This is a genomic window from Shewanella sp. SR43-4, from assembly GCF_014163845.1.
Lineage (GTDB): Bacteria > Pseudomonadota > Gammaproteobacteria > Enterobacterales > Shewanellaceae > Shewanella > Shewanella vesiculosa.
The window spans coordinates 205,317-320,659 of the sequence record NZ_JACJEB010000002.1 but is presented as its reverse complement, the minus strand read 5'-3'; the positions used below and the strand labels follow the sequence as shown (position 1 = coordinate 320,659).

95 protein-coding genes, 6 tRNA genes and 1 other RNA gene (2 of these 102 cut by a window edge) are annotated in these 115,343 nt (G+C 41.2%); 68 read left to right on the top strand and 34 right to left on the bottom strand.

What is annotated here, in order from left to right; all coding sequences use genetic code 11:
- Both ptsP and ptsG read left to right on the top strand, forming a co-directional pair.
- Positions 1 to 2,560, top strand: partial view of a phosphoenolpyruvate--protein phosphotransferase gene (gene ptsP / locus H5123_RS03650; protein WP_220487537.1) — the 3' portion only. Its footprint begins 23 nt before the window's first position; only the last 2,560 of its 2,583 coding nucleotides appear in the window; its start codon lies off the left edge, out of view; its stop codon occupies positions 2,558 to 2,560.
- A 47-nt stretch (positions 2,561 to 2,607) separates the two neighbouring features.
- Entirely contained in the window at positions 2,608 to 4,359 is a 1,752-nt protein-coding gene (gene ptsG, locus H5123_RS03645) for a PTS glucose transporter subunit IIBC (protein WP_124016352.1), read from the top strand.
- Between the two features lie 168 nt (positions 4,360 to 4,527).
- On the opposite strand, the gene H5123_RS03640 is transcribed toward ptsG, so the two are convergent.
- Entirely contained in the window at positions 4,528 to 5,430 is a 903-nt protein-coding gene (locus tag H5123_RS03640) for a LysR family transcriptional regulator (RefSeq protein WP_182697055.1), read from the bottom strand.
- A gap of 106 nt (positions 5,431 to 5,536) precedes the next feature.
- Between H5123_RS03640 and H5123_RS03635 the strand changes: the two genes are divergently transcribed.
- From H5123_RS03635 to H5123_RS03590, 10 genes are all read left to right on the top strand, one after another.
- A complete protein-coding gene (locus H5123_RS03635) occupies positions 5,537 to 6,007 on the top strand; it encodes a CidA/LrgA family protein (RefSeq protein ID WP_182697054.1) in 471 nt (156 codons plus the stop codon).
- 1 nt (position 6,008) lies between these two features.
- Positions 6,009 to 6,695: an LrgB family protein gene (locus H5123_RS03630; protein WP_124016355.1), complete on the top strand. Its 687-nt coding sequence runs from the start codon at positions 6,009 to 6,011 to the stop codon at positions 6,693 to 6,695.
- Positions 6,696 to 7,395: 700 nt separating this feature from the next.
- Positions 7,396 to 7,815, top strand: a complete 420-nt coding sequence (locus H5123_RS03625; protein WP_182697053.1) for a secondary thiamine-phosphate synthase enzyme YjbQ — start codon at positions 7,396 to 7,398, stop codon at positions 7,813 to 7,815.
- Between the two features lie 250 nt (positions 7,816 to 8,065).
- Positions 8,066 to 8,710, top strand: a complete 645-nt coding sequence (uvrY, locus tag H5123_RS03620) for a UvrY/SirA/GacA family response regulator transcription factor (RefSeq protein WP_011638098.1) — start codon at positions 8,066 to 8,068, stop codon at positions 8,708 to 8,710.
- 44 nt (positions 8,711 to 8,754) lie between these two features.
- Entirely contained in the window at positions 8,755 to 10,587 is a 1,833-nt protein-coding gene (gene uvrC / locus H5123_RS03615) for an excinuclease ABC subunit UvrC (protein WP_124016365.1), read from the top strand.
- A 44-nt stretch (positions 10,588 to 10,631) separates the two neighbouring features.
- Positions 10,632 to 11,180 (top strand): CDP-diacylglycerol--glycerol-3-phosphate 3-phosphatidyltransferase, encoded by a 549-nt coding sequence (pgsA, locus tag H5123_RS03610; protein ID WP_124016366.1) that lies wholly within the window; start codon positions 10,632 to 10,634, stop codon positions 11,178 to 11,180.
- Between the two features lie 237 nt (positions 11,181 to 11,417).
- Positions 11,418 to 11,493 (top strand) — tRNA-Gly (locus tag H5123_RS03605).
- A 41-nt stretch (positions 11,494 to 11,534) separates the two neighbouring features.
- Positions 11,535 to 11,608 (top strand) — tRNA-Cys (locus H5123_RS03600).
- A 49-nt stretch (positions 11,609 to 11,657) separates the two neighbouring features.
- A tRNA-Leu gene (locus H5123_RS03595) sits at positions 11,658 to 11,743 on the top strand.
- A gap of 1,992 nt (positions 11,744 to 13,735) precedes the next feature.
- Positions 13,736 to 14,104 carry a hypothetical protein gene (locus H5123_RS03590; protein ID WP_182697052.1) on the top strand — a complete coding sequence of 123 codons (369 nt, stop codon included), beginning with the start codon at positions 13,736 to 13,738 and terminating at the stop codon, positions 14,102 to 14,104.
- Positions 14,105 to 14,774: 670 nt separating this feature from the next.
- Here H5123_RS03590 and panP read toward each other — a convergent pair.
- The 8 genes from panP to H5123_RS03550 form a co-directional block, all read right to left on the bottom strand.
- Positions 14,775 to 16,415 carry a pyridoxal-dependent aspartate 1-decarboxylase PanP gene (gene panP / locus H5123_RS03585; RefSeq protein WP_182697051.1) on the bottom strand — a complete coding sequence of 547 codons (1,641 nt, stop codon included), beginning with the start codon at positions 16,413 to 16,415 and terminating at the stop codon, positions 14,775 to 14,777.
- 369 nt (positions 16,416 to 16,784) lie between these two features.
- Positions 16,785 to 17,954: a glycerate kinase gene (locus H5123_RS03580; protein WP_182697050.1), complete on the bottom strand. Its 1,170-nt coding sequence runs from the start codon at positions 17,952 to 17,954 to the stop codon at positions 16,785 to 16,787.
- Positions 17,955 to 17,974: 20 nt separating this feature from the next.
- Entirely contained in the window at positions 17,975 to 19,333 is a 1,359-nt protein-coding gene (locus H5123_RS03575) for a GntP family permease (RefSeq protein ID WP_182697049.1), read from the bottom strand.
- Between the two features lie 130 nt (positions 19,334 to 19,463).
- On the bottom strand, positions 19,464 to 20,621 hold the full coding sequence (locus H5123_RS03570; protein WP_182697048.1) for a sugar diacid recognition domain-containing protein: 1,158 nt from the start codon (positions 20,619 to 20,621) through the stop codon (positions 19,464 to 19,466).
- Between the two features lie 472 nt (positions 20,622 to 21,093).
- Complete coding sequence (locus tag H5123_RS03565; protein WP_182697047.1) at positions 21,094 to 23,181, bottom strand: MtrB/PioB family decaheme-associated outer membrane protein; 2,088 nt, start codon at positions 23,179 to 23,181, stop codon at positions 21,094 to 21,096.
- A gap of 12 nt (positions 23,182 to 23,193) precedes the next feature.
- Positions 23,194 to 24,183 carry a DmsE family decaheme c-type cytochrome gene (locus H5123_RS03560; RefSeq protein WP_124016377.1) on the bottom strand — a complete coding sequence of 330 codons (990 nt, stop codon included), beginning with the start codon at positions 24,181 to 24,183 and terminating at the stop codon, positions 23,194 to 23,196.
- A gap of 96 nt (positions 24,184 to 24,279) precedes the next feature.
- The gene (locus H5123_RS03555; protein WP_182697046.1) at positions 24,280 to 26,241 is read right to left on the bottom strand and encodes an OmcA/MtrC family decaheme c-type cytochrome; all 1,962 of its coding nucleotides are present in this window, start codon (positions 26,239 to 26,241) and stop codon (positions 24,280 to 24,282) included.
- Positions 26,242 to 26,530: 289 nt separating this feature from the next.
- The gene (locus tag H5123_RS03550) at positions 26,531 to 28,705 is read right to left on the bottom strand and encodes an OmcA/MtrC family decaheme c-type cytochrome (RefSeq protein ID WP_182697045.1); all 2,175 of its coding nucleotides are present in this window, start codon (positions 28,703 to 28,705) and stop codon (positions 26,531 to 26,533) included.
- Positions 28,706 to 29,299: 594 nt separating this feature from the next.
- Between H5123_RS03550 and ffs the strand changes: the two genes are divergently transcribed.
- From ffs to H5123_RS03520, 8 genes are all read left to right on the top strand, one after another.
- Positions 29,300 to 29,396, top strand: an RNA gene (ffs, locus tag H5123_RS03545) — signal recognition particle sRNA small type.
- A 244-nt stretch (positions 29,397 to 29,640) separates the two neighbouring features.
- The gene (locus tag H5123_RS20765; RefSeq protein ID WP_310736132.1) at positions 29,641 to 29,847 is read left to right on the top strand and encodes a TnsA endonuclease N-terminal domain-containing protein; all 207 of its coding nucleotides are present in this window, start codon (positions 29,641 to 29,643) and stop codon (positions 29,845 to 29,847) included.
- A gap of 279 nt (positions 29,848 to 30,126) precedes the next feature.
- Positions 30,127 to 30,276, top strand: coding sequence for a hypothetical protein (locus H5123_RS03535; protein ID WP_182697085.1), 150 nt, complete (start codon positions 30,127 to 30,129; stop codon positions 30,274 to 30,276).
- 384 nt (positions 30,277 to 30,660) lie between these two features.
- On the top strand, positions 30,661 to 33,495 hold the full coding sequence (locus tag H5123_RS03530) for a TonB-dependent receptor domain-containing protein (protein WP_182697044.1): 2,835 nt from the start codon (positions 30,661 to 30,663) through the stop codon (positions 33,493 to 33,495).
- 282 nt (positions 33,496 to 33,777) lie between these two features.
- A complete protein-coding gene (locus H5123_RS20515; RefSeq protein WP_220487536.1) occupies positions 33,778 to 34,227 on the top strand; it encodes a hypothetical protein in 450 nt (149 codons plus the stop codon).
- A gap of 16 nt (positions 34,228 to 34,243) precedes the next feature.
- Complete coding sequence (locus H5123_RS20830; RefSeq protein WP_220487535.1) at positions 34,244 to 34,390, top strand: dihydrodipicolinate synthase family protein; 147 nt, start codon at positions 34,244 to 34,246, stop codon at positions 34,388 to 34,390.
- 60 nt (positions 34,391 to 34,450) lie between these two features.
- Positions 34,451 to 34,600: a hypothetical protein gene (locus H5123_RS20505; RefSeq protein ID WP_182722116.1), complete on the top strand. Its 150-nt coding sequence runs from the start codon at positions 34,451 to 34,453 to the stop codon at positions 34,598 to 34,600.
- Between the two features lie 14 nt (positions 34,601 to 34,614).
- Entirely contained in the window at positions 34,615 to 36,153 is a 1,539-nt protein-coding gene (locus H5123_RS03520; RefSeq protein WP_182697043.1) for a sialate O-acetylesterase, read from the top strand.
- Positions 36,154 to 36,785: 632 nt separating this feature from the next.
- Here H5123_RS03520 and H5123_RS03515 read toward each other — a convergent pair.
- The 6 genes from H5123_RS03515 to dinG form a co-directional block, all read right to left on the bottom strand.
- The gene (locus H5123_RS03515) at positions 36,786 to 37,082 is read right to left on the bottom strand and encodes a late competence development ComFB family protein (RefSeq protein ID WP_124016380.1); all 297 of its coding nucleotides are present in this window, start codon (positions 37,080 to 37,082) and stop codon (positions 36,786 to 36,788) included.
- A 71-nt stretch (positions 37,083 to 37,153) separates the two neighbouring features.
- Positions 37,154 to 38,065 (bottom strand): histone deacetylase, encoded by a 912-nt coding sequence (locus H5123_RS03510; protein WP_124016381.1) that lies wholly within the window; start codon positions 38,063 to 38,065, stop codon positions 37,154 to 37,156.
- Between the two features lie 2 nt (positions 38,066 to 38,067).
- Positions 38,068 to 38,769 carry a DUF2057 domain-containing protein gene (locus H5123_RS03505; RefSeq protein ID WP_182697042.1) on the bottom strand — a complete coding sequence of 234 codons (702 nt, stop codon included), beginning with the start codon at positions 38,767 to 38,769 and terminating at the stop codon, positions 38,068 to 38,070.
- A 9-nt stretch (positions 38,770 to 38,778) separates the two neighbouring features.
- Positions 38,779 to 39,441 (bottom strand): primosomal replication protein, encoded by a 663-nt coding sequence (locus tag H5123_RS03500; protein ID WP_124016383.1) that lies wholly within the window; start codon positions 39,439 to 39,441, stop codon positions 38,779 to 38,781.
- On the bottom strand, positions 39,438 to 40,211 hold the full coding sequence (locus tag H5123_RS03495; RefSeq protein WP_182697041.1) for a TSUP family transporter: 774 nt from the start codon (positions 40,209 to 40,211) through the stop codon (positions 39,438 to 39,440). The genes H5123_RS03500 and H5123_RS03495 overlap by 4 nt, the downstream gene beginning before the upstream one ends.
- A gap of 8 nt (positions 40,212 to 40,219) precedes the next feature.
- The gene (dinG, locus tag H5123_RS03490; protein ID WP_182697040.1) at positions 40,220 to 42,295 is read right to left on the bottom strand and encodes an ATP-dependent DNA helicase DinG; all 2,076 of its coding nucleotides are present in this window, start codon (positions 42,293 to 42,295) and stop codon (positions 40,220 to 40,222) included.
- A 93-nt stretch (positions 42,296 to 42,388) separates the two neighbouring features.
- Between dinG and H5123_RS03485 the strand changes: the two genes are divergently transcribed.
- The 15 genes from H5123_RS03485 (at position 42,389) to glnS (ending at position 62,241) form a co-directional block, all read left to right on the top strand.
- Positions 42,389 to 44,809: a DNA polymerase II gene (locus H5123_RS03485; protein ID WP_182697039.1), complete on the top strand. Its 2,421-nt coding sequence runs from the start codon at positions 42,389 to 42,391 to the stop codon at positions 44,807 to 44,809.
- A gap of 537 nt (positions 44,810 to 45,346) precedes the next feature.
- Positions 45,347 to 47,959, top strand: coding sequence for a TonB-dependent receptor domain-containing protein (locus H5123_RS03480; protein WP_182697038.1), 2,613 nt, complete (start codon positions 45,347 to 45,349; stop codon positions 47,957 to 47,959).
- A 252-nt stretch (positions 47,960 to 48,211) separates the two neighbouring features.
- Positions 48,212 to 49,174 carry a class I SAM-dependent methyltransferase gene (locus tag H5123_RS03475; protein WP_182697037.1) on the top strand — a complete coding sequence of 321 codons (963 nt, stop codon included), beginning with the start codon at positions 48,212 to 48,214 and terminating at the stop codon, positions 49,172 to 49,174.
- Between the two features lie 380 nt (positions 49,175 to 49,554).
- Positions 49,555 to 50,337, top strand: coding sequence for a DUF3450 domain-containing protein (locus tag H5123_RS03470; RefSeq protein ID WP_124016389.1), 783 nt, complete (start codon positions 49,555 to 49,557; stop codon positions 50,335 to 50,337).
- Complete coding sequence (locus H5123_RS03465) at positions 50,337 to 51,692, top strand: MotA/TolQ/ExbB proton channel family protein (protein WP_124016390.1); 1,356 nt, start codon at positions 50,337 to 50,339, stop codon at positions 51,690 to 51,692. Before H5123_RS03470 ends, H5123_RS03465 begins: the two co-directional genes overlap by 1 nt.
- Positions 51,692 to 52,219: a MotA/TolQ/ExbB proton channel family protein gene (locus H5123_RS03460; protein ID WP_124016391.1), complete on the top strand. Its 528-nt coding sequence runs from the start codon at positions 51,692 to 51,694 to the stop codon at positions 52,217 to 52,219. The genes H5123_RS03465 and H5123_RS03460 overlap by 1 nt, the downstream gene beginning before the upstream one ends.
- Before the next feature lie 13 nt (positions 52,220 to 52,232).
- Positions 52,233 to 52,637, top strand: a complete 405-nt coding sequence (locus H5123_RS03455; RefSeq protein ID WP_124016392.1) for a biopolymer transporter ExbD — start codon at positions 52,233 to 52,235, stop codon at positions 52,635 to 52,637.
- 1 nt (position 52,638) lies between these two features.
- Complete coding sequence (locus tag H5123_RS03450; RefSeq protein WP_124016530.1) at positions 52,639 to 53,256, top strand: energy transducer TonB; 618 nt, start codon at positions 52,639 to 52,641, stop codon at positions 53,254 to 53,256.
- Positions 53,257 to 53,259: 3 nt separating this feature from the next.
- Positions 53,260 to 54,507, top strand: a complete 1,248-nt coding sequence (locus H5123_RS03445) for a tetratricopeptide repeat protein (RefSeq protein ID WP_124016393.1) — start codon at positions 53,260 to 53,262, stop codon at positions 54,505 to 54,507.
- A 356-nt stretch (positions 54,508 to 54,863) separates the two neighbouring features.
- Positions 54,864 to 56,693, top strand: coding sequence for a DUF885 family protein (locus H5123_RS03440; RefSeq protein WP_182697036.1), 1,830 nt, complete (start codon positions 54,864 to 54,866; stop codon positions 56,691 to 56,693).
- 93 nt (positions 56,694 to 56,786) lie between these two features.
- Positions 56,787 to 57,065 (top strand): peptidylprolyl isomerase, encoded by a 279-nt coding sequence (locus H5123_RS03435; protein ID WP_124016395.1) that lies wholly within the window; start codon positions 56,787 to 56,789, stop codon positions 57,063 to 57,065.
- Between the two features lie 69 nt (positions 57,066 to 57,134).
- Positions 57,135 to 57,671, top strand: a complete 537-nt coding sequence (locus H5123_RS03430) for a GNAT family N-acetyltransferase (RefSeq protein ID WP_182697035.1) — start codon at positions 57,135 to 57,137, stop codon at positions 57,669 to 57,671.
- A gap of 196 nt (positions 57,672 to 57,867) precedes the next feature.
- The gene (locus H5123_RS03425) at positions 57,868 to 58,107 is read left to right on the top strand and encodes a FeoA family protein (RefSeq protein WP_011638067.1); all 240 of its coding nucleotides are present in this window, start codon (positions 57,868 to 57,870) and stop codon (positions 58,105 to 58,107) included.
- Complete coding sequence (feoB, locus tag H5123_RS03420) at positions 58,100 to 60,412, top strand: Fe(2+) transporter permease subunit FeoB (protein WP_182697034.1); 2,313 nt, start codon at positions 58,100 to 58,102, stop codon at positions 60,410 to 60,412. Before H5123_RS03425 ends, feoB begins: the two co-directional genes overlap by 8 nt.
- Positions 60,413 to 60,570: 158 nt before the next feature.
- Entirely contained in the window at positions 60,571 to 62,241 is a 1,671-nt protein-coding gene (gene glnS / locus H5123_RS03415; protein ID WP_182697033.1) for a glutamine--tRNA ligase, read from the top strand.
- A gap of 63 nt (positions 62,242 to 62,304) precedes the next feature.
- Here the strand turns inward: glnS and H5123_RS03410 are convergent, their stop codons facing one another.
- Complete coding sequence (locus H5123_RS03410) at positions 62,305 to 62,901, bottom strand: Yip1 family protein (protein WP_124016399.1); 597 nt, start codon at positions 62,899 to 62,901, stop codon at positions 62,305 to 62,307.
- Between the two features lie 355 nt (positions 62,902 to 63,256).
- Between H5123_RS03410 and miaE the strand changes: the two genes are divergently transcribed.
- Positions 63,257 to 64,024: a tRNA isopentenyl-2-thiomethyl-A-37 hydroxylase MiaE gene (gene miaE, locus H5123_RS03405; protein ID WP_182697032.1), complete on the top strand. Its 768-nt coding sequence runs from the start codon at positions 63,257 to 63,259 to the stop codon at positions 64,022 to 64,024.
- Positions 64,025 to 64,088: 64 nt separating this feature from the next.
- On the opposite strand, the gene H5123_RS03400 is transcribed toward miaE, so the two are convergent.
- Positions 64,089 to 64,814, bottom strand: a complete 726-nt coding sequence (locus H5123_RS03400; protein ID WP_182697031.1) for a UDP-2,3-diacylglucosamine diphosphatase — start codon at positions 64,812 to 64,814, stop codon at positions 64,089 to 64,091.
- A gap of 2 nt (positions 64,815 to 64,816) precedes the next feature.
- Positions 64,817 to 65,311: a peptidylprolyl isomerase gene (locus H5123_RS03395; protein ID WP_124016402.1), complete on the bottom strand. Its 495-nt coding sequence runs from the start codon at positions 65,309 to 65,311 to the stop codon at positions 64,817 to 64,819.
- A gap of 143 nt (positions 65,312 to 65,454) precedes the next feature.
- Between H5123_RS03395 and cysS the strand changes: the two genes are divergently transcribed.
- Positions 65,455 to 66,834, top strand: coding sequence for a cysteine--tRNA ligase (gene cysS, locus H5123_RS03390; protein WP_124016403.1), 1,380 nt, complete (start codon positions 65,455 to 65,457; stop codon positions 66,832 to 66,834).
- A gap of 71 nt (positions 66,835 to 66,905) precedes the next feature.
- Here cysS and folD read toward each other — a convergent pair whose 3' ends face one another.
- Entirely contained in the window at positions 66,906 to 67,760 is an 855-nt protein-coding gene (gene folD, locus H5123_RS03385) for a bifunctional methylenetetrahydrofolate dehydrogenase/methenyltetrahydrofolate cyclohydrolase FolD (protein ID WP_182697030.1), read from the bottom strand.
- A 290-nt stretch (positions 67,761 to 68,050) separates the two neighbouring features.
- Between folD and H5123_RS03380 the strand changes: the two genes are divergently transcribed.
- From H5123_RS03380 to H5123_RS03330, 11 genes are all read left to right on the top strand, one after another.
- Positions 68,051 to 68,127, top strand: a tRNA-Pro gene (locus tag H5123_RS03380).
- 87 nt (positions 68,128 to 68,214) lie between these two features.
- Positions 68,215 to 68,291: transfer RNA gene (locus H5123_RS03375), tRNA-Arg, on the top strand.
- Between the two features lie 8 nt (positions 68,292 to 68,299).
- Positions 68,300 to 68,375 (top strand) — tRNA-His (locus tag H5123_RS03370).
- 392 nt (positions 68,376 to 68,767) lie between these two features.
- A complete protein-coding gene (gene tig / locus H5123_RS03365; protein WP_124016531.1) occupies positions 68,768 to 70,072 on the top strand; it encodes a trigger factor in 1,305 nt (434 codons plus the stop codon).
- A gap of 91 nt (positions 70,073 to 70,163) precedes the next feature.
- Complete coding sequence (gene clpP / locus H5123_RS03360) at positions 70,164 to 70,775, top strand: ATP-dependent Clp endopeptidase proteolytic subunit ClpP (protein ID WP_124016405.1); 612 nt, start codon at positions 70,164 to 70,166, stop codon at positions 70,773 to 70,775.
- Positions 70,776 to 70,905: 130 nt separating this feature from the next.
- Positions 70,906 to 72,186: an ATP-dependent protease ATP-binding subunit ClpX gene (clpX, locus tag H5123_RS03355; protein WP_124016406.1), complete on the top strand. Its 1,281-nt coding sequence runs from the start codon at positions 70,906 to 70,908 to the stop codon at positions 72,184 to 72,186.
- A 131-nt stretch (positions 72,187 to 72,317) separates the two neighbouring features.
- Positions 72,318 to 74,669, top strand: coding sequence for an endopeptidase La (lon, locus tag H5123_RS03350; RefSeq protein WP_124016407.1), 2,352 nt, complete (start codon positions 72,318 to 72,320; stop codon positions 74,667 to 74,669).
- Positions 74,670 to 74,930: 261 nt separating this feature from the next.
- Positions 74,931 to 75,206: an HU family DNA-binding protein gene (locus H5123_RS03345; RefSeq protein ID WP_124016408.1), complete on the top strand. Its 276-nt coding sequence runs from the start codon at positions 74,931 to 74,933 to the stop codon at positions 75,204 to 75,206.
- Between the two features lie 216 nt (positions 75,207 to 75,422).
- Positions 75,423 to 77,300, top strand: a complete 1,878-nt coding sequence (locus tag H5123_RS03340; RefSeq protein WP_182697029.1) for a SurA N-terminal domain-containing protein — start codon at positions 75,423 to 75,425, stop codon at positions 77,298 to 77,300.
- A 77-nt stretch (positions 77,301 to 77,377) separates the two neighbouring features.
- The gene (locus H5123_RS03335) at positions 77,378 to 78,001 is read left to right on the top strand and encodes a pentapeptide repeat-containing protein (RefSeq protein WP_182697028.1); all 624 of its coding nucleotides are present in this window, start codon (positions 77,378 to 77,380) and stop codon (positions 77,999 to 78,001) included.
- Between the two features lie 125 nt (positions 78,002 to 78,126).
- Positions 78,127 to 79,056, top strand: a complete 930-nt coding sequence (locus tag H5123_RS03330; RefSeq protein WP_182697027.1) for a GyrI-like domain-containing protein — start codon at positions 78,127 to 78,129, stop codon at positions 79,054 to 79,056.
- A 157-nt stretch (positions 79,057 to 79,213) separates the two neighbouring features.
- Here the strand turns inward: H5123_RS03330 and fabV are convergent, their stop codons facing one another.
- The 7 genes from fabV to pspF form a co-directional block, all read right to left on the bottom strand.
- Positions 79,214 to 80,416 (bottom strand): enoyl-ACP reductase FabV, encoded by a 1,203-nt coding sequence (fabV, locus tag H5123_RS03325; RefSeq protein ID WP_182697026.1) that lies wholly within the window; start codon positions 80,414 to 80,416, stop codon positions 79,214 to 79,216.
- Positions 80,417 to 80,521: 105 nt separating this feature from the next.
- Positions 80,522 to 81,307, bottom strand: a complete 786-nt coding sequence (locus H5123_RS03320; RefSeq protein ID WP_124016413.1) for an ATP-binding cassette domain-containing protein — start codon at positions 81,305 to 81,307, stop codon at positions 80,522 to 80,524.
- A complete protein-coding gene (locus tag H5123_RS03315) occupies positions 81,288 to 82,295 on the bottom strand; it encodes an oligopeptide/dipeptide ABC transporter ATP-binding protein (RefSeq protein WP_124016414.1) in 1,008 nt (335 codons plus the stop codon). The genes H5123_RS03320 and H5123_RS03315 overlap by 20 nt, the downstream gene beginning before the upstream one ends.
- 3 nt (positions 82,296 to 82,298) lie before the next feature.
- A complete protein-coding gene (locus tag H5123_RS03310) occupies positions 82,299 to 83,189 on the bottom strand; it encodes an ABC transporter permease subunit (RefSeq protein WP_124016415.1) in 891 nt (296 codons plus the stop codon).
- Positions 83,176 to 84,207, bottom strand: coding sequence for an ABC transporter permease subunit (locus tag H5123_RS03305; protein WP_124016416.1), 1,032 nt, complete (start codon positions 84,205 to 84,207; stop codon positions 83,176 to 83,178). Before H5123_RS03305 ends, H5123_RS03310 begins: the two co-directional genes overlap by 14 nt.
- Positions 84,208 to 85,833 (bottom strand): ABC transporter substrate-binding protein, encoded by a 1,626-nt coding sequence (locus tag H5123_RS03300; protein ID WP_182697025.1) that lies wholly within the window; start codon positions 85,831 to 85,833, stop codon positions 84,208 to 84,210.
- An 83-nt stretch (positions 85,834 to 85,916) separates the two neighbouring features.
- The gene (pspF, locus tag H5123_RS03295) at positions 85,917 to 86,996 is read right to left on the bottom strand and encodes a phage shock protein operon transcriptional activator (RefSeq protein ID WP_124016418.1); all 1,080 of its coding nucleotides are present in this window, start codon (positions 86,994 to 86,996) and stop codon (positions 85,917 to 85,919) included.
- Positions 86,997 to 87,188: 192 nt separating this feature from the next.
- Here pspF and pspA point away from each other — a divergent pair, with 192 nt between their 5' ends.
- From pspA to H5123_RS03265, 6 genes are all read left to right on the top strand, one after another.
- The gene (pspA, locus tag H5123_RS03290) at positions 87,189 to 87,872 is read left to right on the top strand and encodes a phage shock protein PspA (protein WP_124016419.1); all 684 of its coding nucleotides are present in this window, start codon (positions 87,189 to 87,191) and stop codon (positions 87,870 to 87,872) included.
- Between the two features lie 19 nt (positions 87,873 to 87,891).
- Entirely contained in the window at positions 87,892 to 88,131 is a 240-nt protein-coding gene (pspB, locus tag H5123_RS03285; RefSeq protein ID WP_124016420.1) for an envelope stress response membrane protein PspB, read from the top strand.
- The gene (gene pspC / locus H5123_RS03280) at positions 88,118 to 88,513 is read left to right on the top strand and encodes an envelope stress response membrane protein PspC (protein ID WP_124016421.1); all 396 of its coding nucleotides are present in this window, start codon (positions 88,118 to 88,120) and stop codon (positions 88,511 to 88,513) included. The genes pspB and pspC overlap by 14 nt, the downstream gene beginning before the upstream one ends.
- A 54-nt stretch (positions 88,514 to 88,567) precedes the next feature.
- Positions 88,568 to 90,010 carry a YcjX family protein gene (locus H5123_RS03275; RefSeq protein WP_182697024.1) on the top strand — a complete coding sequence of 481 codons (1,443 nt, stop codon included), beginning with the start codon at positions 88,568 to 88,570 and terminating at the stop codon, positions 90,008 to 90,010.
- Between the two features lie 36 nt (positions 90,011 to 90,046).
- Positions 90,047 to 91,138 carry a TIGR01620 family protein gene (locus H5123_RS03270; RefSeq protein WP_182697023.1) on the top strand — a complete coding sequence of 364 codons (1,092 nt, stop codon included), beginning with the start codon at positions 90,047 to 90,049 and terminating at the stop codon, positions 91,136 to 91,138.
- Between the two features lie 146 nt (positions 91,139 to 91,284).
- Entirely contained in the window at positions 91,285 to 91,620 is a 336-nt protein-coding gene (locus H5123_RS03265; RefSeq protein ID WP_182697022.1) for a ComEA family DNA-binding protein, read from the top strand.
- 105 nt (positions 91,621 to 91,725) lie between these two features.
- Here the strand turns inward: H5123_RS03265 and H5123_RS03260 are convergent, their stop codons facing one another.
- Positions 91,726 to 92,463, bottom strand: coding sequence for a YciK family oxidoreductase (locus tag H5123_RS03260; protein WP_124016425.1), 738 nt, complete (start codon positions 92,461 to 92,463; stop codon positions 91,726 to 91,728).
- Positions 92,464 to 92,725: 262 nt separating this feature from the next.
- Between H5123_RS03260 and H5123_RS03255 the strand changes: the two genes are divergently transcribed.
- Positions 92,726 to 95,203, top strand: coding sequence for a VolA/Pla-1 family phospholipase (locus tag H5123_RS03255; RefSeq protein WP_182697021.1), 2,478 nt, complete (start codon positions 92,726 to 92,728; stop codon positions 95,201 to 95,203).
- A 122-nt stretch (positions 95,204 to 95,325) separates the two neighbouring features.
- Positions 95,326 to 96,336 carry a protease SohB gene (gene sohB, locus H5123_RS03250; protein WP_182697020.1) on the top strand — a complete coding sequence of 337 codons (1,011 nt, stop codon included), beginning with the start codon at positions 95,326 to 95,328 and terminating at the stop codon, positions 96,334 to 96,336.
- 91 nt (positions 96,337 to 96,427) lie between these two features.
- Here sohB and H5123_RS03245 read toward each other — a convergent pair whose 3' ends face one another.
- Positions 96,428 to 97,498 (bottom strand): DUF3083 family protein, encoded by a 1,071-nt coding sequence (locus tag H5123_RS03245; protein ID WP_182697019.1) that lies wholly within the window; start codon positions 97,496 to 97,498, stop codon positions 96,428 to 96,430.
- 173 nt (positions 97,499 to 97,671) lie between these two features.
- The gene (locus tag H5123_RS03240; protein ID WP_165870089.1) at positions 97,672 to 98,229 is read right to left on the bottom strand and encodes an arylesterase; all 558 of its coding nucleotides are present in this window, start codon (positions 98,227 to 98,229) and stop codon (positions 97,672 to 97,674) included.
- A gap of 61 nt (positions 98,230 to 98,290) precedes the next feature.
- Between H5123_RS03240 and H5123_RS03235 the strand changes: the two genes are divergently transcribed.
- Both H5123_RS03235 and H5123_RS03230 read left to right on the top strand, forming a co-directional pair.
- Positions 98,291 to 99,037 carry an ABC transporter ATP-binding protein gene (locus H5123_RS03235; RefSeq protein WP_124016430.1) on the top strand — a complete coding sequence of 249 codons (747 nt, stop codon included), beginning with the start codon at positions 98,291 to 98,293 and terminating at the stop codon, positions 99,035 to 99,037.
- A complete protein-coding gene (locus tag H5123_RS03230; protein ID WP_182697018.1) occupies positions 99,037 to 101,520 on the top strand; it encodes an ABC transporter permease in 2,484 nt (827 codons plus the stop codon). Before H5123_RS03235 ends, H5123_RS03230 begins: the two co-directional genes overlap by 1 nt.
- Before the next feature lie 82 nt (positions 101,521 to 101,602).
- Here the strand turns inward: H5123_RS03230 and H5123_RS03225 are convergent, their stop codons facing one another.
- On the bottom strand, positions 101,603 to 101,857 hold the full coding sequence (locus tag H5123_RS03225; protein WP_124016432.1) for a TIGR03643 family protein: 255 nt from the start codon (positions 101,855 to 101,857) through the stop codon (positions 101,603 to 101,605).
- A gap of 444 nt (positions 101,858 to 102,301) precedes the next feature.
- On the opposite strand from H5123_RS03225, the gene H5123_RS03220 reads away from it, so the two are divergent.
- The 3 genes from H5123_RS03220 to H5123_RS03210 all read left to right on the top strand — a co-directional run bounded on the left by H5123_RS03220 (position 102,302) and on the right by H5123_RS03210 (position 105,265).
- The gene (locus H5123_RS03220) at positions 102,302 to 103,165 is read left to right on the top strand and encodes a DUF4010 domain-containing protein (RefSeq protein ID WP_182697017.1); all 864 of its coding nucleotides are present in this window, start codon (positions 102,302 to 102,304) and stop codon (positions 103,163 to 103,165) included.
- 108 nt (positions 103,166 to 103,273) lie between these two features.
- Positions 103,274 to 103,963 (top strand): pseudouridine synthase, encoded by a 690-nt coding sequence (locus H5123_RS03215; RefSeq protein ID WP_182697016.1) that lies wholly within the window; start codon positions 103,274 to 103,276, stop codon positions 103,961 to 103,963.
- A 405-nt stretch (positions 103,964 to 104,368) separates the two neighbouring features.
- Positions 104,369 to 105,265 carry a LysR family transcriptional regulator gene (locus tag H5123_RS03210; protein ID WP_182697015.1) on the top strand — a complete coding sequence of 299 codons (897 nt, stop codon included), beginning with the start codon at positions 104,369 to 104,371 and terminating at the stop codon, positions 105,263 to 105,265.
- Between the two features lie 10 nt (positions 105,266 to 105,275).
- Here the strand turns inward: H5123_RS03210 and H5123_RS03205 are convergent, their stop codons facing one another.
- Complete coding sequence (locus H5123_RS03205; RefSeq protein WP_124016436.1) at positions 105,276 to 106,175, bottom strand: TIGR01777 family oxidoreductase; 900 nt, start codon at positions 106,173 to 106,175, stop codon at positions 105,276 to 105,278.
- A 79-nt stretch (positions 106,176 to 106,254) separates the two neighbouring features.
- Positions 106,255 to 106,623 (bottom strand): dihydroneopterin triphosphate 2'-epimerase, encoded by a 369-nt coding sequence (gene folX / locus H5123_RS03200; RefSeq protein ID WP_124016437.1) that lies wholly within the window; start codon positions 106,621 to 106,623, stop codon positions 106,255 to 106,257.
- A 158-nt stretch (positions 106,624 to 106,781) separates the two neighbouring features.
- Here folX and H5123_RS03195 point away from each other — a divergent pair, with 158 nt between their 5' ends.
- From H5123_RS03195 to H5123_RS03165, 7 genes are all read left to right on the top strand, one after another.
- Positions 106,782 to 107,966, top strand: a complete 1,185-nt coding sequence (locus tag H5123_RS03195; RefSeq protein WP_182697014.1) for an AI-2E family transporter — start codon at positions 106,782 to 106,784, stop codon at positions 107,964 to 107,966.
- A 40-nt stretch (positions 107,967 to 108,006) separates the two neighbouring features.
- Positions 108,007 to 108,915, top strand: coding sequence for a class I SAM-dependent methyltransferase (locus tag H5123_RS03190; RefSeq protein ID WP_182697013.1), 909 nt, complete (start codon positions 108,007 to 108,009; stop codon positions 108,913 to 108,915).
- A gap of 382 nt (positions 108,916 to 109,297) precedes the next feature.
- On the top strand, positions 109,298 to 109,456 hold the full coding sequence (locus H5123_RS03185; RefSeq protein ID WP_124016440.1) for a periplasmic nitrate reductase, NapE protein: 159 nt from the start codon (positions 109,298 to 109,300) through the stop codon (positions 109,454 to 109,456).
- 33 nt (positions 109,457 to 109,489) lie between these two features.
- Entirely contained in the window at positions 109,490 to 109,747 is a 258-nt protein-coding gene (locus H5123_RS03180; protein WP_182697012.1) for a chaperone NapD, read from the top strand.
- Between the two features lie 2 nt (positions 109,748 to 109,749).
- Positions 109,750 to 112,239 (top strand): nitrate reductase catalytic subunit NapA, encoded by a 2,490-nt coding sequence (napA, locus tag H5123_RS03175; protein WP_124016532.1) that lies wholly within the window; start codon positions 109,750 to 109,752, stop codon positions 112,237 to 112,239.
- An 11-nt stretch (positions 112,240 to 112,250) separates the two neighbouring features.
- On the top strand, positions 112,251 to 112,721 hold the full coding sequence (locus tag H5123_RS03170; protein ID WP_124016442.1) for a nitrate reductase cytochrome c-type subunit: 471 nt from the start codon (positions 112,251 to 112,253) through the stop codon (positions 112,719 to 112,721).
- Between the two features lie 8 nt (positions 112,722 to 112,729).
- Complete coding sequence (locus H5123_RS03165) at positions 112,730 to 113,329, top strand: cytochrome c3 family protein (protein WP_124016443.1); 600 nt, start codon at positions 112,730 to 112,732, stop codon at positions 113,327 to 113,329.
- Positions 113,330 to 113,409: 80 nt separating this feature from the next.
- On the opposite strand, the gene H5123_RS03160 is transcribed toward H5123_RS03165, so the two are convergent.
- Together H5123_RS03160 and H5123_RS03155 are read right to left on the bottom strand one after the other, a co-directional pair.
- Positions 113,410 to 114,420, bottom strand: coding sequence for a D-alanine--D-alanine ligase (locus H5123_RS03160; protein WP_182697011.1), 1,011 nt, complete (start codon positions 114,418 to 114,420; stop codon positions 113,410 to 113,412).
- 543 nt (positions 114,421 to 114,963) lie between these two features.
- Positions 114,964 to 115,343, bottom strand: partial view of a TonB-dependent siderophore receptor gene (locus tag H5123_RS03155; RefSeq protein ID WP_182697010.1) — the final stretch only. 1,726 nt of this gene lie beyond the right edge of the window; only the last 380 of its 2,106 coding nucleotides appear in the window; its start codon lies beyond the right edge, outside the window; its stop codon occupies positions 114,964 to 114,966.

Here is a 115,343-nt window from a genome sequence, read left to right as displayed (position 1 = left end):
TATTCAGTTGCTCGCCCCTTTCACAGGAGTTTGCTGTCCACTGAGTCAGGTTCCTGATGCCGCATTTTCACAAAAGATGGTCGGCGATGGTCTAGCGATAGACCCCATTGAAAACATACTTCACGCGCCATGTGATGCCACTATTAGTCAAATACACCCTTCAAAGCATGCCGTGACCTTATTAACTGCCACAGGCATTGAGATTCTGGTTCATATAGGTGTCGACACCGTTAAATTGAAAGGCGAAGGTTTTAAGGCTTTGGTTAAGGTGGGGGATGTTGTCAAAGCCAAAACGCCACTCATTGAGTTAGATTTAGATAAAGTAGGTTGTAGCGTCAAAAGTTTGCGTACAGTGGTACTGCTTACCGATATGACAAGAATTATTAACTTAACTCCGACCATGGAAAAATGTGTTAACGCCGGAGATTTGTTGTTTAGTGCTGAGTTAGCTGCGGCAGGTGAAGCGGTAACAAAGTCAGATGACATGATAAGCTCAGACCCTATCGTTGTCATTAATCCAACCGGTATCCACGCTCGCCCCGCTGCCGCCATCGTTACCGCGATTAAGTCATTTGAATGTGACGTGATGATTGAAAAAGCAGGCAAGCAAGTCAATGCCCGCAGTGTGGTTGGTCTGATGGGGTTAGACATCGCTTTTGGGGAGCAGATTGTTATTCTCGCTAAAGGCAAAGATCAACAAGCGGCAATCGCGGCATTAGCTGAGGCGATAAGCTCAGGTTTAGGTGAAGAGGGCGCAGATGCATCACAGGTGACTAACAAGGTTAAAAGTGATTTTGATCCTTTTTCCGAGCCGTCACTGCTACTGCAAACAAGCCAAGATCCACGTCAGTTAATTGGGGTAGAGGCATCACCAGGTCAAGTGAGAGGGCGTTTATATGTGATTAACGCTGAGGTGCCTAAATTTGACACTTTTGCTGATGACGCACAGGTTGAGCAAAACATTCTTGACGATGCGATGAAAATAGCCGATGCCACTTTAGCTGAGTTAGTTGAAGAATTACAGCGCAAAAATATGGGGCAAAAAGCCGATATTTTTGTCGCTCATCAAGAGCTAATGTCAGATCCAGATTTGTACGACGATTGTATTATTGAATTACAACAAGGCAAGTCAGCCCCGTATGCTTGGAGTAAGAGCATCTGCCGCCAAGCCGACAAACTTGCTGGGATGGATAATCCCTTGTTGGCTGGACGTGCAACGGATCTTATGGACGTCGGCAACCGTGTCTCACGGATTATGGCGGGATTATCTCAAGACACGATTCCTACTGATCTCCCTGAAAATACTATTCTAGTCGCTAAAGATTTAACCCCTTCTGATACCGCAAAACTCAATCCTGCATTTGTTAAAGGCATCTGCACCACATTAGGTGGGGCATCGAGCCACAGTGCTATTTTGGCAAGAGCAATGGGCATTGCTGCTATGGCTGGCGTTGAAGCTAAGATCATGTCCTTGCACGGTACCGAGGTATTACTCGACACCGCTAAAGGCTACCTATTATTGTCGCCAACCGAAGCTGAAATGACTGAATTGAACGTCATTAAAGATGCTGCGGAAGAACAAAAAGCCTTAGCTTTTGCGCAAAAAGATGAAACAGCCGTGACCTTGGATGGAGTACGGTTTGAAATCGCCGGTAATATTGCCAAAGTCAGCGATGCCCAGAAATTAGTCGACATGGGTGGTGAAGCCGTTGGCTTATTACGCTCAGAGTTTCTATATCAAGATCAATCTGTTGCTCCTTCAGAAGATGAACAGGAGCAAGTCTATCGTGCGGTACTGCAGACCTTAGGCCAGCGACCATTGGTGGTGCGCACGTTAGATGTCGGCGGTGATAAGCCCTTAGCGTATTTACCTTTGCCTAAAGAGGATAACCCATTCCTTGGAGAGCGAGGGATCCGGGTTGGTTTAGATAAACCGGCAGTATTACGCCAACAAGTACGAGCCTTATTGAAAGCGGCCGATGCAGGTAACTTACGCATTATGTTCCCTATGGTGGCGTCTTTGTTCGAGCTTAAGTTAGCCAAACAAGTGGTAAAAGAAGAAGCCGAAAAATTGGCGATTGATATCAGTGGTATTCAGATTGGTATCATGATTGAAGTGCCATCAGCTGCTGTAATGGCAGATGTATTAGCTGAGCATGTTGACTTTTTCTCTATCGGTACCAACGATTTAACTCAATATACTTTAGCGATTGATCGTGGTCACCCAAAGTTGGCTGCCATTGCTGATGGCTTACACCCAGCAGTATTACGCCTTATCGATATGACCGTTAAAGCCGCGCACGCCAAAGGTAAGTGGGCTGGTATTTGTGGTGGCTTGGCTGGCGAAAAAGATGCAGTGCCGATATTGGTTGGTTTAGGCATTGATGAATTGTCCGTGAGTGTGCCTTCGATCCCTGAAGTGAAACATCAAGTACGTCATCTAAATCAGCAAGCTTGTCAGCTTATCGCTGCTAAAGCGATGAGCTGCGCAGATGCCAAAGATGTTCGAGCATTAATGCGAGATCCTAATACGCTAATAGCTGTTAAAGGCGAGATCTAAAAAGCGTTGATCACTTGGTTATCTATTGAAATTTCTAAGGTTGTATTATGACATCTAAAACAATAAAAACAGCTAAGCCGAAGAAGGCCATGATGAGTGGCGCATTTTCGGTGTTACAAAAAGTGGGTAAATCGGTTATGTTGCCGGTTTCTGTATTACCTGTCGCGGGTATTCTGTTAGGTGTTGGGAGCGCAGGTTTTAGCGTATTACCCGATATCGTCAATGTGTTAATGGTCCAAGCGGGGGAAGCTATCTTTGGCAACATGGGATTACTTTTCGCCATAGGTATTGCGTTAGGTTTTGCTAAAAATGATGGTGTGGCTGCTATGGCGGCATTGGTTGGATACGCCATCATGGTTAGAACCATTGGTGTACTTGAACCAGGCACAGATGTCGGGGTGTTTGGCGGTATGATTGCAGGTGCAATTGCGGCTTCGACATTTAACCGCTTCTTTAAAATTCAATTGCCTTCTTATCTGGGCTTCTTCTCTGGTAAACGAAGTGTACCTATTATTACCGGTTTTGGAGCGATTTTTGCTGGCGTTATCTTATCGTTTATTTGGCCTCCGATAGGCAATGCTATTGCTGCATTTTCTCATTGGGCGGCATATCAAAATCCAACATTAGCCTTTGGTATTTACGGTGTGGTAGAACGCTCGTTAATTCCAGCTGGTTTGCACCATGTATGGAACGTGCCTTTCTTCTTCGAAGCGGGTAATTGTGTTGACAGTTTAGGGAAACCGGCAACAGGCGTACTGACATGTTATTTGCAAGCAGACGATGCTAGCCGAGCTGCGGGTAATGGTTTTGGTCAATTAGCCGGCGGTTACTTATTTAAAATGTTTGGTTTACCAGCTGCTGCAATGGCGATTTGGCATACTGCGCGCCCAGAAAATAGAGTGATGGTCGGCAGTATCATGATTTCGGCGGCGTTAACTGCATTCTTAACCGGGATCACTGAACCTATTGAGTTTGCTTTCTTATTTGCGGCACCGTTACTGTATGTTGTGCATGCATTAATGGCTGGTTTTGCTTATGTTTTAGTGAATATGTTGGGTGTGGTTCATGGAACCTCGTTTTCGCATGGCTTAATCGATTTCCTTGTTCTTTCTGGTCACTCGCAAAAAATCTGGTTATTGGTTGTTTTAGGCCTCATTTATGCTGTGCTGTATTACATGGTATTTAGATTCTTAATCTTAAAGTTCGATTTGAAAACGCCTGGACGCATGGATATTGAATTAGAGGTTGTATCAACACAAGGAACGGAAAGAGCGCGTAACTTTATTGAAGCCTTTGGTGGCCCTGAGAATTTAACCAATGTTGATTCTTGTATCACCCGTTTACGTATGGATGTGGTTGATACCAGTAAAGTGGATCAGGCGAGATTGAAGCAACTCGGCGCTAGTGGTGTGTTGATTTCAGGCAATGCCGTACAAGCTATTGTGGGAACTATCGCCGAAGTGTCACGCACTGAAATTGATGAAATGCTCGCTTCTGGTGGTTATGTTGTTGCTGGTCCTGTGGCAAGCACAGAAACGGATGCCGTTAACATTACGTCGAGTGATCGCCAGCAAGCGCTTGCCATTCAACCACTTTTAGGTGAAGTCAGTTCCTGTCGTGCTATTGCGGATAATCGTTTACGCCTTGAAGTGAAAGATGCAAGTCAATTAGATAAGACGGCTTTGCAAGCTCAGGGAATTGAAGCCATATTGGTATTAAATCCGAATTTGGTGCATTTAATTTTTAGTGCCAATACTGCGGGTATCGCCAATGTATTGAACGAGACTTTTGCCGATTAAACCTGAGGTTCAAGCCATTAATAATGGTGTTTTTTACCTGTAACGGTTAAATCAGTGTTTACGTCCTCAAGCGCCTATTGATAGCCAATAGGCGTTTTTTTTAGTGTGGTGCCTGCCGTTTTTCCTCACTTATCGCATCTCTTATCTCGAGTGTAGAACGTACTATATTTACGTTTCACTCTCTAATTGACTCAAGTGCTGCTTAATCAGCGCTATCATTGCTTGCGCGGCAAAAGACAAATGCTTTTGCTTACGCCAAAACAATGATAATTCCCAGCGTAAGTCTTCACTTGCTAAAGGAATATTGACAACCGCGCCAACTCGATATCGTTCGGCAATAATTTTTGGCAATATCATGACTCCTGTGCCAGCGGCTACCAGGGCAATACCAAAATCAGCATGACTGACTCGAGTGATATTTGTTGGCTTAAATCCCGCCTTTGCACATGCCTCAAGTACCAGCTCATATAGGGCATATTCGGGTTCAAACATCACTTGAGCCAATAGATTAAGCTCACTGAGTTGGAGTATTGATTTACTCGCGAGCACATGGGCCGAAGGCAATACGACCACCATTGAATCATTACGTACGCGAATACCATCAAATTCATCGTCAAAATCAATGATGCCTGTTGCAAGTTCAATTTCATCTTTATGTAAGGCCACTGTTTGTTCAATCCCGCCGCGCACCAGTAACTGCAATTCAACGTTAGGATGTAGCTGCCTAAATTTTGCTATTACTGGAGCAAATAATTCGGCGCTGCCTAAGGGAGCTAAGCCTAATTTAAGTAAACCGCCACTTAAATTTCGCAAATGATCCAGCTCGGTTATCATCAGTTGGCGACCGTCTAACAAAGTAGACGCATGGCGATAAACAACTTGCCCAGCTTCAGTTAAGCGGATCTGAGAGCCGCGTTTTCCGCGCTCTAGTAATACCATATCAAGTTCTTCTTCAAGCAAGCGTATTGCCTTTGAGAGAGCGGGTTGAGTAACAAATGCCGCATGACACGCTTTAGCGAAACCACCGGCGTTAACAACCTCAGTGAAATAGTGCAGTGCTTTAAGATCCATATGCATAACCAAAAGTGATTCAATCAATCATTAATATTCATTTTTTTTATGAATTAAGCAAGAGTAAACTGTTCATATCAACTAAAAACACCCAGTGTGAAATCAAATGTTATCTTCATTAAATACCCATAGCGCCTTTTTAAAGTGCCAAACAACCTTATTCATTCAAGTGAGTGGTCTGTGCCTATTTGCTTGGTTATGTCAGTGGGCTGCTCAATCTGTTGATTCAATTATTCCTGGTAGCGTTATAGGCTTAGGCATTCTATTCGTCTTATTGTCATGCCACTGGGTACCCGAAAAAATCGTTAACCAAGGTTCAGCATGGTTAATTGGTGATTTATTGCTATTTTTTATTCCGCCAGTTGTGGCGATTACCAAATATCAATTAATACTCGAAAGCTATGGTGCTGAGCTGATTGTATGCATGTTACTGGCCAGCACTAGCATGTTATTAGGCACGGCATTTATCGTTGATAAGTTATTTAAGTTTGAACGTAAACAAAGGTTAAACAGCATTACATCACAGCGCTTACACCTTAAAGAAACTCCGCTCAATTTTGAATACAATAGGCAGTAGCATGAATGGTTCATTATTAGGCTTTTTGTGTTTGTTACTCACATTGGCAGGCTATTACTTTAGTAAGCGACTTTATCTACGCCGGCAACGTGTTTGGTTTGCTCCGATCATAATGGCACCGACGATTATTTTGCTGACCGTGGTAATATTTCAAATCCCATTGGCTGACTACTTTCAATTTACCCATTGGCTACCTGCGTTATTGGCTCCTGCGACTATCGCGTTTGCGGTACCCATTTATCGGGAGCGCGCATTAATTAAGCGCTACCCATTAACCATCAGTATCGGGGTGATAGTGGGGTTATGTTTGGGCGTGGGATCGTCATGGTTGATTATTCAATTTACCCATATGCCGTCAGAGCTGTCTAAAAGCTTGATTGTTAGATCGGTTTCAACTCCGTTTGCGATTGAGGCTACGAGCGCATTTGGTGGTATACCGGAATTAACCGCAATGTTAGTTTTAGTGACAGGTATTATGGGCATGCTGATTTGCGATCCCCTTTTTAAAGCCGCGAACATAAAAAGCAGCTTAGCCAGAGGGATTTCTTTAGGTGCATCAGCACATGGCGCTGGAGCGGCTAAAGCGAATCAAATTGGCCGGGAAGAAGGCGTTATCGCCAGTTTAACCATGATTTTTACCGGTATTGCCATGGTCATTACCGCGCCCTTATTTGCATTGCTTTTTTAATCGCGAGTGTTTGGCTTTGTATATTGAAATCACAACAGCCCAAACCGTAGGCTTACAGGTCGTACTAGCTAGTGATTTTATGGAGTCTAAATGTAAATTGATGATTCCCCAGAGCATAGGGTTAGCCCGATAAAGCATAATACAAATGTCGAGTTGATTAGCTTATCGGGCTCCGAATTACTTGATGTCAATTGGAAGCGTGATGGTCATCATGGTTCACAAAAAAGTAATCTTGTATCTGTGTAGTTAATTAATATGACCTTAAGCCTCATTTAAATCATGGGGCTTTTTTGTTTGTTGCTAAGACATTCGGGTAACTGTGTGCTGGTCGTTAATCGCTTAATGGCCAGTGGTGCATATCGTGGCCATATGGCGATATCGCTGGCATGACAAACGATAATCAATATTCCAAAAACGCTGGGCTATCAATAAAGGTGTTGAGTGGGTTGCTCCATAGTCAGACAACTTTTTATTATTACTGCCAATCGTTATAGTGTGACGCAATAGTTGTATTTTAGTCGCAACTATTGATGGTACTATTTATTGTTAAGCTGCTCAGTAAAAACTAGATGGATTACTATGTTAAACGTTACCTCATTCTGATGTATCATTGACCGCAGTGCGGCAAAATATATTGTTAATAATTAGTCGTATACGCGTTTAGTGCTTACGAGTGTTGCCTGGATATAGGATTTATGTGATGTGGTTTCAACGAGAGATAGCACTTAAGCCTCACCGGCGTGGATTTCATTTAATCACCGATGAAGTGATTGCGAAGCTACCACAGCTAAGAGATATCAAGGTTGGCTTATTGCATGTGTTTATTCAGCATACTTCGGCATCACTGGCCATTAACGAAAATGCCGATCCGACAGTGCGTGGTGATATGGAGCGACATTTTAATGTGCTAGTACCAGAAGGTGCGCCATACTTTGAGCATACTTTTGAAGGTGAAGATGATATGCCTGCTCATATCAAGTCGACCTTGATTGGTTCTAGTCAGTCTATTCCAATTACCAACGGACGATTGAACCTAGGTCTCTGGCAAGGGTTATATTTATGCGAGCATCGTGATCATGCTGCGGCGCGCACGATAATTGCGACGCTTCAAGGTGAATGATTAAAAAGGTTAAATTGTAATACTTAGGTAACAAAGCTGTTTGTTTTATATGCATCTTTTGCGGTCAATGGTGACTTTGCTTGTGTAAGTAAATGTAAAGATGTTAAATTCATTCAGATAAGTGAGATGAAATGAATGTAACTTTTAGCTGCGAAATATTGAAATAACATTTCGCAGGCAAATGTTTTATATATAAAAAAACGGCCCTAAAATTCAAAAATGAATTACGCATAATAATAGGTGGGTTAACGTGATATCTGTATATTTGGTTGACGACCATGAACTCGTGAGAACGGGGATCCGTCGTATTTTGGAAGATGAACGCGGTATTAAAGTCATCGGTGAAGCGCCAGATGGAGAAACAGCAGTACAGTGGTCTCGACAGAATGAAGCTGATGTCATTTTAATGGACATGAATATGCCAGGTATGGGCGGCTTAGAAGCTACCCGTAAAATTTTACGTTATCAACCTGATGCAAAAATTATCGTGTTAACGGTGCAGACTGAAGACCCATTTCCGACCAAAGTGATGCAGGCGGGAGCTTCTGGTTATTTGACCAAAGGGTCAACATCACCTGAAGTGTTGCGTGCTATTACTCAAGTGGCCCGTGGTCAGCGGTATTTATCGCCTGAAATTGCTCAGCAAATGGCGTTGAGCCAATTTAATCACTCTGATGAGAACCCATTTAGCAGTTTGTCTGAACGTGAATTACAAATCATGATGATGATTACTAATGGCGAGAAGGTGAATGACATTTCTGAAAAATTAAATTTAAGCCCGAAAACCGTCAATAGCTATCGTTATCGGTTATTCGCTAAGCTTGGGATCGGCGGTGACGTTGAGTTAACCCGTTTAGCTATCCGTTACAAAATGCTTGATACAGGTTCATTTTAGTCAGGAATAGTGTATTCCTCGCAACGCATTAAGTAGCTTTAATCATGTCCAGTGGTTTTAACGCCAAATCTTTTTTAAAAAATGTTACCTCAGCACCTGGTGTTTATCGTATGTACGATAAGCGCCAGCAGGTTATTTATGTTGGTAAGGCCAAAGATCTCAAAAAACGCCTGACTTCTTATTTTCGAGCTAACATTGCCAATGTAAAAACCCAAGCATTGGTCTCGCATATCGATCATATTGATGTAACCGTTACGCACAGCGAAACCGATGCGTTATTGCTTGAAAACGATTACATCAAACAGTACATGCCTAAATACAATGTGTTGCTGCGTGATGATAAGTCTTATCCGTATATTTTATTGAGCGGCCATAAGCATCCTCGATTGGCATATCATCGCGGTCCAAAGCGTGAAAAAGGCCATTATTTTGGTCCTTATCCCAATGGCGGCGCAGTGCGTGAAAGTTTGCACTTAATGCAAAAACTGTTTCCTATCCGCCAGTGTGATGATTTGTACTATAAATCGCGTTCTCGTCCTTGCTTACAGTATCAACTGGATCGTTGCAGTGCGCCTTGTGTGGGGATTGTCAGTGATGAGGAATACAGTGAGCAGGTCAAATTAGCCAGTTTATTTTTACGCGGCAAAGACAAGCAAGTGATATCTCAGCTGGTGGCGAAAATGGAAACCGCTGCAATTGAGATGGAATACGAACGAGCGGCTCAGTATCGTGACCAAATTACCGCATTAAGGCGTGTAGCAGAGCAGCAAGAAGTGTCTAATCATAAAGGTGATATGGATGTCATTGGTGTCGATTACGCCTCTGGTATTGCCTGTTTTCATCTATTGTTCATTCGCGACGGTAAAATCTTTGGCAGTCGTAGTTATTATCCTTCTGTACCAGCAGAAACTGAAATCGAAGAAGTGCTGTCGTCATTTTTAGGTCAGTTTTATTTAAACGCGGATATCCAGCGCACTATTCCTAAAGAAGTCATTCTCAGCCATCACTTTGATGGCATAAAAGAGTTGGAAGCATCGATAGAGCATGCACTGGATAAAAAGTTTGAGTTAAAAACCCAAGTGCGCGGCGACAGAGCTAATTTCTTACGCTTAGCGATGACCAATGCGAGTAATGCTGTTGCCACCAGGTTGTCGCATAAAAACACGGTTGAGCAACGATTCCAATTGCTTGAAGAGGCACTTGAGCTTAATGAGCCGATTAAGCGAATGGAATGTTTTGATATTAGCCACACTATGGGCGAAAGCACTGTTGCCTCCTGTGTGGTGTTTAATCGTGAAGGGCCACATAAAGCCGATTATCGCCGCTACAACATTACCGGCATCACGGGGGGAGATGATTATGCCGCGATGGAACAAGCAATCAGTCGTCGCTTCGACAAAATTGATAATAATGGCAAAATACCTGACTTAGTCTTTATTGATGGTGGTATTGGTCAATTAAGAGTGGCGCAAACGATTGTCGATGAGAAGTGTGTCAATATCGACCATCCACCGTTACTCATTTGCGTGACCAAAGGTGAGGGCCGTAAAGCAGGGCTTGAAACCTTTATAGTTGGTGGCAGTGAGCAAAGTTTTGATATTGCGAGTGATTCACCAGCATTTCATTTAATGTTGCATATTCGTGATGAGTCCCATCGCTTTGCGATTACCGGACACCGTAATAAACGTCAGAAAACGCGTAACACCTCAACCTTAGAATCTATCGCCGGCGTCGGACCTAAAAGACGTAAAGCTTTGTTGCAACATTTAGGCGGAATACAAGAGGTGAAGGGCGCTAGCGTGGCAGAATTGACAAAAGTTCCCGGAATTAGCTTAGAAATGGCACAAACAATTCATGATGCATTGCGAGGGGGCTAAAATTAAGGCAAGATTGGCGCTGCTTCTGACAAATTGGTCTTTTTATGCCGTTTAATTTACCTATTGCACTGACATTATTCCGTATTGCTTTGTTACCTGTATTCATCGCGGTTTTCTATTTACCATATTCATGGGCACCATTTGTTTCGGCATTTATTTTTTGGCTGGCCGCTTTGACCGATTGGTTAGACGGCTATGCTGCTCGTAAACTCGGCCAATTAACCCGATTTGGGGCTTTTTTAGATCCTGTAGCTGACAAAGTGATGGTGTCGACAGCATTAGTGTTGTTGGTTCAGCAAAATGACAATGTGTATTTAACCTTAGCTGCATTATTTATGATTGGCCGCGAAATTGTTATTTCAGCCTTGCGTGAATGGATGGCTGAAATAGGTAAACGCGGTGTTGTTGCGGTGTCTTGGATCGGTAAATACAAAACAGCCACGCAAATGATCGCCATTATTGGATTAATTTGGAAGCCTACACCTTGGTTAACTGATGTGGCTTATGGGTTGTTTTATATTGCAGCAGCGCTGACGTTCTGGTCGATGATGAGTTACATTTCAGCAGCTTGGAAAGATTTAACGGCAGAATAGCGTAATAATAGTTCAATAAGATTATTTAGTGTGCAAACAGTCAAAAATGCATAAATCAATAATTGACACACGAGGTTAATTCGGTAGAATGCCACCCCGTAGACAAGTGATGAGTCAACAACAAGCCCTAGGGTACGATGTTAACCAACACGATTTATGAATAGTTAGCTCAGTCAGATAGGTTGAAAAACGATACCTTTCTTTTTGATGTAATGAAGCATAAAAATGATTGAATACGCGACATTAGCTCAGTTGGTAGAGCGATACCTTGCCAAGGTATAGGTCATCGGTTCGAACCCGATATGTCGCTCCAATTTCTTATCTTATCCGATGGATTTGAATTTGGTTAAAGATGGCGCGATGGCAGAATGGCTATGCTACGGATTGCAAATCCGTCTATCTCGGTTCGACTCCGGGTCGCGCCTCCACAAAATTGCGTTTAATGGTTACTCTTAGTAGCGGTTAAAACAACACTTTGCCCGAGTGGTGGAATCGGTAGACACAAGGGATTTAAAATCCCTCGCTGAATAAGCGTGCCGGTTCAAGTCCGGCCTCGGGTACCATCATTTACATACGTAAGTATGGTGTAAAAAAGCCTCAACAATAGTTGGGGCTTTTTTACGTCTGTAATTTGGCTTGTATATTCAAAGGTAAGAAGATATAAGCGGAGAAGATAAAATCCCTCGCGCTCTGGTTGAACATCAGGCGTGCCGGTTCAAGTCCGGCCTCGGGTACCATTATAATCTCTAGCAATAGAGAGTGGTGTAAAGAAGCCTCAACAATAGTTGGGGCTTTTTTATGTCTGCAATTTGGCTTATATATTCAAAGGTAAGAAGACATAAGCAGTGAAGATAAAATCCCTCGCGCTCTGGTTGAACATCAGGCGTACAGGCGCAAGTCCGGCCTCGGGTACCATTATAATCTCTAGCAATAGAGAGTGGTGTAAAGAAGCCTCAACATTAGTTGGGGCTTTTTTATATCTGCAATTTAGCTTATATATTCAAAGGTAAGAAGATATAAGCAGAGAAGATAAAATCCCTCGCGCTCTGGTTGAACATCAGGCGTTCAGGTGCAAGTCCGGCCTCGGGTACCATTATAATCTCTAGCAATAGAGAGTGGTGTGTCGAGAACCTAGATACTAGAGCGGACTTCGTCTTACTAGTTCGCTACGCGGCTATAAGCGCGGGTGATTCGGAAAGTAGGTAGGTTGTTTGGTTTCACAATTAGCACAGTGATATTTATGTATGATGTGACCATAGAATGTTAGTTACATGTCATTTTCTTCAACGACCTCAAGTTCAGAATTGAATCTCACTTTTTACAAGCAAGGTATGTAACACATTTGTGCCCGAAGTTTTTTGGCCTTCGAATGAAGGTTTGGCATTTTTATGTTTGGTTGAGTCGTGTTTAGCTGAGTGGGTATTGGTTAAATGAGTTCGAAGCTTGAAGCTTCAATGCAGTCAATCACCTGCAGTGGGCTTATGTGCAGATACTGCTTCGGGACGCTTAACGAAAACGTCCCTGTTTTCGATACCCTCAGTCGCATCTACACTGGTTCATGCTATCTCTTCGATTTAGCTTCATTTGGTACGAATGTTAAGTTAACAGCGAACTTGGTTTTGCCCCAAAGTTGGTTAGACTATGACCTGCGGCCACTAACGTCGTGGTGCTTCGCCCACACCAGACCAAGAGGAAATCAACGGCTATTCCCTCTTGGAACTCCCAGCCGCCCCGCAACATTTTCGCTATTTACAAAACAACAGCAGCGAAAAGGTCGCAATGGGGATTGATCCAGCTTTTGACCGCACTTGACTTCTGCCTCAGCCTTATTCGAAAATGCTAACGCTTCCGATGGTACATCCTGTACCGCGAAAGCTAGCGGGCCATCCATGGCCAGCTCACGCATTCTTTTATAAAGAGTCTTCAACGGCCTCAAGTTCAGAGTTGAATTTGTCCATTTTCAATTAAGTAGGCAAACTCATTTATGCCCCATAACGATTTAGCACTTCATTTTTTTACATTTCCCAAATTTAATTAATTTATGAGATTTTGTAATCAATGTTTATCCAATTAAGAACTCCTTTTCGCCCCTTTAAGTGTCTATTCACCACAACATGAAGAGGTTGATATGGACGCTTAGAACAAAGGCCATCCAAAGTGACAAAAAAGACTATTCAAAATAGAAGATATTTGGCGTATCCGCCCCTGTTTCAGCATGTTATAAGATATAGATTAGGGAGTGTAGATATCTTACGATTAGCAAGTTTATGGTGTGTATGACTGGCCACGAGATAATACTGCAGAATACATTACTGAGTATCAGGGCAAAGGTGTTTTTGTTGCTCAGGCTGTCACAGGATCAACAATGAATGAGTGGGTAATTATAAGAGGTGCATCCAATCAAACTATCAAAAAATTCAACGATTGGTTCAGATGAAGCGTGATATTGCCGATAGTTTCTATGGTAGGCATAACATTTTTTAAATCAGAGATTAACTCTACTGTGAAATGCTGATCTGTGGGTGTTATTGTCCAAATTACTGAGGAGTGATATTTTGAGTATTATTAGTTTGCTGAAGCTATATCTGAGTAATAGCTATCGAAATAAATTACATTCTTGGGGGCGTGGGGCGATGCTGTTTGTTGAGATGGATTTCATATTAACTTTGTCAGCAATACTATCCTCTATTGCAATATTAATTTCTATTCTTGTTTTAGGTAACGTGTTTTACGCAGGCATACTAATCCCATTTTTAGGGTGGGGTACGAATTTATTTTTAGCTAGGAAATTTTTAATATATAAGGATCTTGAAAAGGTCGATGTCTCTAAAAGGAAAATAGTGAATTTCTTACTATTCCTCATGGGTGGCGCGGGTATTATAATAAGCTGTCAAATTATTATCTATTTTTATCCCCAATATTAATTTAGTGTCGAATGATTTAATCTCCTCTCCATCAGCCCCACTTATCTTGTAGCTTTATCTTAACTAAAGCTGCTTCACCAGGCCAGAAGAGTTGCATAGTAGCGGCCAGTTTGTGCCAGCGCCACTATTGTTTGTTATGCTAAAGTTTATAGAATACTGATGCTTCATAAGTTTTGAATTATTTTTGGTTATCCGAAATGAAGATTATCCTACGAAAAAACTAAATTGATTTTGTCCAAAAATAAGTTAGCTTTGCTTAAAGATTTATAAATTCAACTCTGCACTTGAGGCCGTTGAAGAAAATAGCGTGAGCCTGACAGGACGTCAGGCTAGCTTTCGTTGGCCATGGATGGCCTATCGGAAGAGATAGCATTTTCGAATAAGGCCGAAGCAGTCTGCAAATGTAGGTCAAAGTTAAATCTGACCCCATGGCGACTTTTCGTTTTTCAGAAAATGTTGCGGGGCGGCTGGGAGTTCCAAGAGGGAACAGCCGTTGGTTTCCTTTTGGTCTGGTGTGGGCGAAGCGCCACGACGTTAGTGGCCGTAGGCCATGAGTACAAAAGTACAAAAGTACAAAGAAAACACCGGGATCCCGGCTTGAAAACACTGCCGGGATGACGAAAAGGTCGCTAACAAGCTATAAACATCGAAGTTATTATGAGTCTGTGCTCTACAACGCCAACAGCTGTGGTAAATATTCGCTGTCTAAGGCTGCAATTTCGACTTGTTCGGTGAGCACATCATGCAATATTTGATGACTGGTCAACGGATTAGCGAGTACCACACGAAATACTGTGGTTTGTTGGCGCAAGTATTTTGCCGGTTTAATCCGTGTTCGTGACACAAATGATTTGCCTTGTTCACGTTGATGTTTTTGAATGAATTGAGTTAATCCATCCAGTAGTTCGTTGATTGTTGCAACTAACTCAGTGTCTTGATTCGATATGGCTGTTGTTAGTATTGCTTGTACCGATGCGGGGACGTAGCGATAGGTTAGTAAACATAACTCAGGCGCAGTGACTAATTCAAAATCCTTATGTTGCTCAATAATCGTTGCAAAATAACGGGCTTTTTCTAGGCTGTTATTAATGAGTATTTCATAGCCATCGCGACCAATTATCTGCAGGCAAGCGTGCACTAACATCGCCATACCAGGGCGCGAACCTTCCAGCGTTTGACTGCCTAAATCTTTTGAACCCACGCGTAAAATATATTCAGCATGATGCACAATGGCTTTGGCCAGTTCTGGGTCTTTAAATAGCACCATACCGGCGCCCATTGGCACGTACATTTGCTTATGGGCGTCGATCGTGACTGAGTCAGCTAGCTCGATGCCTTTTAGTAAGTGGCGATATTTGTTGGATAATAAACTGGCGCCGCCCCAAGCTGCATCGACATGAAAGTGACAATTTAACTCGCAGGCTAAAGCGGCTAACTCAGTTAATGGATCGACATTACCGGTTTCGGTTGTGCCAGCCACGCCGACAATCGCCATCACTTTGATATTTTGTTGTGCTAGTTTAGCCGCGGTTGCACGCATGGCAGCAACATCGACTTTATGATTTTCATCCGTAGGGATACTAATGATGTTATCTCGGCCAATACCTAATAAATCGGCCGTTTTACCTAATGAGTAATGACCCCGATCAGACACTAATATGGCAAGGTCATCATAACCATAAAATCGTAATGCTTTGGTCATGCCTTCACGAGTAATACCTTTAAATTCGCCGCTAGGTTGCAATAATCGGTTTCGGGCTATCCACAGGGCGGTAATGTTGGCTACCGTGCCACCTGAACAAAATGCGCCTAGTGAATGATTTGCGCTGTGCATCCATTGGTCATAAAAGTCGTTTGATTGTTGATAAACCAAGTGGTGCATCATGCCTAATACTTGGCGCTCAAGAGGCGTAAAGGCTTTCGATGTTTCGATTTTAACCAAGTTTTGGTTCAGTCCCACCATCATCTTCGACAGCGGTAACACAAAATAAGGCAATGCTGATGTCATATGACCAATAAAACTCGGTGCAGCGGTATGAACTGAGTGCGCCACTAAATTTTGCATGATTTCGTCGGCATAATCAGAAACGAACTTAGGATCGGTGGGGATCTGATAAGCATTAAAATCGGTTTCAATTTCTGATAGCGGCTTTTCCAGTGCGGCGATGCTGTTACCTAAAAACCCCGCAAGGTCTTGTGACAACTTCTGTTCAATAATGCTCAATGTCGAGGTTGAATCTTCAGGTGCGGTAAAAATACGCAGTAAGCTGTCTTCTGAAGCGTATGCTTGACGGGTGATTTTCGAGGTCATTTTGCTTGCCGTAATGATGAAAACTCCATCCTGTTAGCATTGACTGATGCATTACGATTAACGCTGCACCTTCAGGACGAAATGAGGGTGCTAACTTTACTGTATGGCTGGTTAGGCTTCAAGTATTTATCGTGTTAATGCTGATGGTTAGGGTAGAAAAAATACTGATGACTGCTTATCTGTTGTGGTCAGAATACTCTTGGTGATAATGCAGATGACATTGTGGTTATTGGTCGGCGCATGTGTGACTCGAGATCAATATTAGGTTATTCATCTAAAACGGATATCAATAGGGGAGACCTATTGCGATAAATTTCATTAGCATTGTAAAGTCAGCATAAATATCAATTGATATTTATGCTGACAGGATTACTTTTTCACTAATGATAATGACAACATTGCCGCAATATTACGGGCGGTATTGGTGAGATTCACCTGTGCTTCAGACAACACTTGTTCTAATGGCTGTAGTGCCGGAATAATAGCGAAAATAGCGTGCATGCCTTCGGCTAAAATCGCATCTGCATTTGGGCCTAGGCATCCAGAAATGCCAATCACTGGGATATTGAGCTGTTTAGCGACATGTAATACGCCCATGGGGGTTTTACCAAACACAGTTTGACCATCAATACGACCTTCACCTGTGATGACTAAATCGGCATTGTGGCAATACTCTGCTAATTTTACACTGTTGGTGACAATATCGACCCCAGGTTTTAAGGAGGCATTTAATATTGTCATCACCCCAAACCCCATACCTCCAGCCGCGCCAGCCCCAGGGTGCAGTTGGCAGTGAGTATCAACAGATTGATAAAGTTGTTGATTAACCGTGTGAGCAAAATGGCCTAGAGCATGATCGAGCTGTTCAATCATCTCGGTTGTGGCCCCTTTTTGTGGACCAAAAATCGCACTGGCACCGCGAGGACCACACAATGGGTTATCGACATCGCAAGCGACCTCAATAACACACTCTTTTATGGCAGGATGGCACGACTGAACATCAATATGATGCAATGCGGCAAGGGCTGCGCCACCAAAAGGCAGTGGCTCATTAGCCATATTGCTCAGTGTTACCCCTAATGCTTGCATCATTCCTGCGCCTGCATCATTGGTGGCACTGCCGCCTAAACCTAAGATAATATGACGGATGCCGCGATTTAACGCATCGGCAATTAATTCACCTGTGCCAAAGCTGGTGGTCAATAACGGATTGCGTTGATTGACGGGCACCAGATGTAGCCCTGATGCCGCAGCCATTTCAATCACTGCAGTTTGCTTATCGTCTTCATCGAGTTGCCCCAACACACCGTAAAAAGCGTCAACAGGTAACCCCAGCGGGCCAGTAACAGTAAGATTAATGATTTGCCCTTGAGTAGCATCAACCATGGCTTGTACTGTACCTTCACCGCCGTCAGCCATCGGCACTTTGCAATATTGTGCATCAGGAAACACCTGTTTAAAGCCATCTTCAATGGCATTAGCCACTTCAAGGGCACTTAAGCTTTCTTTAAATGAATCTGGAGCAATAACGATTTTCATATAAGACTCTGAATAATAAATTACAGTAAAATTAAGCTCAGTAGATAAACGGTGATCATCGCCGTGATACCTTGAATTAATGTCGCCATGGTTTGCGCGCGGTAAGCTTGTTTGACGCTCATGCGGCTAAACTGAGTCACAACCCAGAAGAAACTGTCGTTGGCATGTGACACTGTCATTGCCCCTGCGCCAATGGCCATAACGGTAAGGACGCGGCCCATTTCTGAGGCTAAGCCTATATCGCCTAATAATGGAGCCACTAAGGCCGAGGTGGCGACTAAGGCAACGGTTGATGATCCTTGTGCCGATTTGAGCGCGGCCGCGACGATAAATGGCATAAAAATACCCACGCCCAATGCCGATAAACTGCTACCCAAAAATGCACCAATTTCAGTGGCTTTTAACACTGCACCGAAGGCTCCACCAGCACCGGTGATCAATAGAATTGGCGCCGAAACTACTAAGCCTTGGCTAATACGTTCACTAAACTCTTTAATTTTTTCAGTCCCTTTAAGTAAAAATAATGATAAAAATAAGCCAATCATTAAGGCGTTTACCGGTTGGCCTAAAAAGACTAATAAATCGAATAAACCTTGTTCACCAAGCGGTCTTGAAGGGAAATTGGCAATAGAACCTAAACAAATGAAGATAATAGGCACAAAAATTGGCGCAAAGGCTTTTAGCGGGCTAGGTAATTCGCCGTATGCCTTTTTCAGATCGTCAAAGTCTGGTAGTTGTGCATTAAGTTCTTCAGCCCCTTCGCCGTCAGGTTGTTCGTTGGCAAAACGGTTGGCCCATAACATACCTGCAAAAGCGGCTATCGCGGCAACAAACACACCGACGGCAATAACTAACCCTAGTTGTGATTCAAGGCCTAAGTTACCTGCAGCTGCAATAGGGCCTGGCGTTGGCGGTACAAAGGTATGAGTGGCATATAGTCCCGTTGCTAAGGCGACACTCATGGCAACCTGAGACACTTTCATGCGGTTAGCCATTGATTGCTTTAATGAGTTTAAAATCACAAACCCTGAATCACAAAACACAGGGATAGACACCAAATAGCCAATCATTGACATGGTTAAGGTTGGAAAGCGTTGACCAAACAATTTAATGACAACATCTGCCATGGTGATTGCTGCGCCGCTTTTTTCAAGGATAGTGCCAATAATTGTTCCTAATACAATGACTAGGCCTATATAACCTAAAATTCCACCAAAACCACCTGTGATGGTTTTAGCGATTTCGTTACTGGGTAAGCCATAAGCAAATGCGGTGAGAAACGACGCTAAGATAAGGGTTAAAAAAGGGTGAAGTTTGAATCTGGAGGTGGCGATGACGATGAAGGCGATCACGCCGAGTAAGATCAAGATTAGTCCCATAGAGTACTCGTTATTTATTGTTATTGGAGTGGTTTAGTTATTCATCATAGTAAACCTTTAGTGATAAATTACTTTGTTCATCCGCACTAATAACAATACTCAAATAGACTATTTTTGTACTAATGCACAACTAAGCGCTGGGCTGGTGGATGAGCTGACCTAAATACAAACTCAGTAATCCATTAAAGCTGTGCAAATCAATATTGGTGATGGTTTGAATTTTATCTAATCGATAACGTAATGTGTTTCTATGGATAAATAGACTGTTAGCACAGGTTTGTATATCACCCATATGTTCAAGATACGCGGCGAGTGTTTTTTGTAATTGTTGGTTTTTATCTACTTCAATCAGTTTCATATAGGGACTTGCCAGTGCGTTACCGCGCCAGTGATGACGTAAGCCGGATAACAGCACCTGTAAGCTGTAATCTTGGTATAAATATTTGCTTTTTTGCGGATGCAGTTTCTTGCCAATGTCCATGGTTTCTTTGGCCGTACGGTAAGAGTAACTGATGCCTAAATCACCACTGAAATAATGGCCTAAGGAAATGTGCAAGCTAAGCTGCATGTTCGCGGGCAAGCGTTTGAGTAATTTATTGATGCGTTGATTTTCAAGTTCAGGATCAAATTGTTTTCCGTCTAAAAAAGCGGGTTTTAAAATTACCAGCTGAGTGAGCGACGTCATGGCAATTAAGTTATCTCGTACCGGATTTTGTAATAAATACAGCACTTGTTTCAATGCCTGGTTGTCTTGCTGATATAAAGTGTTATGACTGTCGAGTTCAATAATCGCCGCCACTCTAGGTACGCTAAAATCGATACCTAATTGCAGCGCCCATTGTTTTAATGAGGGTAAGTCTTGCTCATTTGCATGAATCAACTGAGCAATAAACTCTTCTTTTTGACGGTTTTGCCATTGTAATTGTTCTTGTAGGTTAGCTTGTTCAACAATCATTTCGGCAGTCATTTTAAGCAGCTCACCATAGTGGCTCAATGTGTCTGGTTCACCCGTGATGCCAATCACACCAACTACTTGACCTTGATAATGTAATGGCAAATTAAGCCCGGGCTTCACTCCTTGTAAATTTGAAGCGATGGTTTGATTGATCTCAACATTGCGATTTTGGCTAATAGCCAATAATGCGCCCTCATGTATGGTGCCAATTCGCTCGACTTCGCCTGAACCGAGTATGACGGCTTGCGCATTCATGACATTGATATTATGGCCAATAATTTTCATGGTCCGGTTGACAATTTTAGCGGCAATTTGGGTATCAATCTGAAACATGAATTTCTCTGAGTCATCAATATCGGTATTGAATGATACCTGATGTTGCTTAACTAGTGGGAGTTGGTTGATGTGAATGTGGACTTGATGAGTAAAAAGTCCGTTACTGTTAATCCTAAACAATTCGCCTATAAAGCACCTGAACATAACCGATAAGATAATAAAGATTAGCAGTGCTAATTTTGACGGGGGAGGCGAGACATAAAACAATTAAAAATAAAATGGGGGGCAAAATCCTTTTGCCCAATTTTCAATCACAAGCAATTCACTTTGTTAATATAATGTTAAATGCGTGTGAGTTGCAAGTTTTTTATACAGTGAAGCTCTAAAATTAATCGATGAGCTTAAGCGTTAGACGAGAAAGCTATTTACGCGATAGCTAATGTCAAACCGACAGATAGCAAAACGCCAACCTAAAGAGGTTGGCGTTTTCTGTAATATGACTGACTTTGTCACATCATTATTATTTTACTTACAGTTTATAACTGACGTTGAGCATAATCATGTGTGCTGTGTAGTCATGCTGTAAATTGCCGAAACTCATCACATTCCAAATGGTATCGGGTTCGATATCATTGGCGTCGTCATTATCAAGATACTTTTCCATTTTGTAGTCTATTCGCAAGGCTACTTTTTCGGTTGCTTGATACTGTGCATAAACATTAATGTTATTTACTTTGGCAAAATAGTCGCCGTAATCACCACTAATACCTTGTCTGACTTGGGTCGTGCTGTCTGAGTCTGAGTAAGTATAATCTACGCCTAAGCGTAAACGACTGTCCATTAAGTTGTTATAACTTAGGCCAGCACCAACCACATCAACTGTATCTTCTATCTCGGCTTGCCAAGTTGCAATATTCAAATTAGCACTGCCAGATTGAGCGGATGTTATGATTTGATGGTTATAAAATGTGCTCGCATTGATATCGTCATTAATCATGTAGTTAATATTGATATCGTAGTTAGTGTCTTTGGACTCAGTCAAGCCTATCTGGGTGTTGGTATAGTCATCTAGAGCATAACGAACTCCAAAATCGACATTCAAATTATCCATAGGACTATGATTAACGCGGGCCTCAATTTGAGTGCGGTCGCGATCAGCTAAGTAATAGCGGCGCAATAATGGATTCTGCTCCGCTGATGATGACTCTGATGCTTTATATTCAGAACCATCTCTTTTGCTGAAACTGCCTTTAAGCCACATGTCCCACATGTCAAAATTATTAAGGCGTAAACGAGCCCAAACGTTATTGTCGTCAGTGGTTTCTCGACCTTGATTACTGCGCTCATCGCGCCTGAAATCATAACCAGCATCGAGTTTGATACCATGGCTGATACGGTAGTCAGTTGATAATTTAGCTCTATGAGTGGTGAGATCGTATGGGGTGTTATCCCTTACTTTTCCGGTAACATCGCTAATGCTAATTTGGGTCCATTGTTCAATTTGGGTATTATTTTCACGGTCGTTATAATCATAGCTACCAGTGAGGCGCCATGCACGACTGAGTTTAGTTACCGCTTTAAGTGTCATGCCAGTGATATCGACTTTGGCATCAATACTGTCTGCAGGTAATGAGTAGCTATACCCTAATTGGGTCAATTGCTGATCTTGCGTCATTTGGCCTAAGAGTAAACGACCACTTAGACTGGTAATGGAATCGTTATATTGACCTAACAACGAAATGGTATGAGCTTCGTTATCGGGATCTAATGCAATGTAACCTCTATTTTGTGCGCCAAAGGTTGGATTAAAAGCACTGTCAAAGCCGAGTTGCTGGTTATTATTACTAAACACTGAACCATTGTAGTTAATACTAGTAAACCAGTTGTCACCGCGGAGTTTAATCCCAGCGTTTAAAATGTCGGTAGTGTAATCAACAGGCTCTGGCAACATCATCGATTGAGTGAAGAAACTGCCTGAGGTGATCTTAGTGCCCGTTTTTTCTTCGCGCTGAAAATTAACATAAGTGGTGAACATTGATTCAGTTTGATATTCAAACCCAAGTCCAGCACGTTCACGTTTAAGCGACAATTCAAATGGGTTTAAACTGCTATACAGCATTGGCATGTCTGAACTTGCACCTGCGGTAATCCAGTTACTGGCTAAAGTTAGGTTGTCGCTACCGATATTTTGGTAAGGGCTTAATGCATTGTTACTTTGATAGGTCGCAATGGATCGATAGCCAAGGTTGATTCGATACAACCCTAGTTTACCAACATCAATTTCCATGCGGCCGTTGTCCATACCTAAGTTATTGGCTGCCACGTTTGCTTGATAGCCATCACTCCCGCGATAGCGAATATCAGCATCTACTTTGCCTGCAGTTTGATTGCTGCTATGAAATGCATTCGCGGATTGAACATCATCTTCACTGTTGTAACCAATACCCACACCAACAGTGCCAGTGGTACCGGTTGCGATAACACAGCCTTTACATTTCCAAGCATCATATTTGATGTTGTCAGTTTTAGCGTTTGCTAGGCCATACCCATCAGCCATAAGACTAAAGCTGGTGCTAGTGAGTAACGCTAAGGTAATGAGGTTTAATTTAGTATTCATAATATTATCTCCTTAGCGCTGCAGTAATTTACCAGAAGGATGGTTTGAACCATGTATCTGAGTATGACAATTTAAGCAGCTGCGACCACCCGTAAAGGTATTGCCATTGACAGTTGAACCCATATCCGTGTTACCTAGATAAGCGTTGCTGGTATGGTTGTCACTTGCATGACATTGCTGGCATAACTGTGGCGCGCGAGTTTTAAGCATAGCGTCGTTGACCGAACCGTGTGGGTTGTGGCAATTGACGCAATTTTCGGTAACGGGTGCATGTTCCCAAAGCTTTGGTCCCCGTTTTTCAGCATGACATGAGTAACAGGTTTCATTAACCGTTGGTTGAACCAGATCTGAGTCACTCAAACTGCCATGTGGATTATGGCAATCACTACAGGTCATTTGGTTCCATTTCATAGGATGACTTGAGCGCTTGTTCATATCGGCTTTTTGTTTGGTATGGCAGCTGGTACACACTTCCATTTCAGTTTGCTTTGACAATACTGGGTCGTGAGCGGCATGCACGCTATGACAAGATGCACAAGCTACATCAGCATTGGCATGATGGCTGCTGTCCCATGCCACCCGCTTATCATCTTGGTGACAGCTCATACATACACTATTTTGCTTATCTGCAGCGAGTGTAGAGGTAGGGCCAAAGGTGATCATGGGTTCTTTACCACCACGATTATGTGAACCTAGCGGGCCGTGACACGCTTCGCACTGCAACCCTGCCATTGGGCTTTTTGAAGAGTCGATAGCGCCATGAACGCCTTTAAATAAGTCCATCACTTTTTCAGACTTTTTATGGCACATCAGGCATGAGTCGGCGCCTTTAGGCGAGTATTTTCCTTCGGCGAATTTTTTATCTAACGTGGCTTCAACTTCTGCCGGCGTCATGCTTGCATCCCACTTTGCCGCCTGTACGTGAGTCGACACAAAAACAGTCGAAGCTGTTAGACACAGTAGAGCGAAAAATAAGGTATTGATTGAGTTTGTGGTCTTCATAAGTAGACTTCCTAATTTGTCCATTTTGATGATCAACATTTGATGAAGTAAGTCATAGCATGAGAGAGAAGCTGTGCTTCTCTCTCAATGAACAAATTAAAATTTCACTTGTGTGTGATTTTCAATGGTAGGTGCATGGCAGAATAAACAGGTTTCTAACTGCGCAGCATCATTGGCTTCTTGATAGCTACCATTCACAATTGCGCCCTGACTTTCAGCATGTTGTTTAATCGTGTCAAAACCATGACAAGAAGCACATGTCGCTGTGATAGGCGTGGTATAGAGGCCAGCAGAAGTGGCGAGTGCACCTTTAACTTTGAATGCATCAAGATTAAAGTCGTTATGACACTGGGTACAGTCTTTGATAATGCCTTGTTCACCATGAACACTGTGAAGTTTCATTTCAATCGCGCCTTGATTAGCGCCAGATTCATAAGTGCCATCGGGAGTATGACAAGCCACACAACCGTCTAGACCTACGGTAAGTTCGCCATTAAGCTCACGGCCTAATTGTTCTGACATGACAAAACCAGCATGGTGACCTTTGTGGAGCTCAAACGTGTCGCCATGACAATTATCACATGAATCAAAATTAACCGAGTCAGTGTGACGATAGCTAGGGGCATTACCAGAGAAAGTACCAACGGTGAGTTCAGCTTTCATGCTGGTGGTTGCTACGCCGTCTGCACAATCAATGGCTTGGATACCATCGTTACACATTTCAAGACCGATAAAGCTAAAGGCTGTATCTGTGTCGCCGGCACCAAACGGTAATGATGGAATGGTATATACCAAGTTACCTGATTCAATGACCACATCCGCTTGTAATAGACCCGCTTTGATAAAGTCTTTGCTGATCTTAGCTAAACCACTGCCTGGGCTAGGGTTATATCCCATAATCGGGAAGTTAGGACCAACGTTAGTTAGCGTTTCAACACGTTGAATTTTGCTGACTAAGCTTGCAGCATCAATGGCTACGCCTTTAGCATCTAAAATCGTTACCGATAGCGTTGCTGATTTGTCTTCAGGGCTAGATTTATTCGCAGTCAATGTGGCGGTCATGCCATATGAGTCGATAAATGCTTTTTTCTGAGTATATGAAGTGGTGTGTATTTCTTCTGTCCAGCTTGCATTATGGCATGCAATACAATTTGAATTGTCCACTTGTTGTGGATGGCCTTGACCTGTTTTAAAGTCAATATTGGTATGGCAGCTTGAGCAGGTTTCCATGGTTGGAATTCGAGACCAGTTGTTCGATTCGCTTAGTTGTTCTGAATCGACATGACAAGTGGTGCAATTGTCTTGGACTATCGCATATGCAGCTTCTGCACTCTTGTCTAAGTTGCGGCCATACATTTTGGCATTGTTATGAACATTATGGATCAAGTGGCTAAATTCAACTTGAACCTTGTCTTTTTCAATGGCCATTTCGTTGGTATGGCAAGATGTACAGGTTTCTAAGTCAGTGTAGCTGTGATAAATGCTTTCACCCTTTGCATGGCAGGTATTACAAGTGGCTCCGCTTACTATGTTTTTGGTGTATTTAGCTTGAAACCCTTCGCCGTCAAAATCTTCGGTGATTTCGGTACGCGGAACACTGGTAACCCCGTCTTGTAAAGTAGAAGCACTTGCTATGACGTTGTAACGTTGTGTCAGCTCTGGATTAAAACCTTCAACATTGACGGTAAAACTGTAATTTCCGTTACCATGGTCGGTAAAGGTTTTTTCGGATCCAATAAATTGCCATTGCGCTGAATTACCCGGTCCGCTAGCGCCAACTGGAATCAATTGAACCACTTTTTTCACTTCCAAGTCTTTAAGGCCTGCAATCGGAAGGTCTTTTTCATTGGTTGCAAAAACTTCAATAGTCGGTTTGTTGTCTTGATAAGTGACTTTGGTGATATCTAAGTTTAGTGTTTTGATCGCTTCAGCAGGCTCGCCGCCAGGGTTGCCAGGATTGCCAGGTTCACCATCATCGCCTCCGCCACACCCTACTAGTGTCATTGACGCTGACATAGCAAGTAACAATGCCATTTTTGTGTATTTTGTATTCATCATATTTTTCCCTGCAAAGGTCATCCATCTAACTTACTGGCAGTATCTTCTGCAATTATCTTTTTCAGTTAAGTTGATGTTGGAATTAATTTTCCCAACACTAAGATTACTTTACAAACGGCAACTCGTCTGTAAAGCGAACGTAATTGTGTGATGGCGATCTGCCTATTAATTAAGGGGTACATAAAATACAGGGTTTGTAGGGGAATGATTGTTCTCGCTAGAAAAAAGACCTTAGCAATATGCTAAGGTCTTTGATGGGTAAAACAATTTAAGTATTTATATATTAAGCTTAGAAACCATGGGTTTTAGTGACTCGTTCAACCGTATGACAGGTTGAACATATTTCAGATGCACGAGTATGAACATCGTCTTCACTCATACCATCAACAATACCGCCATTGGACTCAATATGAGACACAGTGGCATCGGTACGATACTTTTGATGACAGCTTAAACATGCTCCAGTATCTGATGACATCCACACATCTGCACCCGTTTCTATGTCGCCATAACGCCATACTCTGTCAGCGGCTCTACCAAGTTGTATCCCATCAGCCGTGTGGCAGGTTTTACAGTCGGTTTTTAACACAGTGCCAGATTCTACACCGGCATGCTTGAGGTAATGCCCTTCAGCACTGTGAGCTTTAAAGGCAAAGCTGGTTGATTTTTTGCCACCAGGATAAGTGTTGTCAGTCTTAAGAGTCTTATCTGCGGTATGACATGTTTGGCAATTTACACCATTATCATAGTGATACACTTCTTGGTTGTGACAACCTTGGCAGCTTTGGGTATTGATAATATTTCTACGTACGGCAGCGGTTTGGCTATCGTCTATTACACTTGCAGCCATAACAAAATGATAAGGCTCACTTTTGATTTCCACTGTTTGGATATCATCAGCACTGCAAGCAGTGAGTTTAACTTCCGGTCTACCGTAGCCACCATGATTAAAGCAGGCTGTGACTGCTGACCATAGTTCAAATGTTTTACCCACATAATCTGTTGGTAAGGTGACCTTATCCCAAACTAACGTCCAGCTATTATCTGTGTTGGCAGTACCTTCACTTAATTTAATACGACGATTGCTGTAACTGGCATCTTGATACGTAGGGTAGTTTTTGTCACTGTCCCATGCCATGACAATACGACTACCGTCATCAATATACTCAGCGGGTAATATCTGACCACTGGCATCAGTAAAGCTCACGTTAGTACTGAACTTGTTATCAGCTGTCACGGTAACATCGCTAAAGACTACCTTCATGGTTTGGGTTTCATTATAGGCTTTCATGACATCGCCATGAGCTTCTTTTGCACTGCGACCATAACCTTCTTCCACATGGCAAGAAGTACAATTTGTACCGACACCAACATGTTGTTGAGACGCCAACTCTGTATGGCATGCAATACAAGCGGTATCACTTTTATTGGCATTAAACAGCGCGGCATCTTTGGGAGCATTAGTCCCTTCAACATGACATGCACTACAATCTGCAGCAGGCTTTTGTGGGTACATAACCTTACCGTAATCGTGCAATCCGCCGCCATAACCAATGACTTTGTAAGGGGCAGCTACTTCGCCGTCTGCGGTACTGGTGACGCGATCTTGACCTTTATGAATCGCATGGATCATATAGGTAAAATCAACACTGTTGCCGGTTTCAGGATCGCCTGATGTTGCGGTATGACAAGAAGCACAGTTTTCAAGATCGATTCGACGACCACCGTGTAATGCTAAGCTTTCCGGTTGATGACAGGTATAACAAGCCGTTATCGATACTACATCCCGTGACGCAATACCTTCGGTTAAGCCGGTTGATGGTTGGAAATCATAATGGGCATTTGCAGTGATTAGTGGCTGCTTTAATTCTAAAGTAATACGCTGAGTGTCATCAGCTTGGTAAGTAATACTTATTGGGTCTGTTACTTGAGCAATATTAGTTTGAAAAGTGTATGTGTATGAACCATCGAGATTATCCACTAAGCAGTCAACACACTTTGATGCAGCTTCAACCTCAGCTTGATATTGTGCTGAAGGAGATATGTTGGTTTCACCATCAGCTATCCAGCTAGCATTAGGTTGTTTGGCCGAGTTGATATAAGACTGCCATTGATAACCACGGTCTACTTCAACTTTAGCCCCCTCAGTACCAACCATTTCGGTCACTGGGGTTAATTGGGCAATACCAAAACGGAGATCATGATCTTTTGTTAGTCCCAATACCGCAACGCCATTGGCATTTTTAAGGTTAAAGGCAACACTGACTTTCCCATCGACGATGCTTGCGTCAGTAAAAGTTGCTTTTAAGGTCGATGTTGCATCAATATTGACACCAATAATGCCGTCAGGTCCGTCCTCGCCATTAGTTCCATCGCTGCCTCCACACCCTGTAAGCGCAAAAGCAATAAGCCCTGCACTCAATACCGCCTTTGTAGCGGGACTAACTGTTATTGTCTTCATCATGTATTCCCTGCATTTTTTGTTATCTCGCATTCACTGTTGGTTAAACGTATGCGGATTTTATTCAATTCTTATGTTAGCTAACCTTGGCGACTTACTCATTGAATTAAGTCTAGAGTTGTGACTAAGATCTGACTATTCCTTTGTGGGTAACAATACTTGATGAAGATTGGCCTATGTTGATAGGAGATATCGCATTAGCTTAAGACGTGAGTACAGGTATTAATGGATCCATTAAGCTGTAATATGGTTCTTGTTTTATCTCGTCAATGAAGTTAAGGCCTATGCAATTACTCTTTGTCGATATCTTCTGCTTAAATGGACTGCCAGCTGCTGAAATATGCTGCGTAAATGAGTCTTGTTAGCTAATGAATGGGGGAGTTTGATATAGATGATCTAAAAATGGATAAATTTTTGTCGGTTAACCCTGCAGTTATTACATGTTGAATTTCGCGTTAAGGTTAAGTATTGCGCAGTTAGGTAAGTGATTGAGAACTTATTAAGATAAAGGCTTGATCAAGGCAATAGGTTAGGGGATAATCGCCCCGTTCTGACACATAAACGTTATATTTAATGTTTCAGAAGTCAATGGTGACCCTAGGGTCCCCCCGCAATGATAACTTGTGAACTCGGCCAGGCCTGGAAGGGAGCAACCGCAGCAAGTGACTCGTGTGCCGGGGTGTGGCTCTAGGGGAACCTCCAATATTCCCCCCAATGATGTTGTTTGAAGTATTAGTTGGTATATTTGTACTAAGAAGATGGCATCGTCTAGTATTTAATCAAATTGTTAGATAATTGACTCACATTTACAGAAGAAAACTCAAAGATTCTCGTGTCAAAAACCTCCATAAATTTGCTAGTTAAAAAATAAATCTACCTGTTTAGTTGAATCCTCTTTAAAGTTCGATTCTTGTTTTTATTTTGAATTTTCACCATCAATAGCTGCATTCGAAGCACAACCACTAGGTTATGAATATGAGTTTGATAACCGTATTTGCCGTTACAAACCTGACTTTTTACTAAACCACACTGACAGCACACAAAAATTTATAGAAGTAAAACCGCAAAGCAAAATTGCTGACGAAGACTTTCGTGCACGTTTATTGAAAAGCAAGCCATCGTCAAGCAAGATGGACGCGATTTAATACTGGTACAGATAAATAAATCCTTGTATATATTACACTTAATAGCTTAAAACTTTTACATCGCTACTCTGGTTTTCAGTCCTTAGCAGGGTTGCAATCATCTGTATTAGAACTTGTTAAGCTATACTGCTCTATCAAAGTCGGCCAGTTAGTCAGCTTTTTAAAAGTAACTGCCGCTGAGCTACTAGCAACGGTGCTTCGCTTAATATCTTTAGGGCAGTTATTTGCAGACTTAACTACAAATGTTTCTACCAATGGAAACAGCAATTTGGTCTAACAATGATTAATGACGGTTTGTTTGATAATGAGTTTAACCAGCCATTACCCAAAGTAGCAACCAAACTACCTCAAAACTACACTAAAGACTTACAAGCCCTTCCTGAAAAAATAAAAACAACAACGTTTGCTAAACTTAATTATATTCAATGACTTGAGGATGATGTTCAAGGCGGTTGGACACAACAAATAACAGACGAGCCACAGTGGTCATCGTGTTTATTAGTAAGGCGACAATTGCACACTGAATGATGGAACAATAGCAATTTAATATGAAGCAACGGGTAGTACCCATATCAAATTTATTAACTTCAATATCAATGCAGTAAATTAACTTCCCCTTAAATTAAGCTGTCACTGGATTACAGTCATAACTGCTTAATTTTTAAACTCCTTTTTTTCACAACCTTAGAAAAAATTTATTGTTTTTCTATTAGATCCTTTTGACAAAAATTAAACGACTGGTATTCTGGTATAACAGGTTAACAATTATACAGCCTTTAAAGCTGACAAAAATCTATCAACAGGGTACATAACATGACTAATAAATTGACCAGGCTATTTTCAAAATCGTTCCTCAGCTTTTGCGTTGGGGCAGCAGTAAGTAACTGTGCATTTGCTGAGGAGCAACCTGCAGCACACTCCGAAGTTGAAAAAATCCTAGTGACAGGTTCGCATATCAGAAAAGGTGATTTTGAATCTCCATCACCAATTAAGGTTATAGATTCTGATGATATTGAAGGTGTCGGTGCAGTGAATGTAGGTGACTTGCTTGGTAAAATTCCATCTATTGTTGGTGATACAACATCTTCCAGCTCAAATTCAAGTGAGCAGGATGGTGGTTTAAACACTGTAGCGTTAAGAAACTTAGGCTCTTCAAGAACTTTGGTTTTGGTTGATGGTATGCGTTATGTTTCAGGCATGTCTGTTGGTTCTGGCTATGGTGTAGATTTAAATACAATCCCTACAACTATGATACAGCGTGTTGAAGTATTAACAGGTGGTCAATCAGCTGCCTATGGTTCAGATGCAATAGCTGGTGTAGTGAACATTATTCTAAAAAAGAACTTTAATGGAGTGGCAGTTAAATTACAAAAAGGAGAAACAGAAGCAGGTGCTGCCGGTACAACTGATTTAGAATTTACTGTAGGCCACAACTTCGATAGTGGTAACGCCTGGTTTTCATTAGGTTACTCTGATGATGAAGGTTTGATGGCGACAGATCGTGACTACTCAAGTGTTCATTTAGATTCTGTTGATACTGATGGTGATGGATTAGTCGATACACCACAGTTCGTTGGTTCATCACATATTCCTGAGGGGCGCATTGGTAGTTATAAAGGTGATGGTACTCCATTTGTACGAACTGAAGATGTTGCAACATCAGATGCATTCAACTTTCATGAATATCGTTCAATGATCACTCCATTAAATAGAACATTTGCAGCTACAGGTTTATCACTAGATTTAGATGATATATCACGTCTTAACTTTACAGCTAATTATTCACGTGTTGAGTCACGCACGCGTATGGAGGCAATTCCTTTAGATACTCGTAATGATATCTTTAAGTTATCACGTGGTGGCAGCTCCGGGATTGATATTGCGACTCACCCTTGGTTTGCAGGCACTGACCTCGGCAATGCGTTACTGCAAGATGGTATAACAAATCTTGATGATGTTAGCTTAACTTTTAGACGTTTATATGAGTTTGGAGATCGCGGTGCAGAAAATGTACGTTCTACGTTTCGTGTTGCAGGTAATTATGAGTATGACCTGACTGACAGTACTTATCTAAATGTAAGTGCTACTTACGGGGTTACTGACCAAAATCAAAAAAATCATGGAGATATTAACCTTGAGCGTGCACGCTTCGCGCTTGATGTCGTGAGCGATGGTGCGGGTGGATACCAGTGTGCTGATGATATCGCGCGGATTAGTGGCTGTGTTCCATTTAACCCATTCGCATATGATGGCATTTCACAAGAAGCTGTCGATTATCTCTCTGCGGATACCGGCTTAAATGGCTCTATAGAGCAATATGTAGTGACATCAGTTATCGCGGGGGATATTGATTTTGCCTTCAGCGATGATGTAAATAACTTAGGTTTTGCAGCAGGTGTTGAGTATCGAAAAGAAAAAGGTCAAGAAACTCCAGATCCACTAAGACAAGCTGGCATAGTTCGCGGTAGTCGTATTGCAAAAACAAAAGGTGAATTTGATGTTGTTGATGTTTTTGCCGAACTCCATGTTCCAATCTTAGAGCAGCTTAACCTTGATTTTGCTGTACGTGTAGGTGATTACTCATCAGTCGGAACTACTACAAATTGGACTGTGGGTATTGATGCACCGATTTCAGACTCAATTAAGTTACGTGGTGCTGTAGCTACTGCGGTAAGGGCACCAAATGTGAGCGACCTATTTGCAGGTGGTACAGCTACCGCAGCATTTGTTGTCGATCCATGTAACGGCATCAGCAATGCGGATACCGGCAACATTGCTGATAACTGTCGCTCAATCAGTGCAATCCAAAATCGTATTGATAGTGATGGTGCATTTTTATTGACACAAGTTGAAAGTCAAAACACTTCAGGTCTATTAAGTGGTTCTGAAAATGTAAAAGAAGAGAAAGCTGACACACTAACTTTAGGGGTTGTATTGACGCCTGAGTGGTTAGATGACTTACAGATGTCGATTGACTATTACGATATTGAAATTGATGATGCAATTGCTAATACAGATCGAACAGTGTTATTAAACCGTTGTTACAGTGTGTCTCCAAGTGAGTTTGATCCTAATTGTGGTAGTTTAGTCCGTCGTGATGGGCGCTCTGGTGCCGCATTAGATGTTAACTCAGCATCAGGCAATGAAAATATCATTAAAACTAGCGGTTTTGACTTAGATATTTCATATCAAACAAGTTTTGATATTGGTGATTTATACCTAGGGTTAGCTGCTAACTACATTGATGAATACAGCATTACAGGGATTGAGTCTGGCGATACACAGCATCTTGAAGGGGAAGTGTTATTCCCTAAACTTCGCTTTAATATGAACGCTTCTTATAGCATCGAAAACTTCAATCTTTATTGGCAATTACGTTACTGGGATAGTACTAAAGATCGTAACGACAACAGCTTGATGACAGACGAATTAAATGAGATTGAGTCTCGCACGTATCATGACGCACGGATCAGTTATAGCTTTTCAGACTCAGTTAATGCCTATTTTGGCATTAAAAATATCTTTGACAAACAACCCCCACAACTTACTCAAACTCATAAATATTATCAGGTTGGAACACTAACCAATGGTACTGCTTATGACTTGTTTGGTCGTTCTTTTTACGCAGGTTTAAAGCTTAACTTCTAACCCTACTCAACTCAGATGTGGGCTATATGCCCACATTTCAAAATGATGAAAGACTGATGATTTTTAAGCCTACCCAGCTCTTTGATGGTGTGAAATTCCATGATGATAAATCAATAAGAGTTGTCAATGACAAAGTTGCAGAGCGAGTAACCTACTACCATGAGCCGTGTATCGAACTTGATGGCGTCATAGCTCTGGTACCCAAGTAATGGAGGCTGTGGAGCGTTATTCAACCATGGAACAATATTAGAGACGCTGCAAAAAATGGTTATAGCGCAAGCAATGTTTGGTTCAACAAGTCTCTTACCGACGTTGATTAAAAGTGACATAACCAAGCTAGAGGAAGCTGCAGATGTTGTAAGCCAAGCTATTAGGCAAAGTATGCCCGGTATTATTGGTGTTCACTTTGAAGGGCCTCATTTGAATGTGACCCAAAAAAGCATTCACAACAATGAGCATATTAGAAAAATAAGTGAAGATGAATTGCAAACCTATTGTCGCAAAGATTTAGGTAAAGTGCTTGTGACGGTTGCTCCTGAGTCAATTTTACCTGAGCAAATTGCCTCAGTTACCCCAGAGCAACCTTTTTATTACTATCGTATTCCTGCCTGTAAAGGTGTATACGTTTCGATGCTTGCTTTATTAAAAGCTGTTGACGGCCGAATCGCAAACTTTGCAGGTATTAAATATACCTTTAAGCCTTTACTAATACACTCAGTGTCGACGCTATAAAGATGGCAAGTTCGATATGCTTCATGGTCAAGATGAAACTCTACTCCCTTCTTTAGCATTTGGTGGAGCAAGGGGTTGTATCGGTGGCACATTTAATTATGCGGCAGACTTGTACACAGGTATACGAAAAGCATATGCAGAAGGTTATTTAGAAAAAACATAACATCTACAATACCAGTCGTTTGATTTAATTGATGTTATCGCTAAGTACCATGGAAATATTGTGTCAGGTAAACAAATTATGAAAGTAATAGGTTTAGATTTAGGTGGCAACAGAGTTCCTTTCCAAAATCTTTCCGATGAAGAGTTTAAAGTAATGTCTGCAGAGCTTGAAGCGATTAACTTCAAGTCATTTGCTAACAAAGTAGATTAGAAACGAGGCTTGGTATGACTAAATTTAAAGTTGTTTTGTATTTTTGTTTATTAATTAACTCTATAACACCTGGTTTTTGTTTAGAATTGCCGAGTGTATTTAGCGACCATATGGTTTTACAGCAAGGAAAACCTATCCGGATTTGGGGGAAAGCTGAACCAAAACAGGTTGTTAAAGTTAGTTATGCCAATCAGCTTAAGATTTCGAAAGCTAATAAGTATGGGGAATGGCAAGTTGTCCTCGATGCTATGGAAGGTGGGTATCAAGCATATAAGTTGGTAATAACGACATCAAACAACCAACTTACTCTAAAAGATATTTTGATAGGTGAAGTTTGGTTGGCTGCAGGCCAGTCTAATATGCGTTTTGAAGTAGCAAAAACTATAGACGCAAATAGTGAACTCTCGAAATCTAGCAATAATTCGATTCGTTTACTGGATTATAACGGAGACGATTTGTATCCAGATGACGTTATTTTTGATATAGATAAATTAAGCAAGCTTAATAGTGAAAATTATTTACATACAGAAGGTTGGAAGCTTAGTACACAGAAGAACAATGCAAGTTTCTCGGCGGTAGCATTCTATTTTGCGGCTAAATTACAAAAGCAGTTAGATGTTCCCGTAGGAGTAATAAATGTGTCGGTAGGGGGCACTATGACTGAGAACTTTATTAGTAAATCAACTCTTGCTTCTACCCCTGAGCTGTCTCCACTTGCAGAGCATTGGCTAACTCATATTATGCCTTGGTGCAAAGAACGTGCACTACTTAATTTATCAGCTTGGATAGAGCATTTTCCTGAAAAACCTTTACCTCATCATCCTTACGAACCAGGTTTTATGTTTGACTCAGGAATTAAACCTCTATCTCCTTTTCAAATAAAAGGAGTTATATGGTATCAAGGTGAATCAAACGCCCCAATTACAGAAAATCAAAGGCTTGATAGTTATTTTTCAAAGGAGCTGAATAAAATCAAGCTAAAAACCATGGTCAAGGAATGGCGTCAGATCTGGCAGGAACCATCACTACCTTTTAATATAGTGCAATTACCTGGCATGAACAGACCTTGGGCTGAGTATAGACAATTACAGAGTGAAATTTCAAATGAACTGTCCAATGTATCCCTGGTGGTTAGTTATGATCAAGGCGATGCTGCAGATGTTCATCCTAAAAGAAAACGTATTTTATCAGAAAGAATCGCGAGGTTAACCCTTTATAAAATTTACGCTAAAAAGCAGCATTACATAGATACAAATATACACCGGGTTGATTTTAGAAATAAGCAAGTTGTAATGAGTTTAACCGATCCAATTTTTATCAACAAGCAGCTTTCAAATTCTATTATAGGAGTTGAAATTGGTGATGAAAATGGAAAGTTTTATAGGGCACAAGCTAGGCTCAATGGTAATTCATTAGTTGTTTGGAACGAGCATGTAAGCGAGCCCAAAGCTGTCAGATATGCATGGTTTGATGATCCAAAAGACAAAGCTAACTTAGTGACAAAGTTAAGTGATCCTATTGCGCCATTCTTATATTTTAAACATCTAAAATAGCAGTCTAATCATGACTTACGTCATGCGCTGTTACCTTAATGCAAAAGCGTGTTAAGCATAACAATATATAGTGAGGATTAGGGCATTGGAGGCTATTCCCTTTTTATTTCTAAAATCACGGGATGTTATCCAGAGGATGGTTACTAACGAGCGAAATAGGAAGTTCTATTAAAGTTTTCTTGAACCTAGTTTATGTAGCTCAGTCAGATTAAATGTGAGTTTTTATTTTCAATATTGAAATCTTATTTTATACCTGACCAGATAAGTTCAGATAGACTTTTCTGAACCCACAAGCAACCCTTTATACGCCAGTTAAATAGTTAGCTAATTTATGGTAAATACGAAAAGACTAGAAAGGGAAAACAGATAATGTTGTGTCTAAATAGCTAAAAAAATTAGGTGGTCACTGTTCGTTCATGCCACATAGCAGCCCACAGTGGCTGACTGTACTTTCAAGGAATCTCACTTCAAACAACATATGACTTACTCAACAGCGTCAATCAATGCGCTTAATCGCCAGCTCCTTAATCTGGCGACTATTGAATAATAAATCCCTATTAGTCTATTTCAACCCATACCTAAAGCACCAACTTAACTTGTTAGTTGCCAGTTAAACATGGTTTCGCCATACCTTACTGCTCGCCAGCAAGTTCAGCTTCTTCTTGTAAGCGTTTTTGTAAATTCATTTTTAGAAATTTTCTTGAACGTTCCAGTGCTTCACTTATCTCAGTTTTCATCTGTTTGAGTTCTTGATAATTTTCAAAAAAATAGGTGTCGACTAAATGACGAATGTACCTAACCGGTAACTGATTCAATGTGACGCAACATAAATCGGCTAAGTATTCTTCTGGCAACTCGTCCATTAAGCCTTCATCTCTCAGCATTTCCATTAATAGAACTTCATAATAGTTTCGGATCTCTAATTGCATTATTACGCTCCATTGAGACGGTTCGATTTATCGACATTCACTTCGATGTCGAGAGTATTTTTTTTACTCTGCTACAACCATAATTGATTTGCTGCAATTAACAATTGGCTATGTCTGAGTGTTAATTCATCTTCATTACGACTATAGCCTCCACCTATAACCGCTGCAAGTGGGATGTTGTGCATTTTTGCGATCGATATGACTTGTTTATCTCTATCGAGAATACCTTGAGTCGAAATAGCAAAGTAGCCAAGGTCATCATGCTGATGAATATCGACTCCAGCATCATAAATGATCAGGTCAGGCTGATGCAGACGAATGAGGTAAGGCAATATTTGTCTTATGTGGTCAAGATAATCACTATCAGTACAGCCTTTATCGAGATCGATGTCGTGATCAGATTGCTGTTTTCTTGATGGAAAATTTTGCGCGCAGTGTATTGAACAACTAATGATGTCTGAGTGACCTTGAGTCAATGTGGCGGTGCCATCACCTTGATGCACGTCGCAATCAAAAATAAGTACTTTATCTGCTTTTTTAGCATCAATGGCCGATCTGGCCGCGATGACTAAGTCATTAAAGATACAAAAACCACTGCCAAAATCGTAATGTGCATGGTGATAGCCACCAGTTAAATGAACCGCTATACCATGCTCAAGCGCTAGCTCAGCACACAAACGAGTTCCATTTACGGCGTGTAAAGTTCGCCTGACTAACTCATTGCTCCACGGGAAGCCGATACGTCTCTGGGCTTTGTGATCTAAGGTGCCATTAATAAATTGTTCTACGTACAGAGGACAATGAATGCCATACAGTATTTCTTTATCAATTGGCGAAGGAGTTTGGCGATACTGCTCAAATAACAATTGATGCTTGAGTGCATGCTGGTACAAATTATGATATTTGCTGGTTGGAAAACGATGGGTGCTAGGCAACGCCAGCTGTGAATAGCTGGCGTGATATACAAAGGGAATATACTTCAAGACTAGAGTTGCTTGATGGCCCAGCCCATAAACTCTTTACGGGTTTTATCATCGGCCTGTAACCACCAATACTGGAGCATTTGTTCTGCTTGGGCTGGGGTGGTTTTTTGAGCCGCTGCTGCAGGCACTGTTGCGATAACTGGTGCACTGATTGTTGTAGCCGATGCAACATCTGATTGAACTGTTACTGTTTGTGTAGGTTGAATACCGCTACCCGTTGCCGAAGCCGATAGGGTTTCAATATCATTTTGGTTTTTTTTGTTAAATAGGCTGGTAATAAATGAGTCTTCAGTAAAATTAGTTTGTTCAACGCTGTAAGTTACAGCCATATTATCTTGACGCTTAATGTTGATTTGTGGTTTTTTTGCAAATGCTTTTGGATTCTTAATCACGTCACCTTGAGCGGGTTGCAATAAGTACTGATGATCGCCATCCACCGTTAAGGTAACAATTAACGGGGTCGATTTTATAAACGTTTGACTATCGCTAAAGGAATCATCGACCACATCATGATAACGAATCGCAATCTTATGGGTGCCATTGGTTAAGGCTAAATCCGATTGGTGATTGAACATGCTCGTTTCAACTTCTGTACCATCAAGTGCAAGGTACTCAAAAGACATTGGGATGGTTAAATTAGCAGCTAATACCGATGATGATGTTAAACATGCCAAAAGCGCACTTGTTGTAAATAAAGATTTCATTGTTTCTCCTTAACGTGGGTAACTTTGGCGAGGTCTTTCAAAAAGTTGAATACGCTCTTCAATATAACTGGTTGCTTGTTTGCATTTCCCTAAGCGACGATGCATTGAAAGGATATCATTTTGCAATTTTATTTTGTCATTACTATGACAGAATTCAAGCGTTGCTTCCATTTGTTGTATTTTTTGCTCTATTTTTTTCGCCCAATTTAAATGTTTATTGAGTTCGGCATAGAGTTGATGGCTATTTTGCATCACATTACTGGCAATCCAGCCAAAACCACTGTCTTGAATAGCTTGTTGTTGTTTTTTGGCATATCGAGCCCGATTACTGGCTTTGCGCTGTTGTTCGGATTTAAGATTGATATCTGTGGTGAGCAATGCTCTGCGCAAGGCACTAAATCTGTCTTGAATACGATTACAACTGAGTTGAATAACATTACCACCCAACTTAAGAAATAGTTGTTTTTCAAGTTGTTTAATGTCTTGGCGCAACTGAATGATGCAAGGGCTTAATTGAGCGCCTTGTTGAGCAAACAGTTGACTGTTAAAACGTTCAATGTCGATTAATGATTGCCGTTGTGACGGTGCTAAATTTTGGTCGTGGATCAACGCATCTTGCTCAAGTTGTGCAAGTTGCTGTTTTAACATTGAGACCAATTGTTGGGTGTTCATGCCCAGGCACTCCACGTAAGATGGACCGCTATCGACAATACCATAACAATAAATATTGGTTTAATAAAAGGTATTCCAAATCGAATCGCACTTCTTGCGCCGATAAACGAACCTGCCATCATGCATATCCCCATCCATAAGCCCAGCATCCATTGCACTTGCCCCATTGATGCAAAAATGATTAATGCCGTGATGTTACTCACGGCTGTCATGACTCGTGCTAATCCACAACTCTGCAGAAGAGGCAGCTTATACAGCGAAATAGACGATACCGTCCAAAAAGCACCAATACCTGGGCCGGCAAAACCATCATAGCCACCTAAAATAAATCCTTGGCTAATTTGTTTGTACTTAGATGAGCTAAATTTTGGCGCGGGTATATTTTCTTGGCCCATCGCTTTGGGGCTAAATAAAGTATATATCGCGATACTAATAATGAGCAGTGGCAATATTTTATCTAACCATTGTGGGTCAATCAAAAACACTAAGCCACAACCCGCTATCGATCCAATAAGGGTAGCAAAAAAGCACGTTCTCCATAATGCGGGGGTAAACAATTGTTTTTTGTAGAAGGTGTAACTTGAGGTAAAGGAGCCAAAACAAGCTGCCAACTTATTTGTTCCTAACGCTAGATGAGGTGGAATACCTACAGTCAGTAATGCAGGAATAGAAAGCAGCCCACCACCACCAACAATAGCATCAATAAAACCAGCAATAATACTGATGACCGCTAATACAGCCCAGTGGCTAGGGTCTAATAATAAATCCAACTCAATACCTATTCAATGACACGTCTAAAAGGAGGAAGGGCATCAATTAATGATTTGCCATAACGTTTAGTGACTAAACGACGATCTAAAATGGTCACACGACCATAATCTTGTTCTTTTCGTAGCAGTCGGCCACAACTTTGGACTAATTTACGTGAAGCATCAGGAATTGTCAGCTGTAAAAATGGATTACCGCCTTTTACTTTTAAGTATTCCGCGTGAGCTTGTTCAACCGGTGATGTCGGCACTGCAAATGGCAACTTTGTAATGATGAGATTTGTTAAATAATCACCGGGTAAATCAAGACCTTCAGAAAAACTGCCCGTGCCGAAAATAATACTCGGTAAGCCTTCATCACAGCGCTTTTTATGTTGTTCTAATATTTGTTGACGTGGAATAGCGCCTTGCACAAAAAGTTGCTCTTTAGAAATTTTTCCTTCAACTAATTCAACCACTTTGTCCATTTGCCAGTAGGAAGCAAACAGCACTAAGGTGGCCATTTCACCATCGATTAATGTCACAATATGCTGTGCCAGTTCTGCAGTGTAATTATCGTCGGTAGGTTCATTAACCATTTGAGGAATAAATAAGGTGGCATTATTTTCATAATCAAAAGGAGACAGTAAAGCTAAAAAACGACTGCCATCGTTGATTGATAATCCAATTTGGTGAGCAAAATGGTTAAAGCTATTTAATGCCCGCAGTGTGGCACTGCACAATACGACTCCAGCGGCTTTTTGCCACAGCATGGACTCAAGCATAAAGCCGACTTCTATAGGCGATGAACAAAATAGATAATCTTGCTGTTTGCCTGTTATTAATTCAGCCCAACGTGCCATTGGTGCGCCTTTTTTGCTGTCCTCTTTGGCCATCATTTTCCATAACTTATGTAAGTTATCTAGTCTTTGTAAGATGAAGCCTGTTTCAGACAGCAAACCTTCAGATTGATGCTTAGGGACTTCTCCATCCTTGATGGCTTCATTTAATACAGAAACGACTTTATTAAACTGCTTTACAGCAGAACCCGATGCCGTGGCCAGGTTTTCTGCCTGTATTAATAATGATGGCGGTAATTTGCCATGTTCAAACCGAAGCCGAGATTCAGGATTGGCAAATAGCTGCGGCTGAGTATCACAATAATGAGCCACTTGGGTGAGTAAATTAGTTAAATCTGTGGTGTGATCAAGCATCGCTTGCACTGGGGCAATAATATGGGTGGTTTTGAGCTGATTCTGCAGCTTAGAACAGGTCTTTGAGGCCTTTTCTAACCAATCACATGCTCCTCGCAATGTGGCTTGAGCACTGGAAAAGTCTCTTGCGACAATGGGGAGATGGTGAGCTTCGTCGATGACATAAAACATGTCTTCCGGTTCAGGTAAAATGACGCCACCACCAAGCTCTAAATCGGCAAATAATAGACTGTGGTTAACAATTAACACATCCCATGTGTCGACGTCTTCACGGGCTTTATGAAATGGACAATTATGGTGCGCCGATACTTGACGGTGGCAACTGTGTTTGTCACAACAAATTTGTTGCCATAAAAAATCAGGGATAGGGTGCTTTAAAGTATCGATTTCACCATTCCAACGTTTTTGGTGGAAATCTTGATGTAGCTTTTGTAATTCATTAATTTGACTTTGATCGGGCTTGGTTTGCCACATAGCAATTTGCGAGCTGTCTTGTGCGCCGATCATAGCTTCAAGCTTGGCTAAACAGACATAGCGTTGACGGCCTTTTACCAGACCAAATTTAAAATCAATACCGGATTGCTGTAAAAAATATGGCAAGTCTTTATGCAGTAATTGTTCTTGAAGTGCTACGGTTGCAGTGGCAATGCAGACTTTCTTTTTCGTGGCAACGGCTAAAGGAATAGCGCCTAAAATGTAGGACAAGGATTTACCAATACCAGTACCCGCTTCAACCACAATAATCCGACGGTCTTTGTCATATTCACCTGCTAACGTTTTAGATATTTCCGCTACCATATAGTTTTGCTCGCGACGCGAGCGAAATTGCGGCATTGATGTGGCAATTTCTTTATAAATGGTACGAATTTGACTTTTTATCTTATCCGGTAGCATAGGAAGTATGATTTCTACATAGACTGAATTATGCTGTACATAATAACAGTGAATTAGCATGCCACGAAGTAATAAATCAAATTGAGTAAACTGGTGCAGGAATTCAAACCCGAAGTAAAGCCAACAGATAACCCGGCTACTGATCATAATGTTCAGGGACAAGTATTAACGCGCCATGCGATTTATCGACATGGGCAATTAGTCTTGCAATATTATATTAAAACCGCTCAGGGGCCTGTGCTAGCAGAGCTTTATCACAGTGAGGTGATATGTTTCTGTCGTCAGCAAGATGTTGATCTATTGAGCCAAAAAGTCGGTTTAGTCCTTAAAGCGGAATCAATATCACTGATGAGTTTTGCCCATGAACCGATTAGTGCATTGTATCTAAAGTCTAATACCCAGCTAAAATTAGTCAGTCGCATTGCTCAAGATATCGGTATTACCTTATTTGAAACCGATATCAGGCCAGAACAACGCTTTCTTATTGAGCGCTTTATCGCTTTAGACATTGAGTGTGTTGGTCGTTATCAAGATATGTATTCCGCTTCATCAATGCCAGTGTTATCGATTAATCGTGCCAGAAAAATACCTGCAGACCAAGTGGTTAGCATACCGCTTAAGATGATTTCGTTAGATTTTGAATGCAGCTTTGCAGGAGAGTTATATTCTGTTGGTTTGTATGGCCGCGAATATCAATGTGTGTTTATGGTTGGCGAGCCGCAAGCGGATTGTCATCAATTTATTACTTGGGTTAAAGATGAAGTTGAGCTGATACAGCGATTAATTGCGTGGTTTAGTGAATATGACCCCGATATTATTATCGGTTGGGCAGTGGTCACCTTCGATTTAGCCTTACTGTATAAACGTTGCGTATTACATAACATCCCTTTAATCATTGGCCGTGGAAATACCGAGTTAAGCTGGAAAGTAGCCGAAAAATATCGACCAGAAACCTTATCGCTCCCAGGACGAGTGGTGTTGGATGGCATTGATTGGCTTAAAGCGGCTTTTTATCAATTTGATAGCTTTTCGTTAGAGTCTGTATCGCGACAATTATTGGCAGAAGGAAAAGCCATTGACCATGTTGAAAATCGTGGTCAGGAAATTACCCATTTATTTGAACAAGATAAAAATGCGCTGGCTTTTTATAATATTACCGATTGTCGCTTAGTCTGGGATATTTTTGAAAAAACTCAGTTATTAGACTTCGCACTTGAACGTGCCAAGTTAACCGGTTTGGAATTTGGCCGTGTTGGCGCATCAATTGCGGCATTTTATCACTTGTATCTTCCTCACCTACATCGAAGTGGGTTTGTGGCACCAGCACATCCTGCCAGTAATGGTTTAGAGAGTCCTGGTGGCTATGTTATGTCCTCTATCCCTGGCTATTATAAAGATGTTTTAGTATTAGATTTTAAAAGTCTATACCCATCGATAATCAGAACATTTCTGATTGATCCTAAAGGATTGGTCGAAGGCATGTATATAAATGATGTCACAGGTGACACAAACACAGTAGCAGGGTATTTAGGGGCTCATTTTAGTCGTAACTCGCCTATTTTACCGGCACTGGTTGCTAGTCTTGCAGAACAAAGAGAGTTAGCCAAAAGTGATAAAAATGCGCCTTTATCGCAAGCAATAAAAATTATTATGAACTCCTTATATGGAGTGCTCGGCTCTCGAGGTTGTGTTTTTCATGATGCAAAATTAGCCAGTTCAATTACCATGCGCGGTCATCAAATTATGAAACTGACTAAACAGTGGATAGAAGAGTGCGGTTATCAGGTGATTTATGGTGACACCGATTCCACTTTTGTGTGGTTAGGCGATAATCATGGCATTACCGATATTCAAGCTGTGGGTAAGCACCTGTCGGTATCGATTACTCAGCGTTGGCTTCAATGGTGCACGCAAGAATATCAATTAGACAGTTATCTCGAACTCGAATTTGAAACACATTTCGAACAGTTTATTATGCCCACACTAAGAGGCTCAGATGAAGGCAGTAAAAAACGCTATGTTGGTGCTGTATTAAATGAGGCTCAACAATTGGAATTAACCTTTAAAGGTATGGAGCAGGTAAGAAGCGATTGGAGTCCCATTGCCCGTAGGATGCAATACCATTTGTACGAACTGTTTTTTAAAGGCGAAGATGTGATTGATTACTTAACCAATGAGCTGGCAGCAATTAATCATGGAGCCAGAGACAATGAACTGATTTTTACAAAGCGCTTAAGACGTAATGTCGAAGACTATACCGCAAAATCATCACCTCATGTGAAAGCAGCTAAACAGCTTGCCGATATTCTAGGAGACAAAAACGTTACCCGAAAAGGCCAAAAAATCCGCTATGTCATGACCCTAACGGGAGCACAGGCCATTGAAGCTAAACCGACTAATATTGATTATGAATATTACATCAGTAAACAAATTCAACCCATCGCAGAACCCATCCTGCAACTTTGTGGGCATTCTTTTGACTCACTGGTAAATAATCAACTGCTATTACTTTAATCTATTCATCTCAAATATTAGCTTGTCGCCACAAGACAACAGCATGCTTTTAGCTGGAATGGTTAAGTACTCTTCCATAAGAGAGATTAGGCTTTTTACATTTATCAAAAGTAATCCAGTTGATGAAATGTTAAATTATTATCAACATATCTCTTTTTATTAGTCGATAAGATTTTTATATTTGCTCCAAGTGATGAAAAAAGCTTACTTCGAACAAATGGTAAATTAAAACATAATGTTAACTTTCTCTATTTAGATTTAGCAAAGCCTTACTTAAAAAGCCGTCAAACCTAGTCTGTTGTTTTTTATAGTAAAAAAAACACCCTGTTCATAATTGTTAACAGTTGCTTTTGTTACATTTGATTAACTTTTGTGCTTACGGTTCATCAGTTGTTGATTAGTTGTTTCAAATGTGATTTTATTGCATCTGTAATTGGGTGGTTGTGATTGTTTTCTGTTGCATCCTCTCATTGAACTAACAACTAAAAAGTTGTTAGCATTATAAGAAAGACATAAAAAAGTCCAGGGAGATAGACAATGCATAAGAACGTATTAGCTAAATCAGTGCGCTTAGCACTGATCAGTGGTGCAGCAGCAGCTGCATTCGCTTCACCAGCAGTTTTTGCTGCTGATGAAGATGGCGCAAAAGTAGAACGTATTGAGGTTACTGGATCGCGCATTAAGCGTTCTGACCTTGAAGGCGCTTCACCAATTACGACTATTACAACTGAAGATATGAAGATGGAAGGTAACTTTACAGTTGCTGACGCACTTCGTAACAGTAACTTGAACTCTTTCGGTTCATTCTCTGAGCGTTCAGGTAGTTCTGCACAATCTCAAGCAACGATCGATTTACGTGGTGCAGGCTCAAGCCGTACTCTAGTACTTATCGATGGTAAGCGTTTCCCAGGTTCACCTACTCTAGGTGGTGCATCTGCTAACTTGAACGCTATTCCAATGGCCGCAGTAGAACGTATTGACATTCTGACTGACGGTGCATCTTCTACTTATGGTTCTGACGCGATTGCTGGTGTTGTTAACATCATCATGAAGAAGAATTATCAAGGTATCGAATTCAACGTTGGCGGTGGTTCTCGTGACCAAGACGGCGGATTAACAAGTAAAGAATTCTCTGTTGTTGCTGGTTATCAAATGGACAAAGGTAACATTACTTTCTCGTTTGACCACCAGGATCGTAAAGGTATTTCTGACGCTGACCGTCCATACACTGCAGCGAGCATGACAGATTTCAACGGCGACGGTGAAATCCAAGCTTATGAAGAAACTTCAGGTTGGAGTATTTATGGTGCAACTGTAGCTGCTCCAGATTTCTCTACTGCACAAGCATCATTATTATGTAATGACTTAGAAGCACAGTATGGTTCAGATGTATTCCAAACTGTTAAAGCTGACAATGATTGGGGTGGAGCTGGCTCTACTTATTGTATGTATGCTTTTGCTAACGTTTCTTATAACAAAGCATCTACAGAGCGTAATACTGTTTATGTTGATGCTAACTATGAAATTGCAGAAGACATTGAATGGTTTGGCCGTGTGATGGTTACTGCTGGTAACTCATTTGGTCGTTATGCGCCTCCAGCAGCAGCTTGGAATAGCATGGCAGCAGACAACCCACATAATCCATATGGTGAAGAAACCACTGGCTATTTCCGTTGGGTTGGTATCGGTACTCGTGACGGTAACGTTGACGATTACAACCAAGATTATTTAACTGGTTTGCGTGGTACGATTAGTGCACTAAACGATGCTGAGTGGGAATTTTACTACCACCACAACATCGCCGATAACAAGTCTATCGGTGAGTACTACTTAAGCTATGCTGGTCTAGCTTATAACCAAGCAAATGATATTGATTTAGGCTCTGAAGCTGGTATCAATAACATGAAAACCACAACCTTAACACAAGGTCGTGCTACATTTGATCAATACAGTGCTGGTATTGGTTTTGACGCGTTCGAACTACCAGGTGGTGCTGTTGCACATTACGTTGGTATGGAATATTTCGACCAACAATATAGCGAAGTGTATGACGCTCAGTCAGAAGCTGGCTTAGTTGGTGGTAGTGCTGGTAACTCTGCTGGTGGCGATCGTCAAGTATGGGCAATGTTCTATGAAGCGGTATTACCGTTAACAGATGACATTGAATTAAACCTTGCAGCTCGTTACGATGATTACAGTGATTTTGGTGATAACGTAGCACCAAAAGCTTCTGTTCGCTGGCAAGCTCTTGATAACGTTGTAGTACGTGCATCTTACTCTGAAGCGTTCCGTGCGCCTTCATTAGATCAGTTGTATGCAGCAACAACATTCAGTGCTGATACAGGTACCGATTATCCGTTCTGTGAATCTGCAGGTATCTCTGATGCAGATTGTAGTTCAAAACAGTATGATACTTATATTCGTGCTAACGATAGCCTAGGTCCTGAAACATCTAAGTATACTAACCTAGGTGTTGCATGGGATATCGTTGATGATATCGGTGTTAAGGTCGATTACTTTAACTTAAAAATTGATGACGTAATCAGTCGTCGTACAATTACCAACGTTATGCGTGGTATTGGTGCTGGTACTCTAGCAGAAAATGACACTTTCTATGTTAAACGTGCTCCAAATGGCGTTGATGGTTCATTAGGACGTGCTTTAGAAGTTGGTACTGGTTATGGTAACGGTGACAAATTAGAAATTACTGGTATTGACGTCGCGCTTAACGCTAAGTTTGAAACGGCAATTGGTGATATCGGCTTCAACTGGAACAACAGTTTCGTGCTAGATTATATCCAAGAAGTTGAAGGTGGTTCTGAAGCCGTTGACATCGCTGGTTGGAATGGTTCACCTGACTACAAGTCTAACTTTACCACTAACTACAGCATGGGCGATCACAGATTCTCATGGAACATGAGCTACACAGCATCTACTTATGAAGATGATGATACTGGCCATTTAGATTCTTGGTTAATCCACAATATCAGCTACGTGTATGATGCAGGTAACTATGGTTCATTGTTATTAGGTGTTAACAACCTAACAGATGAAGATCCAGTACTGAGTTCTGTTGGAATATACGAAAACCCTGATCTATATAACAACTACGGTCGTGAATACCGTGCAAGTTATACTCTTAAGTTCTAATATTTAATTAGACATAAGACAAGAGAGGCTCCTTCGGGAGCCTTTTTATTTAGTTTATATTTACCCATGGTATTTTTGGCTTAGCTGTTTAACTCATAATGGAAAATAATTCAGATATCAATATTATTCCTTGTGAGTATATTTATGTGAAGGTTAGGTATCGTTGGCTTGAGTTAAACTCATTTTTATCAATTTATCTCATCCTGAGTTGAGATAATTAAGCAATACATTGTCATTAATTAAGGAGAATCAATGAATAATCACTGGAGTGAATATTGGCAGCAAGGACACACCACGTCATTCGGTGAGGCTTTATCTGGTAATTATGACGGCATATTGAAAAGTGTGTGGAAACCGATTTTTAATGGTTTAACTGAAAAATTTTTAGTTGTCGATGTTGGTACTGGTAATGGCTCATTACCTCTGTTACTTCGCGATGAATTATTAACCAGTGAATTAACCGGTAAGGTTGTTGGTGTCGATTTAGCAGAAGTTAGTTTAGCTAGCTCTGAAAACCAAAATAATCATAATATTGATATCGCCTTGATGTCTAATACTCGCTGTGAACAGCTCCCATTTGAGGCAAACTCCGTAGACCTTTATATATCCCAATTTGGTTTTGAGTATTCAAATGTCGAAAAATCTCTTCAAGAAGCAAATAGAGTCATAAAAAGTGATGGTCAGTTTGTTATTGTGTTTCACCATAAACGTTCGATGATCCTCAATCGAAACCGAAGAATTTTGAATTTAATACAGAAAAAAGAAGTCAATTTGCTTATAGAGTGTTTAGTCAAAATGGCTAATGCAATGGGCAATGTCAATAATTCGAAAGATGTTGATCGTATTAAAAAAGATCCACAATGTGAGAGCGTTAGAACAGAAATCAATCAATTGATTAAATCGCTAGTAATGTTTGATGACGCGGCAGCTCAAGATTGCGAGTTGATGCGCTTTGTGGCTCAATTTTTTAAAAATGGATTATTCTGGCCTGTTACAAAAAAGTTAGAGTTTATTGAATTTATTACAATACAAATGGATACGTTAAAATTACGTTTAACTGAATTGGTTGATGCATCTTTTGATGAATCAAAGTTAGCTATTTTTTTGGAAAAACTACAGCTCAATAATATGACGTTAAATGAACTTAAAATACTTAAGAATGATCAAGATGAAGTATTAGCTTGGTATTTGCATGCTTCAAAATTATTTTCATAATTAGAAAAAAGGTGAGGTTACAATAAAGTAACTTGGCCATTACTTTGTAAGCTATTGAATAAAAACAAATAAAAATTATCCCTTAACACTTAATTACTACATAATCATCTTGCACATGTTTAATTATTAACCTTTCATCAACATTCGCTCCTATAACGGCTCTTTCTACTAGTTTTTAAACTTTTCAAATGTTGACATAGGTCAACATTTTGTGGAATGATGCTAATGGGTCTGCGCCTTAATAGGTGCAGAAAAAGGAAGAAAAACTAACAATCACAAGAAAAAGACGTACTTAGTTGAAGTAACATTGATCACAATTTTAGATCATCGCTATTTCACAAAGTTGAACTTTTTAATTCACTTCAAATTGGTTGGGAACTATGTCCAAGGTAAGCAATAGAACAAAAATCGCTACTGCACTTGTTGGCGCTCTGGCTTTAGCTAGTAGCAACTTCGTTGTTGCAGATCCTCTAGCTGACGTTCAAAAAGCGGATAGTAGCCTTAATGCTGCTTCTGCTGCGTCACAACAGAAAGTCGACAAATATTTTGACCAAGCACAAGACATGCTTTTTGAGTATGGCAGCGTAGCTGATGAGCGTGAATCATTGAAAGCATACAATGATTACGTTGCAGGCTTGGTAGCTGATCAACAAAATTCACTTGATTTAATTCAAACTGATATCAATGGCGTTGATAAACTTCGTCAAGGTGTTGTGCCATTAATGTTTAAAATGGTCGATGCTCTAGAACAGTTTGTTAATTTAGATTTACCTTTTAATACGGAAGTTCGTCAGAACCGTGTTAAAAATCTAAAAGATATTCTTAATACTGCAGAAGTTACATTGGCAGAGAAATATCGTCTAATCCTTGATGCTTATAGCATTGAGCGTGAGTATGGTAATTTCGTTGCTGTACATACCGGTAAGCTAAGCCTTGACGGCAAAGAAGTGCTAGTTGATTTCTTTAATTTAGGCCGCGTTGCACTTTACGCACAAAGCTTAGATCAAAAAATAGCATGGATGTACGATGCTGATGCTAAGTCTTGGAACAAGTTAGACGACAGCTATCTACGCGACATTACTAAAGGTATCCGTATTGCTCGTAAGCAAGGCGCATTAGACCTATTCGCATTACCAATTCCTGCTGCGGAGACTGCACAATAATGAAGAAGTTAATTACATCAGTGCTAGTGGCTGCAACTTTCTCTTTAACGGCTGGTATGGTTTCTGCTGCAGATGCACCAAAAACCATTGATCAACTATTACAACAAGTTAAAGTTGATCGCGCTAATGAAGGCAAAACAAACGCTAAGCGTGAACAAGAGTTTCAAGCTGAACGTGGTGATAAAGCTGAATTACTTAAGCGCGAGAAAAATGCCCTTGCTGCTGAAAAGCAACGTGGTAAAGATTTAAACCAAGCATTTTTAGATAACGAGCGTAAAATTGCTCAGTTAGAAGAAGACTTAAAAACCGCACAAGGTGACTTAGGTGAGATGTTTGGTGTTGTTAAAGGTGAAGCCGGTGATTTCGCTGGTAAGCTAGCAGCATCTAACATTAGTGCTCAGTATCCAGGTCGCGATGCTTTTATTGCTGAACTTGGTGCGCGTAAGTCACTACCTAAAATTGAAGAGTTAGAGCAGTTTTGGGAAGCTCAGCTTTTTGAAATGGTTCAATCTGGTAAAGTTGTTAAATTCCAAGGTGACGTTACCGCGATCGATGGCAATGTTGAGACCACTTCTATTCACCGTGTAGGTCCTTTCAACTTAACTGCTGATGGTAAATATGTTGTTTACAAGCCAGAACTTGGTTTAATTCAACAGCTATCACAACAGCCAGAAGGTTACCAAGTTAGCGCAGTTGGTACATGGGAAGACACCACTTCAGGTGTAGCTCCTTTCTATATCGATCCTGCTCGTGGCGTGTTATTGAATATTTTCACTAACAAAGCTAGCTTAGAAGATCGTTTAGAAGCCGGTGGAACTATTGGTTATATCATTCTTGCTTTATTAGCATTGGGTGCATTAATTGCTATTGAGCGTCTAGTGACTCTTACTATCATTGGCGGAAAAGTTAACAGCCAACGTAAGAACATCGAGAAGCCTGGTAATAACGCTTTAGGTCGCATCTTAAAAGTGTATCAATCAAACAAAGATGTTGATGTTGAAACACTTGAGCTGAAACTTGATGAAGCGATATTAAAAGAAACACCTGCTTTAGAAGCGCGTATTTCTATCATCAAAGTTATCGCAGCTATTGCTCCTATGATGGGTCTATTGGGTACTGTTACCGGTATGATCGCAACCTTCCAATCAATTCAATTATTCGGTACTGGTGACCCTAAATTGATGGCTGGTGGTATTTCAATGGCGCTTATTACGACTGTTCAAGGTCTTATCGCTGCATTGCCTCTAATGTTATTACATGCAATCGTAGTGGCTCGTAGCAAGTCTATTGTTCAAGTTCTTGAAGAACAAAGTGCTGGTATCATTGCAGAACATGCTGAGAAGAGGGCTGACTAATGATGCTAATCCTGATGGACGTATGGGATTCCGTCAGGGGCTTCATGGCCTCCGGAGGCGATGTCCTCTGGCTGGTTGCAGCTGTGCTATTCCTAATGTGGGTGTTAATGCTTGAGCGTTACTGGTATCTCAACTGGATATCACCAAAACAACATCAAGCCGTTATCGCGTCATGGGAAGCAAGAGAAGAAACGACTTCTTGGCATGCTCACCGTATCCGTGAAGCTTGGTTATCCCAAGCGAAGCAAGATTTGAATGCACGTATGCTGTTAATCAAAACCTTAGTAGCCATTTGTCCAATGATTGGTTTATTAGGTACTGTAACCGGTATGATTTCAGTATTCGATGTGATGGCAGTTCAGGGGACGAGTAATGCTCGTTTAATGGCCGCTGGTATCTCTATGGCCACTATGCCAACTATGGCAGGAATGGTTGCAGCTCTATCGGGTGTATTCTTTAGCACTCGTTTAGACTCAAAAATGAGAATCAGTTTAGAAAAGCTAAAAGACAGCATGCCTCACCACTAGAGAGAGATTGAACATGGCACGTAAGAAGCATTCCAGTATGGAAGAGGAAGCGCAGATTGATATGACCCCGATGCTAGACATCGTGTTTATCATGCTGATCTTCTTCATTGTAACAACATCGTTTGTTAAGCCATCAGGCTTAGACTACAACAAGCCTAAAGCGTCACAGGCTACGTCTAAACCATCGGCAAACATCTTTATTGGCATCAGCAAAACTGGCGTCATTATGATGGAAAACCGTCAGGTTGATATCGAGCGTGTAACTGCAAACGTAGAGCGTATGTTAGCGGAAGCACCAGAAGCAGCTGTATTGATTCAAGCAGACAAAGACGCTTTACATGGTTTAGTCGTTAAAGTGCTTGATAATGTTAAAGCTGCCGGTATTGACAAAATTTCAGTATCAGCGGGGAATGAGTAATATGCTAAGAGCACTCGTATCAATAATCATTGGTGCTGCAGTGACTTTTGGGCTGTTTGCTTTCATGGCTTTCCTAGTCGGCGGTGGCGCACAACGCAACGGCGACTCAGTGGAATCCCCTGTTATTGAAATTACGATGGATAAACAGGATTCGAAGGCACAGAAAAAACCAAGGGTTACACCTAAGCCACCTCCACCACCGGAGCAGCCACCGAAGCCGGATACTACTCCGCCAGATTCATCAACTAATATTGACACTAATATGGCGTTCAATATGGGTGGTATCGAAGCTGGTGGACCAAGTACAGGTTTTAAACTTGGCAATATGATGACCCGTGATGGTGATGCTACCCCTATCGTTCGTATTGAGCCACAGTATCCAATTGCTGCTGCTCGTGATGGTAAAGAAGGTTATGTTCAACTTTCATTTACGATTAACGAACTTGGTGGTGTTGATGATGTTTCTGTCATCCAGGCTGAACCTAAACGTTTATTCGATCGCGAAGCGATTCGCGCATTGAAGAAATGGAAATATAAGCCAAAGATCGTTGATGGCAAGCCATTAAAACAAACCGGTATGACAGTTCAGCTTGACTTCACACTAGAGAAAGGGAGGTAGATAATGCGTAAAGTTACTAGTATCGCTACAGCGTTATTACTTTCAGTCTGTGGAAGTGCACTATTGTCAAACTCTGTAGTGGCTGCTGAAAAGTGTGAAATTGATAAACGTCAATCTCGTGCTGTTGGCGAAAGCGCTGCAAAAAAAGTTCAAAAATCTTTTGAAGCATACACTGAAGGAAATTTAGACCAAGCTATTTCAATTTTGCTTGAGGCTAATGCTAAAAACGATTTCGATAAAGCTTATGTCGATCGTATGTTAGGTAACTTCTATGCCGAAAAAGGCCAGATGAAGACAGCAATCAAATATTTAAAGACTGCTGTTGACGCTGATATTCTTGGTGGTACCGATCATGCTGCAACAATGCGTTTGTATGCTGATTTATTACTCCAGGAAAAAATGTTTAAAGAGGCTATTCCTTACTACTACAAGTGGATGGATTTTACCTGTAAGGCTGATTCGCAAATGTATCGCCGTATTGGTATTGCCTACACTGAGTTAAAAGATTGGAATAAAGTTCTTCAAGTATCTGACAAAGGTTTATCTTTAGCTGAATCGCCTGACAAGGGCCTATATCAGATGAAGTTAACCGCTTACTTTAACCAGAAAAAATACAAAGAAGCCGTAAAAGTATTAGAAACTATGGTGCCTTTGTTCCAAGACGATAAACGTCTCTGGGTACAGTTAGCTCAGTTTTACTTAATGACTGAAGATTATGATAAGTCACTTGCAACATATGATTTAGCCTATAAGAATGGCTTTTTAGAGACAGACAGTAACATTACCCGTTTGTCTCAGTTGTTAGCACAAAAAGGTTCGCCTTACAAAGCTGCTACCATTTTCGAAAAGCATTTAAAGTCTGGTCTTATTGTTGAAAACGAGAAGAGCTTATCAACTCTTGCTGGTTTTTATCATAATGCTAAAGAGCTAAAAGAAGCCGCTTTCTATTATGGAAAAGCCGCTGCCGTTAGTAATAAGGGTGATTTGTATTTAAAACAAGGTCGCATTCTTGCTTTAGATCAAAAGTTCGATGACGCTATTCCTGTGTTTAAAAAAGCACTTGATGCAGGCATCGATAATCCGGGTGAAGCTCAGTTTGAGCTGGCTTTAGCATACTTAAGCCTGAAAAAGTACAAGTCTGCTTATAATCGTGCGGTGCTTGCCGCGAATGATAAGAAGACCGAACGTAGTGCTAAGAGCTATATTTCTTACATCAAAGAAAAAGCTCGGATTCACAACGTAGCGCTTTAATTTAAGCTCGTAAAAAAAGCCCCTTCTAGGGGCTTTTTTATTAGCGATTAAAAAATATTAAATCAATTGGTTATGTCTTTGAAATGGTTTTTATTCCGATGTTTAGCGGTCTGTTATCATAGTTGTAAATGCATATCAGTACATATTCACTACCGATTAATTGTTAGTTTGTGTGTTTTTAGTGAAGTTTAGTTTCTTGTCGAGCAAGCCAAAGTTACAATGACATTATTGTACAAGGTTAATAATGTTGTTTAGATTAAAAACTGTACTGTGATACATCGTCATCTTTATATTAAGCCTTTGACCTTTTAAGGATAACAAGGCGTGAGTTAATTTGTGTTTAAGGAATAATAAAAATGAATAAAACATTGTTGGCGTTAACTGTGTCCTTACTCCTAGCTACCCAAGGTTGTTCTGACAATTCAACGGTTACGTCTGTATCTAAAACCACTTCAGAGCCTAGCGCAGCCGTTATGCCTCAATCTGTCTCTGAGCAGTATTTAGCTATGGTAGATAATTTTTTTAATGATCAACTTAAGCTTGAACCAATTTATGCCACTTTTGTAGGCGTAAATGATTATAACGATCAATTTGGTGGTGCATTAACTGATGAATACTTAAAGGCTCGTCATGAGTTGAATAGTCAATATTTCAGTCAAGCCAAAACTATTGATGTTGATAAGCTTCCTGCTTCACTTAAACTCAGTTACGACATGTTTATCTACGATCGAAATATGGAGCTTATTGGCGAAACTTATCCTGAATATTTCTTACCAATTAACCAGTTTTATAGCACAGTATTTACTATGGTTCAGTTAGGAAGTGGTGAAAGTGCTCAACCATTTAAGACGGTAAAAGATTATCAAAATTGGTTGGCTCGTTTACGTGGATTTATTAACTGGACCAAGCTTGCCCAACAACGAATGGATGAGGGCATCGCTAGCAAAGTCGTATTACCACGAGTACTTGTGGAGCGCATCATTCCTCAGTTAGATGCTCAACTTGTTACGGATGCACAGAGTAGTATATTTTATTCACCGATAAACTTGCTACCAGATGATTTTACTGCGGAACAAAAATCACAACTTACTACTGAGTATACTCAACTCATCAATGCCGAATTATTACCTGCTTTAACTCAGTTGCGTGATTACGTAAAGAATGATTATTTACCAAACTCCCGTGCTTCTGATGGTTGGTGGGGATTACCTAATGGTAAAGACTGGTATCAGCATTTAGCCAATAGTCACACAACTACCACTTTGCCTGTCGATGAGATACATCAAATTGGATTATCTGAAGTTGCGCGTATTTTATCCGAAATGGACAAAGTTAGAGTACAAGTTGGTTTCAGCGGTGATCTAAAGGCATTTTTTGCCTCTTTATCTTCAGAACCTCAGTATTTCTTTACAGATAGACAAGATTTAATTGATGGTTATATGACCATTAAAAATAGAATTAATCAGGTGTTACCGCAGTATTTTAATGTGATGCCAAAGGCCGATTATATTGTTAAACCAGTAGAAAGTTTCCGTGAACAGTCGGCAGCAGGTGCATCATATGAATCTCCTGCTGTGGATGGCTCTCGTCCGGGGATCTTTTATATCAATACTTATAACTTAAAAGCGCAGCCGAAATGGGGAATGACAACCCTTTCTTTGCATGAAGCTTCACCTGGTCACCACTTTCAGATTTCAATTAAGCAAGAGTTGACCGAGGTGCCGCAATTTCAACGCTTCCAAGGTTATACTGCGTTTGAAGAAGGTTGGGCACTGTATTCAGAGTATTTAGGTGTTGAAATGGGCCTCTTTAACGACCCTTATCAGTATTTCGGTAAGTTATCAGATGAAATGCTTCGAGCTATGCGATTAGTGGTTGATACAGGTCTTCATGCCAAAGGTTGGAGTCGTGAGCAAGCTATTCAATACATGATGGACAACTCACCAATGGCAGAGTCCGATATCATTGCTGAAGTAGAGCGTTATATGGCAATTCCTGGTCAAGCCTTATCATACAAAGTGGGGCAACTGACAATTTTAAGATTGCGTGCTGATGCCGAAAAAGCGCTTGGCGACAAGTTTGACCTTAAAGCTTTTCATGACCAGTTGTTAACGTCAGGTTCTTTACCTATGGCGGTGATGGAAAACAAGATTGCTGATTGGATTGAATCTGAATCAACCAAATAATGTCGCACAAGTTTGGTGACTAAATGGTGTCATCATTTTGTCATTATGTTAGTGTTATTTTTTAGTAGATATTACATTTATAGGAGCCATATCATGGTACAAGCAACAGCTAGACACTTACTTGTGAGTAATCAGGAACAATGTGAAACACTTAAGCAACAGATCGAAGCCGGCGCCGATTTTGCTGAGATTGCTAAGGCAAACTCTTCTTGCCCGTCTGGAGCACAGGGTGGTGATTTAGGTTCTTTCGGTCCTGGCATGATGGTCAAAGAATTTGACGAAGTAGTGTTCAGTGCGCCGTTAAATGTTGTTCAAGGACCTGTAAAAACTCAATTTGGTTATCATTTACTTGAAGTGACTAGTCGCGCCTAGTGTGTATTAATTAAGTATCAAAAATGGCAGCCTAGGCTGCCATTTTTCTTGATAAGAAATAGAGGGTGTATGGACATAAATCTTTTTAGCGATCGGTTGATATTACGAAATTTACAAACGAAGGATTGGCCGAACTTTCTTCGCTTGCACCTCGATAAAGATATAAATCAATATATTCGCCTTATTGAATCTGAGTCAGATATCGTTGCTAAATTTGAGCAACGTAAAGCCGCTTGGCAATTTGAATCTGGTGAATGGTTATCTCTGGTCATTGAGCAGATCGACACGAATGAGTTTGTCGGCCTTATTGGCTTTCGATGTGATGATGCTCAATTAAACAGAGCTGAGGTGGGTTACCTTATTGCGCCAGAAAAGCACGGTTTTGGATTCGCTACTGAAAGCTTGCGAGCCGTAACCGACTGGGGAGCTTTGCAATTTAATATGCATAAATACATCGGTATTTGTGACCAACACAATACCGCTTCACGTAGAGTCCTTGAGAAAGTCGGTTTCATTCTTGAAGGAACGTTAAGACATAATAACTGTATTGATCAAATATGGTCAGATGATTGCTACATGGGATTGTTGACAGCGCAAAGAGAGTAACGCTTTTACTCATCGCGTCTTTAAATAAAATTAAATCTTCTTGGTACTATATTCTAGCGTGCATTTGTCACATAATACGTAATACAACTGAAAACTATTCTCGTTAACAAGTGAAACTTTGATCTAGATTTGAGTTTGACTGGTTCAGTTCAGATAAAATTTTTAGCGTTATTAATGTTGTTGAAGGTAGTGTTACATGAAGCTGAGTGAACTTAAGCCAGGTGATCAGGCAATTATCTCTGAAATCGGTCAATTAACTTTACCGCAAACGGTTAAACGTAAATTGTTATCCATGGGCATTACTCCCAACACTCGTTTTCATTTTATTCGCCGTGCCCCTATGGGCTCGGGTGTTGAGTTAGATTTACGTGGCAGTAAACTATGTATGCGTTGTGATTTAGCCGATATTATCGAGGTAGTTCTAAAAAATGACTAAACAATTTCATTGTGTCACTGTGGGCAATCCAAACGCGGGTAAATCGACTCTTTTTAATGCCCTTACTGGCGCTAGCCAGCAGGTGGGTAATTGGTCCGGTGTTACCGTAGAAAAGAAGACTGGGAAGTTTAGTGACTCTGGTATAGATATTTTTCTCACCGATTTACCCGGTATTTATGATTTATTACCAGCCGGAAATAGTTGTGATTGTTCACTCGATGAACAAATTGCGCAAGCGTATCTTTCAAACCAACAAGTGGACGCTATCATCAACTTAGTTGATGCAACCAATGTTGAGCGTCATCTGTATTTGACTACCCAATTACGTGAGTTAGGCATTCCTATTATCGTTGTCATTAATAAAATTGACGCAGCGAAAAAGCTGGGGATTAACATTAATGTTGACGACATGTCGGTCCGCCTCGGTTGTCCTGTCATTGCAATTTGCTCTCGAAATCAAGCCGATGTTAAGCATCTACAAACTGAACTATTGTCATTATTGAAAAAAGGTAATACCGCAGCATCTTTATTATTGCAGTATCATGCTGATATAGAAGCAAGTGTTATTGCTTTACAGATACAAAATGATGCACAAGGACTTGCAGAGCTAAGTCGTGGACAAGCACTGGCTATTTTAGCTAACAGCCATGGTAATGACTGTGGTTCCAGTGAAACCCAATTACATGACACGGTAAGACAATGTACTCAACGGGTTGAACAAGCCGGTCAAGACATCGATATTATGATCGCCACCACCCGTTATGATTTTGTTCAACAGGTGTTTGAGGCATCAGTAAGTACCGGCACACATGTTAGTGTCACCGATAGGCTTGATAAAGTCGTGTTACATCCACTGCTGGGTATCCCTATCTTCTTGTTTGTCATGTACCTAATGTTTTTATTTAGTATTAATGTTGGTAATGCATTTATTGATTTCTTTGATATTACTGCTGGCGCTATTTTTGTGGATCATTTTGGTGCCTTGTTGTCGTCAATAGGCTCGCCAGATTGGATTGTAACCATTTTGGCTGGCGGCGTTGGCCAAGGTATTCAAACTGTTGCGACCTTTATTCCTGTTGTTGCCGCACTATTTTTGGCTCTCTCGGTACTTGAAGGCTCAGGCTATATGGCTCGAGCAGCTTTTGTTGTTGATGGTCTAATGCGTCGCATTGGTTTACCGGGTAAAGCTTTTGTGCCTATGATTGTTGGTTTTGGTTGCTCGGTGCCTGCCATTATGGCAACGAGAACCTTAGGCAGTGAGCGTGAACGTATCGTTACTGGAATGATGGCGCCATTCATGTCTTGCAGTGCTCGGCTACCGGTTTATGCATTATTTGCCGCGGCATTTTTCCCGCAGTCTGGTCAAAATTTAGTATTTTTACTGTACATTATTGGTATTTTGGCCGCGATTGGTACTGGGTTATTATTACGAAAAACAGTTTTGCCTGGAACCAGTAGCGCTGTTGTCATGGAATTGCCAAGTTACGAAATGCCGAAATCTAAAGCGGTTTTCTCTCGCACCACGAAACGCACTAAAAGCTTTATTATGGGCGCAGGTAAAACTATCATTATCGTCGTCACACTGCTTAACTTTATCAATGCTATCGGTACTGACGGCTCCTTTGGACATGAAGATAGTAAAGAATCCATGCTCAGTGTTGCCAGTCAGCAAATTACCCCATTGTTTAGGCCTATGGGAATAGAGCAAGATAACTGGGCGGCAACTGTAGGTATTATCACCGGTATTTTTGCTAAAGAAGCTGTCGTCGGTACATTGAATAGTTTATATAGCAATGATGAAGGCGAACAAGTTGAACTGGTTTCAATTTGGGATAGCGTCAAAATAGGTTTAGCCACTATTCCTGCAAATTTACTTGGTATTGAGGCAGGAGACCCATTATCGATTGCTATCGCGGGTATTAGTGATTTAGATGAAGCTGCCATCGCATTATCTGTTGACTCTACGACCTTCAGTGCGCTGCAAACGGGCTTTAAAAGTCAGATAGCGGCGTTCTCATACTTGTTATTTATTTTGCTTTATACCCCGTGTGTGGCGGCTATGGGAGCTTTGGTGCATGAGTTTGGTACCAAATGGGCGCGTTTTGCTGCTATTTGGACATTCTCATTAGCCTACGGCTCAGCTACAGTTGTATATCAAGGGGCTACCTTTACTCAGCATCCTCTGCAATCTGCCAGTTGGATCGGCTTTTTTGTTATGGCTTTGATTGGTTTTTATTTTTGGTTAAACAAAAAGGGCAGAAAGGCTCAACAAATTATTCCTGGAATACGCATCATCACTGAGTAGTTAAGCTAAAACGTTTTGATTTACTCGATAAACCCAGCAAAGCTGGGTTTATTTGCTTTATCGGGTTAACTTTTTCAAGCCTAGGAGTTGTAACTACATAAGATCTGTAGGATCATCTATTTTTATTCATATTGCCATTGTGCGCCAAGAGGAATTCCATGAGTCATATGGACACTGAAGTACGTCCAAGTAACTTCATTCGTAATATCATAGACGAAGACCTAAAAAGCGGTAAGCACAGCCAAGTACATACACGCTTTCCACCGGAACCAAACGGGTATTTACATATTGGCCATGCTAAATCTATTTGCTTGAATTTTGGTATCGCAAAAGATTACCAAGGTCAATGTAACTTACGTTTCGATGATACTAACCCTGAAAAAGAAGATATTAACTATGTTAAGTCTATTCAGGAAGATGTGCGTTGGTTAGGGTTTGAATGGTCTGGCGATATCCGTTATTCATCAAATTATTTTGACCAATTACATCAGTATGCCGTTGAGTTAATCACCAAAGGTCTCGCTTATGTTTGTTTCTTAAATGGGGAACAAACCAGAGAACATCGTGGTACGTTAAAAGAGCCGGGTAAAAATAGCCCTTATCGTGATACCAGTGTTGAAGAGAACCTCGCATTATTTGAAAAAATGCGTCTAGGCGAATTCAAAGAAGGTGAATGTGCTCTGCGCGCAAAAATAGACATGGCATCGCCATTTATGTGCATGCGCGATCCTATTATTTACCGTATCCGTTTTGCTCACCATCATCAAACAGGTGATAAGTGGTGCATTTATCCAATGTATGACTTCACCCATTGTATTTCTGATGCGATCGAAAATATCACCCATTCTATTTGTACGTTAGAGTTCCAAGATAACCGCCGCTTATATGACTGGGTACTGGATCATTTAGATGATTTTCAAGCACCAAACCGTACTCGTCAATATGAGTTTTCGCGTTTAAATCTTGAATATACTCTGATGTCTAAACGTAAATTAAACGATTTAGTTACCCGTAACTTAGTCGACGGTTGGGATGATCCGCGTATGCCAACTATCGCTGGCCTTCGTCGTCGTGGCTATACTCCTGCATCAATTCGAGAGTTTTGCTTGCGTATAGGCGTTACTAAACAAGAAAACTTAGTCGAAGTAGGCATGCTAGATGCGTGTATCCGTGAAGAGCTTAACGAACATGCCCCTCGTGCAATGGCTGTTTTAAGACCGATTAAAATCGTGATTGAAAACTATCCTAATGCACAACCAGAGGCCATTAAGGCGCCTGCTCATCCTAATAATGAGGCTATGGGCACTCGTGAGTTATTTTTTGGCAAAGAACTTTTTATTGATGTAGAAGATTTTAAAGAAGAGGCTAATAAGCATTTCAAACGTCTTGTACTCGGTAAAGAAGTCCGCCTACGTAATGCTTACATCATCAAAGCTGAACGTTGTGATAAAGATGCTGATGGCAATATCACTACCGTTTATTGTAGTTACGATGCAGATACTTTAGGTAAAAACCCTGCCGATGGCCGTAAAGTTAAAGGCGTGATTCATTGGGTTGACGCGGCAACGGCGAAACCAGCTGAGTTTCGTATCTATGATCGTCTATTTACCAAAGAAAATCCTGCGACGTTTGAAACTGTCGATGAGGTCATTAATCCACAGTCTTTGGTGGTGTTAAATGGCCTAGTGGAACCTAGTTTAGTCAATGCTCCTGCTGAGAAATCTTATCAGTTTGAACGAGAAGGCTATTTCTGCGCAGACAGCAAAGACTCCAGCGCTGATCACTTAGTATTTAACTTAACGGTACCGTTAAGAGATACCTTTGCTTAATGAGTGATGAATGATACAAAAAAGGCGCCTTAAGCGCCTTTTTGTTATCTTTTAACTAAATGATTATTGCATCATTGGGCCTAAACCAATACTCCATAAAATGACACTACTTGCCATCAGTGCAACCAGCAATACTAAGCCTGCTGTAACAACTGAGCTGGCATAAATAAAACCTTTTTCTTCAGGTATATTCATAATGATGGGCACTCCTGCATAGAGCAGATACACCGAATAGGATAATCCGATTAATCCAATGACCATTATGAACCATAATACAGGATAGAGTGCTGCAAGACCGACCATGAATAAGGGGGTTGCAGTATAGGAAGCCAATTCGAGCGCTTGAGTATAGGTTGGATCTGCATCAAATGTTCTACCCATCCAAAAAGCTAAGTAGGCGAGAGCCAGAACGCCAATAATTAAGCCAAAGTACATCGCAATTGACATTAATAGTGCGCTTTGTGATGTCAGAAATAGTGGTTCTCCGACGCCTGGATGCCACCCAATATGAGCCGTTGCAAAATAAGCACAAACGGCAGGAATGAGCGCAATAAGCAATATATGACTCAAGCTGCTTTTCAATGCTTCATGATTTTTTTCAATTGTTTGCCACTCTTTTTTCGGATGAGTGTAAAGCCCCATTAAGTGATTCAATACCATTATCGTTATCCTTGTTTAGCATTTTTGACCTAGCTCGCCAAACAACGACGAACTGACTACAGCTTTTTATCCATCGCCTTAATCAGTCCACATCAACTTAACAACCTATTTTGTATTGGCAGTAAACTCATTCCATCGTTGCCAATATCTATGTTGTTCAGTTATGACCCTATCCCACACTAGAATCATCATTTAAGGTGATCGATTGCATCTGTTATAAAAGCGTTAAATTAGATGCTTAGCTTATTTATTGAACATAAATAGACTTTCGTCAAGGAGTATTACGTTTTTGGCTTCAGAAATGATCACTCTACAGGTAAACTGAGCGTAGATTCTTGACTGAGTTATTCATTCTATGCAGCAATTACTTGCGCCAATTCATGACTTTTTAGGTTGTGAGACCCCAGACCTTTGGGTTGAAAAAGCAAAACAACCGTCGCAATTAATCCCATTGCTTATTGACCATTGCAACTGCGAGCTCAAAGCTGCGCAAACAGCTATTTTAATGATCCGCAAATATGCGATTGATAAAAGTAGCGCTCATCTATTAAAGGCTTGGGCAAAGCCCTACGAGGATTTTGTTTACCAACAAGACCGTGACGCACATGCCTTTTTGGCTCGCGATAGTAAAAAGAATGATATCACTAGTGAATTAGTCGCCAATGAGCACTTAGCTTATAGTGCTGATGTCATGAGTAAAATGGTGCGCCTGATCAAAGAAGAGTTCCATCATTTTGAACAAGTACTACAGATTATGACGGCACGAGGTATTGATTACAGTAATATTCGCGCAGGGGGTTATGCCAGGCAATTGATCATTCATGTGCGAACCCATGAGCCACTGACCATTATTGATAAATTAATTATTGGGGCGTTTATTGAAGCGCGTTCGTGTGAGCGATTTGCTAAAATTGCGCCACACTTAGATGATGAGCTGGCTAAGTTTTACACCTCATTACTACGCTCTGAAGCTCGGCATTTTCAAGATTATTTAGCCCTTGCTCAAGATATAGCAGGCGTTGATATCAGCGAACGAATTGATTACTTTCGACAAATTGAGAAGAGATTGATTTTGGCTGAGGACAGCGAATTTCGTTTTCACAGTGGTGTACCGAGTCAATAGCTCAATGGTTGAGCGCGTCTCATTAAGGCTCACAGATAATGTGTCATCATTATCACAAGTGAGCCTATTTGGTGTCTGAGAAGGGCAGTGTAACTAACTCGCACCCATGTTCATTCACATTTAAGACGCTACCTTGAGTATACCAGTCGCCCACTACTACGCGTTGATGCGTTGCAGATAATTGATGAATCGCCGGACGATGCGTATGACCATGGATCATGCGTTGGCAGCCAGTACTCGCCAGCAGAGCAGTCACTGCGCTTGGTTCAACATCCATAATTTCGTAGTGTTTTTGTTGATTACCTTGGACACTTTTTTGACGAATTTTTGCAGCAATGTTTAAGCGTGTCTTTTTAGGTAAGCGAGCATATAACCAGCGCACGACTCTAAAGCTTCTAAAGCGTCTGAATCGCTGATAGTCAACATCAAGTGTGCAAAGGCTATCACCATGCAAGATAACAGTATTCACACCGTACAAGTCGATACAATACACTTCAGGTAATACTTGCATGCCTGCTCGTTGGCAAAATTGTTTGCCTACCATAAAGTCACGATTACCATGAATAAAGTACACAGGTAGCGTGTTTGATACCATTTTGATTGCATCAGCGATAGCAACACTAAATGACTCAGCAATATCATCACCCATCCACACTTCGAATAGATCGCCAATGATATAAAGCGCTTCAGCATCGTCTAAACCATGATTTAGAAAATACACGAAGGCTTGAGTAATATCGGGACGATCAGCACTTAAGTGCAAATCGCCCACAAAGATTGTTTTTTTCAAAATTACGCTTTAACGCTAACGCTTTTGATCACAATAGCTTCTAATGGTACATCTTGATGCATACCATTATTTCCTGTTGGGACATTTTTGATTTGCTCAATGATGTCTAACCCTTCAACGACTTCACCAAACACACAGTAACCCCAGCCTTGCGAGGTTTCTGATTTAAAATCAAGGAACGTATTGTCTTTGACGTTAATGAAAAACTGTGCAGTTGCTGAATGAGGATCAGAGGTCCGCGCCATTGCAACAGTGCCTTTGCGGTTAGATAAACCGTTGCTAGCTTCGTTTTTGATTGATGCTTTAACACTTTTTTGGCTCATGTCTTCAGTGAAACCACCACCTTGGATCATAAAACCGTCAATAACACGGTGAAAAATAGTACCTTCGAAAAAGCCATCTTCAACATACTGCATAAAGTTAGCGGCAGTAATAGGCGCCTTTTCTTCATTTAGTTGTAAAGTAATATCGCCCATATTGGTATGTAAAGTAATCATGTTATCTCACTTGAAAATATTAATTTGCGCGATTCTAACTTATCTTAACTGCCGCTTAAAGTGCAGTGTTCAAAACAGGTGACATCATGTTAGAATCTGCATTAACATTTACCGTTATAAATTAGTGTAAAAGAGAACAATCGATGTTGAAGATTTACAATAGTATTAGCCGTGATAAACAAGAATTTAAACCAATAAATCCAGGTAAAATCGGAATGTACGTCTGTGGCGTGACCATTTACGATTTATGTCATATTGGTCACGGGCGTACCTTTGTTTCGTTTGACATGATAGTACGTTATTTACGTTACATAGGTTATGAGGTGAACTTTCAGCGCAATATTACTGACGTTGATGATAAAATTATCAAACGTGCTGCTGAAAATAATGAGTCGTGTGAGTCACTTACTGAGCGTTTAATTGGCGAAATGCATCAAGATTTTGATGCGCTGAACATGAAACGACCTGATTTTGAGCCGCGAGCTACGTTACATATTGAAGAAATTATCGATATGGTTCAGCGTTTGCTTGATCGCGACCATGCTTATGTTGCCAGTAATGGTGATGTATTATTTAGTGTTGCGTCGTTCCCTCAATATGGCCAGCTTTCTGGGCAAAACCTTGACCAACTTCAAGCTGGTGCTCGGGTTGAAATTGATAATGCTAAACGCAATCCTATGGATTTTGTGCTATGGAAAATGTCTAAACCGGGTGAGCCTACATGGGAATCACCTTGGGGTCCTGGTCGCCCGGGTTGGCATATTGAATGTTCTGCCATGAACAGTAAGCATTTAGGTTTACATTTTGATATTCATGGTGGCGGATCTGATTTGCAGTTTCCACATCATGAAAATGAAATTGCGCAGTCTTGCTGTGCCCATGACACGCCTTATGTGAATTACTGGATGCACACCGGAATGGTGATGGTTGACCGTGAAAAGATGTCTAAATCATTAGACAACTTTTTTACTATTCGTGACGTGCTTAAGCATTATGACGCTGAAACTGTACGTTATTTCTTATTGTCAGGTCATTACCGTAGCCAGTTAAATTATTCTGAAGATAATTTAAAGCAAGCACGTGCAGCATTAGAGCGTTTATACACAGCCATTAAAGATTTAGATTTGACTGTCGACGCTGCGCCTGCTGAAGCGTTTGTTGCCAAATTCAAATCTGCTATGGATGATGATTTTAATACGCCTGAAGCCTATTCGGTTTTATTTGATATGGTCCGTGAAATTAATCGTCTTAAAATAACCGATATGGCAGCTGCGTCGGCATTAGGTGTCAGTTTGAAGCAATTAGCCGATGTACTTGGTCTTATCAGCCAAACGCCTGAGGCTTTCTTTAAGGGTGAGGGCAGTGACGATGAAGTGGCAGAAGTTGAAGCACTAATTGTTGAGCGTAACCGTGCCCGAACTGAAAAAGATTGGCCTGCAGCCGATATCGCGCGTGATCGCTTAAATGAGTTAGGCGTTGTGTTAGAAGACGGCCCTAGCGGAACGACATGGCGTAAAAAGTAATTTAGTTTGCCCATAAAACAAAAAAGCCTGCAATAGCAGGCTTTTTTGTTATTCATCCGCAGCCAGCTGGACTAGCTATGATACTGCTCGCAAGCATAAAGAGTATTCTCTAATAAGCTCGCAATGGTCATTGGACCAACGCCGCCAGGAACCGGAGTTATAAATGCGGCTTTTTCGGCGGCAATATTAAATTCCACATCACCGACTAAACTGCCGTTTTCCAAGCGATTAATACCGACATCAATCACAATAGCGCCAGGTTTTATCCACTCACCAGGAATGAAACCAGGCTTACCCACAGCAACAACCAATAAATCGGCTTGACGCACTTTTTGCTCTAAGTTTTTGGTAAAACGATGACAGGTGGTTGTAGTACAACCAGCTAATAAGAGTTCCAGTGTCATTGGACGGCCGACAATGTTCGACGCTCCGACAACAGTAGCATCCAAACCGTAAGTATCAATACCGGTAGATTTGATTAACGTCATAATCCCCATCGGCGTACAAGAGCGCAGAACCGGGATACGTTGAGCTAAACGGCCAACATTGTATGGATGAAAACCATCAACATCTTTATCTGGACGAATATGTTCAATGACTTTTGAATCATCAATATGATCAGGTAAAGGAAGTTGTACTAAAATTCCGTCAATATTGGGATTAGCATTACACTCATCGATTAACGCTAATAGTTCAGCTTGGGTTGTACTTGTGTCCAGGTCAAAAGATTGAGATTCAAAACCGACTTCTTCACAAGCTCTGCGTTTACTGCCGACATAGACTTGAGATGCGGCATCACTGCCCACTAAAATAACCGCAAGACCTGGCGCGCGGAATCCAGCTTGTCTTCGAAGTGCTACTTTTTGTTTTAGTGTGGTGCGGATAGATTGTGCAATGGCTTTACCGTCAATAAGTTGAGCAGTCATGGCTGTAGAGTTTCCTTTGAGTGACGCAGGTGTTGAAGTCGATGGTCGAACGGCGGTTATTCTAGCAGGCGCAATGAAGAGTGTCATTTGCTAGACGATGAAAATACAGTGAATAAACTATTCGCGCTATGATGCTAATCATGGTTTTTGCTGCTAAATTCGTCATATAGCATCCAGAGTTAAAAAAATCGTTGACGATATCAAGGTGACTAGTTAAGATGCGCTCCGTTCTCGAGACAACAAGGTTGCTGTATAGCAGTAATAAACATTTCGAAAACAAAGTAAGATTTCGGTGATTAGCGCAGCCCGGTAGCGCATCTCGTTTGGGACGAGAGGGTCAGAGGTTCGAATCCTCTATCACCGACCAAATTAAATGTTATTTGCTATTATTAGCGAATAATAGAACAAGTAAACTTGTTCAGCCAGACAGGAAACAGCTTATTGCTGTAACCATGCGCCCGTAGCTCAGTTGGATAGAGCACCCGCCTTCTAAGCGGGTGGTCGCAGGTTCGAATCCTGCCGGGCGTACCATTTCAATGGTGATTGTAGCTCAGTTGGTAGAGTCCCGGATTGTGATTCCGGTTGTCGTGGGTTCGAGCCCCATCAGTCACCCCATTTTTTTCTGTTCAAATCAACGTGTATTTCGAGACACTCATTGTGTTGCTGAAAAATGTATTTGTTTACCATAGTTGATTTACTGCAATGCATATCCAATCTGATAAAAACTCATTTCGCGCATTAAACGTGCAAACACATCAAAATTGACCATCAGTTAGCCCTTTTATCACGTAAATCGACCTTTTCAGGCTCGACTCTGTTAAAAACGGTAGCTATAATGTCGCGTCTTGATAAATATCAAAAATAAGCTACCTATACCAACAGCGTCTTCAGCATCGATATTATCGCTGTGCTGGGTATCAGAGCTAAACCCGTAGTCAAGAAACGAATATCTAATGGTTGAGTTGTCGACCATTCAAAGAACGTTAGACATATTTCGAGGTAAAAAAATGCAAGTTTCTGTTGAAACAACTCAAGGCCTAGAGCGTCGCCTAACTATTTCTGTACCTGCTGAGCAAATCGAGAAATTGGTTAAAGACAACGTATTGCGTGAAGCTAAGCGTGCTCGTCTTCCAGGTTTCCGCCCAGGTAAAGTGCCTATCGGCGAAATCAACAAGCGTTATGGTAAAGCCATTCGTCAAGACATCACTGGTGAAGTGATGCAACGCAACTTTATAGAAGCTATTGTAGCTGAGAAGTTAAACCCAGCAGGCGCACCAGTATTTACTCCTGGTTCAACTGAAGGTGATTCTTTCGAATTCGTTGCAACATTTGAAATCTACCCAGAAGTTGTTTTAACGGGTTTAGATAGCATTGCAGTTGAACAGCCTAAAGCTGAAGTTAATGATGCAGACGTTGATGTAATGATTGAAACGTTACGTAAGCAACATGCTACTTTTGCTGCTGTTGAACGTGAAGCTACAGCTGACGACAAAGTTAAAATGAACTTTATTGGTTCTATTGATGGTGAAGAATTTGAAGGCGGAAAAGCTGATGATTTTGAACTTCAATTAGGCAGCAATCGTATGATCCCTGGTTTTGAAACCGGTATCATTGGTCATAAAACGGGTGATGAATTCGAAATCGAAGTGACTTTCCCTGAAGATTACCACGCTGAAAACTTAAAAGGTAAGGCGGCTAAGTTCGTTATTACCTTAACTGAAGTTCAAGCAGCTAACTTACCTGAAGTGAATGATGAGTTTGCTTCTTTGTTTGGTATTGCTGAAGGTGGCTTAGATGCACTTAAAGCTGAAATCCGTAAAAACATGACTCGTGAACTAGAGCAAGCGCTGAAAGCGAATGTGAAAGAGCAAGTTATTACTGGTTTATTAGCAGCAAATGACATCTCTATCCCTAAAGCACTTGTTGAAGGTGAAGTGAATGTACTTCGTCAACAAGCAATGCAGCGTTTTGGTGGCCAAACTGAAAATATGCCTGAACTTCCGGCTGAACTTTTCACTGAGCAAGCAGAGCGTCGTGTTAAAATCGGTTTGCTATTAGGCGAAGTGATTAAGACTAACGAGCTAAAAGCTGAAGATGATCGTGTTAATGCATTGATCGAATCTATGGCTTCAGCGTATGAAGATCCATCTGAAGTTGTTTCATACTACAACTCAAATAAAGAACTCATGCAAAACATGCGCAACGTAGCGCTTGAAGAGCAAGCTGTTGAAGCATTGTTAAAATCAGCAAAAGTAACCGTTAAAGACGTTGCTTTTGAAGAATTTATGAACAAGGCTACTGGACGAGCGTAAGCTAAGCTTGACTTAACAAGTGGTTCGCCATTTATAATGGCTCGTATGAGGTTCCTCATGCGGGCCATTTTTATTTTTAGGGAAATGAATAATGCATAAAGCACCAGAATCAGTACTCAATGCTCTTGTACCTATGGTTGTTGAACAAACAGCTAAAGGTGAACGTTCTTATGATATTTACTCTCGTCTATTAAAAGAGCGAGTCATCTTCTTAGTTGGCCAAGTAGAAGAACACATGGCTAACCTTATTGTTGCTCAGTTATTATTCCTAGAGTCAGAAAGCCCAGATAAAGATATTTATTTGTACATTAACTCTCCTGGCGGTTCAGTTACAGCGGGTATGGCGATCTACGACACCATGCAGTTTATTAAGCCTAATGTCAGTACAGTGTGTATGGGGCAAGCTGCTAGTATGGGGGCATTCTTACTTGCCGGCGGCGCTAAAGGTAAACGTCATTGCTTACCTAACTCTCGTGTGATGATCCATCAGCCATTAGGTGGCTTCCAAGGTCAAGCATCAGATATCGCCATTCATGCTCAGGAAATCCTAGGCATCAAGAATAAATTAAACCAAATGTTGGCTGATCATACTGGCCAACCGTTGGAAATCATTGAACGCGATACTGACCGTGATAACTTCATGAGTGCTACTCAAGCTGTTGATTATGGTATTGTCGATTCATTACTAACAAGTCGCGGCTAAAACCGATAGCTGATTTTCTCTAATCTTTCAGGTATTCTGTACTGAAAGACGTTAAGTCATCTATGTGGTTATGATAAGTATCTACAAGCAGCGCTTAGGGTTAACCTAAGTTGGAAACAGAGGTAGAATAATGGGCGATAACAAAAATAACGGTGACAGCGGCAAATTGCTGTACTGCTCTTTTTGCGGAAAAAGTCAGCATGAAGTCAGAAAACTGATTGCTGGCCCATCAGTTTATGTATGTGATGAGTGTGTTGATTTATGTAATGACATCATCCGTGAAGAAATCAAAGAGATTTCACCTAAGCGTGATGAAGACAAGTTGCCGACACCGCATGAGCTACGCAAACATCTTGATGACTATGTAATCGGTCAGGATCAAGCCAAAAAAGTGCTTTCTGTTGCGGTATACAATCATTACAAGCGTTTACGTAATGGCGCAATAAAAGACGGTGTTGAGCTTGGTAAAAGTAATATCCTGCTATTAGGTCCAACTGGTAGTGGTAAAACATTATTAGCTGAAACACTGGCACGCTCACTCAATGTTCCTTTTGCTATGGCAGATGCAACCACGCTAACCGAAGCAGGTTATGTGGGCGAAGATGTTGAAAACATCATTCAAAAGTTACTGCAAAAGTGTGATTACGACGTTGAAAAAGCTGAACGCGGTATCGTCTATATCGATGAAATTGATAAAATCAGTCGCAAATCTGACAATCCTTCAATTACTCGCGATGTGTCGGGTGAAGGTGTTCAGCAGGCGCTACTGAAGCTAATTGAAGGCACGGTAGCTTCTGTTCCTCCACAAGGCGGACGTAAGCACCCACAGCAAGAATTTTTGCAAGTGGATACCTCTAAAATTCTGTTTATCTGTGGTGGTGCGTTCGCTGGACTTGAAAAAGTCATTGAACAACGAGCTCACACAGGAACCGGGATTGGCTTTGGTGCAGAAGTAAAAGGCGAGGCGGATAAAGCCACCATTTCACAAATACTAAGCCAAGTAGAGCCTGGTGATTTAGTGAAATTTGGTTTGATCCCTGAGTTTATTGGTCGTTTACCTGTTGTTGCTACGCTAACTGAGTTAGACGAAGCTGCACTGGTTCAAATTCTATCTGAGCCTAAAAATGCGTTAACCAAGCAATATAGCGCGTTATTTGAGATGGAAAATGTCGAACTTGAGTTCCGTGATGATGCATTACAAGCGATTGCTCAAAAAGCGATGTCACGTAAAACGGGTGCACGTGGATTACGTTCAATTGTAGAAAGCATTTTGCTTGATACCATGTACGATATTCCATCGACTCAGGGAGTGATTAAAGCGGTTGTTGATGAATCCGTTGTTAAAGGTGAATCAGCTCCAATTTTGATTTACGAAAATACAGAGACTCTGGCCGCTTCAGGCGAGCAATAATTGTACTGATAACTAGTAAGTTGAAAAATAAGGAGTCCATTGGACTCCTTTTTTCGTATTGACCATTGAAACTGATAACATCACCCCAATATAATCAGTATTAAGTCTATTTCATTAAACGGAATCGAGCCATGACTAAAGAGCGTGAAGCGCATATCGAACTCCCCGTATTACCACTGCGAGATGTGGTGGTTTACCCGCATATGGTAATTCCGCTATTCGTAGGACGGGAAAAATCAATTCGTTGCCTGGAATCGGCAATGGAACAAGACAAGCAAATTTTATTAGTTGCTCAGCGAGATGCAGATCTTGACGAACCGACCAAAGACGACATTTTTGATATTGGTACCGTTGCCTCTATTTTACAGCTTCTTAAACTTCCTGACGGCACGGTAAAAGTATTAGTTGAAGGTGGCCAACGTGCCAAAATCAAGAAATACACTCAAGAAGAAGAGTTTTTTGCTGCAACGGCTGAATACTTAGAGTCTGAGCAGTTAAGTGATAAAGAAGAAGAAGTCTTAGTACGCAGTGCTATTGGCCAGTTCGAAGGCTACATCAAGCTAAATAAAAAGATCCCACCTGAAGTATTAACCTCATTATCGGGTATTGATGAAGCGGCTCGCTTAGCTGATACCATGGCTGCACATATGCCATTGAAGCTTGAAGATAAGCAATCCGTGCTTGAGATGATCAATGTCGGTGAGCGTCTTGAATATCTGATGGCGATGATGGAATCAGAAATTGACTTGCTGCAAGTTGAAAAACGCATCCGTACCCGCGTTAAAAAGCAGATGGAAAAAAGTCAGCGCGAATACTATTTGAATGAGCAAATGAAAGCCATTCAAAAAGAATTAGGCGATATTGACGAAAGCCACGACGAATTTGAAGTATTGGCGCGTAAGATTGAAGACGCTGGTATGCCAACCGACGCGAAAGAAAAAGCCATTGCTGAATTAAACAAGCTTAAAATGATGTCGCCTATGTCTGCTGAAGCCACGGTTGTGCGCAGCTATGTTGACTGGATGACAGCTGTGCCTTGGAAACAACGCTCAAAAATTAAGCGTGACTTAGCCAAAGCACAAGAAGTACTTGATACCGATCACCACGGACTTGAAAAAGTTAAAGAACGTATTCTTGAGTATTTAGCGGTTCAAAGTCGTGTTAAACAGCTTAAAGGACCTATCTTGTGTTTAGTTGGACCACCGGGCGTAGGTAAAACCTCACTGGGGCAGTCAATTGCTAAAGCCACTGGACGTAAATATGTCCGTGTTGCACTAGGTGGCGTGCGTGATGAAGCAGAAATTCGTGGTCATCGCCGTACGTACATAGGTTCAATGCCAGGTAAAGTCATTCAAAAAATGGCCAAAGTGGGCGTTAAAAACCCATTGTTCTTGCTCGATGAAATCGACAAAATGAGTTCAGACATGCGTGGCGATCCATCGTCAGCCTTGTTAGAAGTACTTGATCCAGAGCAGAACGCAACGTTTAACGATCATTATCTTGAAGTTGATTACGACTTATCTGATGTAATGTTTGTGGCTACGTCAAACTCTATGGATATACCGGGTCCTTTACTTGACCGTATGGAAGTGATTCGCTTATCGGGTTATACCGAAGATGAAAAGCTTAATATCGCGAAGAAGCATTTACTGACCAAGCAAATTGAACGTAATGGCCTTAAAGAAAAAGAAATCATTGTCGATGACAGTGCTATTTTAGGGATTATTCGTTATTACACTCGTGAAGCGGGTGTGCGTTCATTAGAGCGTGAATTATCAAAAATTTGTCGTAAAGTAGTTAAGCATATTCTGCTTGATAAAACAGTCAAAGTGGTTGAAGTTAACCAGGATAATTTAAAGTCATTCCTTGGCGTACAACGTTTTGATTTTGGTAAAGCTGAATCGAATAACCAAATAGGCCAAGTGACCGGACTTGCATGGACTCAAGTGGGTGGTGATTTATTAACCATCGAAGCAACATCTGTAGCAGGTAAAGGTAAATTAACCTACACCGGTTCACTCGGTGATGTCATGAAAGAGTCTATTCAAGCTGCGATGACAGTCGTTCGTGCCCGCGCGGAAAATTTGGGTATTAATAACGACTTTTATGAAAAACGTGATATTCATGTCCATGTACCTGAAGGGGCAACACCAAAAGATGGCCCTTCAGCAGGCGCGGCTATGTGTACTGCGTTAGTGTCGAGCTTAACGGGCAATCCAGTGCGTAGTGATGTTGCCATGACAGGTGAAATAACCCTTCGCGGTGAAGTTCTGCCAATTGGTGGGTTAAAAGAAAAGTTATTGGCTGCACATCGTGGCGGAATCAAGCACGTATTGATCCCTCAAGAAAACGAACGCGATTTGGAAGAAATTCCAGCGAATGTGATTGCAGATTTAACCATTCATCCAGTACGTTGGATTGATGAAGTCCTGAAATTGGCGCTTGAGCGACCAGTTGAAGGCTTCGAAGTGGTCAAAAAATAGCTTGTTAGTCAAAAAATTGCTATAGAGCATAAAAAAAATCAAAAAAGGGGCTTAACAAAACGCTGACCTGTGGTAGCCTAGGTTGGTGGAGAGTCAGACGCACCAAGCCCTTGGGGCATCTGACGTTGAGCTGTATCCAATTTCATTTTTTGGTTTTCGTACTAAGTTTGGTGTGTTATCAAGCTTATAAAATAAAGCCTCCGCAGACCGCTCTAAACATAGATTTGGTTGCGGCGCGACAATAACATTCAAGGGGATGACATGAACAAATCTGAACTAATCGAGAAAATCGCATCTGGTGCTGATATTTCTAAAGCTGCTGCTGGCCGCGCACTGGATTCTTTTATCGCTGCTGTAACGGAAGGTCTTAAAGATGGCGATAAGATTTCTCTAGTTGGTTTTGGTACATTTGAAGTACGTCAACGTGCTGAACGTACTGGCCGTAACCCACAAACGGGTAATGAAATTAAAATTGCTGCTGCGAACATTCCTGCGTTCAAAGCTGGCAAAGCGCTAAAAGACGCGGTTAACTCATAGTTAATAACGTTGCCTTTGTAAGGCATTCGTAATACAAGCACTGCTTAGGCGGTGCTTTTTACGAAAAGCAATATTGTTATGTTCTGCATAATTAATATTGGGAGTATTGGGTCATACCCGTGGTAGCGTCTGATAACTCCATATAATTTACAATAAGGCGCATCCACAAGGTGATGCGCCTTTTTATTTTATTAATCGCAACAAGCGAGAATTCAGATGTTAGAAAAAATTCGTGAAGGATCACAGGGGATTGTTGCAAAAACAATTCTAGTACTTGTGATACTTTCTTTTGCTTTTGCCGGTGTGAGCAGTTATTTAGGCTCAAACACGGGTGTACCTGCTGCTGTTGTTAATGGTGACGAAATTAGTGCCAACGAGCTAGAGCAGGCTTTTCAAAATGAACGCTCTCGTATAGAGCAACAGCTTGGTGAAATGTTTACAGCATTAGCCGCTGACGAAAGTTATATGAATGGCATTAAACAAAACGTACTGGATCGTTTAATTGCTGACAAACTCATTGATCAAGCAGCCAATAAACTCGGCTTGCGTGTATCTGATGAGCAAATTAAAAAAGCTATTATTGAAGAGCCTGCATTTCAAACTGACGGTAAATTTGATAATGAGCGCTATCTAGCGGTATTGCGTCAGTTAGGCTATCAAACCACAAGTTTTAGAAACATGATGCGCGTCGATATGACCCGTCGTCAGTTATTAAATGCACTCGTGGGCAGTGAGTTTGTGTTAGACGGTGAAGCGAAGCAACTTGCTGAAGTCCAAGGTCAAACTCGTGATATCCGTTATCTCGTTGTTGATTCAACGCCTTTCTTATCAACTGTTTCTGTGTCTGATGAAGAAGCGCAAAGCTATTATGATGCTAACGTGTCGCAATACATGAGCCCTGAAAAAGTTAGCCTAGAGTATGTTGAATTAAATGCTGCTGACATGGCTAAAAACAGTGACGTCTCTGACGAAGAAGTGAAAACTTATTACGACGAGAACAAAGCACAATATCAAACAGCCGAAAAACGTCTTGCTGCGCATATTTTTGTTGCCGCAACAGATGATGACAGTGCCGACAAAGCTAAAGCTGATGCAATTGAAGCTAAGTTAGCCGCGGGTGAAGATTTTGCCGAAGTGGCTAAAACGGATTCTGATGATAACCTTAGCGCACAAGAAGGCGGTAAGTTAGATTGGTTTGAACAAGGTGTGATGGATCCTGCATTTGATGAAGCGCTTTTTGGATTACAAAAAGGTCAAGTTTCATCTATTGTGAAAAGTGAGTTCGGTTATCACATCATCAAGCTATTAGATGTTCAAGCAAGTCAAGCTACTGCTTTTGAAGATGTTAAAGAGAAAATTGTTGCTCAACTTCAAGAAAAGAAAGCACTTGATGTGTTTTATAGCTTACAAACCAAATTAGCTGATACCAGTTACGAAATCCCGGATACTTTAGCCGAAACAGCCCAAGCAGTTAATGCAAAAGTGCAATCAACGGCGTTATTTTCTCGTGATGATGTACCCGCTGAGTTCAATAACCCTGAGTTCATCAAAGCAGCATTTTCTGACCAAGTATTAGCGAGCGGTTTGAATAGTGATGTCATTGAGCTTGCGCCAAACCATGTTGTGGTTGTGCGCATGAAAAAACATCAGACTGCTGGCATCATGAGTTTTGCTGATGTTAAATCGGGTATTGTTGAACGTTTGAAGCAAGATAAAGCCAATGACGGTGCTCGTGATAAAGCTGCTGAGTATATGGCTCAGTTAAAAGCGGGTAATGATACCTTAACGGGCGCATCATTAACCACGTTAGCTAAGTTAGGTCGTTTTAATCAGGATATCGATCAAGCTATCACCAATAAAGCCTTTAAGATTGCTGCACCTGCTGAGAATAGTGTCACTATTGATACCGCAGCGTTAGCAACTGGTTATGCGGTGATTGTAGTTGATAAGGTCAATGAAGCCGAAGGCATTAATGACAATCTGATTAAGTCGCTTAAACAGCGTATTGCACCTCAATACAGCGAAGCTGATTACCGTGCTGTAGTTGCCTCACTTAAAGCTGATGCTCAAATTGAGTATCCTGTAGCAGACTAATTACGTTTTGTAGTCAATGAAATATTAAAGACCTAGGCTCACGTCTAGGTCTTTTTGTTTATAAGGGGATATCAACCATGAGCAAGGTAACTAGAGAACAAACGAGTAAATTGTTTGCCTTATCGCACTATAATGATGATTCATTCGAGTCCCTTAAAGGAGTGGATTTACAGTTCAACAACATTACGTTTGAGCGCTGTTACTTCATGCAATGTGATTTTAACCAGAGCGATTTCTATCATTGCCAATTTATCGATTGTACTTTTAGTCAGTGTAACTTGAGTGTGTTGTCTGTGATTGATACTGAGTTTGATGCCGTTATTTTTCGCGACTGTAAAGCTATAGGTATTGATTGGACTAAAGCCCATTGGCCACAATTTATGACCCAAACTACGATTCAGTTTGAACGATGTTTGCTCGACGGCAGTAATTTTTACTCACTTAATTTACCCGAGCTTACACTTGTTGATTGTCGTGCCCATGATGTCGACTTTAGAGAGGCTAATTTAACTAAAGCCGATTTGCGGTTAACCGATCTTAATCTAAGTCAATTTAGTCATACTAATTTAACTGGCGCCAATTTTACTGATGCGTCGAATTATCAAATTGATATTACGGCTAATACCGTTAAGCAAGCCATATTCAGTCGATTTGAGGCACTGAGTTTGCTAGAGGGTTTGGATATTCAATTAGTCGACTAGTTTACATCGTCACCTTTTTAACCCCAAAATGCGCTGATTAGACGCGCAGAAACCACAGGTTAATTTACATTTTTTTCGTTATGATAAATATTAGGCTGCGATAATTTACTTCAAAAGGAGAGGGCATGAGCCACAGACTAGATCAAGCATTTGAGCGGGCACTTGCCTATTTAGATCAACACTTAAATGAGCCAGTTGACTTCAACATGTTGGCCAATATTGCCCAGCTTCCCCAAAGCCACTTTGAAGCGTTATTTTATGCGCTGTACCACATATCAATTGAAGCTTATGTCGAACTGCTTAAAAGCTTAGAGGCCGCCCATTTATTAGGTTTTGGTAAGCAGGTACCTTTTGCCACTATAGCGGCAAAACTGGCTTATCGTAACCAACAACACTTTATCGAATCGTTCACTCGCAGTATTGGTCAAAGCCCTGAATCGTTCCAACAAGCGCCTGATTGGGGCAATTTTTTTGCTAAGCAACAACCGCTAAAATCGTTTCAAACGGAAGTTAATCAGCAAGATGAGCAATCTTATTCAGTTGAGATTGTATCGTTTGCTGCGCAAACATTAGCTGTGATGGAACATCATGGTGATCCCTCGTTATTACCTCAAACCATTGCGCGATTTATTGAATGGCGTCGCCAGCACGGTTTATCTCCTATGGGCAGTCAAACCTTTAATCTGTTTTATTCAACCTCTGAGTCAGCTGCTAAAGCGCAATATCGAATTGATATTGGTGTCTCGTTAGCTAACGAGACACTGACAAGCTTAGAGCCAGTGGCGTTAGAATCGAGCCAGATTAAACTTAAATCGATCCCACAGGGACGATGTGCCATGATCCGTTTAAGTGGCGAGCAAGCGGTCAATGATAGTGGCTTAGGTGCTGCAATAGACTACCTGTATCGCAATTGGCTTAATTTGAACGATGTCAGCTTAAGGAATTTTCCATTGTTTGTGCAGCGAGATGTGATTGCTGACAAGATGACCGAAGAGCAACAAGCCAAATCGTTAGCGGGTTCACCGCAACTGCTTATCTTTTTACCCATAGTTTAAGTTTGTGTTGCAGCGAATATATCCAACATGCAGCGTGAGTGACACAATGCTAACATGTGTTAATTCTCAGCGTGATCGCTGAAGATTAAGACAATAAAAAAGCCATAATGCACGGCATTATGGCTTTTTTGTTCACACTAGCTAAGAGCGATATTATTTATAATTCAATTACATCAAAGCTAACATTAGGATCGACTTCTGCATCATAATCGATACCATCAATACCAAAACCGAACAGTTTTAAAAACTCTTCTTTGTATTCATTGTAGTCTGTTAATTCGCTCAAGTTCTCAGTAGTGACTTGTGGCCATAAATCACGACAATGCTGCTGGATTTCTTCACGAAGTTCCCAGTCATCAAGGCGTAAACGGTTTTCACTATCCACTGCGGGTGCTTGGCCATCAACACGATACAGGCGCTCACTAAACAAACGCTGTATTTGCTCAATACAGCCCTCATGTAAGCCTTCTTGACGCATCTTTTTAAACACCATAGCAATATAAAGAGGCATGACTGGAATGGCTGAGCTTGCTTGTGTCACGACACTTTTTAGCACTGCAACGTTAGCTGAGCCGCCAGTAGCAGATAATTTGCTGTCAAGGGCGTGGGCTGCACGGTCTAAATCCATTTTGGCTTTACCTAAGGCGCCATGCCAATAAATAGGCCAAGTTAATTCAGTACCAATGTAGCTATATGCAACTGTCTTACAGTTGTCAGCTAATACGCCAGCGTCGCTTAGCGCACTCATCCATAATTCCCAATCTTGGCCGCCCATTACCGTGACGGTATCAGTAATTTCTTGCTCAGTTGCAGGCTCTACAGAAGTGTCAATAATGGTGTTTTTGTTGGTATCAACAGCCGTGGCAGTATAAGTTTGGCCAATGGGTTTCAGTGATGAACGGATAACTTCACCTGTGTCTGGCATTTTACGAACCGGTGAGGCTAACGAGTACACCACCATGTCGATTTGACCTAAATCTTGCTTGATCAATTCAATGACTTTTTGTTTCGCTTCATGGCTGAATGCATCGCAGTTGATACTTTTTGAATATAAGCCTTCTGCTTTAGCAAACTTATCAAATGCCGCTGTGTTGTACCAACCTGCTGTACCAGGTTTAGTTTCAGAGCTGGGTTTTTCGAAAAATACGCCGATGGTTGCAGCGTCGCTTCCAAATGCTGACGTGATACGAGATGCAAGGCCATAGCCACTTGAAGAGCCGACAACCAATACTTTTTTAGGGCCATTAGCAATTTTGCCTTTGGCTTTAATGAGTTCGATTTGTTCTTTAACGTTAGCTTCACAGCCAACAGGATGAGTTGTGGTACAAATAAAGCCACGAATTTTAGGTTTAATAATCATATTTAAGCTTCTTCCTTTAACATTGGCTCTAGGATAAATAGTTCGACGGCCAAATGGCACTAATTTTTACAAAAACGGCCTCTAAACCATAGTGGTTGGAGCAGTTTAGCGTTTTTGCATAAATTGACTTTGTTCTTGAATTAGTCGCTGAGTATATTCATGCTGTGGTGAAGTAAATAAGGCTTCTGTGGTTGTTTTTTCAACCATATGACCATTTTGCAACACCATGATTTTATCGCTCACATGTCGGATAATATTGAGATTATGCGAGACAAAAATATACGATAACCCCATCTCTTTTTGCAGCTTTAATAGCAGATTAATAATTTGAGATCTAACCGATAAATCTAAAGCTGTTAGTGCTTCATCTGCAATAATAATTTTAGGGTTAAGCATTAAGGCCCGCGCAACGGCGACTCGCTGTTTTTGCCCTTCTGAAATCATGTGTGGATAAAACTCTGCGTGTTCTGGTAATAAGCCCACTTTTCTTAAGGTTTCAATCACCAAGGTTTTACGCTCTTGTGAGTTTAGCTGAGTATTAAACCGTAAGGGTTCTTTAAGCAAGTTGCCAATCGATAAACGTGGGTTTAGCGAGGTCGTTGGGTCCTGGAAAATCATCCGGATCAAACGACAGCGTTGTTTTAAATTACGTGAACCTAAGGCTTCACCTTCAAAAAATATTTCGCCGCCACTGCGTTGTTCTGCGCCCACGAGAATTCTGGCTAGGGTACTTTTACCTGAACCAACAGTCCCTACAATCGCTAAGGTTTCACCACGACCCAGTTCAAATGAAACTGGAGATAATGCCTGATAGTATTGAGGTTTAAAATGCTTGTAACCAGTTAAGTATTGTTTACTTAAGTCGGTAACTTTAAGCAATGGCGTCGTCATCTTCTTGCTCACTTTGATAAGGGAAATGGCAGGCGAAATAGCGGTCTTTTATATGTTCAAGATTAGGCTGTTTTACACATTTTCTCTGCGCTTCTGGACAGCGAGGACCAAGTCGACAACCGGCTGGTAAATGTTGTAAAGACGGTGACGAGCCTTGTAATGTGGGCAAGGTTGCCTTGTGACGCATTTTTTCAGTGTGGTCAGGCAGGTTTTTTAATAATGCCCGAGTATAAGGGTGATAGGGCATTGCGACCATTTCGCTCACAGGTCCAGATTCCATCACCTGACCACTGTACAAAATCGTTAAGTTATCACACCAATGCACCATGGTTTCAAGTTCATGACTTACTAATAAAATCGACACATTTTGCAGTTGGTTGAGTTGCGATAACAATCTAAAAATTTGCGCTTGGGTATTGACCTCCATGGAGTTGGTCGGCTCATCGGCAATCAATAATTTAGGATGATTCGCTACCGCCATCGCAATCATCACTTTTTGACATTCACCTTCGGACAATTCCCATGGATAACATTTCATCAGCATTCTGGGCTTCTTTATGCCAACTTTGTGAAGCCATTTCTGGGCATTTAAATAGGTATCATGTCCACGGCGCCAAAAAGGAATGTTTTTGTTGGGCACCATAGCTTCGATTAATTGACTACCTATGGTTTTAACTGGGTCCAAACTGCCTGACGGATCTTGGAAAATCATTGCCATTTCGCTACCCATTAGGTTACGTCTTTGTTTGGCGCTCATTTCCAATAGATTTTTTCCATCCCACATCATACGATCGGCAATAATATGCCAATTAGGACCGAGCACGCCTAATATTGCTTTGGCTAATAAACTGCGTCCCGAGCCTGATTCACCTACCAGCCCATGGATCTCTCCGGGATTGATGGTCAAACTGACTTTTTCAAGCACTTTTACTGTGCCCTCAGGGGTATCTAATTCAATGGTGAGATTACGAATATCAAGTAAAGGCATAGGTTAATTTCTTATCGGTGCAAGCGCAGAACGTAAACCATCGCCAACTAAGTTGACCGATAATACGGTAAACAAGATTGCGACACCCGGTATAGTAACCGTCCATGGGGCGAGTAACAAATTATCCAGCCCTTGTGCGACCATAGCCCCCCATTCTGGACTCGGTGCTTGAGCTCCAAGGTTTAAAAAACCCAATGCTGCGATATCTAATATTGCTGCTGATATGGCCATTGTGACCTGAATAATTACTACATCCCACACATTTGGCATAATGACATACCAAAAAATTTGCAATGAATTTGCACCATCTAATTTGGCGGCAGTAACATATTCTTTTTGTAGTTCTTCATGCACAGCGAGATGGATCGCGCGTACAAACTGCGGAACCATGGCAATTCCAACGCCCCAAAACACGTTATTAAGCCCAGGTCCCATTACGGCAACCACTAAAATAGCCATGAGCAACGAAGGGATAGACAGCAATGCATCAAATAAATGACTTAAAATACTCGATTTAATTCCGCGCATCATTCCTGAAAGCGAACCGATAATAAAGCCAATAAATAGCGACGCGGCAACAATAATTAATGACATGCCAAAGGTTAATTGTACGCCGTGTAAAATACGACTAAAAATATCACGTCCTAGATCGTCGGTGCCGAGAAAGTGTTCTACAGATCCGGCAGGATCCCAAGATGGCGGCAACAGCAGTACTTGCTGGTCCTGCATTTCGGGTGAATATGGCGCAAGCAGTGGCGCGAAAATGGTGAGTATTAATAAAAAAATCACTGCCCACAAACCTATTACGGCAAAAGGATTTGCCGAAAATGTTTGCCACATCCGCCACATAGGAGAGGCTATATGGTCTTCTTGGTATATCTTAATTCGAGGCATACAATTCCTTTCTGCTCATTGGATTGATTGCTGTATGCAGTAAATCAATTAAAATGCTTAAGAAAATAATTAATAATGAGACAGATAAAATACCCGCTTGAATCACAGTATAATCGCGTTGATAAATGCCCGATACTAGCCAACTGCCGACTCCTGGCCATGAAAATATCACTTCAACTACAATGCCATAACTGGCAAATGAGCCTAACATTAAGCCAATACTTTTTATTACCGGAATTAAAGCGTTGGGCAATACATGACGAAACAGAATTTTAGCCGTGTGTAAGCCTCGTGCTTCAGCGGCGCGAATATAGGTTTGATTCATCACATTTAAAATGGCTTGTCGAGTGATCCTCACGACCAAGGTAAAAGGCAATACTGCTAAGGTTACTGCCGGTAATATTAAGTGCAGCAATGCATCATGAAATGCAGGTATCCGATATGTCGACTCGGATAATAAGGTGTCTATCAACATAAACCCTGTGACGGGTTCTATTTCGTACAGTAAATTAATCTGTCCTGAAATAGGCAACCAGCCAAGATTGACCCCAAACCACATGGATAAGCTTAAGCCAAGCCAGAACACTGGGATAGAATAGCCGGTTAAAGTAACAGCTAAAATACTATTCTGCAGTGCTTTATTAGTGCTTAACGCGGCGAGTATGCCGATAGGAACACCAAAGAACACCGCAATAAAACCAGAAAATAACGATAATTCAAAAGAGGCTGGCAATACCGCTTCTAACTCTTCTAATACTTCTTGCTGTGAGTTACTAGAAATACCAAAGTTACCTGATAAGCGTTGGCGCAAGTAAGCGGTAAATTGCAGTAGTTGGTTATCTTGTAATTGGTAATCCTGTTCAATTTGCTGTTGTTGTTCAATCGTTGGATATTGGATGCCCGAAAGTGAATACGCTTTACTTACAGGAAACTGCCCCGATGCCATAAATAATACGGCTATCATTATCAATGATGTAGCCATAAACAGGGTTATGCGACTAAAAAGGTATCGCCACATTTATTCGCTTCCCTCTATTATTTGGGTTGTTTTAGCAAAAGATATACCGCCATAAGGCCTAATTTGCATGGTAGTGATATTGTTCTTTTTTAACACCACTTTTTTAGCATGAGCGAGCGTGACCATTGGAACTTGATCGCTAATAATGGCTTCCGCTGATTGATAAAACGCTTTACGTTCAGGTTGGGTCGACACGCTCTGAGCTTGAGTTAATAGATGTTCGAAGTCTTTTTGGCACCAGCGAGAGCGATTATTGTTTGATGCTAACGCCGCACAGCTCAGTAGCGGAGTGAAAAAATTATCAGGGTCACTATTATCGGCATTCCAACCAATGAGAACCGAATCATAATTGGAACTGGCTAGCTTCTGTGTGAACACACTCCAATCATAGCTAATGATATTCAGCTTTACCCCAACTCGGGCTAAATCTGCTTGGATGAGCTCAGCTGTCTTCAGTGCACTCGGGTTATAAATTCGCGCTACAGGCATGGCCCACACATTAATCGATAGATTAGACACGCCTGCTTGTTTAAGTAATTCTTTGGCTTTTTCAGGATTATATTCATTTGGCGATAAATTTTTACTGTAAGCCCAAGATGCTGGTGGTAACACCCCAGTCGCTTCTACTGCGGTATCATTGTACACAACGTCTAGAATGTTCTTTTTATCAATAGCATGTGCAAGGGCTCGTCTTACTCGCACATCATCCAACGGTGGTTTTTGAGTATTGAAGGCCCAAAATGCGACGTTTAGTCCAGGTTTGGCATCAACAATAATATCTTTATGTTGATCAAGCACGGCTAACTCGCCGGCTTTGGGTAGTGCTGACACACTGCAGTCACCGGTAATTAATTTGGCAATACGTGCGGTGCTTCTGGGAGTGATATCAAACACTAATTGATCGATCTCAACCGTGGGGCCCCAATAAACAGGATTCTTTTTATAACGAATATATTCGTTTTTCACATATTGGCTTAGCTGGAAAGGACCCGTGCCGACAGCATAATAATCAATATCTTCAGGGGTGCCCTGGACTAAAAGCTGGTAGCCATATTCAGCCGATAACACAACGGCAAAATCAGTAGCGAGATTAGATAAAAAAGATGCATCTTTACGCACTAAATGAAAGATAACTTGGTAGTCATTTACTTTTTCAATATTGTCGATTAACTCTGCAAATCCAATGCTTTGAAAAAATGGATAACCAGTTCTACTGACTAAATGGTAGGGGTGGAGCGGATCGATAATACGGTTAAATGAAAACAATACATCATCTGCATTAAAGTCTCTGCTGGGACTAAAATGGCGTGTTTTATGAAAACTCACATGTTCACGCAAGGTAAATTGATAACTTAAGCCATCGTCAGACACCTGCCATGATGTCGCCAAACCGGGTGTGATAACGGTTTTTTCTTGGCTGTAGTTAACTAAACGGCTGTAAATTTGGTGAGAAGTGGCATCAATAGTGGTTCCTGATGTCACAAGCTGAGGATTAAAGCTTTCTGGATTACCTTCGCTGCAATATACCAAGCCAGAAGGCAATTGAGCCTGTCCGCACGCAGTCAACATGATGCTGGCGAGGCATAAAGACATCAGCTGATACCAGCGTTTTACAATAACAGGCATAGTGTGATCATATTTTTTCGATTTTGAATGTACATTTTAACAGTGTTCATTGCATTGGGGCAATGCGCATGTCCCACCTAGAATCAGCTCTTGTCGAGTAAGTTGTACTTTTTCAAAATTCCGCGCAGTTGATGATAGCTTAAACCTAGTAAATCTGCGGTTTTTTTCTGATTATACTGGCCTTCAGCTAACGCACGTTGTAATAATTCTATTTCGCTTTTTTCGGTATATTCTTTAAAATCTATTGGAAATTCGATGCTATTGAGCAACACTGATGCATCTGTTTCAGTACTTGGCGCTTGCTGTTCTGTGATGATGTCTGCAACATGTTCAACTGGCGCCGATTGACGCTCGCGGGTTTTGATTCGATTAACCGGACGATAGGGCGATGCAAACGGGTCTAATATAATATGATCAATTTCTTGGCCATCAGCCCCTTCACGATACACACTTCGCTCAACAACGTTTTTCAATTCGCGAATATTTCCAGGCCAGCGGTGCATCATTAATTGTTCTATCGCGAGTGGACTGAATCCACCAAAATACTCTAGTGATAGTTGTCTTGCCATACTAATCGCAAAATGTTCTGCCAACGGCATAATGTCTTCGGTTCTATGCCTTAATGGGGGCAAGGTAATCACATCAAAGGCTAAACGATCGAGTAAATCTGCTCTAAACTCACCATTGTCAGCCAAGGTGGGTAAATCTTCATTGGCGGCACAAATAAGCCGAACATCAGATTGAACCGTTTTACTGCCACCGACGCGTTCAAATTCACCATATTCGATAACACGTAATAATTTTTCTTGGATTAATCCAGATGTGTTGGCTAACTCATCTAAAAACAGTGTGCCACCGTCAGCTCGCTCAAAACGGCCTTCATGTCGTCCTTTTGCACCAGTAAATGCACCAGACTCATGGCCAAACAGCTCACTTTCTAGTAAATTTTCACTCAGTGAAGAACAGTTCAATTTGATAAAGTTTTGATCCCAACGAGGCGATAAATAGTGTAATCGTTCAGCAATCAATTCTTTGCCAGTACCGCGCTCACCAATGATGAGTATAGGCTTTGATAATGGCGCAACTTTAGACACATGTTCTAATACTTCAAGCAAAGCATTAGATTGGCCGATGAGATTATCTTGCTGGAATTGTTTGCTCACAGTTAGCTTACTCGCAAAATTGTTGGTGAATTCGACTAATAATTAGTGAAAATCATGATAAATGGCTTAAGTGATAAATGAAAGAAAAAGTTAATTTTTTGTTTAAACGCTTGATATTATTGTATTTGGAAATGTTGGCACGTAATGTGTAATACCTATTGCGACATCCATGTTAACTTTGAGGAACACATTATGGGAATTTTCTCTCGCTTCGCCGATATCGTTAATTCAAATATTAGCGCAATACTTGATAAAGCAGAAGATCCAGAAAAAATGGTCCGTCTTATCATTCAAGAAATGGAAGACACACTTGTTGAAGTTCGTTCAACCTCTGCAAAAGTATTAGCTGAGAAAAAAGAATTACTTCGCCGAATTGCTCGCGTTCAAGAGCAGGTCCAAGATTGGCAAAATAAAGCTGAGTTAGCACTATCCAAAGATCGTGAAGACTTAGCAAAAGCTGCCTTAGGTGAGAAACAAAAAACGGTTGGTTTATTAACCAGTCTTGAAAACGAGCTGCAAGTTGTTGAAGAACATGTTGCCCGTTTAAAAGACGAAATAGCCCAACTTCAAGAAAAACTGAACGATGCTCGAGCTCGTCAAAAAACCATCATAATGCGTAAGCAAACTGCTACTTCACGTCTTGAAGTAAAGAAGCAGCTTGATTCAAGCAAAATTGATGATGCCATGATGAAGTTTGAACAATACGAGCGTCGAGTTGAAGGACTTGAAGCACAAGTAGAATCATATGATTTAGGTAAAAAGAACGTCCTTGCTGATGAGTTTGCAGCATTAGAGGCAGAAGATTCTGTCAATGATGAATTAGCAGCATTGAAAGCAAAAATGAGTGCAAAAGCACAACCTAAATCGAAAGCGTAAATTTATTCAGAGGTGAGTTATGGATATGGATCTTCTTATTGCACCAATTATCATCTTTATGGTGGTTGTGGCACCTATCTGGTTGGTTCTTCATTATCGCAGTAAGCGACAAGTGAGCCAGGGGCTCACCGAGGAAGAATTCAATCAGCTTAATGGTCTAATCGCTAAAGCAGAAAAAATGAGCGGTCGCATCGAAACATTAGAAGCGATTTTAGATACTGAATCACCAGAATGGAGAGCAAAACATGAGCTCAGCTAATGGTCGTACCCTATACCGCAACCCAAAAAGTGGTAAAGTGGCTGGGGTGTGTTCAGGTCTTGCTGATTACTTTAACTTTGAGACATGGCTAGTAAGAGTGATTGCTGTGTCGATATTGTTACTGGGTGGGACAGGGGTCGTGTTGGTTATTTATATCGCATTATGGATGATATTAGATATTAAACCACAAGACCTAGAACACAAGGAACAGTACAAAGATATTGAAATTAAAAAGAAAGTTTGGCAAGCAGGTGAGCCTGCAAAGCAAGCATTGTTTGATGTTAATCGTCAATTTAATGGATTAGAAGTCCGATTAAGACGACTCGAGGAACATGTCACATCAGACAATTTCGATCTTAAACGCCAAATCAATAGTCTTTAATTCTTCTAATGGGCGGTTATCCGCCCTTGTTCTTTAGGGGGGCCATCAGCCATCATGAGATTTTTAGACCGTTCTTTGTTTCGTGTCACTCAAACCGCGCAATCTTTGGTTCATCGCAGTACAGATCGTCATGTCAGATTAGCCGTTACTGGGTTATCAGGAGCAGGAAAAACAGCTTTTATCAGTGGTTTAGTCAATCAGTTATTGCATGCCGGTAAAAGTGCTAAGCACAATCCGCTACCCTTGTGGCAAGTCGCACGTGAAGGTCGGTTAATTGCCGTTAATCGGGCTATGCAACCTGATTTAGACATTGCCAGTTTTGATTATCAAGGCGCAATGAATGCATTAAGCTCATCACCTCCTTATTGGCCTGCTTCGACCAAAAATATTACTGAATTACGTTTAGCGATTAAGTACCAGCCACAACAAGGTTTGTTAGCTAAATTTACCCATACCGCAACCTTGTATGTTGATATTGTTGATTATCCCGGTGAGTGGTTACTTGATTTACCTATGCTTAAACAAGATTTCAGCCAATGGTGCTTATCACAACAAATTAATGTGTCATGTTTACGCCACTCACCTTTATTCAGTGCATTTAATCAGGCTGTAGAACAGTTAGACTTAAGTCAATTAGCTGACGAGCAGCAACTTAAACACATTGCCGATTTGTATCAAATCTTATTGGTTGATTTGGTACGACAACAGGGCTTTTACCACGCGCAGCCTGGGCGCATGTTATTACCAGGAGAGTATGAAAATACTCCATTATTGACATACTTTCCCTTGCTTAGTTTAAGTCCTATTGAGCACACAGAATTATCAGCAAGCTCAAGTGACTCAAACTACCACGTTCTTAAACGCCGTTATGATCAGTACTTATCACAAGTGGTTAAGCCTTTTTACCGCGACTACTTTTCTCGATTTGATCGTCAACTAGTATTGGTTGACTGTTTAAACGCACTTAATCATGGTCAGGCACAATTTAATGACATGGGGCGTGCGTTAAACAGCATTATGGAAAGTTTTCAGTTTGGCCAATCGAGCTTAATTAAACGTTTATTTTCACCACGGATAGACAAAGTGTTATTTGCTGCCAGCCAAGTAGACCGAGTGACCCGTGATCAGCAAAGTCATGTGCTTAGTTTGTTAACCGCCATGCTGCAACAAAGCCAGCATTATGCCAACTTTGAAGGCAGTGAGGTTGAAACCATGGCGATAAGTGCGATTAAAGCCACTCAACACGGGATGGTTAATATAGCCGGGGGTCAACAAGAAGTGGTAAAAGGAACTGGGCTTGATGGTAAGCAAGTCACTGTATACCCAGGAGATGTACCTACATCATTACCCGATGCTCAGTTTTGGCAACAACAAGGCTTTAGCTTTAGTGCTTTTCTACCGCCCAACTTGAGCCATATGCATGATAATAATCCGCAATTCGAACACATTCGTCTCGACCACCTGTTGGAGTTTCTATTAGGCGATAAATTATCTTAATAGTTTTTATTTTGAGAATAAATGTGAGCATTAGTTATGAATGAACCTACACGCAATTCGCCGATAAAGAAATCGCAATTATTTACCGAGTCAGACCTTATTGTGGCAGATGAAACTCATTCTGCTGAACAAACTATTAAGCCAACTAAATCGTTTGAAGAAGTTGATTTTATTTGTGAGCAATCACTAACAGAATTACCAGCATCAATGGAAGAAAGCATTCAACCTCCAAAATCAAAGCGTTGGTCGCTACTGGCCAAACTGTCAGTATTTGCTTTGGTGCTATTGGTGGTAGTGCAAACCGTGATGGGCTTAATTGATTCTTTGCAGCAAAGTCCATGGCTATTTGGTTTTTATGCCACAGTGCTGGCTATTGTGAGTTTGTGGGCATGTGTGATTACCCTCAAAGAATGGCGCAAATTAGTTAATCTTAAAAAGGTCAGCGATCATCAAGCTAAAGCTGAACGATTGTCACTAAGTATGCAAATGGGCGAGGCCAAATCATTTTTGGCACCAATATTGGCAAAATATCCTAATAACCAGGCTAAACAACAATATTTACAAGCCTGTAGCCATGAACATAATGATGCTGAGATTGTATTATTATTTGAAGATATTGTGTTGTCCGAACGTGATTTACTGGCCAAAAAACGTGTTAACCGCTTTGCTGCTGAATCGGCATTACTATTGGCCGCAAGTCCATTAGCTGCTTTGGATATGGCTATTATTTTGTGGCGAAATCAAAAAATGATTAATGAAGTTGCTGCAATTTATGCGGTGGAATTGGGGTACTGGAGCCGTATAAAACTGATCCGTAGCATTGTGACTAATATTATTTATGCTGGCAGTACCGAGGTGATTACCGATTTAGGAACCCAATTATTATCAGTAGAAATGACTGGTAAGTTATCTGCCCGAATTGCACAAGGGCTTGGTGGTGGTTTACTTACCGCACGGCTAGGTTATCAAGCGATGACCTTGTGTCGTCCCATTGCCTTTAATAAACACAATAAGCCTAAATTATCACATGTACATCAGCATTTACTGGGTGAATTAAAGCAGTTTACGTCGTCAATGATGTCTAAAAGTAAATCGAAACAAACTCAAAAAGTCGACAAGAGTGAATAAAAAAATATGTATTTTTTTTGAACAATTCGATTTTATTGACTACATTTAGCCTCCGATCCGCAAACGGTAAAGCGTTGCGGATCTTTCGAGCTTGGTAATGGAGAAGGACAACATACCAGCAAATCAAGGAAAGAAAGGAGAATCGAATGAAATCATTGACTTTAACAGCAGTGTTTTTAGGGGCCTGCTGTTTGCTCAGTAGCCATACCTATGCAGCAGAAACGGCTAAGACGATGGCCGAACCCACAAAAAAAGTGACTAAAACGGTTGAGACAACATCAACCAAAATGCAAAAGATCAATATTAATAAAGCCAGCGCAGAAGAATTACAAGCGCTTAAAGGTATTGGGCAAGCCAAAGCACAAGCGATTGTGGATTATCGAACCAAAAACGGTAAATTCACAGATGTGCAACAGCTCACTTTGGTTACTGGTATTGGTGATAAGTTAGTTAGCCAGAATGCCGAGAATATGAGCTTCTAGGCTAGATGCTCATTCACACTAAAAACGGAAGCAATGGCTTCCGTTTTTTTATGCAAAGCTAAAGTCATCTCAGTAAAAACTAAAATCTAGCCTTATGTCAGCTGATTATTGAGCGTTGAATGCTTGGCCATTTGTACCAATAGATTCATTACCCATCAAAAATAAATACGTAGGCATGATTTCTTGTGCTGTTTTCAATGTCTGTGGATCTTCACCAGGATAAGCTTTTGCGCGCATTTCAGTGCGAGTCGCACCTGGGTTAATACTATTGGCTCTTACGGAAGTGTTATCACATTCATCGGCTAAAACTTGCATCATGCCTTCGGTAGCAAATTTAGAAAAAGCATAAGGTCCCCAATAAGCACGCCCTTTACGACCCACACTGCTTGAGGTAAAGATAATTGAGGCATGTTCACTTTTGCGCATAATCGGCAATAACGATTTGGTCATGATGGCTTGAGCGGTGACATTCACTTTTAAAATGGTTTCAAGAGAGGTTAAATCAATATGCTCAAATGGCCCTAATGCCCCCAATTGTGACGCATTATGCAATAAGCCATCTAAACAACCAAACTGTTCAGCAATGGTGTCTGCCATATCAATATAATTCTGTTCAGTCGCACCTTTCATATCTAAGGGCACAATAGCTGGTTTGGGATATCCAGCATTCACTATTTCATCGTATACATTTTCAAGTTTTTTGACCGTTTTACCCAGTAAGATAACGGTTGCGCCGTGTTTCGCGAACTCGATTGATGCTGCACGGCCAATACCGTCTCCAGCACCAGTAACCAAGATTGTTTTGTTATTCAGTAAATCTTTTGTCGCTTGATATTCCAACATGATTAATTATTTCCTCTACGCGCAATCGCCCGTCAAATCTAGTACCGGATAAAAAATAAACGACCGTTTGAAACAAATGATTGATAATTGTGTATGAATAGGTCATTTGCATGTAACAAACTTGTAGCTAACTCAATAATTTTACGTTAACTTGAGAATAGTTGAGGACTAACATAAGTCCTTATTTGGTCGCATGATAGGACTATTGTGACCAATTCTTGGGGAAAACAAAATTATTAAAACAAGATTTGGGGAAAAAAAGATGAAAAGACTCATTTTGGGTGTTGCAATTGCATCTGCTCTTGGCTTAACGGCATGTGGTGGTGATACTTTTAACGAAGCAAAAGATAATGTTGAACCTTTGGTGCCTTTATCACACGTTCAATTCGATCCTGCTAATGGCAAGCTACCTTTACCGAACGATTTATTGTTTAGTGGCACCACGGATGGCACGTTGACAATTCCGGGTGAAACCGGTGTCGATTATACCAATCCTCAAACTGCACTGGGTGCATTAGATGGATGGTCAACTAGCTCACCAATATCAATAACAATGGAGTTAGCAAAAGACCTTCAAGGTAATGCATTAACGATTGATGCTGACTCAGTATTCCAGCCAGGCGCGGTGCGCGTTTTTGAAGCCACAGTGGGCGGTTCATTATCTACCGATCCTGAGTGTACTTCACAGGCCTCAGTTTCAGCTTGTAAAGTGGGTGAAGAATTAACATTTGGTGTTGATTTTGTGACTAAAGCCTCAGGTAACAACGTTGTTATCGTGCCACTTAAGCCGCTTAAGCCGATCCAATCTTATTTATATGTTGCAACTGATTTAATCCACGACTCATTGGGTCGAAGTATTGCTGCATCGACGACGTATAACTTATTAAAATTAGATATTGAAACTAAGCCGCTAGAAACTGCAGCGCAGTTACAATTACAAGGTTTAGTTAATAGCTACGAAAAAGGGGCTGCAGCAGCCCATGGTGTTGATCCAGACAATATTATTTACTCTGGCTTATTTACCACTCAGTCAGTTGCTAACGTATATGAAACCACTAAGTTATTAATGGCATCTAATCCTGCCTATACACCTTCATTTGTCCAAGCGCCAACACCAGCAGGTTACACGGTTGCTCAGGCTGTTGGTTTAACGGAAGCGAGTGGTTTAGCTTACACGCTAGCCAATATTGCCGACGTGTATACGGCAAAAATTAAAGTGCCATTCTATGGTGACTGTTCTTCTGCCAGCTGTGTGATTCCTGTTGTTGATGGTAAGCCAACTGCACCAAACGGTCGCTGGTTTGCTCAAGGTGATAGTCCAGTTTCAGTATTGTTGTCACTTCAGGCGGGAACATTAAGCCAAGCTAATTTCTTCGCTCAAGCGTCTGAGCAAGGTGTTGACCCACAAGCTGCGTTAGCTAATCCTGCATTACTTGCTGGTAAGCAATGGATGCTTGACGACGGCACATCAGCTGATAAAACTAAGCACCTAACTCGTCTTAATCCAATCCCTGCTATCAAAGGTTATGAAACGATTCCAGTGCAAATTACCATACCCAACGCGGCTAAATTAGCAGCGTTTCAAGGTGATGCGTTTGTTGCACCAACCAATGGCTGGCCTGTGACAATTGCTATGCATGGTTTAGGCGGTGGTAAAGAAATGGCGCTAGCTTATGCAGGAACTTATGCAGCTGCTGGTGTAGCGACTATTTCAATCGATATGCCTTTGCATGGTGCTCGCTCGTTTGATTTAGATAAAGATGGTATCTATGAGATTTCAGCAACAGCACCTGCGTTTGGTAATGTTATTGGTACTCCTGATGCTTTCGAAAATGGTAACCCGCTAGTGTTTGTTAACATTGCCAGTACATTAACTGTGCGTGATAACTTCCGTCAGGCAACCTTAGACCATTTAGCATTACGCTTATTATTGAGCGGAATGGCGCAGCAATTAGCGGCGGCAAATCAACCACAAGTGTTTGATGTGTCTAAAATCAGTGCGCAAGGCTTAAGCTTAGGTGGCATTGTAGGAACAACATTTGCTACTTATGCTAGCACAGGTTTAGTTAACCCAATGACCGGCGATACTTTACCTAACGCTTATGCGATTAACGCAGCATCGTTAGTGGCTCCTGCGGGTGGTTTGGCTGGTGCATTTGCCGGCTCTGCTGCTTTTGGTCCACAATTATTTGATAATGTCACAGCTTCAAGCACGTTCGCTGCTTTATTAGCTACGGCAAATACTGCCGGTTACGAAGAAGGCACTCCTGAATATGCTGCGTTAGTACAAGCGGTGTACGCTGGATTTCTTCCATCGTTTGCATTAGCGGTACAAACTGCGATGGACTCTGCAGATCCTGTAAACCATGGTGCAATGTTAGCGGCAACAGGTTTACCTGTTCACTTAATTGAAGTTGCTGGCGATGCGACAAACTTACCAGACCAGACATTGCCTAACAGTGTTGAAGGCTTCCCATTATCGGGTACTGAGCCTTTAATTAGTGCAATTGGTTTAGGTTGTGTTGATTCAACTATGCCAGGCTCAGGTGCGGTTCGTTTCTCTAAAGGTCATCACAGTTCTATTGTGAGCCCAGGTGAAGTGGACGGTGTCACTGACGGTATGGCTGCTGCAGCAACGGCTGAAATGCAATCTCAAGTAGCTGGATTTGCTAAGTCGGCAGGTGCTGGACAAGCAACGATAGTCGTGTCAAATAGCGATGTTATTAAGAGTTGTAACTAATACTTACTAATTAGTGTTCGTTTTTAATTAAAACCCAGCAATTTGCTGGGTTTTTTATTCTCTATTTATTGGTGATTACTGTTAAAATGTCGCCAGAATGTTTTCCTTGTATGGAGCGAGATTTGGAATTTTTATATGAATACGGCTTATTTTTAGCGAAAGCTGTGACAATAGTGCTAGCGATAGCTGCCGTGGTGATCTTGGTGCTCGCTAGCAGCATGAAGCATAAAGCTGATAAAGGTGAATTACGCCTGACCGATATTTCAGACGAGCTAATTCAACTTAAACATGAGTTGAAAGAAGAACTACTGACTAAAAAGCAATTTAAGGCTTACGAAAAGCAAGTAAAAGCAGATGAGAAAGCCGCTGAGAAACAAGATTTAACCAAAGGGAAAGTATTTGTAATTGATTTTAAAGGCAGTATTGATGCCAGTGAGGTTGCCTCATTACGTGAAGAGGTGACGGCTATTCTAACGATTGCCGATAAAGATGATCAAGTGCTGGTTAATGTTGAAAGTGGTGGCGGTATGGTTCATGGCTATGGCCTAGCATCAAGTCAGTTAGACCGTTTACGCCAAGCCAATATCCCCTTGTCGATTTGTATTGATAAAGTGGCAGCAAGCGGTGGCTATATGATGGCGTGTGTGGCTAACAAAGTCTATGCCGCACCATTTGCTATTGTTGGGTCGATAGGGGTTGTAGCGCAGGTGCCTAACTTCAATCGTTTACTTAAAAAGCATGATATTGACTATGAGCAACACACTGCTGGTGACTTTAAGCGAACGTTAACGGTATTTGGTGAGAATACTGATGAAGGTCGTGCTAAATTCCAACAAGAGTTAGAAGAGACACACGTGCTATTTAAGGCGTTCGTTGGTCGTTATCGTCCAAGTATGGACATAGCCAAAGTTGCCACTGGCGAGCATTGGTATGGTCAACAAGCGATCGATTTAGGCTTGATTGATGAAGTGTCTACCAGTGATGATGTGATTCTGAACTTTGTAAAAACTCATCAAGTCATCAAAATTAGATATCAAATGAAGAAAAAACTGGCTGATAAAATTGCCCATGGTGCCTCGTTATCAGTTAATGCTGTAATGAATAAACTGATTGAGCGCAATCAATCGGTTTAATCTGATTATGGTAAGTAAAACGTTTTATCATAAAAAAACGACAGCCTTTGCTGTCGTTTTTTATATTAAGCATCAAACTGAATGATTCAGATTATTGTGCTTTATAACTAATATGCTGGTGGAAGCGTAAGATGACATCAACGTGTTCTTTGTCGATATCAAATTCTTGCGTAAATATTCGTAACGCATCTTCAACTTGGTTCATAAAGCGACCATAGCCTTCATCTGTTTCATCACTCTTGCCAGCGACAATAACAAAACGAAATACATCGACTAGTTTATTGCTGTCCCAGTGACCGATAGGTGCTGGTGATTGGACATTTGGGTCAAAACCAATCATTTGGAATTCATCAGTGCTAGTAAGTTGCTCATATTTACTATTACGTACCAATGGCAACTTACCATTAGCAACCATAGCGACACGGCTTAATTGTTTACTTTGCGTAGCTTGGACAAACTTGTCATAAACATTTTGATAAATACTGCCAAAGTCGACATTATCATTAGCCAGTAATTGTTTTTTAATCCTGCGATCAACTGGGATATTGATGGTAACGTAGTTTAGCGTACTGACGTTTTCAGGCAGTTCACAGTGACGACGTTGGTAGCGACTATCAACCGCTCGTAATTTATACCCATAAGTTTCTTTTAAGCCTTTGGCTTTGGCAAAAAAGTCATAAGAAATATGTTGATGGTCACGAATTTTAATCGGCACATTCTTAACGGGCAATAATGGCGCAAGTTCAGAAATAAAATGCTGAACTTTACTGTGGAAACTCGCTGAATTACTGCGTAGATCATCACCTGTGGCTAGGAACACAATACGTAATTTGCGTGCTCGAAACCCAGGCGTGCTGTGGATTCGGTTAGCTTCATGGTGGGCTGGATTATAAAAGAAACGTAATTGTTCGTTTGAACTTAAGCAGTAAGCTTCGCTATGGAAACGAACCATAGGCAGTTTGTCAGTGGTGACAACGTGGACGTTATATAATTCTTGTTTTTCGGCGAGTTGATAGACAAGTTTACTAAACTCATCATAACAAGTTTCTAAGTCAGCATACGTATTAAGGTATTCATCGGTTAATGGAAAACCAATGGTAATGTATTGATTTTTACGTGTTGCTGTTGGCAAGTATACTTTTTTTTGACGACTGACGGACATATTATTTCCTTATTGCCTTTGTTGTTGTCTAAAGTTTATCGTTATTTATTGATTGTGATTTAATCTGCTTGCTGTGTCCATTTTAAACACAGATGCTTAAATTAAAATGACTTTTGATCACTATATTAATTTTTTTTTAACATATTAAGCAAAACTCATTTAATTTTAAGTGTTTACTCGGATAATACTTGGGTGATCCAAGGTAACATCCATTGCGTAATAGTAGCTTGCGCCTGCTCATTTGGATGAATGCCATCACGCTGCATTAGAGATTTGTCTGGCGCAATATCTTGCATGAAAAAGGGTATTAGCTTAATGCTATATTCATCGGCCAATTGGTGGTAAATCTGAGTAAAAGATTTGGCGTACCTAGGGCCGTAGTTAGGTGGTACCATTATCTCGGTTAATAAAACATTGGCGCCATGTTGCTGTGATAAGGTAATGATTTGTGTAAGATTTGATTTCAGTTTGCTGGGCGGAAAACCCCGCAATCCATCGTTACCGCCTAGCTCAATGACAACTAAGTCAGGTTGGCTTGAGGTCAGTAAACCCGGGAGTCTTCGTAATCCTCCCGCCGTGGTCTCACCACTAACAGAGCCATTTATAATTTGATGCTGTGGCAGTTCGTTGCGGAGTAATTGCACCCATCCTTGCTCTTCTGACATGCCATAGCCTGCACTTAAGCTATCACCCAATATCAAAATCGTGGCAGCATAGGTTGGTACACTCATTACTATCAGTAAAAACACACTACTAAGCACGCGTTTAAGTGACGAATAGAAGAAGGATTGTATGTCTAATAATATCGATCGAAATATCAGTGCCATTACTGTAACTAACCTCAATAAAACTGTCGTGACCCAAGAGGGAGAGTTGACTATCCTCAACGGCATTAATATAGAAGTCAAGCAAGGAGACAGTATCGCCATTTTGGGACCATCAGGTTCAGGCAAGTCGACACTGCTAGGTTTGCTTGCTGCATTAGATACTCCTAGCTCTGGTGAAATCGTGTTAGATGGTGTAGCACTATCTGGGTTAAATGAAGAACAAAAAGCCGCATTGCGTAAGAAAAAAGTCAGTTTTATCTTTCAGTCATTTATGTTGGTTGACACGTTAACGGCTTTAGAAAATGTCATGTTACCAGCAGAGCTTTCTGGTGTTAAAGATGCCAAACAAAAAGCTCAATCCATGCTAGAGCGTGTTGGTTTATCTCATCGATTAAATCACTTACCTAAACAATTATCCGGTGGCGAGCAGCAACGTGTTGCCATTGCTAGAGCCTTTATTTGCGAGCCTAAAGTGTTGTTTGCAGATGAACCCACAGGCAACTTGGACAGTGTAAACGGTGACAAAATTGCCGATATGCTGTTTGCTTTAAACCAAGAAAGTGACACCACGCTGGTCTTGGTGACTCATGATTTGCATCTTGCGAAGCGCTGTGGCCGGCAGTTAGTGATGGAAAATGGTCACTTATCAGAACCCAATGTAGTCAATCTCTCGAGTCAACAACACTCTGAGTTTACTGCGGAGGTTAATTAATGGAATGGCAAATTGCGTGGCGCTTGTTTAAACGTGAACTCGCTCAAGGGCAATTAATTCTTATTGTATTGGCGATTACCTTGGCAGTGTTATCAGTAACTGGGCTTGCGCGAGTCAGTGAGCGTTTACAAGTTGCTATTAACGGTGAAGCGGCCAACTTTATTGCTGCCGACCGTATTATTGACTCGCCAGTTGAGCTTGACCCACAAGTGCTGACCATAGCGGATAAGCTTGGTCTCGCTCATGTCACCAATATGCAATTTAATTCGATGGTATATTCCGGAGATAAATTTCAGTTAGTGACGGTCAAAGCTGTAGGTGATGGTTACCCATTAAAAGGCGATATCGAACTCAGTAGTGGTGTCACTCAGGAGTTGCCAAAGACAGGTCAAGCATGGTTTGAGAGTCGTCTAGGTGGTTTACTTGGTTTCCCGCAAAGCATTGAGTTAGGCAATAGTGAGCTATCACTAACCGAAGAGATTAAGCGTTTACCTGATGCTGGTTTTAATCCATTTGCATCTTCGCCAGTGTTACTGATCCGCCTAGATGACGTGGCGGCGACAGGTATTATTCAGCCTGGCAGTAGGGTGACTTATTTATACCAATTTACCGGAAATGCTGATCAATTAACCGTATTTGAGCAGCAAGCTAAACCTTTACTCAATAACAGCCAACGATGGGTAGACGTGCAGTCGGGAGATTCTCCGATAGCTTCGGCGGTGCAACGTGCAGAGCGATTCCTGCTGCTTGCCAGTTTACTCGGTATAGCCCTTGCGTGTGCGGCGATTGGTATTGCGGCGCAGCGTTATTGCCAACGCCATTATGACGTTGTTGCCATGCTCAAAACCTTTGGCGCCTCGGGTAAGCAAATTCGAGTATTATTCGGACTACATCTGTCTTTGGTGACATTACTGGGTATTGCACTGGGTCTGCTTGGCGGAGTATTACTTGATCTTGGTATAACGGCATTTCTGCCTAAAGAAATCGCCGCTTATTCACCACCATACTTACGCCCTGTATTACTAGGCGTTAGCACGGGTTTAATTAGTGCATTTATGTTTTCGGCTTATCCATTAATGCGCTTGTTAGCCATTCCGCCCTTAAGAGTATTGCAACGTCAATTAGAAGGCTTGCAACTGGGAATGTGGTTACATCTGCTATTAAGTTTGGCTGCCATGGCTTTGTTAGGCTATTTATATTCTAGAAGTTTAGCCTTGACCATGACAGTGGTACTTGCAGTACTACTATTAGGTTTGTTATTAAGCGTGCTTGGATTTGTGATGATCCGTTTTGGTCATGGTATTGGCATGAAAACCACCAATCCTTTCCAATTAGCTTTGGCTGGTCTTCGCCGTCGTGCGCGCCAAAATGCGGTGCAATTAGTCGGTTTTAGCAGTGCGTTAGTATTACTGTTAACGATTTTGGCTTTGCGCCAAGATTTACTCAATGAATGGCAAAAGCAGTTACCTGAAAATGCCCCTAATTACTTTTTAGTCAATATCGCGCCTGAAGATGCTAAACCATTGAATGACTTTTTGACGCTTAATCATATTAATGCGACTGACATTTATCCTGTGGTTCGTGGTCGTTTGACGCATATTAATGATGAAGAGTTGATTTCAGGCAAGCAGTCTGAGGACGGTGTTGAAGGGCGAGTAGGTATTTCTCGCGAACTAAACTTAACGTATCGAGAGACCTTACCACCTAATAATAAGCTCCTTGAAGGTGAGTTTAATCAGGCTAGCAATGATGTGTCGGTTGAATCTGGTGTTGCTGATCGCTTAGGTATAGTGTTGGGGGATAAGCTAACCTATAGCATAGATAATCAAGCCTTCTCGGTTAAGGTTTCCAGCATAAGGCAGGTTCAATGGGAAACTCTACAGCCTAATTTTTTCATGATTTTTACCCCAGAAGCATTGGCGCCATTTGCTTATACTTCGATGGCGAGCTTTCATCTTAATGATGCGCAATTAGCCGCGGACGGCAGCCTACTGAGCGCGAATCAAGTGGTGCTGCAATTGATCCAACAATTCCCGACCGTATCGATTATTGATGTTGGCGCTATGGTTGAACAGTTACGACAAATTATCGATCAAGTGTCATTATCTTTGTCATTAGTGTTGGTTCTAGTTTTACTGGCAAGTGCTTTAGTACTGATAGCCCAGACTGAAGCTGGTATGGCGACTCGGCAGCGAGAATTGGCGGTATTGCGAACGTTTGGTGCATCAGGTTGGTTATTAAGAGCGGCTACTGGATTTGAATTTGCTTTACTTGGGGCCATCGCAGGTTTATTGGCTGTCATTGTTGCTGAGTTTGCTTTGTACATGCTTAAAACCCAAGTGTTTGAGTTGGTCGTTTATATGCATTGGCCTTGGTGGGGGATAACGCCAATTGCTGGAGCAATCATTGTGGCGATTCTTGGGGTATGGCGTTGTCGTCAGTTACTTAATAAGTCGTGCAGTGACATGTTAAAAGAGGGCTAAAGTACTTATAAATCTTAAGGGAGATGCATCGTCATCTCCCTTTTTTATGCTGCTTTTTTACCTTAGTTAATCACTGATGTGATTACTTTTGAGGCATTTTATATTGCGTTGAGCAATAGGCTCTATCAATTCCTTCTGGGCGCAGTTTAAGATGTTTGGTTTTACGGCCACTAACACGGGCTCTCCACGACTTAAAGCTATTGGGTTTGAGTGATGAGCGCATAAGTTTAATCACATTTGATTCGGTTAAGCCATAAAGGTGCTCAATGGCTTCAAATGGCGTGCGGTCTTCCCATGCCATTTCAATGATCCTTGAAGTGTCTTGTGGTGATAGCATTGAGTATCATAATGTTATTGGGTTTGCACTTCAGTACGTTAGTTAACTGAGTTTAGATTAGTGTTTGAATGATTTGTGCTAAGGATTAATCAATTTGTTAAAGTATTGGCCTAAGTTGACTAACCCTAATGGTTAACTCGAGTATAAGTGAGTGATGTTTATGTAGCGTGAGTATATGATGCGCCTTGACCAACTGGAGTGTAAAAATTTTTATCAACTCAATCTCAAGTCATTGATACTATAAATTAAGATAAGGTTTTATCAATACGAGTACGGGAGGCGGCGATTTAAGTTGGCTTACAGGATAATTCAGTTATATTAAATAATGTTCCGTGTCGATTTCTTGGAGTACAGTGGTTAATTTGGTGATTAAACAGTGTAAGTTCTGAATCATGTATGATTTAGTCCACCTTGATAAATCGTTGTTGGGGGAAAATATTGTCGATGGAACATAAGACGCCACTCTCATATCATTTTAAAGACAAACATATATGGTTTGACATGACCATGCTGGTGGCTTTGTTCGTGGTGGCAGCCTACGTTCCTCTTTTAAAAATTGTTCCTTTAGTTGCCTGTCTTGAGTTATTCAGCTTTTTTAGTTTTCACTTGCTAGCAAAACGTCGCCGATTCCAGTTACAGGGTTTTCTGGGGGGATTTATTTCCAGCACGGCAGTTTTTATACAAATACTAAATGATAAAAAATTTGCATCAACAAGTGAGCGTGACTTGTTACTGACATTGCTGTTTGCCTTATGCTCTATGTTACTGGAATGCCTATTTATTATCTTTTTTTTGGCCGACCAATTATCCTTTATTTTTTACATACCCTTTGTCACACAGTTAATGTTTTTTATTACGGTGATTACATATGTGCAGATCCCATCCAATTTGCTTTTTTTAAGCAACCAATCAAGACAATCTACAGTTGATATTGAGCTATTAATTGATCATCCAATAAGCTGGAAAAATGTCGCTAAGCTATCTATTTTTATCCTCGCACTTGTTTATGGCATGAATTTTATCGGCAGTGAACTTGGTCTATCTCGAGGGATCAGTACTTTGCTAGTATCATTTTTTGAAGCTCATGCCATTCTAGTCTCTGTGATGACCGAATGGTCGATGAATCCGCAGGATATTGATTTAATAACATTATTGTTGTTAATTTTACTCGGTAACAGCATCAGTAAATCGTACCTGGTATTTAAAGGAAGCAATTTTTCTCACAAATGGTTTTTTATTGCAATGATGTTGGTGGGGTTTGCGTTAAGTATCGGTGTTACATATCTTTGCTCTTTATGGCTTGAGTAATAAGTTGGCTATTTCCCCTAATACCAATAGTAATAGCAATTTATGTCTGTGGCATAATATCCGCTTGAGTAGCCAATAGAAAATGATTATCCCAAGTTAAGGTTATTTATGCGTCTTGATCGATTTGTTTGTAAAAGTACTGAGCTATTAAAGTGTGACGCTATCCAACATATCAATAATGGTGAGGTGTGCGTAAATGGTGTGGCTGTTAGGAATGAAGCTGTTCAGATTCATGAAAATAATCAAATTACCTTAAAGGGTCAAAACCTTACTGCTCGAGCGTTTCGTTATCTGTTAATCAATAAACCCGCCAATATGCTTTGTTCAAATGTTGATGGTGTCTATCCGTCGATTTTTTCATTATTGGATGTTGAACGTTTATCTGAACTCCATATTGCCGGGCGCTTAGATGCCGATACTACTGGGTTAGTTCTAATTACCGATGATGGTCGTTGGACTTTTGCGATTACCTCTCCTTCAGGCGAGTGTCATAAAGTCTACCGGGTTAAGTTAGCCAAACCGCTGGTTGATGATGCCGCAGAACGTTTTTTACAAGGCATTGCTCTTGATGGTGAGCAAGGGCTTACATTACCGGCGGTATTGCAAATCATCACAGCCAAAGAAGTCTTGCTGACATTAACTGAAGGCAAATTTCATCAAGTTAAGCGCATGTTTGCCGCAATAGGTAATAAAGTACTCTCACTTCATCGTGAAAGCATTGGTGCTGTCAACGCCGATGTGGAAGTCGGGCAGTGGCGGTATTTAACCGATGCAGAAGTTAAATCATTTAATGCTTAATTAGAAAATGTAAGTGGGTGTGATAACCATGAGCAGATCGTTCGTTACCGCAGTTCAATAATCTGCAAACGGCTCGTTATTGATTAAGTCTGTAATACGGGACTGCGCCAAACTAGCAAACAATGGCCAGTTTGATTGACATAAGCCAAATGTGGTTCTGCTAGTTTCCATATTCCTTGTTAGCCTAAGTTGCAGTAATTCTTCCCCGTTTGTGGAAATCAGTTAGGATTGCAGATATCGCTGCGATGATTTTTAATTTATCAAAAAATAGTATAACGATAAATTTATATTATTTAGTGTGATCGTCAGCCTAAAAATGGCTATGCTAGTGTCTTGCTTGATAGCCATTAATGAGAGTGTACATAGATGGCTGCGATCTAGTATCTGATGCAATAGAGGCTTAGCATGTTAAATCAACAATGGTTAACGACATTTATTAAACTGGTTGAAATAGGGCATTTTACTCACACAGCAGAACAGCTTTTTATGACGCAACCGGGTGTCAGTCAGCATATTAAAAAGCTTGAACAGCAGGTCGGTGTTGATTTACTCATTCGAATAGGTAAAAGCTTTGAACTGACGGAAGCAGGGATTATTTTACATCAACGGGCGTTAGTTTGGCAGCAACAACAACAGCAAGTATTATCACAATTAGCGGTTGATGATGAGCATATTGGTGAGTGTCGTATTGCCTGCTCAGGTTCAATGGCCTTGCTGCTATATCCTCACCTTATTGACTATCAGTTGCCATATAATCAACTACAAATCTATCTGGAAGCGGCGCCCAATAAACGTATTATTGATAGTGTTATGGCCAATACTATTGATGTGGGCATTATTACCCAATCGATTAATATGGATGAGCTGGTGGTAACCCCATTAGCCGCACAATCATTGTGCTTAGTGTTGCCTCAGTCATACCCTCATCACTCTGTTACATTTGAACAACTCATGGCGCTTGGCATGGTGAGTCATCCTGATGCTATGCATTATTGGTCGCAAATAGCCTGTCAGTACTTCAGTGAAAAACAGGCTCTAGCATTGCAGGTGCCTATCCGCAGTTATGTTAACCAATTAAACCAAATTCTGGTACCTGTGGCTAAAGGACTGGCATTTGCTGTGCTACCACAATTTGCGGTCGACCATTTTACTCAAGCACAAGATATCCGTATTGCATCGTTTGCCAATGAGCATGGCGATAATGTGGTGGTTGCAGAGCCATTATTCATTATTTATAAACAGCATCGACCACTTGCTCGACGCTATGGGCCAATTATCGATAAAATTAAACAGCTAGTTTAGGGGCGGGGCCCTAGTTTGCAGAATTGACCACCTGTTGTAATGCGCTGTTGATGTCAGTGTATTGAAACTCAAATCCTGCCGCCAAAGCTCGTTTAGGTAGTACAAATTGGCCTGTAGTGAGCAACTCTGACATTTCACCCATGGCTAGTCTTAGCGCTAATGGTGGCGTAGTTATTTTGGCAGGACGGCTTAGTGCGCTACCTAGCGCTTTAGCAAATACGGCATTACTCACAGGCTGAGGTGCCGTTGCGTTATAAATGCCTTGTGAGTTCGAATTATTGAGTAAGTAGCTAAATAGTTTGATTAAATCATCAATGTGGATCCAGCTCATACCTTGTTCGCCATTGCCTATTGGGCCGCCTAAACCGAGCTTAAAGGGCGGTAACATTTTCGCCAATGCGCCGCCATTTTTACCGAGCACAATCCCAATGCGGGTAATGCATACTCGGGTCTGTTGCGATTGAGCTTGAAGCGCAAGGTTTTCCCACTCTTGACAAATATCATGACTAAATTCAGCATGAAATCCGCTGGTTTCATCCACAGGGGTATCACCCTGTCTGCCATAATACCCTACGGCTGAAGCGCTAATAAAAGTATGCGGTGGGGTGGTGCTTTTGCGGATAAGCTGAGTTAACGCCGTGGTGATATCCCAACGACTGTCACAGATAAGTTTCTTTTGCTTATTGCTCCAACGTTTATTGACTATCGGTTCGCCAGCAAGATTAATCACAGCATCTATATCGTTAAGGTCTGATTTGTCTGCCAGCGTTTGCCAGTACTGATGATGGCTGCCAAGAATGTTTTTGCTGTTATTAATATTTCTCGTCAATATTACTAGCTGGTGGTCACTCAGTGATTTGACTAACTGTTTGCCAACAAACCCTGTTGCGCCAGTGATTAATATTTTCATCTAAACTCCCCTTTACTCTATATTGCAATATACGATGGTAAACTTAAAATGTGATCACATTGTGCGCATACCATGGTGGTTACTGGGGCTTTTGATAGCATAACTCCATCGACACTGAGTCTGCAAAACGCAGTGCATGGGGTTTATCGATTTCGACGCTGGCAAATTCAACCCAGTCATGTTCACTGGCAATGGCGAGGGTTTGGTTGGTTAAGTTTTCCAGTAATGAAAAGCGATTATTTTCAATTAAAGCAATAATTTTTTTGGTGATAGTGCGATAATTCAATGCATCTTCGACACTGTGACTATTTCGGGCTTTATCGGCACAATAATGAATTACTACGTTAATGATGACATCTTGTTGGTTATTGATTTCGTCATCTTTAATGCCGATATAAGTACGTAAACGTAAGTTTTTAATGCGTATAATAGCGGTTTCTGGTTTCATATAATGTCAGTGGATCCCTGAAAGTGGTGATGTGCCAATATTGCCATCAACTGATATACGAATCGACAACAAATTTTAACTTAGTTTGCAATATGTTACTGAGTTCAGCTTAGCATATAGAATCATTTTAATAAGCAATAATAAGGATTTTTCGGCCTATGAAAGGAATACAACAATCTCCAATGGCTGTGCGCAGTTTTGTGGTAATGGCTTGTGTGGTGATTATTTTAGCGGGGATAAAAACGGCCAGCCCGATAGTCGTACCTTTTGTATTATCCGCATTTTTAGCGGTTATTTGTAATCCTGCGATAGTGTTGATGACGCGTTATCATATTCCTAAATGGCTATCTATTATCTTATTAATGGGCTTTATAGTGTTAATGGGGTTATGGCTGGCCAGTTTAGTGGGCAGTTCAGTGACTGAGTTTTCAAAGGAAATGCCCAAGTATCGTGAGCAATTGATTGAACAATTCGCCTGGATCCTTGAAAAACTCAAAGACTTTAATATTCAGATTTCAAAGCAAAAGGTGCTCGACTACTTTGATCCTGGTATGGCGTTATCCATGACCACCAATATGCTCTCTGGTGTCGGTAATGTGATGGCCAATTTATTCCTGATTATTTTGACCATAGTGTTTATGTTATTTGAAGCGCAATCAATGCCTAGAAAGTTTCATTTAGCCCTCGATGCTCCAGATAAGCGTTTACAGCAAATCGACAAGTTTTTGCAGTCGGTTAATCAATATATGGTGATTAAAACTCTGGTTAGTTTAGCCACAGCAGTGGTTGTTGGTATCGGTTTGACTATCATTGGCGTTGACTATGCTTTGTTATGGGCGGTGATTGCTTTTCTGTTTAACTATATTCCAAATATTGGTTCTATTATTGCGGCCATTCCTGCTGTGTTATTGGCTTTTATTCAAATGGGCCCAGGGGCTGCAGGTATTACTGGTTTATTGTATGTGGGTACCAATATGGTGATGGGTAATATGGTTGAACCGCGTTTTATGGGCCGTGGTTTAGGCTTGTCTACCTTAGTGGTTTTTTTATCATTGATTTTTTGGGGCTGGTTGCTTGGCTCTGTCGGCATGTTGTTGTCGGTTCCCTTAACCATGATTGTTAAAATTGGTCTTGAATCGAGCCAGTCTGGCAGTTGGCTAGCGACTTTATTGTCAGATAATGTCGATGAATTACCCAGTGAATCAAGCCATAATGTTGAAACTGAAACAGCAACCGTATCGAGTGACGCTGATAACCATCATGCCGATAGTGATGTCACTGATGACGTTGCAAATGACCATGACGTGGAGAATGCTGCCAAGGCATCAACGAAAGATGCATAACCCTATTGATTTTATTTAGTTTATTGAGTTAAGAGAGTGTATGAAAGGTTTTTTACAAGCAGTTCCACATTTGACATTCGGCGATGATGTTTGCCGTTTATTTCACGGTCGTGGTGGGTTATTCGCGGGCGATGAACACCTGTGTTTAGATTGGTACAAGCCGGTATTATTGCTTACCAGTTTTAAGATGCTCGAAAGTGAGCAACTCGATGAATTAGTTGCTGCCATAGTGGTACTTTGGCAGCAACAACGACCAACTGAAACACTTAATTTAGTCTACCAATACCGTCATGGTGGCCAAACATTGAGTGAGTTATTGCATGGTGAAGTACCAGAGCAGCATATAGTGACTGAAAACGGTGCGCGTTTCTTAGTGCATTTATTACGCGGTCAAAACCACGGCTTATTTTTAGATATGGCCAACGGCCGAGCATGGGTGAAACAACACGCAAAACATAAAAAGGTACTTAATTTATTTGCTTATACTTGTGGCTTTTCGGTAGTGGCTTTGCAAGGCGGCGCAGATGAAGTTGTCAACATGGACATGAGTAAAGGTGCATTAAGTATAGGTAAGCAAAACCATGTGTTAAATGACTTACCTGCAGGGGCGCGTTATTTAGGCCACGATATTTTTAAGTCTTGGGGTAAATTAACTAAGCTTGGACCGTATGATTTGATTGTGGCCGATCCTCCAAGTAATCAACGCGGCAGTTTTGTTGCCACTAAAGATTATGAGCGTCTACTGAAACGCCTGCCAGACTTACTGGCGCCTCAAGGCGAAGTGTTATTGTGCTTAAATGCGCCAGAACTAGGGTGTGATTTTTTGATGCAACAAGTGGCAAATACGGCGCCACAGCTTACCTATATTGAAAGAATTGCTAATCCGCATATTTTTGCCGATATCGATGAACAGAAATCATTAAAAGTATTGCGTTATCGCTTAAGCTAATCTCTTCGTGTGTTACAAAAAACCGACAGCCATTTGGCTGTCGGTTTTTTTTGTCTATAAACTCGGCTCAGTCTACCCATCTTCAGCGTGGGCGAGGTCATTATTTGCACTATTTCATATATGAGTAATAGGATGCAATAGTCAAAATGACTGCCTCAACCATGATCGAGCCCGCATTTATTGACTACTTTTTTATGCTTAATCACTCAGTTCACGCGTTTTAGCTATTTAAAATGTTGATTTAGATCATGTTAATCCGTGTTTACCAATTTGTGAGTATATAGTTCGCTGCTGCATTAACGCTAACATTCCCCATGGACCGAATAAACAAGCAATAAAGCAATGATGAATTATTGCTTATATCCCCACTCTTGGAGGACCCATGAGTAATCAAATCAAAAGTAAAAAAGGTTTAGAGTTAAAGATTTTTATCTTTTTAACTGTCTTTCTAGCCCCAATTTTATCTGTATTACTGGTTAGCGCACTAGGTTTTACTATCTGGTTTAGCCAAATTTTAACTGGGCCTCCAGGCGCGGGCTAATCCTAAAAATAATCAACAATGCGAGAGCGATGTATGAGTAATGAACTTCACGTAACCAGCCTAATTGTCCAAGTACACCCCGATAAAATGGCTGACGTAAGACAAAAAATTATGGCCATCAAGAATGCTGAATTGTCAGCTAATAATGACGTTAAGTTAGTGGTTGTCGTAGAAGGTCCGAGCCAACGATCGTTGATGGATGATATCTCAACCATTAATGCCATTCCCGGTGTGTTGACGGCCACCATGGTGTATCACCAAAGTGAAGAGCTTGAAGAAGGTGAAGTATGAACATGAATAGACGCGATTTTATGAAAGCCAATGCCGCTATCGCAGCGGCAAGTGTTGCAGGATTAGCACTACCGACCAGTGCAAGCAACCTGATCACTAGCTCAGAACAAACCAAATTAGAATGGAACAAAGCACCTTGTCGTTTTTGCGGTACTGGTTGTTCTGTGATGGTTGCCACCCGTGAGGGTAAAGTTGTTGCCACACATGGCGATGCCAACAGTGAAGTTAACCGCGGCTTAAACTGCATTAAAGGTTATTTCCTTTCTAAAATTATGTATGGTCGTGATCGTCTGCAAACGCCTATGTTGCGTATGACTGATGGTAAATATGACAAGCATGGTGAATTCACTCCTATTACGTGGGAAAAAGCCTTCGACACTATGGCGGAGCGTTGGAAAGCCACCATAAAAGCCAAAGGCCCAACAGCGGTGGGAATGTTTGGTTCTGGTCAGTGGACCGTCTGGGAAGGGTATGCCGCGGTTAAGTTAATGAAAGCTGGCTTTGGTTCAAATAACATCGACCCTAATGCGCGTCATTGTATGGCATCTGCGGTAGGTGGCTTTATGCGTACCTTCGGTATTGATGAGCCAATGGGCTGTTATGACGACATGGAAGCGGCTGACGCGTTTGTGCTTTGGGGCTCAAACATGGCAGAAATGCACCCCATTTTGTGGACTCGTATAACCGACCGTCGTTTAAGTGCGCCACACGTTAAAGTTGCCGTGTTGTCGACCTTTGAACATCGTTCATTTGACCTGGCTGATTTGCCAATTGTATTCACGCCACAAACCGATTTGGCGATGCTTAACTTTATTGCCAATTACATTATCCAAAATGGCAAAGTGAATAAAGATTTTATCAAAAAGCATGTTAATTTCCGCAAGGGTACAACGGATATTGGCTATGGTTTACGGCCAACGCATCCACTGGAAATGAAAGCCAAAAACGTCGCCACAGCGGGTGATTCTACACCGATTGATTTTGATGAATTTGCTAAATTTGTGGCTGATTATGATGTTGAATCTGTGAGTAAGTTGTCTGGTGTACCAGAACATAAGCTTATTGAATTAGCTGAGCTGTATGCTGATCCTGATCGTAAAGTAACGTCATTCTGGACCATGGGCTTTAATCAACATACTCGTGGTGTGTGGTGTAATAATCTAATTTATAACATTCACTTGTTAGTCGGTAAAATTTCTACTCCAGGTAACAGTCCATTCTCATTAACGGGTCAACCGTCTGCTTGTGGTACAGCACGTGAAGTGGGCACATTCTCACATCGTTTACCTGCTGACATGGTGGTGACTAACCCTGAGCACAGAAAGCGCGCCGAAGAGATTTGGCACATTCCCAGTGGTATTATTCCCCCTAAACCTGGCTACCATGCAGTAGAGCAAAACCGTCGCTTAAAAGATGGCGATTTAAATTGCTACTGGGTTCAAGTGAACAACAATATCCAAGCTGGTGCCAATATTAACGAAGAGGGTTTACCGGGCTACCGTAATCCAGAAAACTTTATCGTAGTGTCAGACGCTTACCCAACCGTGACGACTCAAGCCGCCGATTTGATTTTACCAACAGCAATGTGGGTCGAAAAAGAAGGTGCCTATGGTAATGCTGAACGTCGGACTCAATTTTGGCATCAAATGGTCAAGGCGCCCGGCGAGTCACAGTCTGATTTATGGCAGTTAATGGAATTCTCTAAGCGTTTCACCACTGACGAAGTGTGGCCTGCAGAAGTGTTAGCTGCTAATCCTTCATTTAAAGGTAAAACCTTATATGAAGTGCTTTATCTCAATGGCAATGTTGATAAATTTCCATTGGCAGATGCTGATCCAAAATACTTAAATGATGAAGCTAAGCATTTTGGTTTTTACGTTCAAAAAGGTTTATTTGAAGAATATGCCACCTTTGGTCGCGGTCATGGTCATGATTTAGCTGACTTTGATGTGTACCACAAAGAACACGGCTTACGTTGGCCTGTGGTGAATGGCAAAGAAACCAAATGGCGTTTCCGTGAAGGGTCAGATCCCTACGTTAAAGCCGGTACCGACTATGAGTTTTATGGTAAGCCAGATGGTCGCGCGGTTATCTTCGCCTTGCCTTACGAGCCTGCGGCAGAGTCGCCAGATGAAGAGTTTGATATTTGGTTATCAACAGGGCGTGTGCTTGAGCATTGGCACTCTGGTTCTATGACCCAACGTGTACCTGAACTTTATAAAGCTTTTCCTGATGCAGTGTGTTTTATGCACCCTGAAGATGCTAAAAAGCGCGGTTTACGCCGTGGTGATGAGATTAGAGTTGTGTCTCGCCGTGGTGAAATTAAAACCCGTGTTGAAACCCGTGGACGTAATAAGCCGCCTGTAGGCTTAGTGTTTGTGCCTTGGTTTGATGCCAGTCAGCTCATTAATAAAGTGACGTTAGATGCGACAGATCCTTTGTCAAAACAAACTGACTATAAAAAATGTGCAGTAAAGATTGTTAAGGCTTAAGGAGACAGACCATGAAAACAGGTAAATTATTATCGATTATCGCGTTATTAGGTTTCTCTGTCAGTGTAATGGCTACCAGCATACCTGAAGACAAAATCGACACATTACGTTTAGCGCCAATTAATATCGAACCGACACCGCCTGCAATGCAAGCGGTGATCAATACCGATGTTAAGCAGGTTCGTAATTATCCTATGCAGCCACCGGTGATCCCGCACAAGATTGATGGTTATCAAATCGATCTTAAAGTGAACAAGTGTATCCAGTGTCATGCGCGTACCAGTACCGGTCATTCACAGGCGCCAATGGTGAGCGTGACTCACTATATGGACCGCGACAATAATTTCTTGGCTGATTTATCACCCCGTCGTTATTTCTGTACTCAGTGTCATGCACCGCAGTTAGATGCCAAGTTGTTGGTTGAAAATGACTTTGTCGATATAGACCACTTAATGAAGGCGAAAGCCGCAGTTAAGCACTAGGAGTGACTATGTTTGCAAAATTATTTGAGCAACTAAAACTCGTGTGGAAAGTGCTGCGTCGTCCGAGTGTCCATTACAGTCTTGGCTTCTTAACCATTGGTGGATTTATCGCAGGAGTGATCTTCTGGGGCGGATTTAACACCGCTTTAGAGCTGACTAACCGCGAGCAATTCTGTATCGGTTGCCATGAAATGGAAAACAACGTTTATCAGGAGCTGCAAACCACCATTCACTTCACTAACCGAAGTGGTGTGCGTGCAACCTGTCCGGATTGCCATGTGCCACATAACTGGACCGACAAAATTGCCCGTAAAATGCAAGCGTCTAAAGAAGTGTGGGGTAAAGTATTCGGTACTATTAGCACGCGAGAAAAGTTTGAAGGAAAGCGTCGAGAGCTGGCGGAACATGAATGGCAACGCCTTAAAGCTAACGATTCATTAGAGTGCCGTAACTGCCATAATTTTGATTATATGGATTTCACTCGTCAGTCTAAGCGTGCATCACAAATGCATTCAACGTCTCTGGCTAGCGGCGAAAAAACCTGTATCGATTGTCATAAAGGGATTGCACATCAATTACCTGATATGGCGGGTGTAGAAGGGTTCTAAACGGGTTAAGATTGTAAGCGTATAGAAAAGGCCAGCAAATTTGCTGGCCTTTTGTTTTATGCATTTCGAACTAAAGTTGTTTACGTTAAATCAAGCTGTTGCCCAATCACATCAATTAAATATTCAGTGAAATCATGGCCATGGTTTTGCAACATCTTCGGGAACATTGAAATAGGCGTTAACCCAGGGAAGGTATTGATTTCATTCAAAAGGATTTGATTATCATCAGTTAAAAAGAAATCGATACGCGACAAGTGACGTAATTTCATCCCTTTAAAGGCTTTTATTGCGTAATCACGGATCAGTTGACTGATCTCAGGGCTGAGGTTCTCTGCAACCACGTCGGTTCGGGCCTTACTATTTTTAGCGTACTTTTCATCAAATGAATAAAAGGTATTGCTGTCACAAATAATCTCGCCCGGTAAGGTCGCAACTACTTCACCTTGATACTGGTATACGGCGACTTCTAATTCACGCGCATGGATAGTTTGCTCAACGACCACATAAGGGGCATAACTGAATGCGTCTTTAAGTACGTTAGCGATATTGGCTTTCACATCAACCTTATAGCAACCCACAGACGATCCTTGTGAAGCAGCTTTAACGAAAACGGATCCCCAATGATCAAATGCTGTTTCAGTTTGCTTGATTGCAGCATCATCTAGTTGATGCAAAAAGATGTAAGGCGTGTTTGGCACACCTAAAGCTGAAAACCACATTTTAGCGGTGATTTTGTTAAAACAATTACTTGAGGCTTCAGACTCACAGCCAAAGTAGGGCAGTTGAATTAAGTTAAAGTAAGATTGAATATCACCGGTTTCGCCCGGGAAACCATGAATACACGGGATCACATAATCAACGGGCCATGCTGGCGTATTGTTATCCTCAAAACGAATCTCACGCCGATTAGTCAGGTCGCATAATTTTCCGTCTTCAGTGTGATAATGACCGTGTTTATCGAGTACTAGCTTAAGTACCGAAAATTTATCTGACTTTGCCAGTGATGACTCAAAAAAACGTGCTGACATTAATGAAATATCGTGTTCTGCACCGCCACCGCCGCACAATAGCAGCAGATTAATCTTTGGCATGTTTGCTCCTGAAAGACCAAAAAAGAATGGGCTAGATTGGATTGGATTCGCCCTAAATAAGTAATGCTTATGATAAAGACCCTTAGCCATACAGCGCAAGTAAGAGTTAATACTATTTTAGCTAATTAGGTTTATTTTCGAAGCTAAGTAGCTTAAATAAGCTCAACGAAATAATAAACAGCGGCATATCTATTCGCCTGTCAAAGTGAGGGTATTTATAAGCTTTGGCTATACTTGTTTCGATTATCACTCTTTTATAAGCGCCAAAACCAGCGGCAGATTGAATCGTCAATAAGGCGATATAGTTTAGACGACGAGCTCAACGCTATCTTTGTGTTGGGCCTGTAAATAATTTTATATATCAGCTGTAAAAGTAAAAACCTCTTTTTATGTTTATAAAAAGAGGTTTTTTATCAATCAATATATTGCCTGTTAGCGTGGTTACCGCACCGATTATATTGATGTGGTAACCAACGCATTAAACGCAAATACTTAAATTGATGGCATAAATTCAGTCGTTACGCGGTAGCGTATTCATGCCACTTAGAAGCGATAAGTTAAGTTCACCGAACCATTCACAGGTGCGCCGTAATAGCCTATTGTCGCCAAGCTAGTAATGTACTTTTCATCGGTGAGATTATTAATGTTCGCTCTTAGGTTTAGATCGTCAGAAATGTTCCAACTTGCAAAAGCATTAACCACTAAATAGGCATCTTGCTCTACTTTAGGATCAACGTTTTTGGTTTCTGATTGCCATCTGCCGCCTAATCCAACGCTTACTTCTGGCAATTGTGGGATGGTATAATCCATCGAAAAGTTAACCACGTTTCGTGCTGCCCACTCATTTGCTTCAGCGCCGTTGTCATCTTCTATATCAAGCAGCGTATAAGCGAATACTGCATTGAGGTTGTCTGTGATGCGTC

Bases quoted from the DNA above. Each gene is read 5' to 3' on its own strand.
- H5123_RS03625 (WP_182697053.1), top strand. From the start codon at position 7,396: ATGTGGTTTCAACGAGAGATAGCACTTAAGCCTCACCGGCGTGGATTT.
- H5123_RS03310 (WP_124016415.1), bottom strand. From the start codon at position 83,189: ATGCCTCGAATTAAGATATACCAAGAAGACCATATAGCCTCTCCTATG.
- H5123_RS03635 (WP_182697054.1), top strand. From the start codon at position 5,537: ATGTTATCTTCATTAAATACCCATAGCGCCTTTTTAAAGTGCCAAACA.
- pgsA (WP_124016366.1), top strand. From the start codon at position 10,632: ATGCCGTTTAATTTACCTATTGCACTGACATTATTCCGTATTGCTTTG.
- H5123_RS03220 (WP_182697017.1), top strand. From the start codon at position 102,302: ATGGAACATAAGACGCCACTCTCATATCATTTTAAAGACAAACATATA.
- H5123_RS03275 (WP_182697024.1), top strand. From the start codon at position 88,568: ATGAGATTTTTAGACCGTTCTTTGTTTCGTGTCACTCAAACCGCGCAA.
- H5123_RS03215 (WP_182697016.1), top strand. From the start codon at position 103,274: ATGCGTCTTGATCGATTTGTTTGTAAAAGTACTGAGCTATTAAAGTGT.
- H5123_RS03160 (WP_182697011.1), bottom strand. From the start codon at position 114,420: ATGCCAAAGATTAATCTGCTGCTATTGTGCGGCGGTGGCGGTGCAGAA.
- H5123_RS03330 (WP_182697027.1), top strand. From the start codon at position 78,127: ATGAGCCACAGACTAGATCAAGCATTTGAGCGGGCACTTGCCTATTTA.
- H5123_RS03575 (WP_182697049.1), bottom strand. From the start codon at position 19,333: ATGGGACTAATCTTGATCTTACTCGGCGTGATCGCCTTCATCGTCATC.
- H5123_RS03260 (WP_124016425.1), bottom strand. From the start codon at position 92,463: ATGTTGGAATATCAAGCGACAAAAGATTTACTGAATAACAAAACAATC.
- H5123_RS03225 (WP_124016432.1), bottom strand. From the start codon at position 101,857: ATGCTATCACCACAAGACACTTCAAGGATCATTGAAATGGCATGGGAA.
- H5123_RS03255 (WP_182697021.1), top strand. From the start codon at position 92,726: ATGAAAAGACTCATTTTGGGTGTTGCAATTGCATCTGCTCTTGGCTTA.
- H5123_RS03230 (WP_182697018.1), top strand. From the start codon at position 99,037: ATGGAATGGCAAATTGCGTGGCGCTTGTTTAAACGTGAACTCGCTCAA.
- H5123_RS20515 (WP_220487536.1), top strand. From the start codon at position 33,778: ATGTTTGGTTCAACAAGTCTCTTACCGACGTTGATTAAAAGTGACATA.
- pspC (WP_124016421.1), top strand. From the start codon at position 88,118: ATGAGCTCAGCTAATGGTCGTACCCTATACCGCAACCCAAAAAGTGGT.
- H5123_RS03520 (WP_182697043.1), top strand. From the start codon at position 34,615: ATGACTAAATTTAAAGTTGTTTTGTATTTTTGTTTATTAATTAACTCT.
- H5123_RS03305 (WP_124016416.1), bottom strand. From the start codon at position 84,207: ATGTGGCGATACCTTTTTAGTCGCATAACCCTGTTTATGGCTACATCA.
- clpP (WP_124016405.1), top strand. From the start codon at position 70,164: ATGCATAAAGCACCAGAATCAGTACTCAATGCTCTTGTACCTATGGTT.
- ptsG (WP_124016352.1), top strand. From the start codon at position 2,608: ATGACATCTAAAACAATAAAAACAGCTAAGCCGAAGAAGGCCATGATG.
- H5123_RS03445 (WP_124016393.1), top strand. From the start codon at position 53,260: ATGCGTAAAGTTACTAGTATCGCTACAGCGTTATTACTTTCAGTCTGT.
- panP (WP_182697051.1), bottom strand. From the start codon at position 16,415: ATGACCTCGAAAATCACCCGTCAAGCATACGCTTCAGAAGACAGCTTA.
- H5123_RS03170 (WP_124016442.1), top strand. From the start codon at position 112,251: ATGAAAACAGGTAAATTATTATCGATTATCGCGTTATTAGGTTTCTCT.
- H5123_RS03450 (WP_124016530.1), top strand. From the start codon at position 52,639: ATGCTAAGAGCACTCGTATCAATAATCATTGGTGCTGCAGTGACTTTT.
- miaE (WP_182697032.1), top strand. From the start codon at position 63,257: ATGCAGCAATTACTTGCGCCAATTCATGACTTTTTAGGTTGTGAGACC.
- fabV (WP_182697026.1), bottom strand. From the start codon at position 80,416: ATGATTATTAAACCTAAAATTCGTGGCTTTATTTGTACCACAACTCAT.
- folX (WP_124016437.1), bottom strand. From the start codon at position 106,623: ATGAAACCAGAAACCGCTATTATACGCATTAAAAACTTACGTTTACGT.
- H5123_RS03455 (WP_124016392.1), top strand. From the start codon at position 52,233: ATGGCACGTAAGAAGCATTCCAGTATGGAAGAGGAAGCGCAGATTGAT.
- cysS (WP_124016403.1), top strand. From the start codon at position 65,455: ATGTTGAAGATTTACAATAGTATTAGCCGTGATAAACAAGAATTTAAA.
- H5123_RS03195 (WP_182697014.1), top strand. From the start codon at position 106,782: ATGAAAGGAATACAACAATCTCCAATGGCTGTGCGCAGTTTTGTGGTA.
- H5123_RS03185 (WP_124016440.1), top strand. From the start codon at position 109,298: ATGAGTAATCAAATCAAAAGTAAAAAAGGTTTAGAGTTAAAGATTTTT.
- dinG (WP_182697040.1), bottom strand. From the start codon at position 42,295: ATGCTACCGGATAAGATAAAAAGTCAAATTCGTACCATTTATAAAGAA.
- H5123_RS03515 (WP_124016380.1), bottom strand. From the start codon at position 37,082: ATGCAATTAGAGATCCGAAACTATTATGAAGTTCTATTAATGGAAATG.
- clpX (WP_124016406.1), top strand. From the start codon at position 70,906: ATGGGCGATAACAAAAATAACGGTGACAGCGGCAAATTGCTGTACTGC.
- glnS (WP_182697033.1), top strand. From the start codon at position 60,571: ATGAGTCATATGGACACTGAAGTACGTCCAAGTAACTTCATTCGTAAT.
- H5123_RS03550 (WP_182697045.1), bottom strand. From the start codon at position 28,705: ATGATGAAGACAATAACAGTTAGTCCCGCTACAAAGGCGGTATTGAGT.
- H5123_RS20830 (WP_220487535.1), top strand. From the start codon at position 34,244: ATGCTTCATGGTCAAGATGAAACTCTACTCCCTTCTTTAGCATTTGGT.
- H5123_RS03335 (WP_182697028.1), top strand. From the start codon at position 77,378: ATGAGCAAGGTAACTAGAGAACAAACGAGTAAATTGTTTGCCTTATCG.
- H5123_RS03235 (WP_124016430.1), top strand. From the start codon at position 98,291: ATGTCTAATAATATCGATCGAAATATCAGTGCCATTACTGTAACTAAC.
- uvrC (WP_124016365.1), top strand. From the start codon at position 8,755: ATGTCCAGTGGTTTTAACGCCAAATCTTTTTTAAAAAATGTTACCTCA.
- H5123_RS03565 (WP_182697047.1), bottom strand. From the start codon at position 23,181: ATGAATACTAAATTAAACCTCATTACCTTAGCGTTACTCACTAGCACC.
- pspB (WP_124016420.1), top strand. From the start codon at position 87,892: ATGGATATGGATCTTCTTATTGCACCAATTATCATCTTTATGGTGGTT.
- tig (WP_124016531.1), top strand. From the start codon at position 68,768: ATGCAAGTTTCTGTTGAAACAACTCAAGGCCTAGAGCGTCGCCTAACT.
- H5123_RS03190 (WP_182697013.1), top strand. From the start codon at position 108,007: ATGAAAGGTTTTTTACAAGCAGTTCCACATTTGACATTCGGCGATGAT.
- H5123_RS03340 (WP_182697029.1), top strand. From the start codon at position 75,423: ATGTTAGAAAAAATTCGTGAAGGATCACAGGGGATTGTTGCAAAAACA.
- H5123_RS03440 (WP_182697036.1), top strand. From the start codon at position 54,864: ATGAATAAAACATTGTTGGCGTTAACTGTGTCCTTACTCCTAGCTACC.
- H5123_RS03205 (WP_124016436.1), bottom strand. From the start codon at position 106,175: ATGAAAATATTAATCACTGGCGCAACAGGGTTTGTTGGCAAACAGTTA.
- H5123_RS03505 (WP_182697042.1), bottom strand. From the start codon at position 38,769: ATGAAATCTTTATTTACAACAAGTGCGCTTTTGGCATGTTTAACATCA.
- H5123_RS03315 (WP_124016414.1), bottom strand. From the start codon at position 82,295: ATGCCTTTACTTGATATTCGTAATCTCACCATTGAATTAGATACCCCT.
- H5123_RS03240 (WP_165870089.1), bottom strand. From the start codon at position 98,229: ATGAGTGTACCAACCTATGCTGCCACGATTTTGATATTGGGTGATAGC.
- H5123_RS03345 (WP_124016408.1), top strand. From the start codon at position 74,931: ATGAACAAATCTGAACTAATCGAGAAAATCGCATCTGGTGCTGATATT.
- H5123_RS03210 (WP_182697015.1), top strand. From the start codon at position 104,369: ATGTTAAATCAACAATGGTTAACGACATTTATTAAACTGGTTGAAATA.
- H5123_RS03165 (WP_124016443.1), top strand. From the start codon at position 112,730: ATGTTTGCAAAATTATTTGAGCAACTAAAACTCGTGTGGAAAGTGCTG.
- lon (WP_124016407.1), top strand. From the start codon at position 72,318: ATGACTAAAGAGCGTGAAGCGCATATCGAACTCCCCGTATTACCACTG.
- pspA (WP_124016419.1), top strand. From the start codon at position 87,189: ATGGGAATTTTCTCTCGCTTCGCCGATATCGTTAATTCAAATATTAGC.
- H5123_RS03180 (WP_182697012.1), top strand. From the start codon at position 109,490: ATGAGTAATGAACTTCACGTAACCAGCCTAATTGTCCAAGTACACCCC.
- H5123_RS03430 (WP_182697035.1), top strand. From the start codon at position 57,135: ATGGACATAAATCTTTTTAGCGATCGGTTGATATTACGAAATTTACAA.
- H5123_RS03580 (WP_182697050.1), bottom strand. From the start codon at position 17,954: ATGAAAATCGTTATTGCTCCAGATTCATTTAAAGAAAGCTTAAGTGCC.
- H5123_RS03535 (WP_182697085.1), top strand. From the start codon at position 30,127: ATGATTAATGACGGTTTGTTTGATAATGAGTTTAACCAGCCATTACCC.
- H5123_RS03500 (WP_124016383.1), bottom strand. From the start codon at position 39,441: ATGAACACCCAACAATTGGTCTCAATGTTAAAACAGCAACTTGCACAA.
- H5123_RS03270 (WP_182697023.1), top strand. From the start codon at position 90,047: ATGAATGAACCTACACGCAATTCGCCGATAAAGAAATCGCAATTATTT.
- H5123_RS03425 (WP_011638067.1), top strand. From the start codon at position 57,868: ATGAAGCTGAGTGAACTTAAGCCAGGTGATCAGGCAATTATCTCTGAA.
- H5123_RS03555 (WP_182697046.1), bottom strand. From the start codon at position 26,241: ATGATGAATACAAAATACACAAAAATGGCATTGTTACTTGCTATGTCA.
- H5123_RS03470 (WP_124016389.1), top strand. From the start codon at position 49,555: ATGTCCAAGGTAAGCAATAGAACAAAAATCGCTACTGCACTTGTTGGC.
- H5123_RS03465 (WP_124016390.1), top strand. From the start codon at position 50,337: ATGAAGAAGTTAATTACATCAGTGCTAGTGGCTGCAACTTTCTCTTTA.
- H5123_RS03245 (WP_182697019.1), bottom strand. From the start codon at position 97,498: ATGTCCGTCAGTCGTCAAAAAAAAGTATACTTGCCAACAGCAACACGT.
- H5123_RS03630 (WP_124016355.1), top strand. From the start codon at position 6,009: ATGAATGGTTCATTATTAGGCTTTTTGTGTTTGTTACTCACATTGGCA.
- H5123_RS03560 (WP_124016377.1), bottom strand. From the start codon at position 24,183: ATGAAGACCACAAACTCAATCAATACCTTATTTTTCGCTCTACTGTGT.
- H5123_RS03570 (WP_182697048.1), bottom strand. From the start codon at position 20,621: ATGTTTCAGATTGATACCCAAATTGCCGCTAAAATTGTCAACCGGACC.
- H5123_RS03435 (WP_124016395.1), top strand. From the start codon at position 56,787: ATGGTACAAGCAACAGCTAGACACTTACTTGTGAGTAATCAGGAACAA.
- H5123_RS03410 (WP_124016399.1), bottom strand. From the start codon at position 62,901: ATGGTATTGAATCACTTAATGGGGCTTTACACTCATCCGAAAAAAGAG.
- napA (WP_124016532.1), top strand. From the start codon at position 109,750: ATGAATAGACGCGATTTTATGAAAGCCAATGCCGCTATCGCAGCGGCA.
- H5123_RS03475 (WP_182697037.1), top strand. From the start codon at position 48,212: ATGAATAATCACTGGAGTGAATATTGGCAGCAAGGACACACCACGTCA.
- H5123_RS03460 (WP_124016391.1), top strand. From the start codon at position 51,692: ATGATGCTAATCCTGATGGACGTATGGGATTCCGTCAGGGGCTTCATG.
- H5123_RS03265 (WP_182697022.1), top strand. From the start codon at position 91,285: ATGAAATCATTGACTTTAACAGCAGTGTTTTTAGGGGCCTGCTGTTTG.
- H5123_RS03480 (WP_182697038.1), top strand. From the start codon at position 45,347: ATGCATAAGAACGTATTAGCTAAATCAGTGCGCTTAGCACTGATCAGT.
- H5123_RS03640 (WP_182697055.1), bottom strand. From the start codon at position 5,430: ATGGATCTTAAAGCACTGCACTATTTCACTGAGGTTGTTAACGCCGGT.
- H5123_RS03320 (WP_124016413.1), bottom strand. From the start codon at position 81,307: ATGACGACGCCATTGCTTAAAGTTACCGACTTAAGTAAACAATACTTA.
- folD (WP_182697030.1), bottom strand. From the start codon at position 67,760: ATGACTGCTCAACTTATTGACGGTAAAGCCATTGCACAATCTATCCGC.
- feoB (WP_182697034.1), top strand. From the start codon at position 58,100: ATGACTAAACAATTTCATTGTGTCACTGTGGGCAATCCAAACGCGGGT.
- H5123_RS03300 (WP_182697025.1), bottom strand. From the start codon at position 85,833: ATGCCTGTTATTGTAAAACGCTGGTATCAGCTGATGTCTTTATGCCTC.
- H5123_RS03395 (WP_124016402.1), bottom strand. From the start codon at position 65,311: ATGATTACTTTACATACCAATATGGGCGATATTACTTTACAACTAAAT.
- H5123_RS03530 (WP_182697044.1), top strand. From the start codon at position 30,661: ATGACTAATAAATTGACCAGGCTATTTTCAAAATCGTTCCTCAGCTTT.